Annotated in this window: 95 protein-coding genes (2 of these 95 cut by a window edge); 54 read left to right on the plus strand and 41 right to left on the minus strand. The window is 71.1% G+C overall.

The genetic code is table 11. The annotated features are described in order from the left end of the window. Positions 1-649 carry the 3' end of a glycosyl hydrolase 115 family protein gene (locus ACH442_RS15410; RefSeq protein WP_396338651.1) on the plus strand. 2300 nt of this gene lie to the left of the window's left edge, so the window shows 649 of its 2949 coding nt (coding positions 2301-2949); its start codon lies off the left edge, out of view; the stop codon is at positions 647-649. 2 nt (positions 650-651) lie between these two features. Continuing rightward, positions 652-1899, plus strand: coding sequence for an SGNH/GDSL hydrolase family protein (locus ACH442_RS15415; RefSeq protein ID WP_396338652.1), 1248 nt, complete (start codon positions 652-654; stop codon positions 1897-1899). Positions 1900-2468: 569 nt separating this feature from the next. Here ACH442_RS15415 and ACH442_RS15420 read toward each other — a convergent pair. The 3 genes from ACH442_RS15420 to ACH442_RS15430 all read right to left on the minus strand — a co-directional run bounded on the left by ACH442_RS15420 (position 2469) and on the right by ACH442_RS15430 (position 4279). Next, entirely contained in the window at positions 2469-2666 is a 198-nt protein-coding gene (locus ACH442_RS15420) for a Flp family type IVb pilin (protein WP_396338653.1), read from the minus strand. A gap of 60 nt (positions 2667-2726) precedes the next feature. Further along, positions 2727-2927, minus strand: a complete 201-nt coding sequence (locus tag ACH442_RS15425) for a Flp family type IVb pilin (RefSeq protein WP_396338654.1) — start codon at positions 2925-2927, stop codon at positions 2727-2729. 182 nt (positions 2928-3109) lie between these two features. Then, entirely contained in the window at positions 3110-4279 is a 1170-nt protein-coding gene (locus ACH442_RS15430) for a nitrate/nitrite transporter (RefSeq protein ID WP_396338655.1), read from the minus strand. Between the two features lie 87 nt (positions 4280-4366). On the opposite strand from ACH442_RS15430, the gene ACH442_RS15435 reads away from it, so the two are divergent. The 6 genes from ACH442_RS15435 to ACH442_RS15460 all read left to right on the plus strand — a co-directional run bounded on the left by ACH442_RS15435 (position 4367) and on the right by ACH442_RS15460 (position 15376). After that, on the plus strand, positions 4367-6331 hold the full coding sequence (locus tag ACH442_RS15435) for a methyl-accepting chemotaxis protein (RefSeq protein WP_396338656.1): 1965 nt from the start codon (positions 4367-4369) through the stop codon (positions 6329-6331). A 130-nt stretch (positions 6332-6461) separates the two neighbouring features. Further along, positions 6462-7892 carry an RICIN domain-containing protein gene (locus tag ACH442_RS15440; RefSeq protein WP_396338657.1) on the plus strand — a complete coding sequence of 477 codons (1431 nt, stop codon included), beginning with the start codon at positions 6462-6464 and terminating at the stop codon, positions 7890-7892. Next, positions 7889-9232 carry an RICIN domain-containing protein gene (locus tag ACH442_RS15445; RefSeq protein ID WP_396338658.1) on the plus strand — a complete coding sequence of 448 codons (1344 nt, stop codon included), beginning with the start codon at positions 7889-7891 and terminating at the stop codon, positions 9230-9232. The genes ACH442_RS15440 and ACH442_RS15445 overlap by 4 nt, the downstream gene beginning before the upstream one ends. Positions 9233-9787: 555 nt before the next feature. Next, complete coding sequence (locus ACH442_RS15450; protein WP_396338659.1) at positions 9788-11344, plus strand: sigma-70 family RNA polymerase sigma factor; 1557 nt, start codon at positions 9788-9790, stop codon at positions 11342-11344. Positions 11345-12135: 791 nt separating this feature from the next. Further along, the gene (locus tag ACH442_RS15455; protein ID WP_396338660.1) at positions 12136-14472 is read left to right on the plus strand and encodes a non-reducing end alpha-L-arabinofuranosidase family hydrolase; all 2337 of its coding nucleotides are present in this window, start codon (positions 12136-12138) and stop codon (positions 14470-14472) included. A gap of 163 nt (positions 14473-14635) precedes the next feature. Then, positions 14636-15376 carry a sulfite exporter TauE/SafE family protein gene (locus ACH442_RS15460; protein ID WP_396338661.1) on the plus strand — a complete coding sequence of 247 codons (741 nt, stop codon included), beginning with the start codon at positions 14636-14638 and terminating at the stop codon, positions 15374-15376. Between the two features lie 64 nt (positions 15377-15440). Here the strand turns inward: ACH442_RS15460 and ACH442_RS15465 are convergent, their stop codons facing one another. Genes ACH442_RS15465 through ACH442_RS15480 form a run of 4 tightly spaced genes read right to left on the minus strand, consistent with a single transcriptional unit; the run spans position 15441 to position 19016 of the window. Next, positions 15441-15773, minus strand: coding sequence for an STAS domain-containing protein (locus tag ACH442_RS15465; protein ID WP_396338662.1), 333 nt, complete (start codon positions 15771-15773; stop codon positions 15441-15443). A 6-nt stretch (positions 15774-15779) separates the two neighbouring features. Then, complete coding sequence (locus ACH442_RS15470) at positions 15780-16043, minus strand: AAA family ATPase (RefSeq protein ID WP_396339004.1); 264 nt, start codon at positions 16041-16043, stop codon at positions 15780-15782. A gap of 7 nt (positions 16044-16050) precedes the next feature. Beyond that, positions 16051-17139 (minus strand): substrate-binding domain-containing protein, encoded by a 1089-nt coding sequence (locus ACH442_RS15475; protein ID WP_396338663.1) that lies wholly within the window; start codon positions 17137-17139, stop codon positions 16051-16053. Beyond that, complete coding sequence (locus ACH442_RS15480; protein ID WP_396338664.1) at positions 17136-19016, minus strand: heparinase II/III family protein; 1881 nt, start codon at positions 19014-19016, stop codon at positions 17136-17138. The genes ACH442_RS15475 and ACH442_RS15480 overlap by 4 nt, the downstream gene beginning before the upstream one ends. Before the next feature lie 178 nt (positions 19017-19194). On the opposite strand from ACH442_RS15480, the gene ACH442_RS15485 reads away from it, so the two are divergent. Genes ACH442_RS15485 through ACH442_RS15510 form a run of 6 tightly spaced genes read left to right on the plus strand, consistent with a single transcriptional unit; the run spans position 19195 to position 25741 of the window. Continuing rightward, positions 19195-21018: a DUF2264 domain-containing protein gene (locus ACH442_RS15485; RefSeq protein WP_396338665.1), complete on the plus strand. Its 1824-nt coding sequence runs from the start codon at positions 19195-19197 to the stop codon at positions 21016-21018. A 2-nt stretch (positions 21019-21020) separates the two neighbouring features. After that, entirely contained in the window at positions 21021-22322 is a 1302-nt protein-coding gene (locus tag ACH442_RS15490; RefSeq protein WP_396338666.1) for an extracellular solute-binding protein, read from the plus strand. After that, entirely contained in the window at positions 22319-23191 is an 873-nt protein-coding gene (locus ACH442_RS15495) for a carbohydrate ABC transporter permease (protein WP_396338667.1), read from the plus strand. The genes ACH442_RS15490 and ACH442_RS15495 overlap by 4 nt, the downstream gene beginning before the upstream one ends. Continuing rightward, positions 23188-24069, plus strand: a complete 882-nt coding sequence (locus tag ACH442_RS15500; protein WP_396338668.1) for a carbohydrate ABC transporter permease — start codon at positions 23188-23190, stop codon at positions 24067-24069. The genes ACH442_RS15495 and ACH442_RS15500 overlap by 4 nt, the downstream gene beginning before the upstream one ends. Further along, entirely contained in the window at positions 24066-24674 is a 609-nt protein-coding gene (locus tag ACH442_RS15505) for a hypothetical protein (RefSeq protein ID WP_396338669.1), read from the plus strand. The genes ACH442_RS15500 and ACH442_RS15505 overlap by 4 nt, the downstream gene beginning before the upstream one ends. Further along, a complete protein-coding gene (locus ACH442_RS15510) occupies positions 24671-25741 on the plus strand; it encodes a glycoside hydrolase family 88 protein (protein WP_396338670.1) in 1071 nt (356 codons plus the stop codon). Before ACH442_RS15505 ends, ACH442_RS15510 begins: the two co-directional genes overlap by 4 nt. Positions 25742-25753: 12 nt before the next feature. Here ACH442_RS15510 and ACH442_RS15515 read toward each other — a convergent pair whose 3' ends face one another. Both ACH442_RS15515 and ACH442_RS15520 read right to left on the minus strand, forming a co-directional pair. Then, the gene (locus ACH442_RS15515) at positions 25754-26287 is read right to left on the minus strand and encodes a GNAT family N-acetyltransferase (RefSeq protein WP_396338671.1); all 534 of its coding nucleotides are present in this window, start codon (positions 26285-26287) and stop codon (positions 25754-25756) included. Positions 26288-26338: 51 nt separating this feature from the next. Next, a complete protein-coding gene (locus ACH442_RS15520) occupies positions 26339-27772 on the minus strand; it encodes a diguanylate cyclase domain-containing protein (RefSeq protein WP_396338672.1) in 1434 nt (477 codons plus the stop codon). Positions 27773-28158: 386 nt separating this feature from the next. On the opposite strand from ACH442_RS15520, the gene ACH442_RS15525 reads away from it, so the two are divergent. Beyond that, complete coding sequence (locus ACH442_RS15525; protein ID WP_396338673.1) at positions 28159-29385, plus strand: MFS transporter; 1227 nt, start codon at positions 28159-28161, stop codon at positions 29383-29385. 451 nt (positions 29386-29836) lie between these two features. Here ACH442_RS15525 and ACH442_RS15530 read toward each other — a convergent pair whose 3' ends face one another. The 3 genes from ACH442_RS15530 to ACH442_RS15540 are packed head-to-tail and all read right to left on the minus strand — an operon-like array spanning position 29837 to position 32056. Beyond that, positions 29837-30580: a M23 family metallopeptidase gene (locus tag ACH442_RS15530; RefSeq protein ID WP_396338674.1), complete on the minus strand. Its 744-nt coding sequence runs from the start codon at positions 30578-30580 to the stop codon at positions 29837-29839. After that, on the minus strand, positions 30547-31047 hold the full coding sequence (locus tag ACH442_RS15535; protein ID WP_396339005.1) for an SAM-dependent methyltransferase: 501 nt from the start codon (positions 31045-31047) through the stop codon (positions 30547-30549). Before ACH442_RS15535 ends, ACH442_RS15530 begins: the two co-directional genes overlap by 34 nt. After that, positions 30956-32056, minus strand: coding sequence for a phosphatidylserine/phosphatidylglycerophosphate/cardiolipin synthase family protein (locus ACH442_RS15540; protein ID WP_396338675.1), 1101 nt, complete (start codon positions 32054-32056; stop codon positions 30956-30958). The genes ACH442_RS15535 and ACH442_RS15540 overlap by 92 nt, the downstream gene beginning before the upstream one ends. A gap of 160 nt (positions 32057-32216) precedes the next feature. Between ACH442_RS15540 and ACH442_RS15545 the strand changes: the two genes are divergently transcribed. Next, complete coding sequence (locus ACH442_RS15545) at positions 32217-32819, plus strand: response regulator (protein WP_396339006.1); 603 nt, start codon at positions 32217-32219, stop codon at positions 32817-32819. On the opposite strand, the gene ACH442_RS15550 is transcribed toward ACH442_RS15545, so the two are convergent. Genes ACH442_RS15550 through ACH442_RS15560 form a run of 3 tightly spaced genes read right to left on the minus strand, consistent with a single transcriptional unit; the run spans position 32816 to position 36920 of the window. Beyond that, positions 32816-34366, minus strand: a complete 1551-nt coding sequence (locus ACH442_RS15550) for a hypothetical protein (RefSeq protein ID WP_396338676.1) — start codon at positions 34364-34366, stop codon at positions 32816-32818. The two genes, ACH442_RS15545 and ACH442_RS15550, sit on opposite strands and share 4 nt — an antisense overlap. Next, positions 34363-36309: a sensor histidine kinase gene (locus ACH442_RS15555; RefSeq protein WP_396338677.1), complete on the minus strand. Its 1947-nt coding sequence runs from the start codon at positions 36307-36309 to the stop codon at positions 34363-34365. The genes ACH442_RS15550 and ACH442_RS15555 overlap by 4 nt, the downstream gene beginning before the upstream one ends. Continuing rightward, complete coding sequence (locus ACH442_RS15560) at positions 36306-36920, minus strand: D-alanyl-D-alanine carboxypeptidase family protein (protein ID WP_396338678.1); 615 nt, start codon at positions 36918-36920, stop codon at positions 36306-36308. The genes ACH442_RS15555 and ACH442_RS15560 overlap by 4 nt, the downstream gene beginning before the upstream one ends. A 33-nt stretch (positions 36921-36953) precedes the next feature. On the opposite strand from ACH442_RS15560, the gene ACH442_RS15565 reads away from it, so the two are divergent. Genes ACH442_RS15565 through ACH442_RS15585 form a run of 5 tightly spaced genes read left to right on the plus strand, consistent with a single transcriptional unit; the run spans position 36954 to position 42300 of the window. Then, complete coding sequence (locus ACH442_RS15565) at positions 36954-37130, plus strand: hypothetical protein (protein ID WP_396338679.1); 177 nt, start codon at positions 36954-36956, stop codon at positions 37128-37130. Between the two features lie 60 nt (positions 37131-37190). Then, entirely contained in the window at positions 37191-39350 is a 2160-nt protein-coding gene (locus tag ACH442_RS15570; protein WP_396338680.1) for a molybdopterin oxidoreductase family protein, read from the plus strand. Positions 39351-39389: 39 nt separating this feature from the next. Beyond that, positions 39390-39935: a PadR family transcriptional regulator gene (locus ACH442_RS15575; RefSeq protein WP_396338681.1), complete on the plus strand. Its 546-nt coding sequence runs from the start codon at positions 39390-39392 to the stop codon at positions 39933-39935. A 3-nt stretch (positions 39936-39938) separates the two neighbouring features. After that, a complete protein-coding gene (locus ACH442_RS15580; protein ID WP_396338682.1) occupies positions 39939-41591 on the plus strand; it encodes an acyl-CoA dehydrogenase in 1653 nt (550 codons plus the stop codon). A 19-nt stretch (positions 41592-41610) separates the two neighbouring features. Continuing rightward, a complete protein-coding gene (locus ACH442_RS15585; protein WP_396338683.1) occupies positions 41611-42300 on the plus strand; it encodes a DUF6308 family protein in 690 nt (229 codons plus the stop codon). Here the strand turns inward: ACH442_RS15585 and ACH442_RS15590 are convergent. Further along, a complete protein-coding gene (locus tag ACH442_RS15590; RefSeq protein WP_396338684.1) occupies positions 42286-42501 on the minus strand; it encodes a 3-hydroxyacyl-CoA dehydrogenase NAD-binding domain-containing protein in 216 nt (71 codons plus the stop codon). The genes ACH442_RS15585 and ACH442_RS15590 overlap by 15 nt on opposite strands. A 141-nt stretch (positions 42502-42642) precedes the next feature. On the opposite strand from ACH442_RS15590, the gene ACH442_RS15595 reads away from it, so the two are divergent. Both ACH442_RS15595 and ACH442_RS15600 read left to right on the plus strand, forming a co-directional pair. Continuing rightward, on the plus strand, positions 42643-44451 hold the full coding sequence (locus tag ACH442_RS15595) for an AMP-dependent synthetase/ligase (protein WP_396338685.1): 1809 nt from the start codon (positions 42643-42645) through the stop codon (positions 44449-44451). A 33-nt stretch (positions 44452-44484) separates the two neighbouring features. Beyond that, the gene (locus tag ACH442_RS15600; protein WP_396338686.1) at positions 44485-45138 is read left to right on the plus strand and encodes a DUF4232 domain-containing protein; all 654 of its coding nucleotides are present in this window, start codon (positions 44485-44487) and stop codon (positions 45136-45138) included. Between the two features lie 67 nt (positions 45139-45205). Here the strand turns inward: ACH442_RS15600 and ACH442_RS15605 are convergent, their stop codons facing one another. Together ACH442_RS15605 and ACH442_RS15610 are read right to left on the minus strand one after the other, a co-directional pair. Then, the gene (locus tag ACH442_RS15605) at positions 45206-45487 is read right to left on the minus strand and encodes a hypothetical protein (protein ID WP_396338687.1); all 282 of its coding nucleotides are present in this window, start codon (positions 45485-45487) and stop codon (positions 45206-45208) included. A gap of 44 nt (positions 45488-45531) precedes the next feature. Beyond that, on the minus strand, positions 45532-47130 hold the full coding sequence (locus ACH442_RS15610; protein ID WP_396338688.1) for a glycosyltransferase family 4 protein: 1599 nt from the start codon (positions 47128-47130) through the stop codon (positions 45532-45534). A gap of 100 nt (positions 47131-47230) precedes the next feature. On the opposite strand from ACH442_RS15610, the gene ACH442_RS15615 reads away from it, so the two are divergent. Both ACH442_RS15615 and ACH442_RS15620 read left to right on the plus strand, forming a co-directional pair. Then, on the plus strand, positions 47231-48490 hold the full coding sequence (locus ACH442_RS15615) for a glycosyltransferase family 4 protein (RefSeq protein WP_396339007.1): 1260 nt from the start codon (positions 47231-47233) through the stop codon (positions 48488-48490). 98 nt (positions 48491-48588) lie between these two features. Next, entirely contained in the window at positions 48589-50085 is a 1497-nt protein-coding gene (locus ACH442_RS15620) for a glycosyltransferase family 2 protein (RefSeq protein ID WP_396339008.1), read from the plus strand. Here ACH442_RS15620 and ACH442_RS15625 read toward each other — a convergent pair. Both ACH442_RS15625 and ACH442_RS15630 read right to left on the minus strand, forming a co-directional pair. After that, a complete protein-coding gene (locus ACH442_RS15625; protein WP_396338689.1) occupies positions 50021-50998 on the minus strand; it encodes a glycosyltransferase family 2 protein in 978 nt (325 codons plus the stop codon). The genes ACH442_RS15620 and ACH442_RS15625 overlap by 65 nt on opposite strands. 121 nt (positions 50999-51119) lie before the next feature. Further along, on the minus strand, positions 51120-51254 hold the full coding sequence (locus ACH442_RS15630; protein WP_396338690.1) for a hypothetical protein: 135 nt from the start codon (positions 51252-51254) through the stop codon (positions 51120-51122). Positions 51255-51386: 132 nt separating this feature from the next. Between ACH442_RS15630 and ACH442_RS15635 the strand changes: the two genes are divergently transcribed. Beyond that, positions 51387-53672 (plus strand): putative bifunctional diguanylate cyclase/phosphodiesterase, encoded by a 2286-nt coding sequence (locus ACH442_RS15635; protein WP_396338691.1) that lies wholly within the window; start codon positions 51387-51389, stop codon positions 53670-53672. Positions 53673-53763: 91 nt separating this feature from the next. On the opposite strand, the gene ACH442_RS15640 is transcribed toward ACH442_RS15635, so the two are convergent. After that, positions 53764-59178: a carboxyl transferase domain-containing protein gene (locus tag ACH442_RS15640; protein ID WP_396338692.1), complete on the minus strand. Its 5415-nt coding sequence runs from the start codon at positions 59176-59178 to the stop codon at positions 53764-53766. A gap of 207 nt (positions 59179-59385) precedes the next feature. Continuing rightward, positions 59386-62550: a penicillin acylase family protein gene (locus ACH442_RS15645; RefSeq protein WP_396338693.1), complete on the minus strand. Its 3165-nt coding sequence runs from the start codon at positions 62548-62550 to the stop codon at positions 59386-59388. Between the two features lie 270 nt (positions 62551-62820). Here ACH442_RS15645 and ACH442_RS15650 point away from each other — a divergent pair, with 270 nt between their 5' ends. The 13 genes from ACH442_RS15650 (at position 62821) to ACH442_RS15710 (ending at position 75521) form a co-directional block, all read left to right on the plus strand. Further along, a complete protein-coding gene (locus ACH442_RS15650; protein WP_396338694.1) occupies positions 62821-65109 on the plus strand; it encodes a nitrate- and nitrite sensing domain-containing protein in 2289 nt (762 codons plus the stop codon). A gap of 196 nt (positions 65110-65305) precedes the next feature. Further along, positions 65306-65731: a roadblock/LC7 domain-containing protein gene (locus ACH442_RS15655; protein ID WP_396338695.1), complete on the plus strand. Its 426-nt coding sequence runs from the start codon at positions 65306-65308 to the stop codon at positions 65729-65731. A gap of 73 nt (positions 65732-65804) precedes the next feature. Then, positions 65805-66149: a DUF742 domain-containing protein gene (locus ACH442_RS15660; protein WP_396338696.1), complete on the plus strand. Its 345-nt coding sequence runs from the start codon at positions 65805-65807 to the stop codon at positions 66147-66149. Next, positions 66133-66729: a GTP-binding protein gene (locus tag ACH442_RS15665; RefSeq protein ID WP_396338697.1), complete on the plus strand. Its 597-nt coding sequence runs from the start codon at positions 66133-66135 to the stop codon at positions 66727-66729. Before ACH442_RS15660 ends, ACH442_RS15665 begins: the two co-directional genes overlap by 17 nt. 67 nt (positions 66730-66796) lie before the next feature. Beyond that, positions 66797-67222, plus strand: a complete 426-nt coding sequence (locus ACH442_RS15670) for a hypothetical protein (protein WP_396338698.1) — start codon at positions 66797-66799, stop codon at positions 67220-67222. Continuing rightward, the gene (locus tag ACH442_RS15675) at positions 67222-68436 is read left to right on the plus strand and encodes a hypothetical protein (protein ID WP_396338699.1); all 1215 of its coding nucleotides are present in this window, start codon (positions 67222-67224) and stop codon (positions 68434-68436) included. Before ACH442_RS15670 ends, ACH442_RS15675 begins: the two co-directional genes overlap by 1 nt. Positions 68437-68560: 124 nt before the next feature. Further along, positions 68561-71317 carry a DEAD/DEAH box helicase gene (locus ACH442_RS15680; RefSeq protein WP_396338700.1) on the plus strand — a complete coding sequence of 919 codons (2757 nt, stop codon included), beginning with the start codon at positions 68561-68563 and terminating at the stop codon, positions 71315-71317. Positions 71318-71394: 77 nt separating this feature from the next. Continuing rightward, positions 71395-72390 (plus strand): ABC transporter substrate-binding protein, encoded by a 996-nt coding sequence (locus ACH442_RS15685; RefSeq protein WP_396338701.1) that lies wholly within the window; start codon positions 71395-71397, stop codon positions 72388-72390. 4 nt (positions 72391-72394) lie between these two features. Beyond that, positions 72395-73177 carry a class I SAM-dependent methyltransferase gene (locus ACH442_RS15690; RefSeq protein ID WP_396338702.1) on the plus strand — a complete coding sequence of 261 codons (783 nt, stop codon included), beginning with the start codon at positions 72395-72397 and terminating at the stop codon, positions 73175-73177. Continuing rightward, a complete protein-coding gene (locus tag ACH442_RS15695; RefSeq protein WP_396338703.1) occupies positions 73174-73929 on the plus strand; it encodes an ABC transporter permease in 756 nt (251 codons plus the stop codon). The genes ACH442_RS15690 and ACH442_RS15695 overlap by 4 nt, the downstream gene beginning before the upstream one ends. Beyond that, positions 73926-74669 carry an ABC transporter ATP-binding protein gene (locus ACH442_RS15700; RefSeq protein WP_396339009.1) on the plus strand — a complete coding sequence of 248 codons (744 nt, stop codon included), beginning with the start codon at positions 73926-73928 and terminating at the stop codon, positions 74667-74669. Before ACH442_RS15695 ends, ACH442_RS15700 begins: the two co-directional genes overlap by 4 nt. Before the next feature lie 118 nt (positions 74670-74787). Further along, positions 74788-75279, plus strand: coding sequence for a hypothetical protein (locus ACH442_RS15705; protein ID WP_396338704.1), 492 nt, complete (start codon positions 74788-74790; stop codon positions 75277-75279). Next, positions 75279-75521: a helix-turn-helix transcriptional regulator gene (locus tag ACH442_RS15710; RefSeq protein WP_396338705.1), complete on the plus strand. Its 243-nt coding sequence runs from the start codon at positions 75279-75281 to the stop codon at positions 75519-75521. Before ACH442_RS15705 ends, ACH442_RS15710 begins: the two co-directional genes overlap by 1 nt. A gap of 32 nt (positions 75522-75553) precedes the next feature. Here ACH442_RS15710 and ACH442_RS15715 read toward each other — a convergent pair whose 3' ends face one another. Both ACH442_RS15715 and ACH442_RS15720 read right to left on the minus strand, forming a co-directional pair. Continuing rightward, the gene (locus tag ACH442_RS15715; RefSeq protein ID WP_396338706.1) at positions 75554-77137 is read right to left on the minus strand and encodes an FGGY-family carbohydrate kinase; all 1584 of its coding nucleotides are present in this window, start codon (positions 77135-77137) and stop codon (positions 75554-75556) included. Continuing rightward, the gene (locus ACH442_RS15720; RefSeq protein ID WP_396338707.1) at positions 77138-79351 is read right to left on the minus strand and encodes an aminotransferase class III-fold pyridoxal phosphate-dependent enzyme; all 2214 of its coding nucleotides are present in this window, start codon (positions 79349-79351) and stop codon (positions 77138-77140) included. It lies immediately after the preceding gene. 128 nt (positions 79352-79479) lie between these two features. Here ACH442_RS15720 and ACH442_RS15725 point away from each other — a divergent pair, with 128 nt between their 5' ends. Continuing rightward, on the plus strand, positions 79480-80631 hold the full coding sequence (locus ACH442_RS15725) for a PucR family transcriptional regulator (RefSeq protein WP_396338708.1): 1152 nt from the start codon (positions 79480-79482) through the stop codon (positions 80629-80631). A 297-nt stretch (positions 80632-80928) separates the two neighbouring features. Here the strand turns inward: ACH442_RS15725 and ACH442_RS15730 are convergent, their stop codons facing one another. From ACH442_RS15730 to ACH442_RS15740, 3 genes are all read right to left on the minus strand, one after another. Beyond that, positions 80929-82182: a PP2C family protein-serine/threonine phosphatase gene (locus ACH442_RS15730; RefSeq protein WP_396338709.1), complete on the minus strand. Its 1254-nt coding sequence runs from the start codon at positions 82180-82182 to the stop codon at positions 80929-80931. 315 nt (positions 82183-82497) lie between these two features. Then, a complete protein-coding gene (locus ACH442_RS15735; RefSeq protein WP_396338710.1) occupies positions 82498-82680 on the minus strand; it encodes a hypothetical protein in 183 nt (60 codons plus the stop codon). Positions 82681-82761: 81 nt separating this feature from the next. Further along, positions 82762-83181, minus strand: a complete 420-nt coding sequence (locus ACH442_RS15740; RefSeq protein WP_396338711.1) for a nitroreductase/quinone reductase family protein — start codon at positions 83179-83181, stop codon at positions 82762-82764. Positions 83182-83219: 38 nt separating this feature from the next. Here ACH442_RS15740 and ACH442_RS15745 point away from each other — a divergent pair, with 38 nt between their 5' ends. After that, entirely contained in the window at positions 83220-84395 is a 1176-nt protein-coding gene (locus tag ACH442_RS15745) for a cytochrome P450 (RefSeq protein ID WP_396338712.1), read from the plus strand. On the opposite strand, the gene ACH442_RS15750 is transcribed toward ACH442_RS15745, so the two are convergent. The 3 genes from ACH442_RS15750 to ACH442_RS15760 all read right to left on the minus strand — a co-directional run bounded on the left by ACH442_RS15750 (position 84362) and on the right by ACH442_RS15760 (position 88048). Next, the gene (locus ACH442_RS15750) at positions 84362-85534 is read right to left on the minus strand and encodes an FAD-dependent monooxygenase (RefSeq protein ID WP_396338713.1); all 1173 of its coding nucleotides are present in this window, start codon (positions 85532-85534) and stop codon (positions 84362-84364) included. The two genes, ACH442_RS15745 and ACH442_RS15750, sit on opposite strands and share 34 nt — an antisense overlap. A 266-nt stretch (positions 85535-85800) precedes the next feature. Further along, positions 85801-86541 (minus strand): S1 family peptidase, encoded by a 741-nt coding sequence (locus ACH442_RS15755; RefSeq protein WP_396338714.1) that lies wholly within the window; start codon positions 86539-86541, stop codon positions 85801-85803. A 142-nt stretch (positions 86542-86683) separates the two neighbouring features. Next, positions 86684-88048 carry a glycoside hydrolase family 6 protein gene (locus tag ACH442_RS15760; protein WP_396338715.1) on the minus strand — a complete coding sequence of 455 codons (1365 nt, stop codon included), beginning with the start codon at positions 88046-88048 and terminating at the stop codon, positions 86684-86686. Positions 88049-88238: 190 nt separating this feature from the next. Here ACH442_RS15760 and ACH442_RS15765 point away from each other — a divergent pair, with 190 nt between their 5' ends. Beyond that, the gene (locus ACH442_RS15765) at positions 88239-88430 is read left to right on the plus strand and encodes a bacterioferritin-associated ferredoxin (protein ID WP_396338716.1); all 192 of its coding nucleotides are present in this window, start codon (positions 88239-88241) and stop codon (positions 88428-88430) included. Between the two features lie 52 nt (positions 88431-88482). Beyond that, positions 88483-88965 (plus strand): bacterioferritin, encoded by a 483-nt coding sequence (gene bfr / locus ACH442_RS15770; protein WP_396338717.1) that lies wholly within the window; start codon positions 88483-88485, stop codon positions 88963-88965. Positions 88966-89002: 37 nt separating this feature from the next. On the opposite strand, the gene ACH442_RS15775 is transcribed toward bfr, so the two are convergent. Next, entirely contained in the window at positions 89003-89671 is a 669-nt protein-coding gene (locus ACH442_RS15775; RefSeq protein ID WP_396338718.1) for a DUF6518 family protein, read from the minus strand. Between ACH442_RS15775 and ACH442_RS15780 the strand changes: the two genes are divergently transcribed. Then, positions 89670-89984 carry a hypothetical protein gene (locus tag ACH442_RS15780; protein ID WP_396338719.1) on the plus strand — a complete coding sequence of 105 codons (315 nt, stop codon included), beginning with the start codon at positions 89670-89672 and terminating at the stop codon, positions 89982-89984. The two genes, ACH442_RS15775 and ACH442_RS15780, sit on opposite strands and share 2 nt — an antisense overlap. Here ACH442_RS15780 and ACH442_RS15785 read toward each other — a convergent pair. Continuing rightward, a complete protein-coding gene (locus ACH442_RS15785; protein WP_396338720.1) occupies positions 89974-90975 on the minus strand; it encodes an OmpA family protein in 1002 nt (333 codons plus the stop codon). The two genes, ACH442_RS15780 and ACH442_RS15785, sit on opposite strands and share 11 nt — an antisense overlap. Further along, the gene (locus ACH442_RS15790) at positions 90972-91997 is read right to left on the minus strand and encodes a helix-hairpin-helix domain-containing protein (protein ID WP_396338721.1); all 1026 of its coding nucleotides are present in this window, start codon (positions 91995-91997) and stop codon (positions 90972-90974) included. The genes ACH442_RS15785 and ACH442_RS15790 overlap by 4 nt, the downstream gene beginning before the upstream one ends. A gap of 276 nt (positions 91998-92273) precedes the next feature. Here ACH442_RS15790 and ACH442_RS15795 point away from each other — a divergent pair, with 276 nt between their 5' ends. Continuing rightward, the gene (locus ACH442_RS15795) at positions 92274-93476 is read left to right on the plus strand and encodes an acyltransferase family protein (protein WP_396338722.1); all 1203 of its coding nucleotides are present in this window, start codon (positions 92274-92276) and stop codon (positions 93474-93476) included. Here ACH442_RS15795 and ACH442_RS15800 read toward each other — a convergent pair. From ACH442_RS15800 to ACH442_RS15825, 6 genes are all read right to left on the minus strand, one after another. After that, complete coding sequence (locus ACH442_RS15800) at positions 93415-93996, minus strand: restriction endonuclease (RefSeq protein ID WP_396338723.1); 582 nt, start codon at positions 93994-93996, stop codon at positions 93415-93417. The genes ACH442_RS15795 and ACH442_RS15800 overlap by 62 nt on opposite strands. A 380-nt stretch (positions 93997-94376) precedes the next feature. Next, positions 94377-95765: a diguanylate cyclase domain-containing protein gene (locus tag ACH442_RS15805; RefSeq protein ID WP_396338724.1), complete on the minus strand. Its 1389-nt coding sequence runs from the start codon at positions 95763-95765 to the stop codon at positions 94377-94379. 132 nt (positions 95766-95897) lie between these two features. After that, entirely contained in the window at positions 95898-98018 is a 2121-nt protein-coding gene (locus tag ACH442_RS15810) for a glycosyl hydrolase (RefSeq protein WP_396338725.1), read from the minus strand. Continuing rightward, positions 98015-98791, minus strand: coding sequence for an HlyD family efflux transporter periplasmic adaptor subunit (locus ACH442_RS15815; RefSeq protein ID WP_396338726.1), 777 nt, complete (start codon positions 98789-98791; stop codon positions 98015-98017). The genes ACH442_RS15810 and ACH442_RS15815 overlap by 4 nt, the downstream gene beginning before the upstream one ends. A 71-nt stretch (positions 98792-98862) precedes the next feature. Then, positions 98863-100494 (minus strand): glycosyltransferase family 2 protein, encoded by a 1632-nt coding sequence (locus tag ACH442_RS15820; protein WP_396338727.1) that lies wholly within the window; start codon positions 100492-100494, stop codon positions 98863-98865. Between the two features lie 382 nt (positions 100495-100876). After that, entirely contained in the window at positions 100877-102079 is a 1203-nt protein-coding gene (locus ACH442_RS15825; RefSeq protein ID WP_396338728.1) for a chitosanase, read from the minus strand. A 178-nt stretch (positions 102080-102257) separates the two neighbouring features. Here ACH442_RS15825 and ACH442_RS15830 point away from each other — a divergent pair, with 178 nt between their 5' ends. The 7 genes from ACH442_RS15830 (at position 102258) to ACH442_RS15860 (ending at position 109989) form a co-directional block, all read left to right on the plus strand. After that, positions 102258-103427 (plus strand): ROK family protein, encoded by a 1170-nt coding sequence (locus ACH442_RS15830; protein ID WP_396338729.1) that lies wholly within the window; start codon positions 102258-102260, stop codon positions 103425-103427. Between the two features lie 17 nt (positions 103428-103444). Beyond that, the gene (locus ACH442_RS15835) at positions 103445-104761 is read left to right on the plus strand and encodes an ABC transporter substrate-binding protein (protein WP_396338730.1); all 1317 of its coding nucleotides are present in this window, start codon (positions 103445-103447) and stop codon (positions 104759-104761) included. Positions 104762-104764: 3 nt separating this feature from the next. Next, on the plus strand, positions 104765-105691 hold the full coding sequence (locus ACH442_RS15840; protein WP_396338731.1) for a carbohydrate ABC transporter permease: 927 nt from the start codon (positions 104765-104767) through the stop codon (positions 105689-105691). Further along, positions 105688-106554, plus strand: coding sequence for a carbohydrate ABC transporter permease (locus tag ACH442_RS15845; protein WP_396338732.1), 867 nt, complete (start codon positions 105688-105690; stop codon positions 106552-106554). The genes ACH442_RS15840 and ACH442_RS15845 overlap by 4 nt, the downstream gene beginning before the upstream one ends. After that, a complete protein-coding gene (locus ACH442_RS15850; protein WP_396338733.1) occupies positions 106551-107807 on the plus strand; it encodes a 6-phospho-beta-glucosidase in 1257 nt (418 codons plus the stop codon). Before ACH442_RS15845 ends, ACH442_RS15850 begins: the two co-directional genes overlap by 4 nt. Continuing rightward, entirely contained in the window at positions 107804-108808 is a 1005-nt protein-coding gene (locus ACH442_RS15855) for an N-acetylglucosamine kinase (RefSeq protein ID WP_396338734.1), read from the plus strand. The genes ACH442_RS15850 and ACH442_RS15855 overlap by 4 nt, the downstream gene beginning before the upstream one ends. A gap of 317 nt (positions 108809-109125) precedes the next feature. Next, positions 109126-109989 (plus strand): helix-turn-helix domain-containing protein, encoded by an 864-nt coding sequence (locus ACH442_RS15860; protein WP_396338735.1) that lies wholly within the window; start codon positions 109126-109128, stop codon positions 109987-109989. A 10-nt stretch (positions 109990-109999) separates the two neighbouring features. Here the strand turns inward: ACH442_RS15860 and ACH442_RS15865 are convergent, their stop codons facing one another. After that, complete coding sequence (locus ACH442_RS15865; protein ID WP_396338736.1) at positions 110000-110215, minus strand: DUF397 domain-containing protein; 216 nt, start codon at positions 110213-110215, stop codon at positions 110000-110002. 687 nt (positions 110216-110902) lie between these two features. Here ACH442_RS15865 and ACH442_RS15870 point away from each other — a divergent pair. Continuing rightward, the gene (locus tag ACH442_RS15870) at positions 110903-111340 is read left to right on the plus strand and encodes an HIT family protein (RefSeq protein WP_396338737.1); all 438 of its coding nucleotides are present in this window, start codon (positions 110903-110905) and stop codon (positions 111338-111340) included. Positions 111341-111385: 45 nt separating this feature from the next. On the opposite strand, the gene ACH442_RS15875 is transcribed toward ACH442_RS15870, so the two are convergent. Beyond that, the gene (locus ACH442_RS15875; RefSeq protein WP_396338738.1) at positions 111386-114292 is read right to left on the minus strand and encodes a hypothetical protein; all 2907 of its coding nucleotides are present in this window, start codon (positions 114290-114292) and stop codon (positions 111386-111388) included. 71 nt (positions 114293-114363) lie between these two features. Between ACH442_RS15875 and ACH442_RS15880 the strand changes: the two genes are divergently transcribed. Continuing rightward, a protein-coding gene (locus tag ACH442_RS15880; RefSeq protein ID WP_396338739.1) for a hypothetical protein crosses the window boundary here: on the plus strand, positions 114364-115343 show its 5' portion. 211 nt of this gene lie beyond the right edge of the window; 980 of the gene's 1191 nt are visible here — the first part of the coding sequence; it begins with the start codon at positions 114364-114366; the stop codon falls past the right edge of the window.

Here is a 115343-nt window from a genome sequence, read left to right on the forward strand (position 1 = left end):
CGTCAGCTCCGCCACCGGCACGGTGCATCAGCAGGTACGGGCCTACATCTCGGTCGACTGGAAGCGAGCGCCGGCCGGGGTCACGTCCGTACCGCTGAAGATCGAAGGCGCGGGAAGCGCCGTGCTGGTCCGCGCGCCGATCCGCAACCCCGGGATCAGGCCGCGGGGGTTCGCCGAGGCCAACGGGTACGTGTCGATCCCGGCGACCGGATTCGACCGCCGCTCGGGGAGCTGGCAGGTGCTGCCCGGCATCGGCAAGACCGGCGACGGGGTGACGACTTCCTCGGCGGCCGCTCAGCTCTCCTACCGGGTCACCCTGACCACGACCGGGCCGGTGAAGATCTCCGCGCTGCTCATGCCCCGCAACGGGTCGCTGCGCTACTCGATCGCGGTCGACGGCGCGACCCCGCAGGTCGTCGACGCGGTCGCGGCCACCGGCGCCAACGACACCACGATGAACCGGCAGTGGGCGCGCAACACCTCGGACAACGTCAACGTCACCACGACCACGCACGAGATCGCCGCGGCCGGCACACACACCCTCACGTTCCGGGCGCTCGACTCCGCGGTGATCCTGCAACGGCTGATCGTCGACACCGGCGGGGTCAAGTACAGCTATCTCGGCCCACCGACCAGCCGGAGGTTCTGATCATGAAACGACGCGATCTCCTGGCCGGATCGGCCGGCGCCGCGGCGACCGGCCTCATCCCGGCCGCCGCCCACGCCAACCCGGCCGCGCGCCCCGCCTGGGTGCACACCTGGACGGCGATGCCGCAGCTCACCGAACCGAACAACCTGCCGCCGGCGCCGTTCACCGGGACCGACACGGTGCTGGCCGACACCACGCTGCGGCAGACCCTGCACACCTCGATCGGAGGCCGGCAACTGCGGGTCCGGTTCTCCAACGCGTTCGGCACCACCGACCTGCCGATCACCGCGGCCGCGGTGGCGGTACCCCTCGACGGCCGGGCCGGAGCCGCCGCCGTGGCAGCCGGCACGTCCCGGGCGCTGACCTTCGGCGGGCAGCCGTCGGTCGTCGTCCCGGCCGGGGCGCAGATCGTCTCCGACCCGGTGCCGATCACCGTCGTGGCACGGTCGAACCTGACCGTTTCCGCCTACCTCGCCGACGGGCAGGCCGGCGTGAACCTGACCGGGCACCCCGGCTCCCGGACCACGTCCTGGCTCGTCAACGGCGACCAGGTGGAGAAACCCGACCTGTCCGGGGCGACGCCCGTCGACCACTGGTACCTGATCAGCGGCCTCGAAGTCACCGCCACCTCCGCCGCCGGCGTCGTCATCATCGGCGACTCGCTCACCGACGGCCGTGGATCCACCACCAACGGCAACGACCGCTGGCCCGACCAACTCGCCGCGCGGCTCGGCGACCCCCGGCTCGCCGTACTCAACCAGGCCGCCGGCGGCAACCGGGTCCTGCACGACGGACTCGGGCCCAACGTCCTCGCCCGCTTCGACCGGGACGTACTCGGCGTCAGCGGGGCGGCCTGGGTGCTGATCTTCGAAGGCGTCAACGACATCGGCACCGCGCCCGCCACCGAAGACGCCCAACGCCAGGTGATCACGGCGCTGACCGGGGCGTACCGGCAGATCGTGGCCCGCGCCCACGCCCAGGACCTGCGGGTCTACGGGGCGACGATCACCCCGTTCGGCGGGAACACCGGCTACGACGACCCGGGCGGTCTGCGCGAACGGGCCCGGGTGACGGTCAACGGGGTGATCCGGGGCGGGCTCTTCGACGCGTACGTCGACTTCGCGGCGGCGGTGGCCGACCCGGCGGCACCGTCCCGCCTCGACCCGGCCTACGACGTGGGCGACCACCTGCACCTGAACCCGGCGGGATACGCGGCCCTGGCCGCCGCTGTCCCCCGCCGCCTCTTCTGACCCGACAGCCCCCGACAGCCCCGGAGGCCCCCGGACGGTCGCCGATGGCCGCCGACGGCCCCCATGACAGCCCGCGGTTCCGGCCGCGGGCTGTCTGTCGTGGTCGCTCGTGGACAGACCGCGCGCGAGGTGAGCGGTGGCTACGCGGCTCGCTTTCCCGGCCGGGTCTCACCTTTGTCGTTCGTCCCTCATAACCACGGTGAGACCCAGCCGGGACCTGGCGTCGCCTCGCGACCGGGACCACCGCCCACCTCGCGCGGCGGCAAGACCCGGGCTGCGCTGCGCGATGTGGGGCGGGCGGTGCGGGCGGCGTTGTGCGATGTGGGGCGGGCGGTGCGGGCGGCGTTGTGCGATGTGGGGCGGGCGGTGCGGGCGGCGTTGTGCGATGTGGGGCGGGCGGGCCGGGCGGCGTTGTGCGATGCGGGGCGGGCGGGCCGGGCGGCGTTGTGCGATGTGGGGCGGGCTGCGCTGCGCGATGTGGGGCAGGCGGGGGCGAGGCCGGCTGCTGCCGCACAGGGGGAGAGGCAACGGCGGAAGGGGGTACGGCCATCGGCCGTACCCCCTTTGGTTCACGGAATGCTGATCTTCGCGGTCAGCGACGTGAAGACCGAAGCGATCTGGTTGCCGAACCCGGTGACCGCGAGGATGCAGATGCCGGCGATCAGGGCCGCCAGCAGCGAGTACTCGACGGCGGTGGCGCCCCGGTCGTCGTCGGGCAGCAGGTGACGGGCGCGGAGGTAGGCCGCGATCATGGCGAGCTGGTCCACTGGCGCATCCTTGGGTGGTGTCGCCGCCGCGGTCCGATGTCCGGGCCGCCGCGCGGGGGGTCAGGGAATGACGAGCTTGCCGGTCAGGGTCGTGAAGATCGACGCCACCTGCTTGCCGAACGCGGTCACGGCGACGATGCAGATGCCGGCGATCAGGGCCGCCAGCAGCGAGTACTCGACGGCGGTGGCGCCTTCGTCGTCCCGCTCCCGCGAGAGGAACTGAGCCTGCACGTAGGCCACGATCATGGTCAGCTTGTCCATGGCGTGTCTCTCCTGTCATGGGCGAGCCGCCGGTCGGCGGCTGGTGGCACCTATGTCTTCGTCCGGCGGATCGGGGGGTGAAGGCGTAGGCCGGTGCGGAACGGTTGTGACGCGTTGCGAATCCGGGCGCCCGGATCGGTGCCGGGAGCCCCGGTGGGCCGAGCGGTTGCCGGCGGCCCGCGCTACGCCGGCAGGGCCACCCGTGGCCGGGCCAGGAACGCCGCCACCAGCGCGATCAGGCACAGCACCGAGAGGCTGAGGAACCCGGCCCGGAACGAACCGGTCGCGTCCTTGATCGCGCCGAGCGCGTAGACGAACGCGAAGCTGCCCAGGTTCGCGCAGAAGTTGCCGAAGCCGCTGAGCAGCCCGGCCCGCCCGGATCCGAGCACCGCGATCGGCAGCGCGAACAGTGGTCCGAAGTAGACCTGCACGACTACCGAGATCATCGCGACCACGACCAGCACGGCCAGCATCCCGGGCACGTAGGTGAGCAGCGCCAGCCCGGCCGCGAGGGTGGCCAGCGAACCGCCGATCACCAGCAGCGGGCGGCCGATCCGGTCGGAGAGGTACCCACCGAGGTAGTTCGCCGGTGCGGTCAGCGCGGCCCCGAGCGCGGCGACCAGGCCGGCCGAGGTCAGCGACTGTCCGCGGTCCACGACCAGCCACGTGGGCAGCCAGAACGTGAACCCCTGGGCCACCGCCAGCCGCGCGAACTGGATCACTCCGGTCAGCCGGACGATCCGGTGCCGCAGCAGTGGGGGCAGGTCGCCGAGGCGGACCGGGTTGTCGCTGGGCGGTTTCGGGACGGGCGGTCCGGCGGCGCGGCGGTAGAGCAGCAGCGTGCCCAGCCCGGCCACCGCGAACAGCCCGAACAGCAGGCGCCAGCCGAGATGCCCGACCAGCAGCGGCCCGACCGAGCTGAGCAGGATGTTCGACGAGAAACCGCCGGCGACGTAGAGCCCCATCGCGGTCGCGCGCCGGTCACTCGGGAACTCGGCGCTGATCAGCAGCAGGCCCGGCGCGAAGACGAGCGCCCGGAAAAACCCCGATACAGCTTGGTTCACAAGCATGATTTGGTACGACGTGAGCACCGCGAACAGAGCGGCCAGCACATTCGTTCCGAGCAGGCCCACGACGAACAGTGTTCGCGGCGAGAACCGGTCGGCCAGGAATCCGGACGGCACCTGCATCAGCGCGTACACCAGATTGCCGGCCGCGGCGAGCGTGCCGGCCTGCGTGAAGGTCAGCCCGAGGTCGGAGCGGATCAGCGGCAGGAACAGCGCGATCCCGCCGAAGATGAGCGCCTGGGTGCTCTGGCAGACGACGAGCAGGGTGACGATCGCGCGGCGCACCGAGCGATGATCGCACGCCCTCAGTGAATGGGCATCCGGGCCGAAGAGGGAGGTGTCGACCATGTTCCGCCGGCCGAGGGGGCAACGGTGCGCCTGCCGCGTCTGACCATCAAACTGCGCCTGATCATCTGTGTGGTGCTGCTGACCGGGCTGTCGTTGTCTCTGGTGGCGTTCTACATCACGCGTCACAACCTGAGTGAGGCCCGTCGCAGCGGATTGGCGTATGCCCAGGAGACGGCCGCCCGGAGCGCCGCTGAGGCGCAGGAACGGCTCTCCGCCGGTATCCGCACCGCACGGGACATGGCCCGGGCGATGCCGGCCGTGGTCGCGGCCGGCGGCGGGCGGAAGATCGCGAACGCCGAGCTGCGGTCGGTGCTGGAGGGCCACGAGGACTACCTGGCGGTCTGGACGGCGTGGGAGCCGAACGCGTTCGACGGCCAGGACCGGCGTTACCGCAACGCGGGCGCGACCGAGGACGCGACCGGGCGGTTCGTGCCGTACTGGTTTCGTGACGGGACCACGATCACGTCGAGCCCGCTGACCGATTACGACAAAGAAGGGGCCGGCGACTACTACCTGATCGCGCGCAACAGCGGCAAGGAGAAGATCGTCGAGCCGTACCACTATCAGGTCGGTGGCAAGGACGTGCTGATGACGTCGATGGTCGCGCCGGTGATCCGGAACGGCGCGACGGTCGGGGTGGCCGGCATCGACATGCAGCTGGACGGGCTGGCCCCGATCGTCGATGCGATCAAGCCGTTCGGGACCGGGTCGGCGCTGCTGGTCAGCACCGGCGGCCTGCTGGTGGCCGGCGGCGACAGCGCGAACGCCGGCAAGGCCGTCGACTCCGGTGTCGCCGAGCTGGCCGCGAAGGCCGCCGCTTCCGCCTCGGCCGCGCAGCGGGTGCTGACCGGTGACGGCGAGCGGGTGCAGATCGCCGTGCCGGTGACGCTCGGCGCGGCCGACACCTGGTCGCTGGTCGTCACCGTCCCGACCGCGACGATCCTCGCCGGCGCCGTCTCGGCCCAGCACACCAGCATGTGGATCACGCTGGCCGCGGTGCTGGTCGCCGCCGCGATCGCGTTCCTGCTGGCCCGCTCGCTGGTCCGCCCGATCGAGCGCCTGCGGGACCGGATGGCGCAGATCGCCGACGGCGAGGGCGACCTGACCCAGCGGGCCGACGTGGCCCGCGACGACGAGGCCGGCGAGCTGGCGCAGGCGTTCAACCGGTTCGTGGAGAAGGTGGCGGCCACGGTGCGCGGCATCGCCGGCTCGGCCGACGAGGTCCGGGCCGCGGCCGAGCGGCTCAACGAGACCACGATCCGGCTCGGGGCGGACGCGGACCAGGTCTCCGGCAAGTCCGGTACCGCCTCGGAGGCCACCCAGACCGTCAACTACGGCGTGCAGTCGGTGGCGGCCGGCGCCGAGCAGATGAACGCCGCGATCGGGGAGATCGCGAGCAGCGCCGCGCAGGCCGCCCAGGTCGCCAGCGACGCCCGGACCGTCGCGGAGAGCACCAACAGTCAGGTGTCCGAGCTGGGCGTGGCGACCGAGGAGATCGGCGACGTGGTGCGGCTGATCACGCAGATCGCCGAGCAGACCAACCTGCTGGCGCTGAACGCGACCATCGAGGCGGCTCGGGCCGGGGAGCTGGGTAAGGGCTTCGCGGTCGTCGCCGGTGAGGTCAAGGAACTGGCGCAGCAGACCGCTCAGGCCACCGAGCAGATCACCGACCGGATCACCGCGATCCAGGCGATCAGTGGCTCGGCGGCGTCGTCGATCGCCGAGATCAGCCAGGTGATCGCGACGATCGGCGACTACACCACGCAGATCGCCGCGGCGGTCGAGGAGCAGACCGCGACCACGCAGGAGATGAGCCGGGGTGTCTCGGACGCGGCCGGCAGCACGGAACGGGTGTCCGAGGCGATCTCCGAGGTGGCCGACGTGGCCGAGAAGGCGTCGGCGAACGCGCGGGACGCCCGGTCGGCGGTGGCCGACCTGTCCCGGCTGGCCGGGGACATGACCGCTCTGGTCAACACGTTCCGCTACTGAGGAGTTCAGGAACGTTTACGTTAACATTGCCGCTCCTCGATGCGCTACAGCCGCCTGACCGGCCATTCGCCATCTTCACGGGTTGGGCGCGGGCATGGCTTCGATGTGTCGGAGACGTTACGAATGTGTCATGCGAGCAAGAATCCCCACCGCGCTGTGCGCGGTCCTGCTGGCGACACTCTTCGCCGTCCCCACCTGCCCCGCGGCGGCCGCCACCAACGGCTTCCGGGGCGTCAACTGGGCTGATCAACGGGACAACTTCGTCGACGACACCCTCGTCCTGGGCGGGCTGAGCACCAGCGACAGCTACGCCACGACCCAGGCCAAGGCGAACGCGATCCTGACCGGCTTCGTGAACAACCTAGGCGCCAACACCGTGCGGATGCCGGTCAACTACGCGACGGTCGCCGGGTCGTACTGGGCGTCCTACACCGGCGCCATCGACATGGCCACCGCCAAGGGGCTGAAGGTGATCCTCAGTTACTGGGAGGGCGCCAGTTCCCGGGACGGGCTGGTCGACAACGCCACCCAGTACTGGTCGCTGTGGCAGACCATCGTCACCAAGTACTCGTCGAACGCCAACGTCTACTTCGAACCGTTCAACGAGCCGTACGGCTACAGCGACGCCGACTGGAAGAACCTCGCCGCCCAGTGGCTCACCACCTACCCCGGCGTCCCGAAGGGCCGGGTGATCATCAGTGGGGCCGGCTACAACCAGCGGCTCACCACGATCGCCACGGACACGCGCTTCGACGGCACGCTCATCTCGCGGCACATCTACCAGTTCTTCGACTCCGCACGGCACACCGAGGACTCGTGGCGTGAGTCTCTGCGGACCAGCGTGGGCTCGTACGCCAATCGGGTCTTGATCACCGAATTCGGGGCGACGATGACCGACGGGCGCAACTACGACTCGCCCTCGACGACCAACGACTTCGTGGCGTTCATCCGCGGCGTGGCCGCCGAGGCGCGGGCCGAAGGGCTGGGCACGGTCTACTGGCCGGGGGTGCGGATCGCCGACCCCTACCGGCTGCAGGAGATCAGCGGCAGTGGCACCGCGCTGACGCTGACCACCACCAACAACTCCGGGCGTGACCAGCTGCGCTACTCGTGGGGGCTCGACGTCAGCGGGAACACGCTGCTCACCCACTACCGTGTCACCAACCGCAACAGCGGCAGGGTGATGGACGTGGTCGGCTCCTCGATCGCCGACAGCGCCGAGGTCAAGCAGTACACCTCGAACGGCGGCGCGAACCAGAAGTGGTCCTTCGAGGACCTCGGCAACGGATACCTGCGAGTGGTCAACCAGTACAGCGGCAAATGCCTGAACGTGGCGTCGGCCTCGACCGCCGACGGGGCGAACGTCATCCAGTACACCTGCGGGAGCGGGACCAACGAGCAGTGGTCGTGGGTCGCGTCCGGGAGCTACTACACGCTGGTGGCGCGGCACAGCGGCAAGTGCCTCGACGTGGTCGCGTCCGGCACCGCCGACGGCGTCGACATCAGCCAGTACACCTGCAACGGCGGCACCAACCAGCAGTGGACGAGGACGGCGGCATGAAAGCGCTGATGGCACTCCTGCTCCTGCTGACGTCGGTCACGATCACCAACGGGACACAGTTCGGCGGCGTGCACGCGCACGGCGGCGGGGTGATCAAGGTCGGCTCGTACTACTACTGGTTCGGCGAGAACCGCAACGCCGACGACACGTTCTCGGCGGTCAGCGTCTACCGCTCGACCGACCTGCAGAACTGGGAGTTCCGCAACAACGTGCTGACCCGCTCGTCGGCGTCCGAGCTGGCCTCGGCCAAGATCGAACGGCCCAAGGTGGTCTACAACGCGTCGACCGGCAAGTACGTGATGTGGATGCACAAGGAGAACGGGTCGGACTACGCCGAGGCGCGCGCCGCCGTGGCGGTTTCCGACACGGTGGACGGCACTTACACGTACCAGGGAAGCTTTCGGCCTTTCGGTTCTTACATGTCGCGGGACATCACCCTCTACCAGGAGGGGACGGCCGCATACATGATCTCCGCGGCCGACGAGAACAAGGATCTGATGATCTACCGGCTGACCGGGGACCACCTGAACGTGGAGTCGGTCGTCGGCAACTTCTGGAACGACGCGTCGCGGGAGGCGCCGGCGCTGTTCAAGCGCGGGAGCACATACTTCATGCTCACCTCGGGGACCTCCGGGTGGAACCCCAACCAGTCGAAATACGCGACCGCGCCGAGCATCTCCGGGCCGTGGACCGGCTGGACGAACGTGGGGGATGCGACGACGTTCAACTCGCAACCGGCGTACGTCCTGCAGCTGGGCAGCAGTTACCTGTACATGGGTGACCGCTGGGCCGGGGCGTGGGGCGCGCCGGTCAACAACTCCGAGTACGTGTGGCTGCCGATCACCTTCCCGTCGAGCACCACGATGTCACTGACCTGGTCGCCGACGATCACCGTGGACGCGGCGGCCGGGACGATCAGTGGCAGCGCCGTCCCGTACTACCGGGTGACGAACCGCAGCTCGGCGAAGGTGCTGGATGTGTGGAACGCGTCGAGCGCCGACAACGCCGAGGTGCGCACGTACGCGGCGAACAGCGGCACCAACCAGCAGTGGGACTTCCGCACCACCGGCGGCGGTTACGTCCACGTCATCAACCGCAACAGCGGCAAGTGCCTGGACGTGGCGTCGGCCTCGACCGCGGACGGCGCCAACATCATCCAGTACACCTGTGGCGCCGGGTCGAACCAGCAGTGGTCGTGGGTGGCGAACGGCAGCTACTACCAGTTGAAGGCGCGGCACTCCGGCAAGTGCCTGGCCCTGGCCGCCGACGCGATCGACCTCCAGCAGACCACCTGCTCGTCCACCGCCACCGACCAGCAGTGGTCCCGTACCGCCGCCTGACAACGGGAGACGTCCGAGCGTGGTCCGGCGGTTCTGCCGCCGGGCCACCGGGTGGACCGGCGGTCAGGCGGTATCTCGTCCGGGGCGGGCGCTTGCGGAGCGATGACGTCGTCGGTGGTCACCGGGCCGCCGGGAAACATGGCGAGGAAGCCCAGGGAGCCGAGCCCGGCATCCGGTGCCTGCGGTGCCGCGCTCCCGTCCCGGACCCAGGCGGCGCCGGCCCGGCCCACGCTCGTACTCCCGATGTCGATCGCGGTCTGTTGCCTCTGTTGTCGAGGGGAATCGTGATCTGCCGGCAGAGAAGGTCTCCGGCGGCGACCCATCGACCCTGACGCAGGCCGCTCGCACGGCGCTCACGTGCCGCTGGCACGGGAGCCGGCGCAGGGCCTCGCCGGCGGCATGGCCGCCCGTCGAATTGTGATAAAACCGGCAAGGCGCCGGCATCCCATGACTACCTGTCCCGGGGGCGGCTAATCTTGCCGCCCCCGGCACGGCGCGGTCGTGACACCTGAACGACCTGCTATGCACTGAAAGCAACCCTGAGGTGGCTCAGCGATGGAGGCGACGAAGCGAGGCGAGGCCGCCGGCAGCGCGGTTGCTTTGGTCACCGCGGCGCAGGGCGGTGACCGCCAGGCACTCGACGAGCTGGTGGCGACGCATCTGCCGCTGGTCTACACGATCGTCGGGCGAGCGTTGAGTGGCCACGCGGATGTGGACGACGTGGTGCAGGAGACCATGTTGCGGGCGGTCCGGGACCTGCCGGCTCTCCGGGCGCCGGCAAGTTTCCGTGCGTGGCTGACGTCCATCGCCGTACGGCGGGTGGTGGAGCATCGGCAGTGGCGGCGCACGCGTTCCGAGCGGACCGTCGTGCTGGACGAGGCACTCGAGGTGCCGGATCCGGAGCCCGCGGTCGAGGACACCTCGATCCTGCGCATCGACGTGTCGGGCCAGCGCCGGGAGGTCGCGGAGGCCACGGCGTGGCTGGATCCCGATGATCGGCTGCTGCTGTCGCTGTGGTGGCAGGAGACAGCCGGGCGGATGGAACGCGCCGAGGTCGCGGTGGCCGTCGGCCTCAGCGCCGCCCACGTCACCGTGCGGATCCAGCGCATGCGCGAACAGCTCGAGGTGGCTCGCGCCCTGGTCACGGCTTTGGCCGCGCAACCGCGGTGCCCCGGTCTGGCCGAGGTGGCCGGCAAGTGGGACGGCAAACCCGCTTCCGTCTGGCGTAAGCGCTTCGCCCGGCACGTCAGGGGCTGCCCGGCCTGCAGCCGCACCGGCCAGGCCCGGATCCCGGCCGAGCGCCTGCTTGCCGGTTCGGCTCTGCTCGTGGTTCCGTCGGGTCTCGCGAAGGCCCTGGCGGCCACGACGGCCGGAGCGGTCAACCCGGTGGCGGTCCCCGCGGCCTCGTGGGGCGGCAAGGTGGTTCTCGCCAAGTTGTTCGGTGGGCATCCCGTGATCGCCGCGGTCGCCGTCACCGCTGTTGCCGCGGTCGCCGTTCCTGTCGTCCTTCATCAGAACGGCGGTACGGCGCCGGAGCCGACGACCGCGCCCGCACCTCCGGCGATCGCCGCACCGGCTACGAGTCCGGTGCCGCCGGGACGGCCATCGGCCACGCCGGCGTCGCCGTCACACACGTCGGCCGGTCCGGTGGGTGTCCTCACGCCGGGACGGCGGCTGTCGCTGGAGTCGGAGCTCGGCGGCTTCCTCACCGCCGGGGAGGGCGCCGGCTTCACCACCGCCGACGAGGTCAAGCTGGTTGCCGTCGGTGCCGGCAGCAGTGCCGAGGTCCGGCGGCGCGCCACCTTCGTCGCGGTCGCCGGGCTGGCCGACGGCAGCTGCTACTCCTTCCGCACGGTGGATGGCCGTTATCTGCGTCACTGGAACCTGCACACCTACACCCACCGGCTGGAGGACACGGAGATCTTCCGGCAGGACGCGACGTTCTGCCCGCGCCCGGGATCGGCGGCCGGCGCGGTGATGCTGGAGGCGCACAACTACGACAACCAGTTCCTGACCTGGACCGACGGGCATCTCCTGCTGCGCTACAACGCCAACACCGCGACCTTCCGCACCGAGAGCTCCGTGCGGGTCCGGGATCCCTGGGCGCGCTGAGCCGGTCGTCGAAGTTTTTTCGGCTGTGGTCTCGAGTTTTTGTTATCCGGGTCGTGGCGCCACGGCCTATGTCTGGTGAGCACCCTCGCGGTGACCACGACGACAGCCTGGAGCCGTTCCCATGACCGACCTTCGACCCGCGACGAGCGCGTGCCCTCGCTCCGAGACCCGCCGGCCCGGCCCGGGACGGTGATCGCCGCGGAAATCGTCGCGGCACTGGCGGTGAGGTTGCCGGCGCGATCGACGGCGAAAAGATCCCGGAGCCGACTTCGGTGCGTTCATTAATTGCGCTGGTGTCGTCAATATAAGGGTGGCGTTGATGGACGATATCTAGAGGTTCTCCCGTTTGCCGGAGCGTGTCGACGCGTCCGGCTCCGCTTCATTGATGCAACCGATGTCGGGTCCTTCGAGCGGCGGCACCAAGGTCGGGCCTTGACCCGTTTCTGCGGTGCTGAGCTGCGGTTTCACCGCATCTCAATACGGAAAACCTTATTTCCTGTTAAAGAATTGTCGACCGATGGTGATCCGGGGCTGCACGCTTCGTGTTTTGTCGGGAAAAGTTTTCTCTGCGGTTGATATCCGCGGATTGCACTGGCATTCTTCCCAAGGCGTCATGGGAGGGCTCCCATGGTGTTGGTAAAGCGCGCGTCGCACGGTACGTGGGTCCTTCGGCCATGCAATTGAGCCGGCCCGCGCCGAGTGCCGACCGCTATCACTGAAAACCAGCTCTCCGCGGCCAGGATGCCTGCACGGCATTCCTGGAGTGGACGGCTATCGTCGAAAGGCAAGGTATGACAGCGTCGGAACGTGCGCCCGCACACCGCTACCCCACTCGCCGGCGGACCGCGGTGATCGTGGCCGGGATCGCCGGGCTGGTCGCTGCCGGCCTGGGCGTTGTCTACACCCAGACCGCCGATGCGGCGACCTCGCTGGGCGCCTCCGCGAGCCAGAGCGGCCGCTACTTCGGCACGGCGATCGCGGCCTCCAAGCTCGGTGACTCGACGTACACCACCATTCTGAAGACCGAGTTCACCGCGGTGACGCCGGAGAACGAGATGAAGTGGGACGCCACCGAACCGTCCCAGGGCTCGTTCACCTTCGGCAACGGCGACAAGATCCTCAACCAGGGCAGCGCTCAGGGAGCCAAGATCCGCGGCCACGCCCTGCTCTGGCACAGCCAGCAACCGAAGTGGGCGCAGGCGTTGTCCGGCACCGCGCTGCGTGCGGCGGCGATCAACCACGTCACCCAGGTCGCGACCCACTACAAGGGCAAGATCTACGCCTGGGACGTGGTGAACGAGGCGTTCGCCGACGGCGGCAGCGGCGCCCGGCGTGACTCCAACCTGCAGCGCACCGGCAACGACTGGATCGAGGCCGCGTTCAAGGCAGCCCGCGCCGCCGACCCGAACGCCAAGCTCTGCTACAACGACTACAACACCGACGGGGTCAACGCGAAGTCGACCGGCGTCTACAACATGGTCAAGGACTTCAAGGCCCGCGGCGTGCCGATCGACTGCGTCGGCTTCCAGTCCCACCTGGGAACGACGGTTCCGGCCGACTACCAGGCCAACCTGCAACGCTTCGCCGACCTCGGTGTCGACGTGCAGATCACCGAGCTGGACGTCGCGCAGGGCGGCAACCAGGCCGGCATCTACGCGAGCGTGACCCGCGCCTGCCTGGCCGTGTCCCGGTGCACCGGCATCACGGTGTGGGGCATCCGCGACAGCGACTCGTGGCGCAGCGGGGAGAACCCGCTGCTGTTCGACAGCTCCGGCAGCAAGAAGGCGGCGTACACGTCGGTGCTCAACGCCCTCAACGCCGGTGGCACCAAGCCGACGACGTCCGCGACGACCACGCCCGCCACCGCCACGCCCGGCGGCGGCACCGCGTGCACCGCGACGCTGACGGCCGGTGAGGTCTGGGGAGACCGGTACAACTCCACCATCACCGTCAGCGGGACGAGCACCTGGACCGTCGTCGTCGCGATGACCTCGCCGCAGAAGGTCTCCACGGTCTGGAACGGCACCGCGACGTACAGCGGCGGAAGCGGCGACGTCATGACGGTGAAGCCGAACGGCAAGGGCAACAGCTTCGGCTTCACCACCATGAACAACGGCAACAGCACCGCCCGGCCCAAGATCACCTCCTGTGTCGCCGGTAGTGGCGGCACCGCCCCGGCGACCGCGGCGCCGACCACGGTGCCGGCTTCGACGTCGAGTTCGTGCGCCCTGCCGTCGAAGTACCGCTGGTCGTCGACCGGCGCGCTGGCCACCCCGAAGTCGGGCTGGGTGTCGCTGAAGGACTTCACGGTCGTGCCCTACAACGGCAAGCACCTGGTCTACGCCACCACGCACGACACCGGCTCGACCTGGGGCTCGATGAACTTCACCCCGTTCACCGACTGGTCCGACATGGCGTCGGCGAGCCAGAACGGGATGAGCTCCGGTGCCGTTGCGCCGACGCTGTTCTACTTCGCACCGAAGAAGATCTGGGTGCTCACCTACCAGTGGGGCGGCAGCGCGTTCTCCTACCGCACCTCCAGTGACCCGACCAACGCCAACGGCTGGTCCGCGGCGCAGCCGCTGTTCACCGGGAGCATCTCCGGGTCGGGCACCGGGCCGATCGACCAGACGATCATCGGTGACGGCACGAACATGTACCTGTTCTTCGCCGGTGACAACGGCAAGATCTACCGGGCGAGCATGCCGATCGGGAACTTCCCCGGCAGCTTCGGCTCGTCCTACACCACGATCATGAGCGACACCACGAACAACCTGTTCGAGGCGCCGCAGGTCTACAAGGTGCAGGGCCAGAACCAGTACCTGATGATCGTCGAGGCGGTCGGGGCCAACGGGCGCTACTTCCGGTCGTTCACCGCGACCAGCCTCAACGGGTCGTGGACGCCGCAGGCGGCGACCGAGAGCAACCCGTTCGCGGGCAAGGCCAACAGCGGCGCGACCTGGACCAACGACATCAGCCACGGTGAGCTGATCCGCGCCACCGCCGACCAGACGATGACCGTCGACCCGTGCAACCTGCAGCTGCTCTACCAGGGCCGCTCGCCGAGCTCCGGCGGCGACTACGGGCTGCTGCCGTACCGCCCGGCCGTACTCACCCTGCAGCGCTAGAGAGGCCGTTGCCGAGGACTCGCATTCTCGCGGCCGGGCGTGCCACACACGCCCGGCCGTGAGGCGGTCGCTCACCGGGATGAACCCGGCCCGGTGCAGCTTCGCCGGGACAGCCGGGTGGGCGGCCGGTGATCTTGCGGCGGGGACCGTAGGGTCGGTAAGCGTGGATCTTGGAACGGCGGGGCTGTTGCTGCTCGGCGGTGTCGGCTCCGGGCTGACCGGGACGATCGCCGGGCTCGCGTCGCTCGTGAGCTATCCGGTGCTGCTCGCGGCCGGCATCCCGCCGGTCGCCGCCAGCATGACGAACACCGTCGCGCTGCTGGCGGCGCCGGTCGGAACGGTCGGCGGCGCCCGGCACGAGCTGCGCGGGCAGGGTGCGCGGATCGCCCGGGCCGGCGTGATCTGCGCGGTCGGCGGGATCACCGGGGGAGTGCTGCTCAAGAGCACGCCGTCCGACGCGTTCGAGGTGATCGTGCCGTTCCTGATCATCCTCGGGGCGCTGGCGCTGCTGTTCCGCGAAGGGCTGCGGGACTGGTACACCCGGCCCGGATGGCGGCCGCCGCTCGCCGTCGCGATCTTCCTGATCGGGATCTACGGCGGCTACTTCGGTGCGGCGGCCGGGGTGCTGCTCCTCGCGGCCATGGCGGTCGCCGCGGTCGAGTCGTTCGCGGTGACCAACGCGGTGAAGACCGTCGTGCTGGGCGCCGCGAATCTGTCCGCCGCGATCCTGTACGCGCTGACCGGCCCGGTTCACTGGGCGGCCGCGGCCCTCCTCGGCGCCGGCTGCCTGATCGGCAGCTGGATCGGCCCGGCCGTGGTCCGCCGCAGCCCGGAGCGCCCGCTGCGGATCGCGATCGCCGTCGCCGCCGTGGGACTGGCCGTCTATCTCTGGTGGACGGTGTAGTCGCGCGACCCCCAGGTTCCGTCCCGCGGATCACGCGGGGCTGCGACGGGGCCGCGGCGGGGCGTCAGATCGGGTCGAGGCCGAAGACCTCGGCCAGCCCGGTGACCTCGATGGCCTGACGGACCGGGGCGGACGGCCGGGTCAGCACCATCGTGAGCCCGGCCGCGGCGGCACTGTTACGGACGCCGACGAGCGCGCCCATCGCGTACGAATCGATGAAGGTCACCTCGGCCAGGTCGAGCGACAGGCTGCGGCAGGGCGACCCGGCGACGGCTTTCTCCAGGTCGTCGCGCAACTCGTCGGCGACGTCCACGTCCAGTTCCGGGGCGAGCAGGGTCGCCTCCAGCGTGGTGCCGTCGGCGCTGGTCCGGTAGGAGACGATGGCATCAGTGGTCATGCCGACTCACGCTACCCACCGGACGCCACCCCTACGCATGTTGATGAACGCGCCCGGGTCCACGAACACGTAGGGCCGCCCGGTCTCGCCCGCCACCGCCTGGGCCATCAGCGTCTTGCCGGCCCCGGGCGGGCCCCGGAGCGGGGTGCCGCCCGGCCCCTCGATCGCCTCGGGCCGTTCCGGGTAGACGATGTTCTCCTTGACCCGTTCGAGGACGTGGCCCTGCCCCCGGACGTCGGTGAGGCGGTAGATTCTCGATCGGCCGGACAGGGCCGGATCAGTGCGGACATGGGGCCGCGGTCGAGTGCCGGATCCGCAGCGCCGGGCTGATCACCACCCGGTGGGCCGGGCGGTCCGGGTCGGCGAGCCGGTCGGCGACCAGGCGGACGGCGGCGCGGCCGATCGAGCGGCGTGGCGGTCGGACCGCGGTCAGCGCCGGGCTGAACAGGCCGGCCACCTCGTCGTCGTAGGCGACCACGGAGAGCTGCCCGGGCACCGCGATCCGTCGTTCCTCGCAGCGCTGCACCAGGGCGATCGCCTCGGCGTCGGCGTGCACCAGCAGCGCGGTCGTGCCGGTCGCGAGGCAGCGGTCGAGGACGGCGTCGAGGGCGGCCACGCAGTCCGGGCTCTTCGCGTCCGGGACCTGCTCGTCGACGGTCGCGCTGACGTCCAGCCCGAGCTCGGTGACCGCTTCCAGCCAGCCGCGATGCACGTGCGGGCGAGTGGGACTGGGGGTGGCGAGCACGACGCCGACGCGGCGATGACCGAGATCGACCAGATGACGCACGGCCATGGCCGCCCCCAGCGCGTGATCGGTGACCACCGATTCCAGCGCGACGTGGAACGGGCCCGTGGCTGCGGTGCGTTCCAGCAGCACGACCGGCAGCCCGGTGCCGGCCAGCCAGTCGACGGTCCGCGCGGCGGTCGGCACGTCCATCCGCGGCGCGACGATCAGCGCGTCCACGCCCTGGTCGACCAGGCGCAGCAACTGCGGGCGATCATCTTCGGTCTCGTAGGAGGACCCGCGCAGCACGATCCGCATGTCCAGCTCGCGGGCTGCCTCTTCGGCGCCACGCGCGACGGCGGGATAGTAGTAGTCGAGCGACGGCACCAGCATCCCGAGCGTGGTGGTCGCCGGCTCGGCCGGTGCGGGATCGTCCGCCGAGGGCAGGGTCACGCCGCCGTGCACCCGCCGGACCAGTCCTTCCGCGGCGAGCTGGGCGATGTCGCGGCGGATCGTCACGGCCGCCGCGCCGAGCGACTCGGTCAGGTCGGAGATCCGCAACACGCCGTCGCGCCGCAGCGCCTCGAGCAGTCGGGCCCGCCGGGTCTCCGGCAGCGGCCCCCGCTTGTCCGATGTGGTCACGGTCGCTGCTCCTTCACGGTCAGGTCGAGGGTACCGATCGAGCCGAGCCCGCTGACGTCGATCTCCAGCCGGGTCAGGTGATCGCCCCACACCTCGCTGAGCAGGGGATCGTCCAGCTCGCGAACGGTTGTCGCGCACGGTACCGGTGGGCTCCAGCTCACCGTCAGCACGCCCGCGCCGTCGCGCGCGGTGATCACGGCGTGCCCGTGACCGAGCTCCACCCGGCCCGCTACGACCAGATGGACGCGGGTCGGCGTGTGTCCGGCCGGCGCCAGCTCCCACTGATCGCGAACGGTCACCGCATTGTCGGCACGGTCGAGTCGCGCGGTCCGTCGCCAGCGGCGGATCTCCGTGGCCGCATAGGCATTCTCCAGATCAAGACCGATTTGCGCGTACGTCGTACCGCTGCTCGCCACCACGCCGGACGCCCCGTACCCGGGGCCGGCCGCCTGCTCGTGCCCCCGGATCCACGGAGTGTTGTGCCAGGTGCTGCGCATCATCCACAGCTCGTAGCGCCGGGGCCCGAACGTCCGTGCCGTGTACGTCGGCCGCCCCGGGTCCACCAGCACCGGCACCCCGTTCAGAGCCACCACGAAACTGCCCACGTCGTTGTGGTTGTGGTTCTCCTCGTTGTGCCCGCCCTTGACCGCCACTGTCAGCCCCGCCGAGCTGCCGGCCGCCATCCGCGCGACCAGCACCTGGACCGACGGCAGCCACACCTCGCGCGGCAGCCACGACTCGGTGGCCGGGGCCTGCGCCGCGACCCAGCCCGGGTCGGTCAGCGCCCGCAGCACCCGGCCGGCGCCGTCGCCCTCGTGCGCCACCGGTGAGTCCGGCGTCCGGTGCGCCGCGGCGTGGGCGCGCGCCGCCTCGTCGCCGAGCCGGTGCAGCAGCGGCCAGGGCTGGTCGCCGGTGGGCCGGGCCGAGCAGTCGGCGAAGTTCACGTACCAGGGGCCGCCCAGGTGCATCCGGTACGGGAACGCCACGGTCTCGCGCAGCACCCGGATCGGTTCGGGGCTCAGGGCGCCGCCGGTCGCGCGGTACAGCACGTCGAGCGCTTCGAGGAGCCGGCCGGCGCCGTTCCACCAGTACCCGTAACCCTCGTCGATCGCGCCGTCGGCCGGCAGCGCCGCCACGAACCGGTCGAGGCCCTCGATCACCAGCCGGACCAGGGCGTCCCGCCGGTCGCCCGCCTCGACCAGTTGCAGCGCCGCGACCAGCACGTTCCCGTGGATCCAGGGATTCCAGTTGTGCACCCGGCCGTCGAGCCCGATCCACGGCCAGTCACGCCGCCGCTCGAACGGCCCGAGCACCCGCCGCTCCACCTCCCAGCGGATCCGCGCCCGCAGCCCCGGTACCCGCTCGTCGAGCTGCGCGCCGAGCAGGTGGTCGATCCAGGCCAGGTCGGAGGCGACCTCACCGGCACCGAGGTCCAGGTACGGCTCGGTCACCGTCGGCACCACCGACCGGTGCCGCTCGAACGTGTCGTCGTGTGCGGGCCAGCACCAGCTGCTCTGCTCGCACCAGAGCGTCACCCCGTCGGCCACCTCGTCCAGCCACCGCTCGTCGAGCGTGACCGCGGCGAGCACCGCGGCCCGGACGACCCGCTCGTGCTTGGCCCAGACGACCTGTTCGTACCCGTCGCGGTCGCCGTCCCGGAAATACCGGGCATATCCGCTGGCCAGCGGCACCGGCCAGGGCGTCCCGAGGTCGGCCTCGGCCCGCGTGCGCAATCCTTGCACGGGCGCGGCGGCCCAGGCGGCGCGGTCGGTCGCGGGCGGCACCGGCAGGCAGCGGCCGGACGGCCGCAGCATCCCGGCGCCGAGGACCGGCCATGCCTCGCCCAGCGACGATCGATGCTGATCGGATCTGATCACTTTCAGGATCCTAGATGCCTGCTTGGCGCGGGCGAAACACTTCGCTGAGACAAAAGTCCAGCTCGCCACTGTGGATCGATTCCGACTGGATCAGTCCGTTCAAGACATTGACATGCTCGATTGTGAGCGTTTAACGTCCTCGAAACCGAGCCGTCCGATTGATTTCGGAGAGTGCCGAGTGTCTGAACACCTGACCACCAGCGACTGGGAGCGGGCCGACTGGCTGCGCTTCGCCGACCGTCTGCTCGCCGCCGCGGCCAGGCACGCGAGCCCCGGCCGGGCACGGTTCGAGCTGCCCGGTGCCGAGGGTGGCTACGGACGGGCCGTGGACGGGCTGGAAGGTTTCGCCCGGACGTTCCTGACCGCCGGCTTCCGGATCGCCGGGGCACGCGGCCAGGGCGTCGACGAACTGCTCGAGCGGTATGCGACCGGCCTGGCCACCGGCACCGACCCCGCCTCGCCCGAGCGCTGGGTCCGGCTCACCGAGCACGGCCAGGCCAAGGTGGAGGCGGCGAGCATCGCGCTGATCCTGGACCTGACCCGCCCGTGGCTGTGGGACCGGCTGGACCCGGCCGTGCGGGAGCGGGTCGTGGACTATCTGTCGCCGGCGGTCGGCGACGACACGTACCCGCAGATCAACTGGGTCTGGTTCCGGCTGGTCGTGCAGACGTTCCTGCGCTCGGTCGGCGGACCCTGGTCGGCTGCCGAGATCGAGGCGGACCTCGCCGCGCACGAGTCGTTCCGGCGCGCCGACGGCTGGCTGTCGGACGGGCCGAAACGGGCGTTCGACCACTACACCGGCTGGGCGCTGCACCTCTACCCGATCCTCTGGGGCCGGATGCGCGGCGCCACCCCGGACAAGCGCTGGGCCGACGACCTCGACCGGTACCTGCAGGACGCGGTCGCGCTGGTCGGCGGGGACGGGTCGCCGCTGCTGCAGGGGCGCAGCCTGATCTACCGGTTCGCGGCCGCCGCGCCGTTCTGGGCCGGAGCGCTGGCCGAGGTGCCGTCGGTGCCGCCCGGCCAGTTGCGGCACGCGGCCGACCGGATCGTGCGGCACTTCGCCGAGCGCGGAGCACCGGACACGGACGGGCTGCTCACCGTCGGGTGGCACGGGCCGTGGCCGCGGCTGGCGCAGTCCTACTCCGGGCCCGGCTCGCCGTACTGGGCCGGCAAGGGCCTGCTCGGGATCGCGTTGCCGCAGGACCATCCGGTGTGGACCGCGTCGAGCGTGCCGCTGCCGGTGGAGCAGGGTGACGTGCTGCGGGCGGTACGGGCACCGGGCTGGATCATCTCCGGGACCCGGGCCGACGGGATCGTCCGCGTGATCAACCACGGGACCGATCACGGCTTCGCGGGGCAGGGGCGGGCGGACTCGCCGCTCTACGCCCGGATCGGCTATTCGACGGCGACCGCGCCCGTGCTCGACGACTCCGGGTGGACCGATCCGGTCGACCAGTCGGTGGTGCTCGTCGACGCGGACGGGCGGACGACTCATCGGACCGGGATGCGGCTGATCGACGTACGTGCGGAAGGTCTTGCCGGTTCTTCCGGTCCGGTGCATTGGGTGACCTCGTGGCAGGAGGGTCCCGATCACGGTGAGGGGCGGGCGGCAACGCTGCGCGAGGCCGGTCACATCACCGTCTTCTCGCTGGTCCGGGGACCCTACGAGCTACGCCTGGCCCGGGTCGACGCCGCTGCCGCCACTGCCGTTCGCCTGCGGATCGGCGGCTGGGCCGGCCCGCTCTCACAGCTCACCGCGATCCTGCCACCCGGGGGCGAGCCCGGGATCGCGGTCCACGACGGGCCGCTCGGTGACCAGGTTCGCGTGCCCTATGTCGATCATCCGGTCCGGACCGGCACCTGGACCGCCACGCTCGTCGCTCTCGGCGCCGACCTGCCCGGGAACCCGCACTGCGCCGTCGAGTTCGGCGACGAGACGCGGGTGATCTGGCCGGACGGCGTGCTCACCCGGCACCGCATCGACCTTCTGAAGGAGTAGGGATGAAACGCTCGATAGCCGCCGTCCTCGGCGCCGTCACGGCGCTCTCGCTCACGCTGACCGGTTGTGGTTCCGGCGACGACGGGCCGGGTGGCGCCGGCGCCAAGACGCTGACGCTCGCGGGCTGGAGCCTGGCCACCACGCCGGAGTTCAAGGTGCTCGCCGACGGGTTCCACGCCGCGAACCCGGATTACACGGTCGAGCTCAAGGAGTACGACCCGAAGAACTACGACACGCAGATGATCGCGGACCTGGCGGCCGGCAAGGCACCGGACGTCTACGTGCAGAAGACGTTGAAGAACTTCTACACCTACCAGAACGGCAAGCAGTTGCTCGACGTCTCGGACGTGGCGTCGGGACTCGGCTCGGCCGCCAACGGGCTGCCGTTCTACCAGGTCGAGGGGAAGACGTTCGCGATCCCGTACCGGCAGGACTCGTGGGTGATCTTCTACAACAAGGCGCTGTTCGACCAGGCGAAGGTGAAGTACCCGGACGGGTCGTGGACCTGGGACGACTACGCGACGGCGGGCAAGCAGCTCACCGCCGGGCTGAAGGCGGCCGGGTCGAAGGCGCTCGGCATCTATCAGCACGTGTGGCAGTCGACGCTGCAGGGCTTCGCGCTGGCGCAGACCGCGGGGGCGGACCTGAGCAGCGGGAACTTCGGGTACCTGAAGCCGTACTACACCCGCGCGGTGGATCTGCAGAAGGCCGGCGCGCAGGTCCCGCTCGGCGACGCGACCACGAACAACCTGACCTACCAGGCGCAGTTCGGCAAGCAGCAGGCGGCCATGATGACCATGGGCACCTGGTACATCGCGACGCTGCTCAGCCAGCAGAAGAGCGGCGACGCGGACAAGTTCGAGTGGGGCATCGCGCCGGCGCCGCAGCTCGACAAGTCGACGACCGGCCCGTCGGCCACCCCGGTGACGTTCGCCGATCCGACCGGCATGGGAATCAACCCCAAGATCAATAAAGACAAGATCGACACTGCCAAGAAGTTCCTCGCGTACGTCGGTGGGCCGGAAGCCGCGAAGGCCCTTGCCGCGATCGGCATCACGCCGGCGAACACCGACGCCGCGGCCGACACGATCTTCGCGCTCCCGGGCGTGCCGACCGACGACGTCTCCAAGTTCGCGTTCACCAAGCACGACACCAAGCCGGAGAACCCGGTCGGCAAGTACACCGCGCCGCTGCAGAACATCCTCAACGACCTGCACACGTCGGTGCTCTCCGGCACCACCGACATCGACACCGCCATCACGCGGGCGCAGGACAAGGCCAAGAACGAGGTTCTCGGCAAGTGAGGGCCGCCCGGAACACGCTGCTCGGCTGGAGTTTCCTGCTGCCGAACTTCGTGGGCTTCGCGGTGCTCACGATGGTGCCGGTCGTGCTGCTCTTCTACTACGCGTTCACCACCTGGGACATCTTCGGCGGCGCCGAGTGGTCCGGCCTCGACAACGCGCGGCAGATGATGCACGACTCCAGCTTCTGGGCGGCGATGACGAACACCGTCTACTACACGGTGTTCCACATCCCGCTGACGCTGGCGGCGTCGCTCGGGCTGGCGGTGCTGCTGAACAAGCGGCTGCGGGCGGTGGCGTTCTTCCGGACAGTGGCGTTCTTCCCGTACATCGCGTCGATCGTGGCCGTCGCCCAGGTCTGGAACATGCTGTTCAGCCCGGGATACGGCCCGATCAACGCGGTGCTGCGGGCGGTCGGCGTCGACAACCCGCCGGGCTGGACCACGTCCGCGGACTGGTCCATGCCGGCGGTGATCGTGGTCGGCACCTGGCGGGAGATGGGTTACTTCATGCTGATCTTCCTGGCCGGGTTGCAGACCGTGCCGGGTGAGCTCTACGAGGCGGCCCGGGTCGACGGCGCCAACGCGTGGCAGCGGTTCCGGGCGGTCACGCTCCCGTGCCTGCGCCCGACCACGTTCTTCGTCGTGGTGTTGCTGACCATCAACAGCTTCAAGGTGCTCGACCTGATCCTGGTGATGACCAACGGCGGGCCCGGGCAGTCGACGCTCGTGCTCGCGCAGTACGTCTACCGCAAGGGCTTCGAGGAGAACCAGTTCGGCTACGCGTCGGCCGTCTCGGTCGTCCTGTTCCTACTGTGTTTCCTGGTCACGGTCGTGCAGTTCGCGGTCAACCGCCGTCGGGAGGCTCGATGACCACATTATTGACCCCGGCCGCGGTACGGACGGAGAACCCACCCGCCCGCAAGCGGACCGGTCACCGGATCGGCCGTGTCCTCGGCTACCTCGCCATGGCCGTCGCCTCGATCGCCGTGCTGCTGCCCTTCTACTGGATGGTCGTCTCCTCGCTGAAGACCGACAACGAGGTGTTCACGATCCCGGTGACCTGGCTGCCGTCGGTGCCGCAGTGGCGCCACTACGTCGACATCTGGACCCGGTCGGACATGACCACCTGGCTCGGCAACACCGTGCTGCTCTCCGTGGTGGTCACCCTGCTGCAGGTCCTGACCGGCAGCTTCGCGGCCTACGGCTTCTCGAAGATCCGTTTCCCGGGGCGGGACGCGCTGTTCCTGCTCTACATCGGCACCCTGGCGGTGCCGTGGCAGTCGTACATGATCCCGCAGTTCGTGCTGCTCTCGAAGGTCCACCTGTCGGACACGCTCTGGTCGATCATCGCGATCCAGGCGTTCGGCGCGCTCGGTGTCTTCCTGATGAAGCAGTTCTACGAGTCGATCCCGGACGAGCTGGTCGACGCGGCCCGCATCGACGGCATGAGCGAGTACGGGATCTACCGCCGGATCATGCTGCCGCTCTCCACCCCGGCACTGGCCAGCCTCGCCCTGATCACGCTGGTCAACACCTGGAACGACTTCCTCGGGCCGCTGCTCTACCTGCGGTCGAGCAACCTGTGGACGATCCAGCTGGGGCTGCGCACGTTCATCAGCCAGTACAGCGCCGAGTACGCGCTGATCATGACCGGCTCGGTGCTCTCCGTCCTGCCGATCGTGGTGATCTTCCTGCTCGGGCAGCGGTACTTCGTCGAGGGCGTCGCGACGACGGGGCTGAAGGGATGAGACGCCACCTCGGTACGGTCTTCGAGCTGACCTACCTCGCGCTGATGACCAACGTGCTGCTCACCGTCACGCTGCTCCCGATCCTCTTCGTCCCCCTCGCCGCGCCGCTCGCCGCTCCCGCCCTGTGCGCGGCGTTCGCCGTCTTCGCCGGCCACCCCGGCCCGGTCGTCCGCACGTTCCTGCGGGCCTGGCGGGTCACCTTCGGCAAGGCGACCGCCGTCGGAGTGCTGGCAACCGGTGCGCTGCTGGTGCTCGGGGCGGACATCCGGGCCGCCTGGGGCCGGCCGGCCGGCGCGGCGCTGATCCCGGTGCTCGCCGTGCTGATCCTGCTCGTCGTCGTGGCGACCCTGCTGGGTCTGGTCGCGCTCGCCTCCGACCCGGCCGCCCGGATCCGCGACGTTCTCACGATCGGGATCCTTTCCGGCGTACGGCGGTGGTACCTCACCCTGCCGTCGCTGGGCGTGCTCGTGCTGTTCGAGGCGATGTTCGCGGTCAAGCCGGTGCTCGCGCTCGCCCTCGCCGCGAGTCCGCTGCTCTACGTCGTCTGGGCCAACAGCCGCCACACCCTGATGCCCGCTCTCAGCCCGATCGAAAGGACGTCATGACGGCGATCGACGTGACCGCCGCCGCGGTGACCGCGGCACTGTCCATCATCGACGCGAACCTGGAGGAGTTCGGCGACCGGTATCCCGGCGACACCACGGTCGGCGACCGCTACCCGGTCCGAGCCGCCAACACCGGCTGGACCACGAGTTTCTGGCCGGGAATGATCTGGCTGGCGCACGACCTGACCGGGGACGAGAAGTACCTTCGCGCGGGGCTCGGACACGTCCGCAGCTTCGCCGCGCGCGTCGCCGACGGGGTTGACCTCGACACCCACGACCTGGGCTTTCTCTACACCCTGTCGTGTGTGACGGCCTATCGGCGGACGGGGGAAAAAGCTGCGAAGGAGGCGGCGCTGGCGGCGGCCGACCACCTGATGTCTCGCGTCCTGGAACCCGCCGGGATCATTCAGGCCTGGGGTGACCTGCGGGATCCGGCGCAGCGGGGGCGGACGATCATCGACAGCCTGATGAACACGCCACTGCTCTTCTGGGCGTCGGAGCAGACCGGTTCGGCCCACTACGCGGACGCCGCGCGCCGGCATGCGGCGCAACTGCGTGACCACATCCTGCGGCCGGACGGGAGCACGTTCCACACGTACTACTGGGACCCGGTGAGCGGGGCGCCGCTGCGCGGGGAGACCGAGCAGGGGTACGCCGACGACTCGTGCTGGGCGCGCGGGCAGGCGTGGGGGATCTACGGGTTCCACCTCAACTACCAGCACACCGGGGATGCGTCGTTCCTCGCCGCGGCCCGTAAGTGCGCCGATCGCTTCCCGGTGGACGGCGTGCCGTACTGGGATCTCTCGCTCACCGGCGTCGAACGGGACTCGTCGGCGGCCGCGATCGCGGTGTGCGGCCTGCTCGCCCTGGGCCGTGACGACGACGCCGGACGGATCCTCGGCGCGCTGATCAGCGACTACGCCAGCGCCGGGAACGCGCTGCTGCGGCACGGCGTCTACGACCGGCCCAAAGGCATCGGGGTGGATGAGGGGACGCTGTGGGGCGACTACTTCTACCTGGAGGCGCTCACCCGGGTGACCCGGCCCGGCTGGGTGCACCCGTGGTGAGCCGCCCGCCGGTCAGGCCTTGACCACCGTGGTCACCAGCACGTCGGTCTCGCCCGGCGCGGTGGGGTCGCGGTGCTCGCGGGCCGACTCGACGAAACCGGCCTTCTCGGCCACCCGGGCCGACGGGGCGTTCGCCGCGTCGTAACGGACGGCGACCTGGTCCACGCCGTCCAGGGTGCGGGCGACCCGCGTCAGCGCGCTCACGGCCGCGGTCATGTGGCCGTGGCCGGCCCAGGGTGTACGCATCCAATAGCCGATCTCCAAGGTGCCCGGGCCGAGCCGGGTCATCAGGCCGATCGCGCCGATCAGGTCACCGACCGAGGTGAAGATCGCGTAGTTGAACTCAGTACCGGCGTCCCAGTTGCGCACCGACATCTCGATGAAGTTCCGGCCGTCCTGCGGGGCGTAACCGTCGTGGGCCCAGGGCAGGAACGGGATGAGCTCGGGGAGGGACTCGTGGACCGCGGCGGTGAGCTCGCCGGCCCACTCCGGTTCCCAGCGTTTCAGCACGAGCTGCCCAGCGTTGATCATTTCCGGCACGTTCATGGCCGTCAGCCTGCTCGCCCGCCCGCCCGACCGGCAAGCGCTTTCGGGAAGTCAGGCGGCGCTTCGCATCCGGGCGGGCTTGCCGGCGTACATCTCCGCGTCGGCGCGGGCGATCAACGTCGCGCCGTCCAGGCCACGGCCGGCGGTGGCCCGGGCCGCACCGATCGTGACGCCCACCTCGACCGGCCCGCCGGGCAACTCGATCGGCAGGCGGACCGTGGCCCGGATCCGCTCGCGCAGGGCGGTGATCTCCGCGTCGGTGCCGCCCCGGCACAGGACCAGGAACTCGTCGCCGCCCAGGCGGCCGACCTCGCGGTCCGGGCCGGCGACCGTGACCAGGCGGTTCGCGACGGTCCGCAGCACCTCGTCGCCGGCGGCGTGACCGTGGTGGTCGTTCACCGGCTTGAAGCCGTCCAGGTCACAGAGCAGGACGATCACGTCGTACGGGCCGGTCAGCGCCTGATCGATCCCGGACATGATCCGTCGCCGGTTGACCAGGTCGGTCAGCTCGTCGTGCGACGCCTGATGCGCGAGCACGCTCTCGGCCCGTTCCCGTTGCCGGGTCAGTTGCCGGAACCGGGTCAGCACCAGCGGGATCACCAGCAGCGTGGCGATCGGCAGATCCGCCCCGGTGGACTCGCCGCGCAGCCCCTGCACGGTCGCGATCGCCGGGTTCACGCTGAGCGCCGCCCCGAGCCAGGCCAGCCGGAACCGGCCCGCCGCCCGCTCGACGACGGCCTGCGGCTCGACCACGGCCGGTGCGCCCGGGTGCACCGCAGCCGCGGCGATGGTCAGGAAGGCCACCAGCATCAACACGCCCGACCACGCGCCCCGGTGCGGCCCGCCGAGCGCCCCGACGGTCAGCGCGGCGGCGGTCAGGACCACGGTGAGCAGCAGATACGCGATCGTGCCGCGGGCCGCCCCGGTCGCCGCCACCGCCATCCGCAGCAGACACCCGGTCACGCCGCTGAGCACCAGCACGTCGACCAGCATCTGCGCCTGGCCGACCGGGGTGGCGGTGGCCGGCAGGTGCGGCTCGAACACCCACACCCACATCGCGCCGCCGGCACACACCCCGAACATCGCGGCGTCGACGATGCCGCCCGCGTCCGCGCTCATCCGGCGCCGGACCGCCAGCGCCGCGCCGGCCAGGAACAACCCATGGGCCGCGGCCATCAGCAGATCGGCCGGCCGGCCCTCGGCGCGACCCAGATGACCGTCAACTATCCAGTACGGCCACAGCACGTGATCGACGAGCAGCAGCGCCAGCCCGCCGATCGCGAGCAGCCACGGCCGCCGATGGGTGAGGTGCCCGGAGAGCAGCGCCTGGCCGAACAGCCCGACCGACAGCACGACCACGAGCATGTAGATCGTCGCGCGGACCCCGGTCGTGGCCAGGCTGTAAACAGTTCCGGCGAGCAGGGCGCACGCGAGGAACCCGGCGTGGGTGATCCACGCCGGGGCGGTGGCTCGGGGCCAGCGCATGCGGTCTCCGCTCTTTTCGGGTCGCGCGCTCTGATCGGCCGTTCCGGGGGTGACCTGAGGGTTTAGTGGCCCCTGGTGCCCGGGTCACGCCGACCGGTGCGCCTTCCCTCCGACGAAAAGCTGATATGCCGGAATTCTGGGGAAACCTACAGTTGCCGGCAACCCCAGAACAGCCGGTGAAGGAGGTGCCTCGATGCGCAGTCGTACCTGGAGCTGACGTTCCACCCCGTCCTTCTGCCGCTGTTTCGTCACCGAGGGGAGCACGCCGATGCGCGGACGTAGCTGGGCCTGAACACCCCTGGAACCGAGTTGACCGTCAGCGGCGGCGGGTCGTCCCATCTGGACCTGGGACGGCCCGCCGCCGAGTCATGCACCAGGGGGAGCCCTTGACCGAGCAGCCGGCCGGATACCGCGAGATCTTCGCGGTTCGCGAGTACCGCCACCTCTTCACCGCGAACCTGCTGTCGCTGATCGGTGACCAGCTGACCGCGGTCGCGCTGGCCTTCCTGGTCTACCACCGCTCCGGCTCCCCGCTGCTGGCCGCGCTCACCTTCGCCGGCTCCTACCTGACCTGGGTCGCCGGCGGGCCGCTGCTCGCCGTCGTCGCCGACCGGCTGCCGCGCCGCACCGTACTGATCGGCTGCGATGTGATCCGGGCCGCGCTGGTCCTGCTCATGCTGACGCCCGGCCTGCCGATGACGCTGCTCGTGGTGATCGCTTTCGTCGCCAACCTGTGCCGGCCGCCGTTCCAGTCGGCGCGCGCCTCGCTGCTCCCGGACATCCTCGACGGCGATCGCTACCCCGTGGCCAACGGGCTGGACAACATCGTCGCCGAGATCACGCAGGTCGCCGGGTTCGCGCTGGGCGGGCTGCTCGTCAGCGCCGGATCCGCGCAACTGGTCCTCGCCGCCGACGCGGCCACCTTCCTGATCTCGGCTGCGCTGATCGCTTCCGGTCTTCGCCGCTGCGTGGCGGCAACCTCGTCGCCGGCCGAGCCTTCCGGTTCCTGGTGGTCCGAGACCACCGCGGGCGTACGGGTGGTGTTCGGCGACCGGACCCTCCGCTCCTACCTGCTGCTCTTCTGGCTGTCCTGCCTGGTCTACGCCGTCGAGGGAATCGTCGCGCCGCTCGCCGGTGAATACGGCGGTGGGGCCCGCACCGGTGGCCTGCTCCTGGCGATGATGCCGGCCGGCGTCGCCGTGGGCGGCGTGCTGCTCACCCGGTTCTGCGGCCCGGCGCTGCGCCGGCGGCTGATGCTGCCGCTCGCCGTTCTCTCCTGCGCGATTCTCCTGCCGGTGGCCGCTCACCCGCCGCTCCCGGTGCTGCTCGCGCTGCTCTTCGTCAGCGGCCTGGCCGGCGCGTTCAGCATCCCGTTGAACGCCATGTTCGGCCGGGCCGTCCCCGCGGCCTACCGCGCCCGCGCCTTCGGTGTCGCCATGTCCGGCCTCTGCGCCGTCCAGGGCCTGGCCATGCTCACCGCCGGCGCCCTGGCCGAAACCGTCCCGCCGTCCGCCGTGGTTTCTGCCGCCGCCCTCACGGCAACCCTCGCCGTCCTCGCCGTGATGACCAGGTGGCCCACCCGAGCCCTCATCCCTCAGCCCACGACCGCCTGACCCCGGCCCTCGACCGCCGTCGCCCGGCCCTGGCCCCTCGACCGCCGTCGCCCGGCCCCGCCCCAGCCGGTCGTCGACCGGCCCTGAGCCTCGGCCCGCGGTCGACCGGCCCACTCGCGCGGCCCGGCGTCGGGCGCGGGAGGGCGGCGCGGGTTGCGGTTTCCGGCTGGTCCTCCCCCTGGTCCTGAGGCCCGGATGACCACGGGGAGAACCAGCCGGGCGAACGGGGCGCGCTGCTACCGGGACCGACCGGCCGGCTTGCGGGCTCCGGAGGGCGGGGCTACCTCAGGACAGGTTTGTTGCTCTGACCGTGCCCACCCACGGAGGCCGCCCTGGAGGGCTTCGCGTTCAGGGCCGGCCACGGCCCTGCGAAGCCCGGAAGGGCCCCCGCGGGAGCGGCGGAGGGTGACCCCGGCGGAGAGGGGACCTGAAGAACGTGATCGTCAAGGGGTCAGGCGCCGGCGGGAGCTTTCTTCGGGCAGCCGTTGGCGGTCTGCCACTTCTTGATCGCGGCGACCGGCGACTTGTTGGTGCCGGCTTTCCACGCGTCGAGGTACGGCCAGGGGTAGATCGCGCCGCGCTGGGTCCACCAGTCGCCGACCTTGGCGCACGGCGGGGAGATGCCGAAGTGCAGGTGGCACGCGCTGGCGTCGCCGGTGTCGCCGATCTTGCCGATGGTCTGGCCGGCGGTGACGCGCGCGCCGACCTGGACCTTGGCGTCGATCTTCGACAGGTGGGAGCCGTAGTAGCGCACGCCGTCGTCGCCGAGCAGAGAGATCGACAGGCCGCCGCGGGTGTCGCCGGCGTTGACCGACGCCTTCCACCTGTCGACGCGGTTGACCACGAGGATCGTGCCGTCGGTGACCGCGCGGACGGTGTTTCCGCAGTTGGTGATGATGTCGCTGGCCGGGTAGTCGTGGTGGGTGCGCGCGTACGAGTTGTTGCCGACGACCGGGAAGACGTATTTCAGGTTCTTCTTCGTGGTGGCCGACGGTGACGGGGACGCGCTGCTCGGCGTGGCGGCCGGGGGTGCGCTGCCCGTGGCCTCGAGTGCGGGGGCGGGCGCGTCGGAGGTGGTGACCGGGGCGGCCGAGGAGCCCTGGCTCACGAAGTACGGCTCGTCGCTCTTGCCGCCGCAGGCTGCCAGCGCCAGCGCGGTCATCATGGCCGTGACTCCGGCCACGAACTTGCGCATCGTGCCGTCCCCTCCCTGCCGGTCGGACACCGCGGCCGCGACGCCCGACCGCCCACTCTAGGGAAGTTCAGGGTTTGCGGCCAACCGCGCCGTGGATCGGGACCTCCCGGGCGGCGGGACGCCGCTGCGCGGGCACGGGGGGAATGCCAGTCGGAGACGATCGTCACGCCCGGTTCGACGAGATCGAGACCGGTGAAGAATTCACTGAACCGGGCGTGGGCGCGGCGGTATGCGCCGCGCTGCCCGTTGGCGATCATGTGGTGCGCGACCGCGACCTCCTCCGGTGACGAGTGGTCGAGCGCAGGACTGCGACCAGCATCAGGCCGACCGGGCGGCCCAGGTCGCCGAGCACATTCCCCTCCGCAGACATGGATCTCAGGCGGGGCGGGACAGCTCCGCGATGATCCGGTCGATCTCCGCCGAGGCGTAACCGGCGAGCCGCTTCTGGGCCGCGATCGCGTTCTGATCCGTTTCCTCCAGGTCGCCGAGGACCACGATGTTCTCGTCGTTGAGGGTGGCCGCCGGTGCGGTGTAGTTGAAGCTGCCGACGACAGTGAGCTGCTGATCGATCACCATCAACTTGTGGTGGATCTTGCGGACGCCGTTGCCGGGCGTGTTCTCGAACAGTTGCGCCCCGGCCTCGCGCAGGAACTCGGTCGCGGCCCACTTCTGCGAGCCCTGCCCGCGATCCAGGACCCCGCGGACCGGGATGCCGCCCTTGAGCATCACGGCCATCGTGTCGTCGATGCCGGACGACTGCGCGAACGTGAACATCGCGAAGTCCACCCGCGACGAGGCCTTCAGCATCTGCTTCATGATCTCCATCTCCGGGCCCTGCTCGGGCGCGAAGACGGGCTTGACGCGGATCCCGCCGAGGCGGAACTCCCGCGGTTTCGGCTCGTGACGTTCGTGCAGGTCACCGAAGGTCCCGGAGCGCAGCCGCTCGAACTCGGCGAGGTAGAGGTCAGCCGCCGGCCTCCCGTGCAGCACGACGACGTGGTTGAGGTTGTTGCCCGGCTTGTCCAGCACGTCCGGCGGGTTGGTGCCGGTGTCGGTGTGCGTGAAATTGGCCGAGCCGGTGAGCACCGCCGCGGTCGGCTTCCCCGGGTCACGGACGATGAACTTCTGGTGGAAGATGTTCGGGTTCAGGTCGGTGACCAGGTCGATCCCGGCTCGCAGCAGCGCCGCGTGGATCGCCCGGTTGCCCTCGTTCTCCCCGCCGGCGACCCACGGGTCGAGCAGCGGCTTCGCCTCCCGCAGATAGTCGCCCTCCAGGATGATCTGCGTCCGGACCCGGCGCGCCTCGGCGGCCAGGATCGCACCGGCGATCAGCCGGGAGTCCAGCTCCTGCACCGCGACCAGCAGGCGGGTGGTCGCGCCGTCGATGAACGTGCGGATGACAGCGTCCAGGTCGTCCGGCCCGCCCAGCACCGGCGGACCCGCGTAGAACTCGATTCCTCCCAGGTCGACGCCCATGCGCCAAGTGTGAGCCGGTCCGGTGACGACGGAGTGTCGGCTGAGCGACGACCGCCCCTGGTGCATCCGGAAGGACTACCCGCGTGGGTACGGACGGTCAGGCGCCCTGACACCGTTTTTATCGGCCGCCGTTAATCTGACGTACGTGACGGTGCGCGTGATGGTCGTCGACGACCACCCGATGTGGCGGGACGGGGTGGCCCGCGATCTGGGTGAGGCCGGTTACCACGTGACCGCGGCGGTCGGCGAGGGCGAGCAGGCGCTGCGCGTGGCCCCGGCGGCCCGGCCCGACGTGGTCGTGCTCGACCTGCAACTGCCGGACCTGCCCGGCGTGGCGGTGATCCGCGGCCTGCGCGACATCCTGCCCGACGTGCGGATCCTGATGCTCTCGGCCAGCGGCGAGCAGCGCGACGTGCTCGACGCGGTGAAGGCCGGCGCCACCGGGTACCTGGTGAAGTCGGCCGGGCGGCAGGAGTTCCTGGACGCGGTGAGACGGACCGCCGAGGGCGAGCCGATCTTCACGTCCGGGCTGGCCGGGCTGGTGCTCGGCGAGTACCGCAAGCCGGGCGGCCCACGGCTGACCGAGCGGGAGACCGAGGTGTTGCGGCTGGTGGCGAAGGGGTTGTCGTACAAGCAGATCGCCGAGCGCCTGGTCCTGTCCCACCGCACTGTGCAGAACCACGTGCAGAACACTCTCGGCAAGCTGCAGATGCACAACCGGGCCGAGCTGGTCCGCTACGCGATCGAGCAGGGCTTCTCCTAAGTCTCGTCGCGCAGCAGCCGGCGCAGGGCCGCGTCCTCCTGCCCGGCGAGCTCGGCCAGCCGCGCGTCGCTCTCCTGCCGCTGCACGAGCGAAAGAATGTGCAGTACGCCGTCGTGGATCGGCCGGGCCAGGCGGACGCGTTCCGCCTCGGCGGCCTCGTGACGGATCTGCTCGGCGTGCTTGCGCTGCGCCCAGCGTTCGGAAAGGTGCCGCGCGACGCCCAGCCCACCGACGGCCGCCGCCGTGACCAGCAGCACCAACCCTGTGGTGGGAAGGTGCTCGGCGGCGTTCAACGTGTCGTTCGCCGGCTGGCCGTCCGCCTCCAGGTAGGTGGCCTCCAGCGCCTGCACCAGCCCGGAAGCCATCAGCCCGGCGAGCGGCCCGTGGACCGCCGGCAGAGAGCGCCGCTCGGCCAGCACGGGGGTGACCGCGACGGCCACCGCGGTCACCGCCGCCACGACCAGGACCAGCAGGATCACGGCGGGGACGGTGCGATGCTGCGTGCCGATCAGATGCCCGGCGCCGCCGGTGGTCGCGTCGGCCACGAACAGCGACAGCGCGGCGGCCACGCACAGCGCACCGGCCACCGCGGGTGGCCGGCGGGAGGCGGTGACGGCGAGACCGAGCGCGACCCCGGCCAGGGCACCGAGCCATCGGGCGGTGGAGTTCTCCGCCAGCGCGAAGTAGATCACCAGCAGCGGCGCCGCCGGCGCGGTCTGGGCGAGCGTCATGGTGAGCGCACCACCGAACGACCACAGCCCGGCGGCGGCCGTGATCCCCAGCGCCAGGACCAGACCGGCGACGCCGGCCAGAGCCGCCAGGATGTACCGCTGACCGGCCAGCTCACCCGGGTCGAGACCGAGTAGGCCGGCCGCGTCTTTCCGCGACACCTGTGACAGCGGGATGATCGTGAACAGGGCAAGGCCGGTGACGACGGCGGAACGGATCCGGGGCCACTGCGCCCCGCCGGCCCGCGGGTCGGCGTTCTCCCGGTCGGCCCACTGCACCCGCCACGCGAACGCCAGCAGCCCGAACGTCGCCACCACCAGGCCGCCGCACAGCACGACGACGTAGGCAGCACCGACGTGCCTGCCGCTGCCGATCAACGCGGTGCCGAGCAGCCGGAACCCCAGAGCCAGACCGGCCATCGTCGCGCCCCAGCGGTGCGCACCACCCCGCCACAGGGCCTGCGCGCAGGCCAGCACCCCGATCAGCGCGAACGCGTGGGTGATCGGGCCGGTGAGGAACACCAGCACCCCGAGCCCGCGCGGCAGGACGCCGAACTCGATCAGCAACTGCGGACCGCTCAGCAGTGCGGCCACCAGCAGCTGGTAGGGCCACCAGCGCAGCATGAGCAGGCTCAGCACGATCGCGGCGAGCGGTGGGCCGATCACCAGCGGCGCCAGCCCGGCCGGCATGCCGTAGTAGTAACTGTTGCCGGCGGCCGGGATCATCGCCAGCCCGGTGCTCGCTCCGAACGGCGCCGCGGGGAGCAGCAGGCAGCCGCTCAGACCGGAGACGATCGCCGGGAGGCGGTAACGGTTCATCGGGGCAGCCAGAACTCGACCTCGGTGCCGTCCCCCGGGCGGCTGTCGATCGTCATCGTGCCCTTCAGATCGGTGATCCGGCCGCGCATCGACTGGACGACGCCGAGCCGCCCGTCGCGTTCCGCCTCGGCCAGCCGACCCGCGGGAATGCCGGCGCCGTCGTCGCGCACGGTGACGCGGACGCCGTCGGTCTCGTCCTCCAGCAGGATCCAGGCCCGCGCCCCGTCGCCGGCGTGCCGCCGCACGTTGTCCAGGGCCGACCGCACCGCGGCGACCAGTTCCTCCGCCTTCGGCCCGGCCAGCGGCACCGCCTCGGCCGGCGTGGCGACCTCGACGCCGGGGACGGCCAGCGCGGCCAGCGCCGCCCGCAGGTCGGTCCGGCCGCCGGCCGGCCCGTCCGGCACGAGCGTGCCGCCACCGGCCAGCAGCCGGCGCAGGGCCGCCTCCTGCTCACCGGCGAGCGCGGCCAACTGCGAACCGCCGTCCTGCCGCTGGACCATGGCGAGAACCTGCAGGACGCCGTCGTGGATCGGGCGGGCCAGGCGGTCCCGCTCGGCGGCGGCGGCCTCGCGGCGGATCTGCTCGGCGCGTTTGCGTTCGGCCCAGCGTTCGGCCAGGTAGTGGGCGACGCCCAGACCGCCGACCGCGGCGCCCGCGACCAGCGTCAACAGGGCCGACGTGTTCAGGTGCGACTGCGCGTTCAACGTGCTCGACCGGGGCAGCCCGTCAGCCTCCACGTAGGTGGCCTGCAACGTCTGCCACCCGGCCCCCGCCATCACGCCGGCCAGCGGGCCGAGCACGGCCGGGATCGAGCCACGCGGCGCCAGGGACGGGGCCGCCGCGGCAACGACCGCGACGGCCGCCGCGGTCATCAGCACCTCGATGACCAGGGCCGGGACGACCCGCTGGCGCTCGGCGATCCGTTCCGGGTGACCGGTCGTGGCGGCATAGGCGATGAACATCGCGGTGGCCGCGGCCACCGTCAGCCCGCCGGCCACCGCCACCCGCCACCGGCTGAGGACGACCGAAGCGCCCAGCACCACCCCGGCGAGCGCGCCCTTCCAGGCCAGGTCGGTCCGGCTCAGTGCGTAGAGAGCCAGCCCCAGCGGCGTCACCACGGCCGCCTGCAGGGTCGCCACGGTCAGCGCACCGCCCAGCGACCGGAGCCCGGCCAGGGCCGCCAGCCCGGTCGCCAGCACCAGGGCGATCGCGCCGATCATCGCCACCTGGGCGTACGGGTGCCGCTGCAGCGTGAACGCGTCCACGCCCATCAGCGCGGCGACCTCCGCGGTGGACAGCCGGGACAGCGGGAGGGCGAGCGCCATGACCAGCGTTCCGGCCAGCGGCACCCGCCACCGCTGCCGGGTGCCGCCGGGCGGTCCGGCCGCCTGCGCGTCCACCCGGTGCAGCCGCACCAGCGCCACCAGAGCGCCGGCCAGACCGGCCCAGATCAGGGCCGACCGTGCGGACGGATACGAATAGGGCTGGTAGTACGTCTCGGAACCCGGCAGCGCCGAGTCGAGCACCCGCGCGCCCAGCGCCAGTCCGGCCATCATCGCGCCGAGCCCGGGCGCCCCACGCCGCAGCAGGCTCTGCGCGCACGCCAGCACGCCGATCAGCGCCGCTGCCTGCGGGACGTAGTGAACACTCAGCCCGACGACGTAGCCGCCCGTGCCGGCCGGGGCGACCGCCTCCCAGCCGGCGGTCAGACCGGCGACCGCGATCAGGAACGGCCACCAGCGCAACAGGAGCAACGACAGCCCGACCGCTGCGATCGGGGCGACGGCGAGCACCCATCCCGTGCCGTGGTACTCCTGACCGCCGCCGGACAGCGCGAACAGCGGCAGACCGGTCGCCTCGGTCGTGGGCGCGGAGGCGAGCAGGAGACAACCGCTCAGACCGGCCAGCAGTGCCGGCCACCGCCCGGACCATGACGCATTCACGCGGCTGAGCATGTCAGATCGAGATGCGTCACCGACTCGGCCAGCCGGAGGAGGCGGCGGTCGCGGACACCCGGGTGCGGCAGGCGCGGGGGACGACCGCCGGGGCGGTACTCGAAGTGCCACCACTCGTTGTCGTACACCCGGTAGAGGCTGTGCAGCGCCCCGTGCCGCTCCAGCCACCGTGCCCCTTCCGTGGGCCGCACGTCGATCGCCGTGCCCGCGACGTGCCGCGACTCCTCCGGCGGAAGCGCCCACCGCCGCCCCTCCGCGACCGACCCGCAGCGCCGCACCTCGGCCAGGTAGAGCGCGGTCTGCGTGTCCCGGTCGCGGTAGCCGGACGTCAGACCGAGCAGCACCCCGTGCTCCCACAGCGCGCGGGTACGGGCCGCCTCGAACGCGGCGCGTGCGTCCGGGCGGAGCCCGTCCAGGCTCTCGGCCGGGAAACGCGCGGCCAGCGCCCACCGGCAGGCGGTCTGCCGGGCCCGGCCGGGCGTGGCCAGGGCCGCCGCCGGGGCCAGCGCGAACGCCAGCATCCGGGTGGCCGCGGCATAGACCGGGTCGCGTCGCCGGGGCGGCTCGGCGGCCGCCCGTTCGGTGTCGTGCTCGTGCATGTACTCACGATCTCGGCTCGTACGCTCACGTTCATGAGTACTCGTACTCATATCGTTCCGAACGTCCGGCGGCGACTCCGTCCCGGGCCTCGCGTCGCCGCGGTGGTGCTGATCGTCGCCGCCGTGCTGGCCACGGTGTTCGCCGGGTCCTTCCACGTCGCACCGACCCGCGCGGGGGCCGCAGCCGGCCCGGCGCGCCGCGCGGGTTGACTCGGCCCGCCAGCCGTTGATACTCGTGGGTAACAACGGCTGGAAGGCTGGTGAGACGTCATGGTGGACGTGAATCGCACGGCGTACCGCACGTGTCCGCTCTGCGAGGCGGCCTGCGGCCTCGAGATCGGCGTTGCCGGGGACACGGTGACCGCCGTGCGCGGCGACCGTGACCACGTCTTCAGCCACGGTTTCATCTGCCCGAAGGGTGCGACGTTCGGCCAGTTGTCCGGCGATGCCGACCGGCTGCGGCGGCCGCTGGTGCGCCGGGACGGGCAGCACGTCGAGGTCTCCTGGGACGAGGCGTTCGCGGTGATCGAGGCCGGCCTGCGGCCGATCGTCGAGGCGCACGGCGGTCAGGCCGTCGCCGCGTACCTGGGCAACCCGAACGTCCACACGATGGCCGGTGGCCTCTACATCACGCCCCTGCTGAAGGCGCTCGGCACCCGGAACGTCTTCTCCGCCAGCACGGTCGACCAGATGCCGAAGCACGTGTCGTGCGGCTACCTGTTCGGCAGCCCGCTCGCGATCCCGGTGCCGGATCTGGACCGCACCGATTTTCTGCTGATGCTCGGCGCCAACCCGTGGGAGTCGAACGGGAGTCTGGCGACGGCTGCGGACTTCCCGGGCCGGCTCAAGGCGATCCAGGCGCGCGGCGGCAGGTTCGTGGTGGTCGACCCGCGCCGGACGCGGACCGCCGAGCACGCCGACGAGCACCTGTTCATCCGCCCCGGGACGGATGCGTTCCTGCTCTTCGGGATCGTGCACACGCTGTTCGCGGAGGGGCTGGTCGATCCGGGGCGGCTCACGGCGTACGCGCAAGGGGTTGATGATCTTCAAGGTCTTGCCGTTGATTTCGCGCCGGAGGCGGTGGCCGGGATCTGCGACGTGCCGGCCGAGCGGGTGCGCGGGCTGGCGCGTGAGCTGGCGGCCGCCCCGACCGCCGCGGTGTACGGGCGGATCGGCACGTGCACGGTCGAGTTCGGCACGCTCACGAGCTGGCTGGTGGACGTGATCAACGTGCTGACCGGCAACCTGGACCGGCCCGGCGGGGTGATGTTCCCGCTGGGCGCGCACCTGCGACCGGCGGCGAAGCCGGGTGGGAAGGGGTTCACGACCGGGCGCTGGCGCAGCCGTGTGCGCGGGCTGCCCGAGGTGAAGGGCGAGCTGCCGGTCGCGACCCTCGCCGACGAGATCGAGACGCCGGGGGAGGGGCAGGTCCGCGCGTTCCTGACGGTCGCCGGGAACCCGGTGCTGTCGGCGCCGAACAGCGGGCGGCTCGACCGGGCGCTGGCCGGGCTGGACTTCATGGTCAGCGTCGATCCGTATCTGAACGAGACGACCCGGCACGCGGACGTGATCCTGCCGCCGATGGACGCCACGCAGAAGGGGCATTACGACTTCTCGTTCCTGGCCCTGGCGGTGCGGAACTTCGCGGCGTACTCCCCGCCGATCTTCCCGGCCGACCCCGGTGGCATGGACGAGGTCGACATCCTGGCCCGTCTGATCCTGATCGTGACCGGTCAGGGCGCCGGCGCCGATCCGGCCGTGCTGCACGAGCGGATGCTGGCCCAGGCGCTGCAGAAGGCCGGGCTGGCGGAGGCGTCCGGGGACGGTCCGGCGGAGCGGCTGCTGGACGTGGCGCTGCGGTCCGGTGCGTACGGCCTGTCGCTGAACGACCTGATCGCGGCCCCGCACGGCGTCGACCTCGGCCCGCTGCGGCCCAGGATCCCGGAGGTGCTGCGCACGCCGAGCGGCCTGATCGAACTGTGCGCCCCGCCGCTGGTCGAGGAGGTCGCCCGGCTGCGCGCGGCGCTGGACCGGCCGCGCCCCGGGCTGGTCCTCATCGGTCGCCGTCACCTGCGTTCGAACAACAGCTGGATGCACAACGTCCCGGCCCTGGTGAAGGGCCGGTCGCGATGCACTCTGCAGGTCCACCCGCTGGACGCGGACCGGCTGACGCTGGCCGACGGGATGGCGGCCGCGGTCAGTTCGCGGGCCGGGTCGCTGGCGGCGACGGTCGAGGTGACCGACCGGGTGATGCCGGGCGTGGTGAGCCTGCCGCACGGCTGGGGGCACGACCGGCCCGGCACCCGGATGGCGGTGGCGGCCGAGCACGCCGGGGTGAACTCGAACATCCTCACCGACGAGCTGATCGTCGATCCGCTCTCCGGCAACGCGGTGCTCAACGGCATTCCGGTGGAGGTCAAGCCCGCCTGACCGCTTGCTATGCAACGAGTTGCATAGCAAGATGCGGGCATGGCGCTGGAGCACGCGATCCTGGTCTCCCTGCTGGAGCGGCCCGGGTCGGGATATGAGCTGGCCCGCCGCTTCGAGCGGTCCATCGGCCGCTTCTGGACCGCCACCCACCAGCAGATCTACCGGGTGCTGAAGCGGATGGAGGCGGACGGCTGGGTCACCGCCGTCGACGTCGGGCAGGACGGCCGGCCGGACAAGCGGGACTTCTCGGTCTCGCCGGCCGGTCGCGACGTGCTCACCGGCTGGCTGCGCGAGCCGGTGCAGCCCGAGGCGGTGCGGCACGACCTGGCCGTGAAGGTGCGCGGGGCGGCGTTCGACTCCGCGGACGGGCGGGCGGCGCTGATCGACGAGGTGGTGCGGTATCGCGCCGAGCACGTAGAACTGCTGACGCGCTACCTCGCCGGAGAAAGACGCGATTTCTCCGGAAGTGACCTCACCGAGGGCGAGCGCCTCCAGCACGTCGTGCTGCGCGGCGGCATCGCCTACGAGCGGATGCTCCTCGACTGGCTCGACGACGTTCTCACCACCCTTCGAGAGGAAGCCTGAACAGTGCTGTTCAACCCGAACACGGCCGACTTCGCGCAGTTCGACGACGAGACGCGCCGGCTGCTGCGTGCCACTGTCGGCTTCTTCGAGGAACGCGGGAAGAAAGCGCTGATCGAGCGCTACATCAACCGCTCCTGGTACGACGACTTCCTCGCCTTCTCGGCCGAGGAGGGGCTGTTCGCCACATTCCTGACGCCCGGTGGCGGCGACAAACGCTGGGACACCGCGCGCAACGCCGTGCTCAGCGAGATCCTCGGCTTCTACGGCCTCGACTACTGGTATGTCTGGCAGGTGACCGTTCTCGGTCTCGGGCCGGTCTGGCAGAGCGCCAACGCCGATGCGCGGGAACACGCGGCCCGGCTGCTCGACGAGGGGCACGTGATGGCGTTCGGGCTGTCCGAGCGGGCGCACGGGGCCGACATCTACTCCACCGACATGGTCCTCACGAAGACCGATTCCGGGTACGTCGCCAACGGCACCAAGTACTACATCGGCAACGGCAACGTCGCCGGCCTGGTCTCGGTGTTCGGCCGGACCGACGACGGTTACGTGTTCTTCAAGGCCGACAGCCGGCACCCCGGCTACCACCTGATCAAGAACGTCGTGAACAAGCAGATGTACGTCAGCACGTTCGAGCTGCGCGACTACCCGGTGCGGGAGGAGGACGTCCTGCACACCGGGCAGGCCGCGTTCGACGCCGCGCTGAACACCGTCAACATCGGCAAGTTCAACCTGTGCACCGCCGCGATCGGCATCTGCGAGCACGCCATGTACGAGGCGGTCACGCACGCGCACCAGCGCATCCTGTACGGCAAGCCGGTCACGAACTTCGCGCACGTGCGGCGGGAGCTGTCCGACGCGTACGTCCGATTGATGGCCATGAAGCTCTTCAGTGACCGGGCCGTGGACTACTTCCGCTCGGCCGGGCCGGACGACCGCCGCTATCTGCTCTTCAACCCGATGACCAAGATGAAGGTCACCACCGAGGGCGAGCGGGTCGTCGACCTGATGTGGGACGTGATCGCGGCCAAGGGCTTCGAGGCCGACACCTACTTCGACAAGGCCGCGATGGACATCCGTGGCCTGCCCAAACTCGAGGGCACGGTGCACGTGAACCTCGCGCTGATCCTCAAGTTCATGCCGAACTACCTGTTCAACGCGGCTGACTACGAGCCGGTACCGGAACGCAGGGACGCGGCCGACGACGAGTTCCTGTTCCGGCAGGGGCCGGCGCGCGGCCTGGGGGCGATCAGGTTCCACGACTGGCGCGAGGTCTACGACCGGTACGCGCACCTGCCGAACGTGGCACGGTTCCGGCAGCAGGCGGACGGGTTCTGCGAGCTGCGCATCGCCGAGGAGCAGTACCAGGATCTCGACTTCCTGCTCTCGGTCGGCAACCTCTTCGCGCTGATCGTCTACGGACAGCTGATCCTGGAGAAGGGCGCCGACGCATACCTGCTCGACGAGATCTTCGCGGTGCTGGTGCGCGACTTCAGCCAGTACGCGACGGACCTGCACGGCAAGACGGCGACCACCGACGAGCAAGCGGCGTGGGCGCTCGCGCAGGTGCGGCGGCCGGTCGCGGACGAGGCCCGGACGGCGGCGGTGTGGGAGCAGGTGCTGGCGCTCGTCGGCGCGTACGAGATGCGGCCGTAGAAAAACGCTATAAACAGGCATGGCCGTTGACCTGCTCGACGTCGTCCGGGCTGACCGGGCGCCCGGCGACCTCGCCGCCTACTTCGCCGAGACGGGGGAGCGGCGGTACACCGGGCGCCGCTTCGACGCGTTCGCGGACGGCGGGGACCAGCCCGCCGTGCGCGACGTGATCACCCCGGAGGATCTGCTCGCCGTCCAGGCGCTCTCCGCCGTGATCCCGGCCGAGACCATGTTCGCGCTGCTCGACGGCGAGCTCGGCCGGCAGATGACCGAGCTGCTCGCGCGGGTGCCCACCGACCTGGAACTGGGCACCCGCGACGCCCGCAAACAGGTCGGCAACCAGAGCGCCGTCTCCGAGGCGTGGAGCCTGCTGCGCGACCGGCCGGACGTCGGGTTCGTGCGGGCCGGCAAGCTGATCGCGCGCAAACGGCCGCACCTGATCCCGGTTTACGACCGGGTGATCCGCTGTCTCTACGGCCGGCCGCAGCAGGTGTGGCTGCGGCTGCACGACCGGCTGGCCGGCGACGGGGCGCGACTGCGGGGCGAACTCGCCGCCCTGCGGACCCGGGCCGAACTGCCGCCCAGGCTCAGCCTGCTGCGGGTGCTCGACGTGGTGCTGTGGATGAGCCACCACGAGGAGCACCGCGAGCAGGACTGCCCGGGGTTCGGCACGATCTCGCTGGACTGGGTGCACTCAGCGGAAGAGTGATCCCTCCTCGGCCTTCTCGAGCAGCAGCGGGGGCGGGGTGAACCGGTCGCTGTACCGGGCGGCCGGCTCGCCGGGCCGCTTCCTCCGAGACATTCTCAGTACGACGTCCAGCCCGGCCCGCGCGCGCACGTCGGCGATGCCCGCGCCCGTCATCCCGGCGCCGAGCACACGTACGCCTCGGTGACCATCGCGGCGTCCCACCGGTCACCGTCGGTATGTGATTCCGGATTAACTTATTCCTGTATTTCTGCTTCCTGTCAAGGGTGCGATTCTCCAAAAGAGACTCTTCACGTGACGTCGGTCACCGTCTACTGTTCCGACCGGAAGCTGAAGGAGGCAACCGTGGATCCCTCCCTTGCCCGACGGTGCGCCGACACCGCTCGAGGGCTGACCGTCCCCGTCCTGGTGCACCGCAATGCCACCGAGTTCGGTGACCTGCCCGCGCTGAGCACGCTGGGCGTCCCTGGCACCCTCACCTGGCGCGAGCTGCGCGACCGGGTCGCCGGGCTCGCCCGCGGGCTGGCCGGCCTCGGGCTGGGCGCCGGCGACCGCATGCTGATCATGATGTCCGGCCGGCCCGAGCACTGGATCGTCGACCTCGCCGCCGTGCACCTCGGCGCCATCCCGTCCACCGTCTACGCCACGCTCGCCCCGTCGCAGCTCACCTACGTGGCCCGGCACAGCGGGGCGAAGATACTCGTGCTCGAGGGCGAGGCCGAGCTCGCCCGCTGGGGCGAAGCCCTCGCCGCGCTGCCGGAGATCGAGCACGTGATCGTGCTCGACGAGAAACTCACCGGCGACCGGCTGGTCGGCCTGGCCGAGGTGGCCGCGCGCCCGGCCGACCCGGAGGCGTTCGAGAAGGCATGGCGGGAGATCCGGCCCGAGCAGCCGGTCACGCTGCTCTACACGTCCGGGACGACCGGCGACCCCAAAGGCGTGGTGCTCACCCACGCGAACGTGATCTACCAGTCCGTCGTCCTGGAAGCGACCGTCGAGACGCCGGATCACGCGCCCTCGCTGGCGTACCTGCCGCTGGCGCACATCGCCGAACGAATGCTCGGCGTCTACAACGCGATCTACCGCGCCGGGCACGTCACCATCTGCCCCGACCCCGCGCAGCTGCTCGCCGGGCTGGTCAGCGTACGGCCCGTCACGTTCTTCGGCGTGCCCCGGATCTGGGAGAAAATGGTCGCCGGCATCCAGGCGCAACTCGCCGGCGCCGAACCGGCCGTGCGCAACACGGTGGAGACCGCCCGCGAGGTGGCGCTGCGGGCGTACAAGCTGCGCGGCGCCGAGCAACCCGTCCCGCCCGAGCTGCGCACCCGCCTCGACCTCGTCGACACCCGCGTGCTGCGCCCGCTGCGAGCGCGGCTCGGCCTGGACAACGTCGTCTGGCCGGGCAGCGGTGCGGCGCCGATCCCGGTCGACGTGCTGCTCTACCTCGCCGGGATCGGCATCGACGTGCTCGAGGTCTGGGGCATGACCGAGACCACCGGCACCGCCACGATCAACACGCCCGGCCGGTTCCGGACCGGGACGGTCGGCCGGGTCAACCCCGGCATGGAACTCAAACTCGCCGAGGACGGGGAGATCCTGGTCCGCGGGCCGCTCGTCTGCGCCGGGTACCTCCAGCCGGACGGCAGCGTCGCGCCGGTCACCGACGCCGACGGATGGCTGGCCACCGGGGACGTCGGCACACTCGACGCCGACGGCTTCCTGACGATCACCGACCGGAAGAAAGAACTGATCATCAGCTCCGGCGGGAAGAACATCGCCCCGGCCCAGATCGAGAACCTGCTCCGCGCCCACCCCCTGATCGCGCAGGCCGTCGCGATCGGCGACCGGCGGCCGTACGTCACCGCCTTGATCGTCCTCGACGAGGAGACCGCGCCGCTCTGGGCCACGCGACAGGGCATCGCGGACACGTCACTCCCGGCACTGTCGGCCGACCCGGCCCTGCTTGCCGAGATCACCACGGCGGTGGCCGCCGCCAACACGCGGCTGTCCCGGCCCGAGCAGGTGAAACGCTTCCACGTGTTGCCGCACGGGTGGACGCCGGAGAGCGGCGAGCTGACGCCGACGCTGAAACTGCGGCGGAGGATCGTCCACGACCGGTACGCCGAGGCGATCGGAGACCTCTACACGGCGTGACGGGAGTTGCAGCGAGCGGGCAGGATGGGCCCGGTGATCGTGAACCGGCTCCACCTGTCCGCCGCCGTGACGGCTCTCGCCGTGCTGCTCGCCGGGTGCGCGCGACCAGGGGAGGAACGCTCCACCGGGACCGTCGAGGCCGCTGACGGTGTGTCGAACAGCGTCGTGCCCAGCTCAGCTCCCGGCGCCGCGGCCAGTCCGCAGCCGACGGCGGCGGGCTGCCCGCCCGAGGGCGTGCGCGCGGCCGTGGGGACCGGCGACGCGGCGGCGGGCCTGCGGGTGCTCGGCATCACCCTGACCAACTGCGGCAAGGGGACGTACACGATCGACGGGTATCCGGTGGTGCGGTCGCTCGACGAGGACCGCACGGCCCTCGACGTGAAGGTACTGAAGGGCGTCGGCGAGATCACCGGGCCGAACCCGGATTGGGACGCGCCGCCGAAGCCGGTCACGCTGAAACCCGGCCAGCAGGCGGCTTTCGTCGTGGCCTGGCGCAACACCTACGACGACCTCAGCCAGGGGCCGGTGACCGTGAGACACCTGGAGGTCGCCCCGCTGGCCGGTCGGCCCGTACAGGTGATCGACCCGGACGGCGGCCTCGACCTGGGCAGCACCGGCCGGATCGGCGTCAGCGCGTGGCAACTCGTCGCCGATCCCACGGCGTCGCACGCTGGCCCGCCCGTCTAGGTTCTGTTCATGGGCGACGCGCTCACCTCGGCAGATGACGGCGTCCGGCGACCGTCGGTCGATCCGGTCAGCGTGCCGGCCGGTCGTGGTGGGTGATCGTCCAGCGGTGGGCGGCGCGGACCTCGTCGAGTGCACCGGAGCCGACGAGGTGGACCATGACCGGGTCACCGGCGTCGGCTCCGGCGGCGATGCCGGTGGCGCAGCGGTCCTGCCACCACAGGACCGTTCCGGCGGCGATGCCGGTGCCGCAGCGGTCCTGCCACCACAGGACCGTGTCGATCAGGCCCGCGCGGGAGGTCAGGCCGTAAGCGGTGGTGATCACCTCCAGGCGCCGCACGGTGTCGCCCACGCGGACGACCGCGGTGAGGAAACCGCCGGGCAGGGGCTCCGTCCTCAGGTGAGTTTGCGGACGATGCGGCGGGCGGCGCGGGCGGTGGCCTCCGGCAACGGTGATCCGGTGCCGTTGCGGCGGGCCGGGAGGGGCATCGGGGCGCCGCCGGTGTGGCCGCCGGAGTACGCCTCGGCCAGCCGCGCCGCGACCGCGTCCCGCCCGTAACGGTCGTTGAGCGTGTCCCGCGCGCCGGTCAGGTCAAGCTCGGCCCAGCGGCCCTTCAACCGGCGGTACGCCTCGACGATCACGCCCGGGTCGGTGGTCGGTGCGAACACCGCCCCGGCGGTGTCGTGCAGCCCGGCCAGCGTCTCCGCCGGGCCTTCGCTGAGGGCGACCAGGACCGGGGTGCCGGTGGCCAGGGCTTCGACGATCGTCATGCCGAACGTCTCCCGCACGCTGGCGTGGGTGAGCACGTCGTGCTCGTGCAGCAGCGCCGAGACCTGTTCCGGCTCGACGGGGGCCCGCCGGATGATCCGGCCGGTGAGCCTGGCGGCCAAGGCCCGGGCGTCGATCTCGGCGGCGAGCGGGCCGGCACCGACCAGGGTCAGAGTCAGCGCGGGGTCCTCGGCGGCGAGCCGGGTGAACGCGTCGATGAGGGTCAGCACGCCCTTGTGCTCCATGAGACGACCCAGGTAGAGCCAGCGGTTCGGGGCGGTGGGCGGCGACGGGCGGACGGTGAACGTGCTGAAGTCGATCACGTTCGGGACGACGTGCAGTTTGGCCGCGTGTCCGGGGAAGTAGCCGGCGACCTGCGCGCGCAGGCTCTCGCTGACACAGAGCAGGGCGTCGGCGCGGTCCAGCATCTCGGCGTACCGGCGCTGCGCACCGGGCTGGGCGAAGACCTTGGCCAGGAACGTGGAGTGCTCGGTCACCACGACCCGGGCGTCGGGGCGGGCCAGCCGGGCGGCCACCACCCCGGCCATGATGCCGGTGTGCGCGTGCACGACCGGGGCCTCGATGCGGCCGGTAGGGAGGGCGGCTCTCAGGGCGGCGGTCTGTTCATCGCCGTACGCCAGATAGTCGCCCCCGGCCGGGGTGGGAACCGCGACCCTGGTCACCTCGGCCTCCGGCTCGTCGAGGACGACCGCATTGCCGGAGCGGACCGCCTGGCGCTCCGCGGCGACGCCGAGCAACTGGCCGCGCAGGCGTCCCGGGGGGTAGAACCAGCTCTGGGTGTGCAGCACGGAGACGCGCGCGAAGCGGTCGCGGACCGCGCCGGTCGACGAGCGGACGAACGCGCCCGCGAACGGGTCGTCGGGCGACGGATACCAGGGCGTGACCACGGCGAGATCGGCCGGGGCGGTTTGCCGGTCCGGCTCGGGGGAAGGTTCGAGACGCACGTCCAGGCCGTAGACGGCGGCGAGGGCCTCGGCGTCACCCGCGTAGGTGACCTCGGCCTTCCCGGCCAGCCGCCGGGCCTCGGCGCGGGACGTCACCGGCCGCAGCTCGACGGACTTCGCGACGGATACGGTGTCCCAGGCCGGATCGTCGGTGCGGACGAGAGTGACGGTGTGGCCCTCGGCGGCGAGCCGGGCGGTGTGGGCAGCGGCAGCGCGGAGTCGCCGCGTCCCGAGAGCCAGGTAGGTGATGTTCATACTCATCCGGGGAGGGGGGTCGGGTGAACGAGAGCTTCGTACGGGGACCCTTCTTGATCTCCGAGGGTCGGGGTGACCGTACACTCGCGCCATCATGAAGGTTGTCATGCTCGTCGACAACGGGGTGCACGGCGATTCGCGGGTCCAGAAGACCGCGCGGTCGGCGGCCGAAGCCGGTTGGAACGTAACCCTGCTGGGCTGCTCGCCCGACGGCGCCGAGCACCGCTGGCGGATAGGTGACGCCGAGGTGCGCCTGCTGCCGATGGGGGGCGGCTCCTCCGGCGGTGGTGGCGGTGGTGGCCTCAAGCGCAAGCTGGTCGAGCGGGGCGGGTTGCCGCTCGCGATGGCCCGCAAGGCGCGCCGGCCGGTCGAGCGGGCGCAGGTCCGTTACTGGCTGGGCAAGGAGGGCGACCGCGCCTGGCGGCGGCTCGAGCCCGGGCTGTGGAACTACGAGCGCGCGTTCGGCAAGGTGATCGACGAGCTGGCCCCGGATCTGATCCACGCCCACGACTTCCGGATGCTGGGCGTCGGTGCGCGGGCCAAGCAGCGGGCGGCCGAGGCGGGGCGGAACGTCAAGCTGGTCTGGGACGCGCACGAGTTCCTTCCCGGGGCACGGCCGCGGCGTGACAACGCCCGCTGGCTGCCGGCGCATCTGGCCTACGAGCGCGAGTACGTGCCGTACGCGGATGCGGTGGTGACCGTCTCGGATGCTCTCGCCGATCTGCTGCAGAACGAGCACAACCTGGCCCGGAAGCCGGGTGTGGTGCTGAACGCGCCGGCCCGGACCGCCGACGAGAACGTGCCTGACCTGCGTGAACTGTGCGGGATCGGGCCCGGGACGCCGCTGCTGGTCTACAGCGGCTCGTCCAGCCCGCAGCGTGGCCTGGACACGATCGTGGAGGCGCTGCCGTCCCTCCCGGGGGTGCATCTGGCACTGGTCGTGCAGGATCCGTCGGCGCCGCACATCCGGGCCCTTCTGAAGGGCAACGTGCACGCCGTCCCCTATGTCCCGGCCGACCAGGTGTTCCGTTTCCTCGCCCCCGCCGACATCGGGGTGATCCCGATCCACCACTGGCCGAACCACGAGATCGCGCTGATCACGAAGTTCTTCGAGTACTCGCACGCGCGGCTGCCGATCGTGGTGAGCGATGTGAAGGCGATGGCCGAAACCGTTCGCGCCACCGGGCAGGGCGAGGTGTTCCGGGCCCGGGACGCGGCCGATCTGGCTCGGGCGGTCCGCGCTATTCTCGCGGACCCGAAGCGCTACCGGGCGGTCTACGACGGGCCGGACAGCCCGTTGCCCGGCTGGACGTGGGAATCGCAGGCGGACCGCTTGAACACGATCTATCAGGAGCTTCTGGCATGAGCGAGCTTGCGAGCGATCCCTCCGGCTCGGCCGGGGGTCCTGCGCCGAAGCCCGGGCAGGGCCCCGACGTCACCGTCGTCGTCGCGGTCTACAACACGATGCCGTACCTGACCGAGTGCCTGAACTCGCTGGTCCGGCAGACCATCGGGGCCGGCCGCATGCAGATCGTCGCGGTCGACGACGGCTCCACCGACCGCAGCGGCGCCGAGCTGGACCGCTTCGCCCGCCGCCACCCGGGCCTGTTCACCGTCATCCACCAGGAGAACTCCGGTGGCCCGGCCGGCCCGTTCAACCGCGGGATCGAGGCGTCGACCGGCCGCTACGTGTTCTTCATCGGCGCCGACGACCTGCTCGGCCCGGAAGCCCTGGAACGCCTGGTGAACGCGGCCGACGAACACGGCTCGGACGTGGTGCTGGGTCGCGTCGTCGGCGTCAACAGCCGGCACATCTACCAGGACATCTACCAGCGCAGCGAGCCCGACCTCGACCTGTTCGACTCGCCGCTGCCGCGGTCGCTCGCCAACACCAAGCTGTTCCGCCGTGAGCTGCTGGAACAGCACACGATCCGGTACCCCGAGGACATGCGGATCGGCAGTGACCTGCCGTTCACCCTCGCGGCGTGCTTCCACGCCCGCAAGATCTCGGTGCTCGCCGACTACGACTATTATTTCGCGGTACGTCGTTTCAGCGCGACCAACATCACGTACCTCAGCCGGCACGGCCTGCGTATCGAGACCGTGGACAAGATCGTCACGTTCGTGGCAGACCTGATCGAGCCCGGCCCCCGTCGCGACGCGATCATGGTCCACCGCTTCGACCACGAGGTGGCCCGTCTCCTCGAGGACGACGTGCTCAAGCTCGACCGCCCGACGCAGGAGCAGCTGCATGCGACGGTGGGGCGGCTCGCCGGGGCGTACCTGACCGACTGGATCGCCGATCGGCTCGGCCCCGAGACCCGGATCCGGCTCGCCGTCGCCCAGCATGGTCAGCTCGACGACTTGCTCGCGGTGATCCGGCAGGACGCCGAGGAGGGCGTGCCGCCGACCGCGGAACGGGACGGGCGCCGCTACGCCGCGTATCCGGGCTTCGGCCGGCTGCCCGACGCGTGCTTCGACGTCACCGACGTCCCGGACTGGGACGCCAAGCTCGACGCGACGTCGTTCACCTGGGCCGACGACCACCTGGTGATCACCGCCACGGGCGGGCGCCCGCAGAGCGTCAGCGCCGAGGAGATCCCGGCAACCGTCACCGTGCGTGATTCCGACGTGCTGATCCGGCTGGATGTGGCCGAGGTGCTGGCCCACAGCGGGGACTCCGGCCAGCGCCGGGCGGTCTCGGCGCAGCCGGGCCCGTTCGACCCGGCGCACGCGCTCGGCGCGCAGACCGCGACCGGTGCGGCCGGGGCGGCGGCGGTCCGCGCGGCTCGTGCCCGGATGCCGCGGCCGCTGGTCCGTCGCCGGGGTGGCCGCCTCTTCGCGATCGCCCCGACCGTCGACGAGTCCGGCCGTCTGATGATCTCGGTGGTGCCGCTCACCGCCCGCCGGGTGCTGGCCCGCCTGCCGCGCCCGTCCCGGTTGAAGCGCGCCGCCGGCTGAGGACCGCGTCGCGCAGTTTGCTCCGCAGGCCCGGCGGCAGGGCCCAGATCTGCAGGTAGGTCAGGTAGTCGACGGCGCCGGGACGCCCCCGGCGCGCCTCGGCCAGGACCTCGCGGAACACCGCGAAGCTGCGGGTGGTCGCGGCCATCGAGCCGAGCACGCTGGTCGCGAACGCCGCGTACGCCCGCGGGGTGAACAGCGGCCGGCTGGCCCGCAGCCACTCCAGTTGCTCGCGCCACGGCATCTCCAGGCTGATCCGCTCACGGTCCTCGTCCTGGTGCCACAGGACGAGCGGCTCCGGCGCGAAGATCAGCTCGGCGCCGCCGTGTCTCGTGGCCCGCAGTGTCCAGTCCAACTCCTGCTGACGGCGCAGGCCGACGGTGAACGGCACGCGGCGGAACAGCTCGGTCGGGGCGAGGATCGTCGAGGTCTGGATGAAGCCGTCGCCGTAGAACAGGCCGCGACGCACGGTCAGGTACTCGCTGAGCGGCTCGCCCGGCTCCGGCAGCCGCCGCGGCATGATCGAGTCGGCGCGCGGGGTGCGGTTGATCAGCCGGCTCGCGACGATCGGCGTGGTCACCGCTTCTTTCGCCAGTTCCAGCTGCACGGCCAGTTTCTGCGGCAGCCACTCGTCATCGTCGTCGAGATACGCGGTCCATCTGCCCCGCGCGCGTTCGGCGCCGACGTTCCGGGCGTTCGGCGCGCCGCCCCGCTCGGACAGCACCTCCACGCGGACCCGGTCGTCGCCGAGCGCGGTCAGCGCCTCGACGGTCGCGTCGTCCGGGCCGTCGACCACCACGACGACCTCCAGCGACGGGTGGGTCTGAGCGAGCGCGCTGCGCACCGCGCGGGTCACGAGATCGGGACGGAAACGGGTCGGGACGACCACGCTCACGTCCGGTTCAGCCTGCATCCTCCGAACGTAGAGGGCTGTCCGCGCCACCGGGGTGCATCGCGCGGGGCGTGTCGGGCCGGAGGCCGGCCGGCCGATATCCCGACGGGTACCCCGGATACGTGCGATTCTCCGGAACAATTCACACCATTGACGTACGCCGTAGCGGGAAGAACCGCAGCGTGAACGCCCGGGCCCGCAACCCCCGGCCGGCCGCCCCGACCCGGCGCGGCGCCGGTGCGAACCCGAACGCGCGCAGCATCGGCTCGTCCGGCATCCCGCGCACCCCCAGCCGTACGGCCGGTGCGGGAGAGCTCGACGGCGAAGCCTGTGGCGGGATCCCGGGAAAGTCCTCCGATTCGCCCGATCCCGTCCGATCTTTATCAGGACGGGACCGGGGAGGGCATGGGTGACGACGTTCGGGCGGCTGCGGCGGGATCCGATCCTGCTCGCGCTGGTGGGTCTCACGCTGCTCGGCTGCGTCCTGTTCTTCGCACTGGACGGCCGGACCGTCGACCAGATGCGCGTCTACTGGACGGCGCAGGTGCCGCTCGACGCGGCCCTCGCCCTCGGCGGATGGCGGCTGCGGCAACTCGCCCATGCCCGGTTCCGCCGCTTCTGGACCATGATCAGCTTCGCCGGGGCGTGCTTCACGGCCGGTGACACGGTCCAGACCCTGCAGACGCTGATCGCGCCCGGCCCGCCGTCCCTCGACGGCGGCGTGGTGCAGACGATCTTCTTCACGATCGGCATGAGCAGCAACGTCATTGCCTGCCTGATCTTCCCGCAGGGCCTGAACACGCTCCGCGAGAAGTTCGTCTTCTGGCTCGACGCGACCACCGTGCTGGTCGGCGGCGGCGTCGTGGCCTGGTGCTTCGCGTTCAACCCGGTCGCCGGCGGCGACGTCAACCGGGTCAACGACAGCGTCACCGCGGCGCTCGTGCTCGTCGCCACGTTCTCCGCGACCAAGGTCGCGCTGGTTCAGTCACCGCCGATGCGCCGGATCGCGGCCTGGCCGATGGTCTGCGCCGCGATGGTCCAGGGCGTCGCCACGTTCCTGCCCGGCGATTTTCAAACCCTTGATCATCCGTACGTCTTTGTCATCCGCCTCGCCCCGTCCCTGCTGATCGCCCTCGGGCCGTGGATCCAACAGGTGATCGTGCGATCCGGCGAGGCCCACCAGCCGGCCAAACGACGGCCGTACAGCCTGCTGCCGTACGGGATGGTCGGCATCACGTTCGTGGTCTTCTTCATGATGCTGCCCGAGACGACCAGTTCCCAGATGTACGGCGCGACGGTCGGCGTCGTCGTGATCACCGGCCTGGTCGTCGGGCGGCAGCTCGTCGCCTTCCACGACAACTCCCTGCTGCTCGGCCGCCTCGACGTCGCCATGCAGGAGTTGCGCGACCGGGCGTCGTACGACGGACTGACCCGCCTCGCCAACCGCACCCACTTCGGCGAGCTGATGCGCGACAGCCTCATGCGCGACTGCGACGGCAACGGCGCGGTGCTGCTCATCGACCTCGACGACTTCAAGACGATCAACGACACGATGGGCCACGCCTCCGGGGACACGCTGCTCGTCGAGGTCGCCCAGCGGCTGCGAGCCGCGGTGCGCGCCGACGACGTGGTCTCCCGGCTCGGCGGCGACGAATTCGCGGTGCTGCTCCCCGGGGCCAGCCCCGACGTGGCCGGGCGGGTCTGCGCCGAGATCCTGCGCCGCCTCGCCGAACCCGTCGAGATCCAGCATCACACGATCGTCACCCGGGCCAGCGTCGGCGTCACCCAGGCCCGGCCCGGCGACGACCCGCAGACCCTGCTCAGCAACGCCGACATCGCGATGTACGAGGCGAAACGCCGCGGCAAGGGCATGTGGATCGCCTACACCGAGGAGATGGGCTCGCGGATCAGCGCCGAGGCGGTGCTCATCCGGGAGATGAACACGGCCATCGAGGAGGACGAGTTCAGCCTGGTCTACCAGCCGATCGTGTGCCTGTCCGACGAACGGATGACCGGCGTCGAGGCGCTCATCCGGTGGAACCACCCGACCCGCGGCATGGTGTCGCCGGCCGAATTCATCCCGATCGCGGAACGGACCGGGCAGATCGTCGCCATCGGGCGGTGGGCGTTACGGGAGGCGTGCCGGCAGGCCGCGGAGTGGCGGGCCGAGTTCTCCGGGCCGTTCACCGTCGGCGTCAACGTGGCCGGCCGCCAGCTGCGCGACCCGGAACTGGTCGGGGACGTGGCCGCGGCTCTCGCCCGGAACAAACTGCCGCCCGAAGCACTCAGCATCGAGGTCACCGAGACCGCGGTGCTCGACGACGAGGAATCCAACGCCGCCCTGGTCGCGCTGCGCGGACTCGGGGTGAAACTCGCTCTCGACGACTTCGGCACCGCGGCCTCGTCGCTCGGACTGCTGCTGACCTGCCCGGTCACCACGCTGAAACTGGACCGCTCGTTCGTCGAGTCGATCAACACGGTGGGGCGGCAATCGGCGGTCGCCACCGCGGTGAGCCAGATGGCGTCCGCCCTCGAACTGGGGTCGGTGGCGGAAGGGATCGAGACGGCGGAACAGCGGGACCTGCTGCGGAACCTCGGATATCAGTACGGGCAGGGCTATTACTGGTCGCGGCCGGTCCCGCCGGCGCGGGTCGTCCAGTTGCGGGCGGCGGAGCGCTCACCGGCCGCCGTCTGAGCGAACCTCCAGCCCGGCGGCGCGGGGCCGTCCGCCGGAAACCACAAGAGCGGGGGCCCGGCGAACCGGGCCCCCGCAATGCGGCGGACGATCAGGCCAGGCGGGCCTGGATCGCCTCGATGATGCGTGGCCGCAGCTCAGCCGCCTTGACCACCGCGTCGACCGACCCGACCTCGACTGCCCGCTGAATGCTGTGCGCCTTGTCGAACTCGGTGGCGACCTCGCCCAGCTTCTCGGTCCGCACCGTCGAGCGCAGCTCGTCCAGTTCGGCCGCGAGGGAGCTGCGTTCGGCTCCGGCCGCCGCGGCGACCCGGGCTTCCAGGTCCCGGATCCGCGGGTCGGCGCCGGTCCGGGCGTTGACGTCGCCGCTGAAGACGACGGCCGCGGCCGAGGCGCCGCCGAGGACGGAGGCGAACGACCCTTCGACCGCGAGCACGGTCATGTTCGGGTTGAGGGCTTTGGAGAAGACCACGAATGCGCCGCCGTGGTACCGCGAGATCACGGTGAACACGATCGGGCCTTCGAAGTTGACGATGGCCCGGCCGATCTCCGCGCCGTACTCCAGCTGGAGTTTGCGCATCGATTCAGGGGAGCCGTCGAAGCCGGACAGGTTGGCCAGCACGACGAGCGGGCGGTTGCCGCTGGCCGCGTTGATCGCCCGGGCCGCCTTTTTCGACGAGCGGGGGAACAGCGTGCCGGCGTTGTACGCGTCGGGCCCGTCGGTGGGCGGGAAGCCGCGCCGCGGCACCGACCGTGATTCGATGCCGAGCAGGCAGACGGGCATGCCGCCGAGGTGGGCGTCCTGGACGACGGCGGTTTCGGCGTCGGCCATGCCGGCCCAGCGTTCCAGGACGGTGTGGTCCTGGTCGGCGAGTGCCCGCATGACGGTGCGGATGTCGAACGGCTTCTTCCGGTCCGGGTTCGCCGTGGCCGAGAAGATCTCTCCGACGGTGGTGAACTCGCTGCCGTCCACCGCGTGCGGGTAGTCCGAGATGTCCCGGTCGAGCGGGTCGGTGGTGGGCACCGGCCGCGGTCCGGTCTCACCGGGCACCACGTACGTGTGCTCGTAGTGCGACATCAGCACGTCCCGCGCGGCCATCAGGTTCGGCGCCCAGTACTGCGCCTGCCCGTTGGGGCCCATCACCCGGTCGTAGCCGCCGATGCCGAAGTTGTCCTCGGCCGACACGCCACCGGCGAAGTCGAGGGCGTGCTTGCCGGTCAGGACCATCGCCGAGTCCGGGGTCATGACCAGGATGCCCTTGGTGTGCATGAGCATCGTGGCTTCGGCGTTCCAGTACGGCTGGGCGCCTACGTTGATCCCGGCCACCACGATGTTGATCTCGCCGCCGGCCTGGGTGAACTCGACGATCCGCTTGAGCGCCGCGGCCACCCAGTCCATGTTCTCGGTGCCGGAGGTCATCGAGATCCGCGCGCCGGACGACAGCGCGTACCACTCCAGCGGGACGCCCTTCTCCGAAGCCAGGTCAAGGGCGGCGATCACCCGGCGGCACTCCGGCTCGGAGAGCGCGCCGAGCGACTTGGTCGGGTCGCCGAGCAGCACGACGCGCGTGATGCCTTCCGGGTGCCGCGGCGTGACCGTGGTGACCACGCCGGCGACCAGGGCGGCGCTGTTCTTGCCCTTGGGCCGGTCGACCGGCACGAGCACGTTGTTCTCGTCGAGGTCGTGCTCGCTGAACGCGCCGAGGAACTCCGTCAACTCGTACGGGTAGACGGTGTTCCGGCTGCTCGCCCGGAGCACCTTCTGCCGGTATCCGTCGAGCGGCTCGATCGGGTCGGCGGTGGGCGGGCCGACGATCAGTTCGGTGCCACCGGTCGCGCTGAAGGTGATCCGCACGTTGACCTTGACCAGGTCACCGGTCTTCTCGTCGCGTCGCCGCGCGATGAACAGGATCTCCTCGAGGCCGGCGCCGGCCGTGGTCGGCGACACCCGCCGGGCGATCATCTCCATCTCGTTGTAGGTCAGCCCCAGTTCGGGCCAGACGTAGATGACGATCCGGTTGGTGGTGAACCGCTTGTCCGAGGGCCGCCGCGACTGGGCCCGGCGGATGCCGTCGAGGCAGGTGGCGATGGTGTCCTCGGTGGTCGGCAGCGCGACCAGGCGCCCGTCCTGCTCGCGCAGCTCGGTCAGGTCGCGGATCTGCGCGAACGCGACGAGCCGGTCGTCGGCCGGGTTCTCCCGGGCGACGCACTGGAAGAGGTAGATCTCCTCGTCGGCCGACGGCAACCGGGTCAGGTCGAACTTGCGGAGGCGTTCCAGCTGCATGCGCTGCGCGATGTAGGGGTGCAGCCCACGGATCAGCCGCTCCTCCTCCATCCCGGTCGTCGACGGCCGGAACGTGAAGTGGTGGTGCATGACCGCGCCGCTGCGCCCGGCGACCGTGGTGGTCAGGCGGCGCACCTGCGGCGGCAGCGCGACCCCGCTGATCACCTCGTGCAGCGCGGTGGCCATCTCGTCCGGGTCGGTGGGCTGACCCTCCCAGGCCAGGTAGACGTCGGCGTCGACGGACCCGCCGTCGGCGGCGAGCGCGGCCAGCCCGTCGAGCACGCCGCTCAGCTTGTCGAAGCGTTCGGCCGCCGACGCGAGGCGCGCACCGTCCCGCTCGGCAACGACAAATCCCACCCCTTCAACGACCTTTGCCCGTACGTCGTGAAGGCCCTTGTTCCCGTAGTAGCGCCGGGTGAGCACTTCGAGCAGCACGGAGTTGTCGAGGTTGTGCCGGACGAGACGCTGGCCGAGCAGGCGGACCAGGGGTTCGGTGCTGCGGACCATCTCGGCGATCCGGTCGTCCCGATCCGTGGACCGCGGGAATTCGTCGAGGTGGCGCAGGTGCTTGCGGATCTGCGCGTAGACCTCGGCCCGGTGGCGGCGCAGCAGCGGCTGGCCGAACCAGGTGAACACGACCCCGCGGGCCAGGTCGGCGACGGCCGGGAAGCGCACCTGGGTGGCGGCGATCAGCCGTTCCAGGACGAGACCGGCCGGCTCGTGCAGGGTCGCGTCCGGCGGCGGCTCCTGCAGCCAGGCGCGCAGCAGGGCGGCGATCGCGGCGGCGTCGACGGCCGAGCGCTGCTGAGCGAGGAAGATCCGGAACACCGCGGCCTCGAGGTCGGGCGTGCGTTCCAGGTCGGTGACGCCGTAGTGGCCGAGCGCCTTGGACAGCCTGGTCTGGAACGACTGCGGCAGGCCGGCCCGTTCCACGTCGAGGCTCTGCAGGTAGCTGTGGAAGAACTCGCGCGCGCTGTGCACGTGGGTGTCGCCGCCCTCCTCGCCGGCCGGCCGGTTGCGGCTCAGCTCGGTGAGGTCGGCGAAGACCTCCATCAGCGCGATCTCGCGGTCCAGCGGCCGGTGCCCCTCGTCGGTGGCGGCGCGGCGGGCGACCAGGTAGTCGTCGAGGACGCGGCGCTCGTCGTGCGGGTCGGCGTCGAAGCCGAGCAGCAGGCTGCGCAGGTCCTCCCCGCCGCGGGCGGCGCGCTGCCGGGCGGGCTGCCCGTCCGGCACGGCCGGCAGGTCCACGTCGATCGCGGTCTCGGCGACGGCCTGCTCGGCGTCGTCGCCACCGATCGGCTCGAGGCGCAGCAGCGCGGCGCCGGCGTCGACCTTGTTGCCGACCGCGACGAGCACCTCCTTGACCCGGGCCCGGAACGGCGCGCGCAGCACCGCCTCCATCTTCATGGCCTCCAGGACGAGGACCGGCGCGCCGGACTCGACCTCGGCGCCGGGCTCGAGCGGGGTGGCCACGACCAGGGCCGGCATCGGGGAGCGCAGCACGCCGCCCTCGTCCCGGCTGACCCGGTGGGTGACGCCGTCGACCTCGACCAGGGTGATCGCGCCGTGCGTGCCGGTCAGCAGCCGGTGCCGTACGCCGTTGACGGTGATCCGGCCGCTGTGCTCGTCGAAGCGGTCGAGGGTGACGTCGGCGAGCCGGACGTCCTCACCGGCCTCGATGCCGACCCGGAAGCGGTGGGCGCCGACCCGGGCGACCCGCACCCGGTACGTCGTCCCGCGCAGCTTCAGGTCGAGCGGTGTCCCGCTCTCGTGGCGCACCTGCGGGCGGCCGCCGAACGCGGTGGAGAACAGGCGCTGCTGCTCGACGTGCTCCTCGTCCTCGTACGCCTCGATGGCGGCCGCGGCCAGGGCGACGCCGGAGTGCCGGTCGGAGACCAGCCGTCCCTCGCCGCGGACCCGGTCGATCCAGCCGGTGTCGGCGCTGCCGTCGATCACCTCGGGCTGGTCGAGCAGGTCGAGCACGAAGCTCTTGTTGGTGGCGCCGCCCTGGATGACGACGGTGGTCTCGGCCATCGCGCGGCGCAACCGGCCGAGCGCCTCGTCCCGGTTCTTCCCGTACGCGATCACCTTGGCGATCATCGAGTCGAAGTCGCCGGGGATGCTGTCGCCCTCGCTGACGCCCGTGTCGACCCGGATGCCGGGACCGGCCGGGAACTCCAGCCGCACGATCTTGCCGGGGGAGGGGGCGAAGTCACGGTCCGGGTCCTCGGCGTTGAGCCGGGCCTCGATGGCGTGCCCGCGCTCGACCGGCCGCTCGCCGGTCAGGCGGTTGCCGGACGCGACGTGGATCTGCAGCTTGACCAGGTCGGTGCTGGTCACGTACTCGGTGATCGGGTGTTCCACCTGCAGGCGGGTGTTCACCTCGAGGAACGCGAGCAGGTCCTCACCCGGGTGGTAGAGGAACTCGACGGTCGCCGCGCCGCGGTAGCCGACCTTGACCGCGAGCCGCTCGGCCGACGCCTTGAGCTCGGCCGCGCGCTCGGGTGGCATCACCGGGGAGGCGGACTCCTCGATCACCTTCTGGTTGCGGCGCTGCACCGAGCAGTCGCGCACGCCGATCGCCCACGCGGTGCCCTGCCCGTCGGAGATGACCTGCACCTCGACGTGGCGGGCGCCGGTGACCAGGCGCTCCAGGAAGACGATGCCGGAGCCGAACGCGCGGGCCGCCTCCTGGCTGGTGCGCTCGTAGGCGTCGGCCAGTTCCTCGGCCGAGGCGACCTTGCGGATGCCGCGGCCACCGCCACCGGCGGTCGCCTTGAGCATCAGCGGGTAGCCGATCCGCTCGGCCGCTTCCAGGGCGGCCTCCAGGGTCTCGACCGGCCCGCGGCTCCACGCCGCGACCGGGACACCCACCTCCTCGGCGATCAGCTTCGAGCCGATCTTGTCGCCGAGCTTGCGCATGGCGTCCGCGCTGGGACCGATGAACGTGATCCCGATCCGGTCGCAGAGCTCCGCGAACGCCGGATCCTCGGCGACGAAGCCCCAGCCGACCCAGGCGGCGTCGGCCCCGGTCGCGACCAGCGCGTGCTCCAAGCCCTTCAGGTCCAGGTACGGCCGCGAGGCGGCCGGACCCAGGTCGTACGCGATGTCTGCCTCGCGCACGAAGGTGGCGGTCCGGTCGACGTCGGTGTACAGCGCGACGGTCTCGATCGGCGCGCCGGTCTCCGCGGCGAGCTCCCGGACGGCATGGATCAGCCGCATCGCGGCCTCTCCACGGTTGACGATGGCGATTCGTTTGAACACCCGATCGAGCCCTTACCTCGGCAAAAACCTTCGCCGAGAGAATACAGATGGTAGGGCCGGTTCGGCCGCTAGCGCCGGGCCTGAGCTGGCGTTAAAGGTTACTCACGGGTACTACTCCGGGGTAGGTGAACCCGCCTCCCGCAACCGGGAGACGGGCCCGTCCGATCAATGCGAGTAGATCTCCATCTCATAGAGTGAGAAGCCGTAACCGGTCGCGCGAGTCTGGCCGGTCAGCCGGACATAACGGGCGTTTGACGCGGTGAGCTGCACGTTGTCCACCCCGCCGTCCCCGGCACCGACCGAGCCGACCGTGGTCCAGGTCGTCCCGTTGGGAGAAGTCTCAATTCTGTACGCCTTCGCGTAGGCCGCCTCCCACGACACCACCACCCGGGCCACCGTGGTGCTCGCACCGAGATCCACTTGCACCCATTGGTTGTCCGCGTAGGAACTCGCCCACCGCGTGGCGGGCCGGCCGTCCACGACATTGGCCGCAGGATAACCCGATTGGGTGGTCGACGCGGTCGCCGTCTTCCCGCTCGCCAGGTTGGTGACCGTGTCCCCGCGCCTGGCCGGGAACGACACCACCTGTTGGTACGTGGGCCGGTTCTGCCAGCCGATCAGGTCGTGCGTGATCCCCCCGAGCGGGCTCTGCAGGATCGCGTCGGCGCACCACTGGTCACCGGCCGGGCAGTGGTCGTCAGCCGGATAGGTGGTCGCGGCCGGCTCCGACAGCGCCGCGGAGAGGCTGGTCAGCAGCGCGCCGCGGCACGTGCTGACGCTTCCGCCGCCGCAGTACTTCGTGGACCAGTTCGGCACCGCGTCGCCGAGGGTGGCGCGCAGGTCCTTGCTCACCCAGCCCCACCACCCGTACTGGAAAGAACTGCCTTTGTGTCCCTGCGCCTCGTTGGCGGAAGTGGGCAGATCCGAGGTCGGCCCGGTCTGGCCGCCGGACGGGGACTCGTTGATCTGCAGGGCGTCGACCAGCGCGTCGAACAGGCCGCTGCCCAGGCCCGAGGAGAACTCGGCCTGCACGAGCCTCGGCCACCAGGCGTCGAAGATCCGGATCGCGTCGGCGTCCGCGTACACCTTGCTGTTCGCCGCGGTCTCCTTGCGCAGCGCGCCGTTGGTCAGCCACGTCCGCAGCTCGGTCAGCGCGGCGGCCTGCGTCGCGTCGGTGACCGTCGCGGTGTCGATCACCCGCAGCAGCACCGGCAGCACCTGCTTACCGCGTAAATCGGTCAGCGCGGCCTGCTCGACGACCTTGAGCAGCGACGCCCGGTCGTACTTCGTACCGGCCGCGATCCCGGCCTTCAGCGGTGCGTCGAGCAGATCGGCCCGGTGCACCGCACCGAAGCTGAAGTTGCCGTCCGCCGCCGAGAAGTCCTTCGCCTGCTTGTTGTTCCAGCTCACGAAGTAGTCCTGGTTGACGGCTGTCGGGTGGACGGTGTTGCCGTTCCAGCTGAGCCACTCGTCGGCCGCGTCGCCCCAGTTCGGCAGATTCGGGTCGACGGTGGACGGCCGGGCCGGCTGGGCGCCCGAGGTGTACAGGGCATTTTCGGTCGAGTTCACGTAGAACCAGTTGAACGCGAACGGGATGTTCGACGCCGAGTTCGTGAACGCGGCCGCGGTGCCCATCTGCGCCGGCTCGTTGAACATCTGGAAGCCGATCGCCGAGTCCGCCTCGTGCCGGTAGGTGGAGCGCAGCCCGGTGAACGCGACCGGCGCGCCGCCGACCGTGCCCCGCCAGGTGACCAGGCCGTACTTGGTGCGCTGGACGGTCAGCCGGTAGGACCCGGCCGCGGTCGAGTCGGCGGTGGTCGGATTCCAGGCGTTCGTCCGGGTCAGGTTCTCCATCGCGGTGCACGTGCCGTGGTAGACGTAGGACGTCGACGCCGTGGTCGGCGTGCTCCCGTCGGCATTGCAGAGCCTGACCGCGTACGTGTCGGTGATGTCCTGGATCGACGACGTCGCGCTCCACGCGTAATCGGGACCCCGGCCCAGCAGCGTGTAGAGGTTCAGTCCGCTGAAAGCGACTCCCCGGCTGCTGATCCCCGGCCCCTGAAGTTCCTGGAGCATCAGCAGCTGTGGCGCGAAGTAGCCGGTCTGTGGTCCGAAGACGGCGACGGGGTGGCCGGTCGCCGAGTTCGCCGCGGAGACCACCGCCGCGTTCGACATGCCACGGCTTGCGCTGTCGATCGTCAGCGTGCTCAGCGACCGGGCGATCGCGCTGGTCCCGCTCGTCCCGGTCGCCGCCGAGCCGGTCTTGTCGAACACGATCTCCTGCGGCACGGCACCCGCATCCGGCATCGCGACCCCGGTGGCATTCACATTCCCCTGCCCGTACGGGAAACTCTGCCCACCGTGCAGGGTGAGCACCGCCTCGGGATCGTTCTGGGAGCGGAACTGCTGCCACACCTGATCGCCGATGGTGGCGCCGTACTTCGCCCGCGCCGCGACCCGCACCAGCGCGGACTGCATCTCGGTGCCGCCACCGCCGCCGAACAGCCCGCCGATCACCCCGGCGACCGCGATCAGGTCGGTCGGCACGAAGTCCTCCGGGCCACCGGCGTTGGTGATCGCGTCGAGGTGGCCGGTGAGCACGTACTCGCCGGGGCAGTCCCGGGCCGCCATGCAGTCGTCGATGTACTTGTTGATCCCGGCCAGGTACTGCAGGACGTCGTCGTAGAGCTGCGCGCCGCGGGTGCCGGACGCCCGCAGCGCGTCGATCTGCGCCTGCAGGTCCGCCTCGGTGTACGGCGACGTGCGCCAGACGCTCTGCTCCAGCTCCCGGTTGCCCTCGGCACCACCGGCGAACGACGTCAGCGAGCCGCGGGCCACGTGCCGCAACAGATCCATCAGGAACAGGCGGTCCTGCGCGCCGGCGTAACCGGCGCCGAACATCGTCCCGGCGCGGGTGGTCCCGCTGACGTGCGGGATGCCGAGCGCCTTGTCGCGCACGATCGTCACGTCCGAGCGGGGTGCGACCGTGCTCGCGATGTTCGCGCTGGTCACGCCGTACGAAGAATCGTTGAGGAAGGTGTTGATCTGGCCCGGAGTCAGGCCGGTGTAGTGGTACGCCAGGTTCGCGTAGGGAGCGAGTTGATCGTCGGAGTGGGGTGGCATCGTGCCGAACACCTGATGGGCCAGGATCTGGGCGAGGTCGGCGTCCCCGTTCTGCCCGGGCGGCAGGATGTCGGAGCACTCGCCGAGGCAGTAGTCGTCGGTCGCGAAAGCCGCGGTGGCAGGCTTTTCATCGACCTGCATCAGTATTCCTGATGCCAGTAGCGACGCGGAGAGAACGGCACTGAGCTGCAGAAAGCGTCGGCGCATGGACGGGTCCCTTCGGGGAACGCTCGAACGCGAAAATCGTTCATAGATATTAAAACTTCGATGGTTTGCAACACCAGGGCGAACCTGCGGCCGCCTTGTCCCCCGATCGGGGTGCATCTCGCAAGTTGCACGAGCCACTGTTCGAGCCCAGACGCTTTTCGGACTCCAGGTCCCCCCATAGAGGTGTTGACCGTTTCATCGCACCGCGCCAATCCTTGGCGCGGTCACCGAGCGGTCACAGTCCGAAGCTTTACCCAAGGGGGTAGCGACATGCAGCGCAGGAGCGACCGGACCATCCGCGGCCGCGTGGTGCGGATGCTGGCTCTGCCCCTGGCAGCCATGCTCGCGCTGCTCACGGTCATCTACGTCAACGAGATCGCCCGTTATCGCAACGCCTCCGCCACCGCGCACCGCATCACCGTCATCCTGGCCCTGCAGAGCCTCGTCCAGGAACTGCAGAACGAGCGCGGCCTGACCGTCGCGGTGATCGGCGGGAACACCGGCTTCCGCGACCGGATCGCCCCGGCCCGCGAACGGGTCGACCGGCAGCGCGCCGCGGTCCGCACGGCACTGGCCGGTGAGGACTCCGCGCCGCTCGACGAACTGGACGGCCTGGCCCAGGTCCGCAACGCCGCCGACGCCGGGAAAGCCGAGCGCGGCGACACCTTCGACTTCTACACCGGGCTGATCGAGGACCTCAGCGGCGACACCCGGCACCTGGAGATCGTCCAGGACCTGGACCTGCGCCGCGGCGCCGAGTCGCTGGAGATGCTCACCGAGGTGAAGGAGGCCACCGCGCAGGAATGGGTCTTCCTGGACGGCGTGATCACCGCCGGTGGCTTCCAGACCGGCGAGTTCTCCAAGCTGCTGAACATCGTCGCCTCCCGGGACCTCTCGCTCGGCGAGTTCGACGAGTTCGCCGACGCACCGGCCGCCGCCGCCAAGACCCGGGTCCTGGCCAGCCCGGCCGCCCAGCAGGCCCGCGCGGTGGAGACCACGGCCCTGCGCGCCGGCGACCGGCAGAGCCTGCTCGCCGACTCCGGTGCCTGGTGGAGCTCGGTCGCCACGATGCTCGACGACATGACCACGCTCGGCGCCCAGATCGGCGCCGGCACCCTCGCCCGCGCCGACCACCTGCAGAAGACGGCCACGCTGCGGCTCGGCTCGCTCTCCCTGGTCGTCGTGCTGGTCCTGGCCGGATCGGCCTGGCTCGCGATCGGCGCCACCCGCTCACTCGCCGAACCGCTGGCCGCGCTCGCCGCCGAGGCCGACCGGCTCGCCGGGCAACGACTGCCCGAGGCGGTCCGGCGGGCCGCGGCCGGCGAGGACACCGGGCCACCCGAACCGGTGCCGGTCGTCGAGGGCGCGAGTGCCGAGGTGCGGCGGGTCGCCGACGCGCTGGACCGGGTGCGGGCCACCGCGTACACGCTCGCCGCCGAGCAGGCGCTGATCCGCCGCGGCACCTCCGAGTCGCTCGCCGACCTGGGCCGGCGCAACCAGAACCTGCTCCGCCGCCAGCTCGGCTTCATCACCCGCCTGGAACGCGAGGAGTCCAACCCGAACGGCCTGGCCAACCTCTTCGAGCTCGACCACCTGGCCACCCGCATGCGCCGCAACGCGGAGAGCCTGCTCGTGCTCGTCGGCGCGGCCAGCCCGCGTACCTGGCCCGGCCCGCTGCCGATGGCCGACGTGATCCGGGCCGCGGTCTCCGAGGTGGAGGAGTACCGCCGGGTCGTGCTGCGCCGCCTCGACGACGCGATGGTGCAGGGCGCGGTCGCCAGCGGCCTGGCCCACATGCTCGCCGAACTGATCGAGAACGGCCTCACCTTCTCCCCACCCGACCTGGAGGTGGAGATCCACGGGCGGCGGATCGGCGACGGCTACCTGATCGCCGTCTGCGACCAGGGCGTCGGCATGAACGACGACGACCTGGCCCGGGCCAACCAGCGGCTGCGCGGCGAGGGCGACTTCATGACCGGTCCGGCCCGATTCCTCGGCCACTACGTGGTCGGGCGGCTCGCGGCGGAACTGAACGTCGACGTACGCCTCACGCCGTCGCCGGTGACCGGGGTGACCGCGCGGATCAGCCTGCCCGCGGCGCTGCTCGCCGAGCCGGCCCACCTGCAGGCCGCCCCCGCCCCCGCGCCGGAACCCGTCCAGGTCCCGGTCCAGGCGCCGCCTCTGGAGCAGTCGCGTCCTCTGGAGCAGTCGCGTCCTCTGGAACAGCCGCGGACAGCCGATCCGGTACGCATCCGGCCCCGCGCGCTGGAGGTCGACTACGTGGTGGTGACCGATCGGCCGGCCGCGGCGCTCGGTGAGGCGACCGTCGCGGTCCCGGCGCTCGGCGTCGTGGGCGAGGGCGAACGTACGGCCAATGGTTTGCGCAAACGCATCCCACGCGCCCGCCGGCCGGACCGTCAGTCCGTGCCCACGCCGCGCGAAGAGCCCACTGTGGAACTGAGCAACTCACCGGACGAGGTCCGCAGCCGTCTGACCGCCCTGCGCGAAGGCATCAAGCGGGGCAGCGGCTTCGCGGCCACATTTGAGGAGACACGATGAGCGAGCTTGCGAGCCGATCCATCGGCGCAGTTGTCAAGTCGTCGCGGCGCCGGAGCGAAGCGGAGGAAGGCGATGAGCAAGCTCGCGAGCGAGTCCATCGGCACGGTCCTGAAGTCGTCGCGGCGCCGCAGCGAAGCGGAGGGGACGCGATGACCGAGCATGCGAGTGCATTCGTGGGCACGGCGGAGGAGACCCGATGACCCTGGAAGCGACGGCCGACCGGCACCAGTTCAACTGGATGCTCGGGAACTTCGTCCACCAGACCGACGGGGTCCGCGACGCCGTCGCCGTCTCGTCGGACGGCCTGCTCATCGCCGGCTCCGACGGGCTCAGCCGGGCCGAGGCCGACCAGCTCGCCGCGATCGTCTCCAGCATGGCGAGCCTGGCCCGGACGGCGTCCCGGCGCTACGAGTTCGACGGCCTGAAACTCATCATGATCGAGATGCGTCGCGGGTTCCTGGTCGTCTCGGTCATCCCCGGCGGCAGCTGCCTGGGCGTGGTCGCCGGCGGGGACAGCGACCTCGGTCTGGTCGGCTACGAGATCTCCCGGCTCGCCGAGCGGTTCGGCGACCTGCTGACTCCCGCTCTGATCGCCGAGTCCCGGCAGCACCTGCCGCGATGAGCGAGCTTGCGAGCGAATCCGTGGGCTCAGTCGCCTGCTCTTCGCGGCGCCGGAGCCCAGCGGAGGTGCCGCGATGAGCCTTCATGCGGCGTCGGACGATCCGATCGTCCGCCCGTTCATGCTCACCGGCGGGCGCACCCAGCCCATGCACGACGGGCTGAGGATCGAGACCCAGCTGTACGCCGCACCGGCCGCCCTGTCCGCCCCTCTGCGCTTCGAGGCCCGCCGCATCGTCGAGCTCTGCCAGGCACCCCGCTCGATCGCCGACCTGGCGTCCGCGCTGCGCGTGCCGCTCGGCGTCGTCCGGGTGATCGTCGCCGACCTGATCACCGAGGGTTTCGTGCTGGTCGACCAGGTTCCGGGGGAGCTCTCCACCATGCTGATCGAGAGGATCCGGGATCGTGTTCGGGCGATCTGACACCATCGTCGCGCCGCTGCCGCCGGTCGCCGTCAAAATCGTCATCAGCGGCGGTTTCGGGGTCGGCAAGACCACCTTCGTCGGTGCCGTCTCCGAGATCGAGCCGTTGGTCACCGAGGCCGAGATGACCGAGAAGTCGATCGGCGTGGACGACACGTCCGCGGTGTCCGAGAAGACCACCACCACGGTCGCCCTGGATTTCGGGCGGATCACCCTGGACGAGGCGCTGCTGCTCTACCTGTTCGGCACGCCCGGCCAGGACCGGTTCGCGTTCCTCTGGGACGACCTGGTCGACGGCGCTCTCGGCGCGATCGTCCTGGTCGACACGCGGCGCATCGAGGACTGCTTCCCGGCGATCGACTACTTCGAGGACCACGACATCCCGTTCATCATCGGCGTGAACACGTTCGACGGTGCCCGCCGCTTCGAGCACGCGGAGATCCGGGAGGCGCTGGGCCTGGACTCGGACCTGCCGCTGATCGACTGCGACGCCCGCCGCCGCGAGTCGGTGAAGGCGGTCCTGGTCTCCCTCACCGAACGCGTCCTGGCCCGCCGCCTGGAACGCGCCGGAATGGTGTAGATCGTTTCGAACCGCAGCGTGAGCGCGCCTGTACTCCCTGATGGACACACCCGAGGGGAGGGCACCGATGCTGAAGGTCGATGCGGAAGCCCTGCACACGATCGGCGCCGAGGTCACCGCCACCGCCGCCGAACTGCGCAAACTGCCGGCGACCGGCCTGTCGCCCGGTTCGTCACCGGGCTCGGCCGCGGCCGTCGCGGCCCGGGCCGCGGAGAAGGCCTGGCTCGCCGACCTGCACTGCCTGACCGGCAAGGTCGCCGGCCTCGGCCGGACGCTGACCGAGGCCGCCGCACGCTACGCGAGGACCGACGACGAGAACGCCGGCGATCTGCGCAAGGGTTCCACCCTGACCCCGCAGCCGGGGACGACGACGCCGGCTCCCTCGTCCGGCGCGACCGATCCGGCGTCGAAGCTCGCCGAAGCCGAACCGTACGTCGCCGCGCTCACGGGCATGGCCTTCGGCCAGGCACTGCTGCCGAAGAAGGCGCCGTGATGAGCGAGATGAGCCTGCACGACCTGCTGGCCACCGACGCCGCGCCCTGGCACGCCGCCGCTGACCGCTGGCGCGTCCTCGCGAAGGGCCTCGACACGGCCGCCGACCAGCTCATCCGCGACACCCGCGACCTGCCGCACGCCTGGCCGCACGGCACCGGCGCGGAGGCCGCCTCCGCCCGGGCGGCCGAGCTGCGCGCCGAGGTCAGCCACGCGCACGAGCCGGCGAAACGCATCTTCGAGGCGATGGACCGGCACGCCTACGGCCTGGCCGCGTTCCGCCGCCAGGCCGAGGAGATCGTCGCCGCCGCCCGCAAGGCCGGCTGCACCGTGGACACGGCCGCGGTGACGGTCACCGGCCCCGAATCCGCCCACGCCGACTCGCTCCAGGCTGACCTGCGCACGGTCGTCCGCCAGGCCCGCACCCTCGACGAGGCCACCGCCCGCACGATCACGGCCAACACTCCGTCCCCGGGAGCAGCCTCCGGCAAAGACCGAGCACACCCCATTTCCCGTACGGACCTCGAAGCGCAAACCCGGCGCACCCCCACCCGCGTGCACGCCTGGTGGACCGCCCTCACCCCGCAGCAGCGCGAACGGGCTCGCCACGAGCACCCCGCCCTGGTCGGCGCGCTCGACGGTATCCCCGCCGCCGACCGCGACGTGGCGAACCGCGCCGTCCTCAAGCACGACATCACCGCCCTGGAGCACCGCCTGTCCGAGTTGACCGCCCGCGAGCACCTGATCCGCGCGGCGATCGACCGGCACCACGTGACCGGCCTCTATCCGAAGGCGTCCGACCCGATGGCCGCCGCCGTGGCCGAACTCGACCGCATCAAGGACGAAAGAGCCACCACCGAAGCGACGCTGACCGGCGCCCAGGTGATCCGCAGCCGTCTCACCGACCCGTCCGCCCCACCGGCGTACCTGCTGGACTTCTCGACCAAGGGCGACGGCCGCGCCACCATCGCCGTGGGCAACCCGGACCTCACCCGGAACGTGGTCACCCACGTCCCCGCCCCCGGTGCCGACCTCCCCGGCATCGAGGACGACCTGCACCGCCTGGACACCGCAGCCGCCCGCACCTCCGCCACCTCTTCCGTGCTGTGGCTCGGCCACGGTGACCCGGCCACTGATCTGCAGAACTTCCAGAACGCCCTCCGGGTGACCCACAACGGCCCACCCCCGCACCTCACCGTCGCCACCAAGGCCTGACAGCCCGCCCGGCAGCGCGCCGGCCGGCTGTCGGGCCGGTCCTCACCGTGGTCATGGCGGCCGGATGACCACGGTGAGGACCAGCCGGGAGCCGGGGTGGCCGGTGAGCGGTAGTGTCGGCGCGATGCAGCCGCGGACCGTCCTCGAGGTGCTGGCCGAGCTGGCGCCGGCCGCCGGCGAACGCACGCTCGACGTCACGCGCGGTTCACAGGCGCTGGTGTGGCTGGAGACCGCCGAGAAAGCGCCCCGCCAGGCGGAGACCGAGCGCCTCGCCGCGCTCGACGCGCTGCACCGGGAGGAACGGATCCTGCACCGGGGCTGGGGTTTCCTGGCCGGCCGGGTCGTGGTCGAGGGCAAGCCGCGCAAGATCCGGATGCCGTTGCTGACGCAGCCGGTGCGGCTGGAGCGTTCGGTGCTCGCCTACCGGGTCGTCCCGGCCGGTGACGTCGAGGTGACCCCGCTGGTCGCCGACCGGGAGCTGGCTGCCGCGCTCGAGGCCGCGCCGGGTCTGGCCGGGCCCGGCTGGCTGGAGGCGACCGGCAGCCTGTCCTGGCTGCAGTCGGTGGCCGCGGCCACCGGGTTCTCGGTCGACGCGACGATCGGCCCGGAGCAGCGCATCCCCGCGGAGGGTCTGGTGCTGGTCGCGGCGGCGGCCCTGTTCGTGGTCCGGGACGTGTTCGGCGCCGGCCTGGCCGACAGCCTGCGCAGCTGGTCCGGCCGTGACCTGACCGGCACCGCCCTGGCCGCGGTCTACCAGCCATCCGGCTCGGAGGCCGGTTCCGCAGCCGGCTCCGGGGCCGGCTCGGAGGCCGGCTCGACGCGGCCCGGTGACGACGGTCCGGTGTTGTCGCCGCTGCCGCTGACCACGCCGCAGACCCGGGTGGTGGTCCGGGCCCGGTCGGAAGCGGTCACCGTGATCTCCGGGCCACCGGGCAGCGGGAAGAGCCACACCGTGGTCGCGGCCGCGTTGGAGGTGGTCGACCGGGGCGGTTCGGTCCTGGTCGCGACGCAGTCGCCACACGCCGCTGAGGTGCTCGCCGGTCTGCTGGCGCGGTATCCGGGGCCGCCACCGGTGCTGTTCGGCAACGCCGGTGGCCTGGCCGGGCTGGAGGCCGAGCTGTCCTCGGGCGCGGACCGGGGCGTCGAGCCGAGCGTGATCCGTTCCGGTCAACAGCGCGTGCAGGCGGCCGCCGACCTGGTCCGGTCGCGCCGCGCTGCCGTGCGCCGGGCCCTGGAGCGCGAGGACCTGGCCGCGGCGCTTCCCGGCTGGCAGCCGCTGCTGCCGCAGCTCTCCACGGAGGTGCCGGGCGCGTTCGACGACGCGGTCGACCTCGACCAGGTGCGGGCGCTGCTGGGCGTGCGGGGTGACGGATGGTGGGGACGGTGGCGGGCTCGTGCCGCGCGGCGCCGGGCGTTCCGGCTGCTCGGGGCGGCTGACGACGTACCGGGCAAGGCTTTGCTCGATGCTCTTGCGGCGGCCGGGGCTCAGCGGGCCGCCGCCGGGCTCGCGGCGACCGGCGGCACCGATCTGTCGTCGGCCTGGCACGCGTTGCACACGGCCGAGCAGGATCTGCGGGATGCGGCCGGCGAGGCGATGCGGGACGGCGCCCGCAGCGCGCAACGCTGGACCCGGGAGAGCCGCCGGGCGGCCGGTGCCCTGGCCGCGGCCCTGCGCGCCGGCCGTAACCGCCGCCGCGAGCTGCTGGCCCGGATGGAGGCGGCCCCGCTGGTCCGCGCGCTGCCGTTGTGGATCGGCACGGTCGCCGACGTCGAGGATCTGCTGCCGCCCGAGCCGGGCCTGTTCGACCTGGTCGTCATCGACGAGGCGTCGCACGTCGACCAGATCCGCGCCGCCCCGGTCCTGGCCCGCGCCCGCCGGGCGCTGATCGTCGGTGATCCGCGACAGTTGCGGTTCGTCTCGTTCGTCAGTGACGTCGACGTCGCCCAGGTCCTGACCCGGCACGGTGCGGACGAGCGCCTGGACGTCCGCCGGGTCAGCACCTACGACCTGGCCACCGCGACCGCCCCGGTCACCTGGCTGGCCGAGCATCACCGCAGCGTGCCGCACCTGATCGACTTCCCGGCGCGCCGTTTCTACGACAACCGGGTCGCGGTGATGACCCGCACGCCGGCCGCCGACGCGACGGATGCGATCGACGTCGTCCGCGTCGCGGGCGCCGCCCTGGTCAAGGGCGTCAACGTGGCCGAGGTGGAGGCCGCGGTGGCGACGGTCGAGCGGCTGGCCGCCGACGGTCACCGGGGGATCGGCGTGATCAGCCCGTTCCGGGCCCAGGCCGAGGCGCTGGAGGCGGCGCTGCTGGCGGCGTTCCCGGCCGAGCGCATCGAGGAGCTGCGGCTGCGGGTCGGCACGGTGCACGCCTTCCAGGGCAGTGAGGCGGAAGTGGTGGTCGTGTCGACGGCGCTGCTGGACGGTGACTCGCCGAGCCGCCGCCGGTTCGTCACCGACCCGCAGCTGTTCAACGTCATGGTCACCCGGGCCCGCCGCCGCTTGATCGTGGTGACGTCGCTGGCCAGCCCTTCCGGCCTGCTCGGCGACTACCTGCGGCACGCCGGGGGGCCGCGCGCGATCGCGTCGGGGGCGGAAGCGACCGGCTGGGCCGCGGAGCTCGCCGCCGAGCTGAAGCGGCTCGAGATCCCGGTCCGGCCGGGCTACACCGTCGGGCCGTGGGCGCTGGATCTCTGCGTCGGTGACGTGGGGGTGCTCTGCGCGGTGCACCCGGACGGCCCGGAGGCGCACCTGGAACGGCAGGGCGCCCTGCACCGCGCGGGCTGGCGCCTGGTCGACGCGTTCCCCAGCCGCTGGCACGGTGACGTCCGCCGGGCCGCCCTGGAGCTGGCCGCCCTGGCCGGCGAGAGCTGATCTCGGACGACGGGTTACACCGAAGCCCCCGAGGCGTATCGTCACCGATAAATATCATCTACACGGGGGATCGTCCGATGAGGCGTCTCACTGCCGCGTGCTCCGTGATCCTGGCCATCACCCTGCTGCTCACCGGGTGTGGCGACGACAAGACCCCGGGCGGCGGCGCGCCACCGTCCGACAAGGTCACCTACGTGACCGCGTTCGGCGCGGTCGGCCGCGACGCCTTCGCCTGGGTCGCGCAGGAGAAGGGTTACTTCCGTGACGCCGGGATCGACGTCACGATCCAGCTCGGCGCGGCGACCGGGGAGAACCTCAAGATCCTCGCCGCCGGGAAGGCCCAGTTCGCGAACCTCGACCTGACCGGTGCCTGGATCCTCGCCGGCAAGGGCGAATACCGGGACGTCCGCGCGATCGCCGCGATCCACCAGCAGACCCTGGTGTCGATCATCTCGCTGGAGGGCGGCGGCGTGACGAAACCCGCGGATCTGCAGGGTCGCAAGGTCGGTGCCGCGACCGGTTCGGTGAATCAACTTCTCTTTCCCGCGTACGCGAAACTGGCCGCCGTCGACCCCACGGAAGTCACCTGGGTCAACGCCCCGCCGGCCCAGCTCCCCGCCCTGCTGGCCGGCGGGCGGGTGGACGCGCTGAGCACGTTCCTGATCGGCGCGAAGGGCCTGTCGAAGGCGGCCGGTGGGAAGCCGACCGTCGTCCTGCCCTACTCGCAGTACCTGCCGGAGCTGTTCGGCAACGGCATCGTCGCGCCACTGTCGATCACCCGGGACAACCCGGATCTGGCCCGCCGGTTCCGCGACGCGGCGCTCAAGGGTCTCCAGTACACGCTGGAGCATCCGGAGGAGGCCGCGCAGATCATGAAGAAGGCGCAGCCGGCCGCCGACATCACGGCCGCGGTCGGCGAGATCACGCTGATGGCGCCGTACGTGAAGCCGTCCGGCGTGATCGACCGTCAGCGGGTCGCCACCGCCCTCACCACCCTGGAGAAGAACGAGCTGATCCCACCGGGCCTGACCCCGGACGCGGTCGTCGACTTCGCGCTGGCCCCGGCGAGCTGACCGGATGACCCGCCCGAGGTACTCCTTCGACAACGACGACGCGATCGCGGCGGACCGGCACCGGATGCTCGCCGAGGTGCTGGACCCGTTCACGATCGAACGGCTCTCCGCCCTCGGCGACCTCACCGGCCGACGCTGCCTCGAGGCGGGCGCGGGCGGCGGCAGCATCGCGGCCTGGCTGGCCGGCCGCGGCGGGTCGGTGCTGGCCACCGACCTCAACCCCCGCCATCTGCGTACGGACGAGGGTTACACGATCCTGCGGCACGACTTGGGCACCGAGCCGGTCCCGGACCCGCCCTGGGATCTGATCCACGCCCGTCTCGTGCTGTCCCACCTGCCGGCCCGCGCCGCGATCCTGGACCGGCTGGCCGCGGCGCTCGCCCCGGGCGGCACGCTCGTGGTCGAGGAGTGGGTCTCCGCCTACCGCGGGCTGGTGCTGGCCGCCCCCGGCGCGGCGACGGCCGAGCTGGTCGAGCGCTACCACGACATCCTGGTCGGGCACCTGCTGCCGGGCAACGGGGGAGACCCCGGGTGGGGCCGCGCGGTGCACGGCGCGATGCTGGCCGCCGGGCTCTCGCCGGTGAGCACCGAGATCCGCGCCTCGTCCTGGGCCGGCGGCAGCGCCGGGGCACGGCTGATCGCGGTGAACATCGAGCAGCTGCGCCCCGGTTTCCTGGCCGCCGGCCTCACCGAACCGGAGCTGGACGAGCTGACCCGCCTGGCCGACGATCCGCGCCTGGTGATCCGTGGCCACCTCACCTATTCGACGGCCGGGACAGCGGGGTGAGCCCGAGCCGCTGGGCACTGCCGGTTCTCGGGGTCGTCGGCACGGTCGCGGTCTGGTGGGGCGCCACCCGGGCCCTCGGGATCCGACCGCTGTTCCTGCCGGCCCCGCCGGACATCGTCGCCGCGTTCCGCGCCCAGCCGGGCTACCTGTTGCGCGAGGCCGGTGCGACGCTGACCGTGACCGTCGCCGGGTTCGCCCTCGCGGTCGTCACCGGCCTGCTGGTCGCCGTCACGCTGACCGCCTCCCGGACCCTGGAACGGGTGGCCCTGCCGGTCCTGGTCGGGCTGAACTCGGTGCCGAAGGTGGCGGTCGCTCCACTGCTGGTGGTGTGGCTCGGGTTCGGGGGCCGTCCGAAGGTCGTGCTGGTGCTGCTGATCTGCGTGTTCCCGATCGTGGTGGCGACGATGGCCGGGCTCACGTCGACCCCGGCCGAGTTGGGGGAACTGGGCCGGTCGTTGTCGGCCACGGGCTGGCAGACCTACGTGAAGCTGCGCCTGCCGTGGGCGTTGCCGCAGGTGTTCACCGGCTTGAAGGTGGCCGTCTCGCTCGCGGTGATCGGAGCGGTCGTGGCCGAGATCAGTCAGCCGGGCGGCGGGCTCGGGGCAGTGATCGTACTGTCGGGGATGTCTTTCGACACGCCTCTCGCGTTCGCCGCGATCGTGCTGCTGGCGCTGCTCAGCACCGCCCTGTTCTACCTGGTCGTGGCGTTGGAGCGGCTGCTCGTCCCGTGGTCGCGGGCGATCAGCGGATGATCCGGCTGGCCGGGGTGTCGCGGACGTTCAGCAGCCGCGACGGCGACGTGGAGGCCCTGCGCGAGATCGACCTGGAGATCGCCGAGAGCCGGTTCGTCGCGGTCGTGGGCCGCTCCGGCTGCGGCAAGTCGACGCTGTTACGTCTGATCGCGGGGCTGCTCGCGCCGACCGGCGGGGCGATCACGATCGACGGCGCGCCGGTCACCCGCCCGCGCCCGGACGTGGTGCTGATGCACCAGTTGCCCGCGCTGCTGCCGTGGCGCACCGCGCTCGGCAACGTGATGCTCCCGGTGGAGATCCGGCGCCTGCCCCGCGCCGAGTACCGCGAGCGGGCCGCCGAACTGCTCGACTCGGTCGGGCTGGCCGGGTTCCACCAGCGCCACCCGTACGAGCTGTCCGGCGGCATGCAGCAGCGGGTCGCGCTCTGCCGTGCGCTGATCCAGCGGCCCCGCGTCCTGCTGATGGACGAGCCGTTCTCCGCGCTGGACGCGCTCACCCGCGAGGAACTGGCCGCCCAGTTGCAGGCGATGCACCTGGCGGCGCCCGCCACGACGGTCTTCGTGACGCATTCGATTCCCGAGGCGGTGCTGCTCGCGGACCAGGTGGTGGTGCTCAGTTCACGGCCCGGCCGGGTGCGGAAGGTCGTCGACGTGAGCATTCCGCGGCCGCGCTCGTTCGGTCACAACGCGCATGTGGCGCAGGCCGCGGAGTGCGCGGCGGAGCTGCACGAGCTGCTGTAGGCCGTGTCCTGCCGGCCGTCCGGGCGGCAGCGTGGCCCCGCCGGGTTCTCGCCGCGATCGGGATCCGGTGATGTTAAGTCCACTTGACGTCTAGAGAACTTGACATCATCATGTTCCCATGACTGCTTCGCTGGTTGACCGCGTGGTGCGGTGGAATCTCGACATCGACGGCGACCTCTACGGCGACGAGCGCGAGCGCTACCGGTGGTATGAGGGGATAGCCACCGCCTCCGCGCTGCACTCGCTCCTCATCCCGTGGGCGGCGGCGATCCTGGTGTGGCCACTCGGCCGGGCCGCCGTGCTGCCGCTCGCGGTCGTCCTCGTCCTGCTCTGGGGCCCGATGCTGCTCTGCTCCGTCTACGTGGCCCGGCGCAAGGTCGACACGACTCCGCGGGTCTGGGGCACGAAGCGGATCCTCATGGCGGCCCTCGGCGTGATTCCCTACGCCGCGTTCCTCGTCGGCGCGCTGCACGCCTACGATCCCGCGGGCGACGCCTGGGTCGGGGCGATCGTCGGCACCCTGTTCGGGGCGATGATCAGCGTCCTGATCGTCGCGGTCAAGGCGCGCCGGCGGCAGGGACGTGAGGCGCTCACCGTGGACGAGGACTGATGGCGCCGCCCTCGGGCCCGGTCCGAGCCCCGGAGGCCGACGGCGTGGCGGGAGCGCGGATCCGGACGGCCCGCAAGGAGGCCGGGCTCACGCAGCAGGGTCTCTCGGTCGCGGTCGACGTGAGCCGGCAGACCATCATCTCCATGGAGACCGGCGACTACGCTCCTTCGGTCTACCTGGCCATCAAGGTGGCCCGAGCTCTGGGCGTGACCGTCGAGGCCCTGTGGGGCAGAGAGACCTGACGACGGGCCGCCGGACACCGTCCGCGCGTGGCTCAGCCGTTCAGTCTCCGGTAGACCGGGGCGAGCTGCTTGTGCAGGCAGGTGTAGGTGTCGTAGATGTCGTCATAGGTGGCCCGATCCGCCCCGGGCTGGAATACGTCGTCGTTGCGCGCCAGCGCCGAGATGTCGGGGAAGCTGATCATCCCGGCCCCGACCGCGCCGATCCATCCCGCCCCGCGAGCGTTCACGGCGACCGGGTTGGCGTCCCGCCTGATCTCGATGCCCAGCACGTCGGCGAAGATCTGGCACCACGAGTTCGACCGAGCCGCCCCACCCGTGATCACCAGCGACGTCATCGGCGTACCCAGGAACTTGTCCACGGATCTCGCCATCCACCGCGTGTTCAGGGCGACTCCTTCGAACACCGCCCGCAGCAGATCCGACCGCGAAGTCTCCAGCGAGATGTTCAGGAACCCGGCCCGCAGATTCGGATCGTCCACCGGCGCCCGCTCGCCGTAGAGCCACGGCATGTAAAGCACCCCGTCCGCTCCCGCGGGAACCGACGGAATGATTTTGTCGAACGCGTCGAAAATGGTTCCTTCGTCCCGGCTGACGTGCCCGGCCGACACGAGCGGATCGTCGAACTCGACGATTTTGTCCCGCAGCCAGGTCAGATTCGCCCCGGCCGTGGCTTGCAGCGCCGTCATCAGATACCGGTCCGGCAGCGCGCACGGAATCGACGCGATGCCGCTGCCCACGTCGGTCTTCTTGGCCGGCACGTGGGCCGCGATCCACGACGAGGTCCCCAGGTAGAGGTGCGCCTCGTTGTCCCGCACGGTCCCCGCGCCGATCGCCGCCGCGGTGTTGTCGATCGCGCCGGCCACCACTTGCACCGACGCCGGAAGACCGAGGTGATCGGCAGCGCTGGGGGCGAGCGTGCCGATCACCTCGGTGCACTTCACGATCGGCGGGAACTTGTCCGCGTCGATCCCGCTGGCCGCGACCAGCGACGGCGCGTACCGGATGCCGGCCGCTTTCCGGTTGTCGGTGACCCAGGACGTGAGAATCGAGTCCACGGTCGCGACGGTGCGCCCGGTGAGCTTCAGATTGATCCAGTCCAGGACGTTCAAGAACGTCTTCGTCCGCGCGTAGACGTCCGGCATCTCGTCGCGCACGTAAAGCATGTGCGCCGCCGGATCCTTGCCGGTGACCGACGGCATCCCGCCGGTCAGCCGGAGCCACCGGGCGATTTTCAGGACCGAGATTCCGCCGTACGCCGGAAACCCGCCGAACTGTTTCCGCAGATGCCCCGCCCCGCGCATGTCCAGCCAGCTGATGCACCGCGTGAGCGGTTCACCCCGTGCGTCGACCGCGATCGTCCCCTCGCCCTGGGTCGACGAGCAGATGGTGGTCACCGCCCGTACGTGCTCGGGAAAGTCCCGTCCGAGGTCGGCGACCACTTCGCCGAGCGCGTCCCACCAGGCGGCCGGGTCCTGTTCGGCCCCGCCGCCGGGCAGGATGTGCAGCGGCACCGGGCGTTCGGCCCACCCGGTGACCGTCCCGTCCGCCGTGACCAGGGCGGCCTTCATCCCGGAGGTGCCCAGGTCGATGGCGAGGATGTGCGGGGCGATCGCCATCTAGACCCCTTCGACGAGTGCGAAGACCTGGTCGAAACGGGACAGGGCGTCGTCGATGACCTCGTCGGTGTCGGCCATCGAGGTGTACATCCGGGAGCCGGCGAGCGTGATGATGCCGTGCGCCGCGTACGCCGCGCCCATCTGCTCCATCAGCGTCTTGCGCTTCTTGTTCTCCTTGAGCAGCTTGATCGGGTCGCGCATGCTGAGCAGCATCACGCCGCTGCACTCCAGGTGCACGATCGAGCCCTGGTTGTACGCCACGTACGGCAGCCCGTACTTGTCGATGAGTTTCTGCAGCCCCCGGGTGAGCCGGTCACCGGCGCGACCGGCGAGCACCGGCGCGTTGGTCCGGGCCATCTCCTGGATCGCGAAGTACCCGGCCGCGCAGGAGAGCGGGTTGGCCGACAGTGTCCCGCCGACCTGGATGTGTGCGCCGCTCTTGCCGTCGAGCCCGGAGCCGAAGACGCTCATCACGTCGGCGCTGCCGCCGACGCCACCGGCCATCGGGTAACCACCGGAGACCGCCTTACCGAAAACGGTCAGGTCGGGGGTGACGCCGAAGTAGCCGGCCGCCCCGCCCAGCCCGGTCCGGAACCCGGTCACCACCTCGTCGAAGATCAGCAGCGCGCCGAACTCGTCGCAGAGTTTGCGGACGGCCGCGTTGTACTCCTTCGGCACCGGCCGCGTGCCGGACTCCGGCCCGAACGGTTCGACGATCACCGCGGCCGTGCCGCCGCGCGCCCGGTTCTCGATCAGCTTGCGCTTGAGCGTGCCCAGGTCGTGCGGGAACGCCTCCCGGGTGCGGCCGGTCGCGCCCCACGGGATGCCCTTGGCGTTCATCCGGAACGTGCCGGGCACCCGCAGGCCGTAGACGACCGTGTCGGACCAGCCGTGGTACGCCCCGCCGACCTTGATCACCATCTTCTTGCCGGTGTGTGCCCGCGCCGCGCGGACCGCCGCCATGACCGCTTCGGTGCCCGAACCGAGCGAACGGTACATCTCGATGTGCGGCATGTGCTGGTTGATGATCTCGGCGAGCTTCAACTCGTACTCGTGGAAGAGCCCCGTGACCGGGCCGCTCTCCTTGATCACCTCGGCGACCCGCTCGTTGACCGGACCGTAGTTGCTGCCCAGGATCGTCGGGCCGCCGGCCTGCAGGAAGTCGATGTAGACGTTGCCGTCCCGGTCGGTCAGGTAGGCGCCCTCGGCCTTGTCGACGGCGAGCGGGAACGGGTAGTTGAAGGCCAGGTTGTGCTGGACGCCGCCGGGGATCCGCTTCTTGGCCCGGTCGGTGATCTCCTTGCTGGCCGTGCACTTGGTCTCGAAGTAGTTCAGCACGTCCAGCAGCGCGTCGTGCCGCAGCCCGCGGACGGGCTGGGCGACGAGTGCCTTGAGCCGCCGCATGGTGTCGTCGACGTCGAGGTACTCGCTGATCATGTAGCCCAGGTCGTCGCCGGCCACGACGTCGGCAACGGACGCCACCGAGGGCAACTCTTCCTCTTCCGGCACCCGCACCGGCTCGACCGCGTCGACGATCTGCGAGGCGATCCGCTTCTCGTCCTTGCGAAGCTTGCTGAACGCGATCTCGCGGATCGTCGCCGGAATCGTGTAGACCTTGCCGGCCTCCGTGGCCAGCGCCATCAGATAGGCGATCGACACCTTCTCCAGCAGCGCCATGTTGAAGACCGCGCGCGACGGGTCGGTCCCGACCGCCACCACGCCGTGGTTGGCGATGATGAACGCGTTGTCCCCGCTGGCCACCTTCTTCTGCACGTTCTTGGCCAGGAAGCCGGTGCCCGACGGCGCGTAGTCGATGATCGCGACCTCTTTGCCGAGGAAGCGCACCTGCTCGTCGGTCAGTGCCGGGATCGGCTTGCGCAGGAAGGCCAGGGCCGACGCGTACGGCTGGTGGGTGTGCACGACCGCGTTGACGTCCGGCCGCTCGCGGTAGATGTTCGCGTGCATCCCGCACTCGATCGACGGGACGAGCCCACCGGCGCCGCCCTCGTCCGGCACGTGTTTGCCCTTGAAGTCGACGATGCAGACGTCCTCGACGCGCATCTTGTCGTAGTCGTAGTTGCTCGGCGTGACCGCGTAGAGCTCGTGGCCCGGGATCCGGACCGACACGTTGCCCTCGGTCGCCTTCAGGTATCCACGGTCGAGCATCGTGCGGCACATGTCGACGACGTGCTGGCGGGACATCCGGTGTTTCACGAGCGGTTCCGATCCTCAGGCGTCAGGGTGTGACCGGCACCATCGTCACTCTGCAACAGTTATGAAGCCAGGTGTTCCGGCCAGCAATCTGCGCCCCGGTTGTTATCACCGGGTGACAAAATTCGGCGATGACCACCCCGTGGCAGCGTGTGCCGTCCGACCTCGCGGCCGCGATGCGCCCCCGCCTGCCGACCGCCGTGCGGGCGATCGCCGAGGCGGTGGCCGAGGCCAACCCGGGATCGGCGGAAACGGCCGGAGAAAAATTCAACCGCGATGTCCGTACGGCGGTGCAGGTCGCCCTGGAACGCTTCGTCGACCTGGCCGGCACCGGCGAGCCGGCTCTCCCACCACCGATCCGCGAGGTGTTCGTGGCCCTCGGAGCGGCCGAGGCCCGCGAGAACCGTGGCCCCGAGTTCCTGCTGGGAGCCCTGCGCACCGCCGCCCGCCTGCTGCTGCGGGCCGCCTCGCAGTCCCTGGCCGAGTCCCGCCCGGTCACCGTCGACGAGATCATCGACCTGTCCGACGCGACCAGCGCGTTCGTCGACGAGCTCGCCTCCGCCTGCACCGACGGTCTCGCCCGTCAGCTGCGGGAACAGGCCGGCGAGGGTGACCGTCGCCGCCGCCGGGCCGCCGACCTGCTGCTGCGTGGCGGCGCCCCGGCCGACGTGGCCCGCGAGGCGGTCACCGCGATCGGCTGGCCGGCCCTCGACCGGGTCGTCCCGGTGCTGCTCCCGGCCGACCAGGCCCGCGACGCCCGGTTCCGGTTCGCCGCCGACGGCGTCGTCGCCGAACGCGCCCGCGACGCGGTCCTGCTGCTGCGATCCGGCCCGCGCGCCGAACGCCCCGCGCTGGCCGAGGCCCTGGCCGGCCGTGCGGCGGTGGTCGGCCCGTCGCTGCCCTGGTCCGAGGCGCCGGAAGCGGTCCGGCTGGCCGAACGCGCCGCCGAACTGATCGGCACCGGCCCGGAACCGGTCTTCGTCGAGGACCACTTCGCGGCTCTCGCCCTGCGCGGCGAACCGGGCGCGCTCGCGGCCCTCTCCTCCCGGCGCCTGTCCGCACTCGACGGGCTGCGCCCCGGCCAGCGCGAGCAACTGCTCACCACGCTGCAGTCCTGGCTGCGCCACTGGGGCTCGCGGGCGGCGGTGGCAGCGGAACTCTTCGTCCACCCGCAGACCGTCAGTTACCGCCTGAACCGCCTCCGGGACCTGCTCGGCCCGGACCTCGACGATCCCACCGCCCGCTTCGAGCTCCTCCTGGTCCTGACCCAGCGCCGGAACTAGGCTTGCCGTTCCACCTCCGCCCCGCCCCGACGTCGCTGCGGACAAGAACGCCGCGCCATCAAGGGTGACCACGGTGTGTGCCGCTCGGCGCGGGCCGCGACGGGACCCAGCGCGCACAGGGTGGCTTCCACTTACCTTCTGCTGTCCGGACGAGTCAGAAGAATGCTTTCGCGCCAGTAACTGCGGGAGCGGGGCGACCACACGCCATCCCTTCGGCACGAGTGTGTTGTCGTCTGATGCAGCGGTCGGCTCGAATGCTCTCCCACCGCTTCACCCGGCTCCGGGGTCGCGGTGCGGTCAGCGGCCGTCGGTGGAGGTGGCGGCGGATACGTCGGCGCCGGCGTGGGTGCGGCGTTGCTGTTCGTGGTTGCCGTGCCAGTCGAGGATGAGCAGGGTGGCGTCGTCCTCGAGGGTCGGTCCGGCGACAGCGAGGACTCCGTCGGCCAGCGCGCGTGCGGCTTCGCGGGGGTGCAGGCCGGCGAGGGACAGGAGCCGGGCCGGGAGGTCGATGGCTGCGGCTTTGCGTTCGTGCATGCCGTCGGTGACGACGACCAGACGGTCACCGGGTTCCAAGGTCACCGCACCGGCCGAGAATTTGCGGTCGGGGAACATGCCGAGGCCCAGGTTGCCGGGCAGTCCGAGCTCGTTGTGCCGGCCTCGGCGGATCAGGATCGGCGGCACGTGCCCGGCGTTGAGGAGCTCGCACCGGCCGGTGGTGAGGTCCAGTCGTCCGAGGATGGCGGTGAGGAAGGCGCCGCGGACCGGGGCGTGCTGGGCGACGGCGGCGCCGGCCCGGTCGGCCTGCTCGACGAGGCTGTGCCCGGCCCGGCGGGAGTTGCGGAGGCTTCCCACCCCCAGGGTGGCGATGAGTGCGCTGGTCACGCCGTGGCCCATGGCGTCGGTGACACTGAAGTGCAGGGTGTCGCGGGCCATGGTGTAGTCGAAGGTGTCTCCGCCGATGCTCGCTGACGGTTCCAGCCAGCCGGACAGGGTGAAGGAGCCGCCTTCGCAGGTGAAGGCGCTCGGGAGCAGCCGGCGCTGGATCTCGGCGGACAGGCTGAACGGGGTGGTGCGCTGTCCCCACTCGAACAGGTCGGTGTGGCGGCGGTTGGCGATCACCACGAACGCGAGCGCGTGCGCGGTCCGGGCGATCTCCGCGAGCGTGCGGGGAGCGGGCTCGGCGGGGACGACGATTTCCAGCAGGCCGATCACTTCGCCGCGCTCGGTCACCGGCGCCAGCACGGTCCACCCCGAGTCACCGCCGGTCACCTGCACCGTCTGCGTGCGCAGCGCCTCTTCCTGGGGGCCGCCGTCGAACGGCAGCACGGTTGCGACCTCGCCGCCGTCGCGGCGATCGCCGGCCGGTCCGAGGGGAGCGTGGGCCAGGCGGACCAGTGCCCGGCCGCTGAGGTCGGCGATGAGAAAGGAGACGCTGCTGGCATGCAGTGCCGTACCGAGTTCGCGGGTGACGGCCTCGACCGCGTTCACCGGTGTCGCGTCCTCGGCGGCCGCCAGCATCCCGGACAGCGCCACCTCGACCGATGGATCCATACGGGCAGAATACAAACGTACGAACCGCCTCCCCCGCACACACCGGTGAACGGCCCCGCGGGCGTGCCCAGCCGGTCCGCTGCCGGCAGACTCGGCCCGCGCGGATGGTGAGCGTGGCCGTGAGCCTGCGATGATCTTGTTTGTGTGGCGTCGTCTCAGCGGCAGTGGGCACCGTCTTCGCTCATGACGGGGCGGGAGGTGTGACGGCCGCCGGCCATCGATGCGGAACCGACAAGAGGCCGGCCCCAGGCCGTCGGCCACGGCCCGCGACAGAGGCCCGTCCGAGCTCACCCAGCGGCAGACGAGGACGACTGATCAGCCGCGTCCGGACTGCTTCTCGAAGGCCGCCAGTATTTCCTCAGCCTGGGCACGGCTCAAATCATGCCCCTGTTCCTCGCGCGCCTTCAGCAGTACCTCGTACTGCTCCGGACTGAGGAACATGAGGTTGTCGAGGTCACCCAGATCGTCGTCGTCAGGTGGTGGAGTGCTGTCGGGCACGAGACGGACTCCTCGGTGGCGAAGATGGCGAAGCAGATCTCCATCGGCGACGGTGATTCCTTCAGCTGGTGGAACGACCAGCTAGGCGCGAGTCAGCTCCAGGACCGGGATCGTCCGGATGCCCGCGGTCTTGCGCTCGTAGTCGCGGAACCCCGGGAAACGCGCGACGATCCGCTCGAACGCCTCGTCGCGTTCGGCGCCGGGCAGGTCGCGAACCGTCGCCTCATACGTCTCCGTGCCGGTCTCGACCTGCGCCTTCCCCGCGGCGAGCAGGTTGTGGTACCACTCCGGGTGGACCGGCGCGCCGGCCATGGAGGCGACGACGAGGATGGCGTCGTCCCGGCCCTCCACCGGTTGGTAGGCCAGCGGGGCGACGAATTCGCGCCCGCTGCGGCGCCCACGGTGGTGCAGCAGGATCAGCGATGCTCCAGTGAACTGGCCGCCGACCCGGCCCCCGTTGGCGCGGAACTCATCGATGATTTGCTGGTTCCAGTCGCTCATGGTCCGACGCTACCAAGCGGTCACGCCATGATGGCGAGGTGATCGACACCGCCACGCGCCACGAGTTCCGTGTTCTCGCCGCCGCGCACCGCAAACTGCCCGTGCTGCTCACTGCCGGGCGCCTGGCCCGCCGGCTGCGCCGCGTCCCACGGGTCGGCTGGGTCACCTCCGACCCGCTGACCGCCCGCCGCATTCTCAACGACCCGGACCATTTCACGCTGCTCGGTGAGGGCGGCGTCGGCCACCTGTGGGCGCAGGTGCTCGGTGACTGGGTCTACGAGATCTTCGACGGTCCCGGCCACCACCAGCTGCGGGCGCGGACCCGTGACCTGTTCACCGACGAGAGCGCCCGCCGGCTCACCGACCGGGTGATCGGCCCGCGGCTGGCCCGGGCCGGCGAGCAGCTGCGCGCGGGCGCGACGGTCGACGTCGCGGACCTGGCCCGGGTGCTGGTCGGCCGGATCGTCGCGGACCTGTTGCGGCTGCCGGTCAGTGATCACGACGACGCGTACCGGCAAATCTTTGCGACCGGCGAGGAACTGGCTTCCCTCGCCCTCGGCACGACCGCCTCCACCCACCTGCAGCCGGAGACGGTTGCCCGCGCGAAGCAGATCGTCGCCCGGCTCACCGCGAACGTCGCCGCGACCTGGCGGACCGCCCCGCCCGAGACCGTGCTCGGCCGCTGCCGTGAGCTGGGCCTGCAGCAGCGGCAGGCCGAGGGCCTGGCCACCCTGCTGATGGTCGCCGGGACCGAGACCGCGGCCAGCGCGATGGCCCGCACGGTCGCGCTGCTGCACGACACCGGCGCCCAGCACCGCCTGCACGCCGACCGGGGCCTGCTGCCGGACGCGGTCCGCGAGGGTCTGCGGGTGACCACGCCGGCGCCGCTGATCGGGCGCGCGGTCGCCGCGGACGTCACGGTCGACGGCCGGCGGCTGCGGGCGGGGGAGCGGGTGCTGATGCTGACCTGGACCGCGAACAACGCCGCCGGCGGTTTCGACCTGGACCGCGGTTATCTGCCCGACCAGCGGCAACTCTGGTTCGGCGCGGGCCGCCACCTGTGCCTCGGCGCGCCGGTCGCCCGGGCCGAGATCACCGGTCTGCTGCGTACGCTCCTGGACGCGGGCGGCCCGTGGCGGATCACCGGCCGCCGGTACCGCCGCGGCGTGCTGATCCCGTCCTACGCCTCGCTGCCGGTCGCCATCGCGGCGTAGACGTCGTATTCGTGGATCCAGCCGACCATCTGCGGCAGATTCTCCAGCCGGGCGTTCCGCTCGTCGGCGAGTGGCCCGTCCGGCACCTGGAAGCAGGCCGCGTTCGCTCGCGACCCGAGCTGGATCTGCCGGGTCCGGGGCTTCCTGAGCTGCTCATAGCCCCGCAGAGCGTCCTTCAGGGTCACATTCCGATTTCTCGCGTACGCCGTGAGCACCGCAACGTCCTCGATGGCCTGGTTCGTGCCCTGGCCGGCGTGCGGCAGCATCGGATGGGCGGCGTCCCCGAGCAGCGTGACCCGTCCGGTGCTCCAGTTCCGCAACGGCTCCCGGTCGTAGAGCGCCCACCGGCCCGTCTCCTCCGCGTTCCCCAGCAGCGCCGTCACCACCGGGCTCCACCCGTCGAACGCGGCCACCGCCTCCCGGGGCGCACACCGGGCCGACCACGATTCTTCGGTCCAGTCCGGGTCCGGCACGTACGCCACGAAGTTGATCAGTTCACCGCCGCGCACCGGATAGGCGACCACGTGACGGTTCGGCCCGAGGAAGAACGTCAGCCCGAATCGGTCCCCGCCGGGCACCCGGTCGACCGGGGTCAAGCCGCGGAAGCAGCTCATCCCCGAGAACACTGCCTCGTCGGCGCCGTCGACGTGCCCGCGGACCGCGGAACGCACACCGTCGGCGCCCACCACGAGGTCGGCGTGGGCCGTCGAACCGTCCGCGAACTGCAGTTCGACCTGCTCCGGCGACTCGTGCACGGCTACGCAGCGGCGGCCGAGGTGCGGCTCACCGGCGTACGCGGAAATCAGCAGTTGATGGAAATCGGCGCGATGGATGCCGAGGAACGGGCCTCCGAACCGCTGCTCATACCAGGCGCCCATCGGGTGCTGGTAGAAGACGTCGCCGCTCTTCCCGTGGCGGAACTCGATGCGCTGCAGGTTCGCCGAGACGTCCCGCACCGCCTTTCCGAGGCCGAGCGCGTCCAGCACCCGCATCCCGTTACCACCGAGGGACACCCCGGCGCCGATCTCGCTGAGTTCACCGGCCTGGTCGTAGACGTCGACCTCGAACCCGTCCGCCTGCAGCGCGATCGCCGCGGTCAGCCCGCCGACCCCAGCCCCGACAACCGCAACCCTGACCATCCTGCACCCCCGTGATGAGCCCGCCGCCCTCATCGAACCCCATCAAGGTCCACACCGGAAGAACCGTCCGCCGGCAACCCGCTCGCCGGCCGGCTCGCCGGGGTGTCGGGCGCCGCTCCGGCGGACCCTCGCTACCCAGCCGCGCCGAGGCGGCCGGCTCGCCGGGGTGTCTCGCGGTCCCTCGGCGCCGGCTGGAGCGCGGGACGCGCGTGGCGGCCGTGCGCGGCGTCGGACACCGCGCACGGCCGCCACGGGCCGTTGTCGAATCAGTAGGTCTTGGACTTGGTGACGGACGTGATCCAGTCGGCGAGGTTGTCGGTGCGGGCGGCCGTCTCGACGGCCGTGTGCGGGCAACTGGGCCCGTTGCTGACCACGGCCGCGAGGACCGGCCCGGCGCCGCGGCGTTCGGTGAAGTAGGGCGCGCCCGAGTCGTACGGGCAAGGGGTGGTGTCCGGCGACGGCGCGTAACCGTTGAGGCCGAGCGTCGCGTCCCCGACCGTCACGATCTTCAGCCGGCCGGTCTGCAACCGGGTCGCCGGGGTCGGGTTCACACTCGTCAGCGAGCCGTAGCCGGTGACTCGCAGGATCGTGCCGACCTGCGGCGCGCGGCTGCCGACGCGGAGCGGGCGCACGTCGCGGACCGGCTCCTCGAGGCGGGCGAGGGACACGTCCGCGGTCGGGGACTGTTTGACGGCGACGATCGTGAGCACGTGACCGCTGGTGCCGGTCAGGTCGGTGCGACCGATGGTCGCGGTGGTCAGGTCGGCGACCGGGTATTCGACCCGGACGCCGTTGGCGTCGCGGAAGCAGTGTCCGGCGGTGATCACCCATTGCGGGGCGATCAGCGCGCCGGAGCAGGCGCTGTTGCGCTTGCCACCGTCCGCGGTCGGGATGCCGGTCATGGTGAGTTTGACGGAGAACCGATATCGGCCGTCGGGCACCGGTTCACCGTTGGCGATGGCGTTCGCGGGGGTGGCGCCTCCGGCCAGCACGCTCAGGAGGGTCACGGCTGCGATTGCCCAGCGGGTCCTGCCTCGCACAGTCAATCGTCCTTTCCGGACATTCAGGCAACGACCGTATCGACACTAGCCGGTGTGGGAAACCGAGACGTGACAGCGGGCCCCGGCACGCGGCCGGGGCCCGCCCACCTCAGAGAGAGGTGCAGGTCAATGCCGGGGTGGTGGCGCTGCCGGAGGCGATCAGGCCGAATTCGGCGTGGCCGCCGGGTTCCAGGGCCCCGTTCCAGGAGACGTTGCGCACGGTCACGGTCGATCCGCTGACGGTCAGGGTGCCGTTCCAGACCTGGCTGATCGACTGCCCGGCGCCCGGCGTCCAGGAGACCGTCCAGCCGCTCGTGACCCGGCTGCCCGCGGTGACCTTGACGGTGGCCTGGTAGCCGCCCGACCACGAGCTCGTCACGGCGAAGACCGCGCTGCAGCCGGCTCCCACGGGATCGGGGGTGCCGGACGACGACGGGGACGCGGAGGAGGGTGCCGGCGACGGGGAGGAGGACGACGGCACCGCGGTCGGCGAGCTGCTGACCGGCGGGTTCGGGGCACTGCTGGCCAGGCTGTACGCGAGGTCGGGCTGGAACGACCCGGCGGCGTACTTGCAGCCGTCGGCCTCCCCGGGCGGCTTCACCCAGAGGTACGCGTCCACGTCCCCGTCGTTGGTCGCGGTCGTCGGGTAGGCCCCGATCCGCCGGTCGGTGTTGTCGTCACCGCACCAGTCCCCGGACGCCCCGCCGTTGCGGCTGGTGTCCACGACCTGGTGTTTGCCGCCGATCCCGCGCCCGTTCAGCGCGCCGATGATCGCCTTGCCGTAGTTCACCTCGGACGACGTGCCGTTGAAGTTCGACACGTTGGTGTAGAAGCCGTCGGCGTTCGCGACCCCGGCCGCGGCCAGCCGCCCGGCCTGCTCGGCGGCGCTGTTCCAGGTGGAGTGCCCGGCGTCGAGGTAGACCTTGGCGTTCGGGTTCGCCGCTTTCAAGGTCCGGGTGGCGGTGGCCAGGGCCTGGTCGCGGGCGGTGATCTCACCGGCGCTCAGGCACGTCTGCAGCGCGATCGAGTCGGGTTCGAGGATGACGATCGCGGTCCGGTTGCCGAGGTTGGCGGCGACCGCGTTCACCCAGTTCTGGTACTGGTTGAGGTCGGGTGCCCCGCCGGCGCTGGCGCCGCCGCAGTCGCGGTTGGGGATGGCGTAGAGGGTCAGGGCCGGGATCTGGTTCACGGCGTTGGCCGCCCCGACGTACGAGGAGACCTCGGACCCGATCGTGGACAGGTTGAAGTTCGCGAACCAGCGGGACGCCGGCTGGCTGGCGATCTTGTCCCGGATGACGGCGGTGCGGGAGTCGTTCGGGTTGGCGGCGACCCATCGGGCGACGGCGGTGCCGGGGTCACGGTAGAGGGTGCCGCTGATCGTGCCGGCTTCGGCGGCGCCGGTGGTGGCGACGACGGCACCGGCGGCCGCGACGGCGATGACCGCCGCCGCTATGCCTTGGGAGCGAGGGGACATGGCTTTCCTCCGGGGGGAGAAGAGGCCTACTGGGAGCGCTCCCAAGGTAACGGTGCCGTCATCAGTTAGCAATCCGTGAGAATCAATATCTACCGCCGGCTGATCTTCAGGCGATCCGGGGAATTGCGTGACCTGCGGTTTTAGGGCACCCTAAGCTAGGTAAGGCTAACCAGGTAAAGGTCGTCGCCCGATGTTCGTCTGTATCTGTCACCAGGTCCGTGAGACCCAGGTCCGCACCGCCATCCGCTGCGGAGCGCGGGACGAGGAGGCGGTGGGCGACGCCTGTGGCGCCGGCACCGGTTGTGGCAGTTGCCTGGACCGGATCGCCGGCCTCATCGAGGAGGAGAGGGGCTCCGACACGCGACTACCGTCCGCTGCCTGAAGATCACGAGCAGTAAGCTCAGCCCGTAACGTCAGTTATGGGGGTATTTGGCATGCAAGGTGACGCCCGTGTCATCGAGTTCCTGAACGAGCAGCTCACCGCGGAACTGACCGCGATCAACCAGTACTTCCTGCACGGCAAGATGCAGGAGAACTGGGGGTACACCGTGCTGGCGAAGCACACCAGGGCCGAGTCGATCGACGAGATGCGGCACGCCGAGATCCTCACCGATCGGATCCTGTTCCTCGAAGGACTCCCGAACTACCAGAAGCTGTTCGCGCTCCGGATCGGCGAGACGATCAAAGAACAGTTCGAGTGCGACATGAAGGTCGAGGTCGAGGCGGTCGACCGGCTGCGCCGCGGCCTGGAGTACATGCGCTCGATCGGTGACATCACGTCCGCGCGGATCTTCGAGGACATCCTGGCCGACGAGGAACACCACGTCGACTACCTGGAGACGCAGCTCGGCCTGATCGAGAAGCTCGGCGAGCCGCTCTACCTGCAGAGCGTCACGGAGCACCCGGAGGCGAGCTGACCACCGGCACGGCGACCCACTGAGCGGCGCCCGTCGCTCAGTGGAAGCCGGTGATGCTCAGCAGCGCGTAACCGGCGGCGGTCAGCGGCAGGGCGAGCACCAGGACCACACCGCGCCGGCGCCACGTCGGCGTGACCAGCCCGGTCACCGCCAGACCGACAAAGACCAGGATCAGCGCGTACGCGATCAAGCCGCCCGTGGAGTACGACGGGTCCCCGATCCGGAACGCCTGCAGCACCGCCTCCGCGAACAGCACGGCCCCGGGAAGGGCCCGCGCGGTGTCGCGCACCAGCTCGGGCACGTCCGCGCGGCGGGCGAGGACCCCGCCGGTGCCGAACACCAGGGCCGCGACGAGGCCGAGCCCGACCCAGAGCAGCGCGTTCGCGTCGTACATGTTCGCCAGTGCGTCGTTCTGGATCACCGCCGCGGCCAGGTAGTAGGCCGGGACGGCGACCGCGAGCTGGACGGCCGCGGCGGCCACGCTCACCGGCAGACTCCACCGGTTCAGCAGCGTGAGCAGGAACGCCGCCACCGCCCAGACCGCGATCGAGTTGCCGAGCCCGCCGAACGGGGCCGGCACGTACTTGATCCAGAGAAAGTCGAGCACCCCGAGGAGCAGCCCGGCCAGCGGCGCGACCAGCACCGCCCGTCGTCCGGTGGCCGTCGCGGGCCGTCCGGGAACCCCTGCTCGCACGTCGATGTTCATGACCTCGATCGTAGGAATCCCGGCCGGCCGGGACATCTGGCTCGTGGTGGATCCGGCCCGGCGGCGCATCTGCCGAACGGCCGACCCTCGCGCCGCGCCGCGCTGCCTCGCGCTGCCCCGCGCCGTGCCGCCCCGCGCTGCCCCGCGCTGCCCCGCGCCGCGCCGCGCTGCCCCGCGCCGCGCCGCGCTGCCCCGCGCTGCCCCGCGCCGCGCCGCGCTGCCCCGCGCCGCGCCGCGCTGCCCCGCGCCGCGCCGCGCTGCCGTGCGCCGTTCGGCCGGGGCCGCGGCGTGGCCCCGGCGGCTCAGCCGGTGATCACGGTCATCTCCACGCGACGGTTCTCGGCCCGGTGCTCGGCCGTGTCGTTGGCGACCTTCGGACGTGACTCGCCGTAACCAGCGGCGGTCAGCCGAGCCGCGGAGACGCCGAGCTCGGCCAGGCCGGAGCGTACCGCGTCGGCCCGGGCGCGACTCATCCACAGGTTCGTCGCCTCCGAACCACTGGCGTCGGTGTGCCCCTCGATCCGCACCCGCGCACTCGGGTTCGCCTCCAGCAGAGCCGCCACCTGCGGCAACGACTTGCGCGAGGCCGCGGTCAGTTCGGCGCTCCCGGTGCGGAATTCCAGCGGGGGTACGGCGGAGAGCCGCGGCTGCAGGTCGGCAACGGTCACCCGGTGGTCGACCGGCACGCCGGCGCGCCGGGCGGCGTCGTGCAGCGCGATGCGGTCGACCTCGGACGGGGCCGTTCCGCCGATCGTCAGGGTGCCGCCGTCGAGACGTACCGCGAAATCCCTCACCGTGACCGGAAGCGATCGCAGCAGCGTGGGCAGGGCCGTGAGCGCCGGGTCGGTCGTGACCGTCGTCGCGACCGTGACCCGGTCGTCGACCGCGCCGAAGGCCGCAGCCGCGGCGTCGTGCAGCGTGCCCTTCACCGCGGCGGTCGGCACCGTGCCGGTCAGCACGGCCGTCCCGTCGTTCACGGTCAGCCCGAACGTCGGCGGGGTGTGCACCTCGACCGCCGCGGGGGCCTCGACCGTGGTGCGGACCGTCCGAACACCGGCGATGCCCGCCACGATCGTCCGGGCGCGGTCGGCGGCTGCGTCGGAATCGGTCACGACCAGGGCGTCCCGGCCGGTGAAGGTGACCCGCGCGTGGTCCTGACCGGCGACCGTGAGCGCCTGGGCCGACCGGTCGGCGAGGTCGTTCTCGATGCGGTGACGGTTCGGGACGAGCTGGGCGGTGAGGATGCCGGCGAGACCGAGAACGGTCAGCAGCAGCGCGAGCCCGGAACGGCGGTCGGTCGTCATCGGGCGGCCTTCTCGCCGCGGCTCTTCTTGGCCTTCTTGTCGGCGTTCTTCTCCTTGCCCGCCCGAGCCGTAGCGTTACGGTCGGCAGCGGCGTCCCGGCCCGCGGTCAGGTGCGCGGTCAGCGCCGCGAACCCGGCCTCGTCGCCGTCGGCCAGCAACTGGGCCTGGCGGCTCCAGGTGATCAGGCTCGGCGCGAAGTTCATGCCGGCGGCCAGGACGGCCTGCCGCTTGGTGTTGTCGTCGGCCTTCGCCAGCTGCTTGAACGTGCGGATCCCACCGGCCCGCAGCGCCGTCGCCATCATCGGGCCGATGCCCTCGACACGCTCCAGATCGTCGTCCTCCGGGCGGATCTCGCGGCCGGCGATCAGGCGAGCGGTCAACTCGGCGAACGCCTGCTCGTCGCCGTCGGCCAGCAGCCGGGCCTGGCGGCTCCAGGTGATCAGGCTCGGCGCGAAGTTCAGGCCGGCGGCGTTGATCGCGCGGCGCTTGGTGTCGTCGTCGGCGTCCGCCACGTCGGCGAACGTGCGGAGGCCGGCGGCGCGCAGGGCGTCGGCCATCTTCGGGCCGATGCCCTCGATCCGCTCCAGCTCGTCACCGGGCGCCGGCTCCGGCGCCGCGACCGGGCTGTCGGTGACCCGGCTTTCCGGGGCGACCGGCCCCGGGACGTCGGTGGTCACCGGCTCCGCGGCCGGCTCCGCGGCCGGCTCCGCGGCCGGCTTCGCGTCGGCGGGGGGCACGAGCGGCTTTTCCGTGGGAATGGTGTCAACCGTCGTCTTTCGCGGACTCGGCTTCGGCTTGACGGCCTTTTCCGCCACCACCGGACGGGTCGGCAGAACTTTTTCCACGGGCTTGCTCACCGTGACCATTTCCGGTGGTGCCGCCACGCTTGCCGCCTTTTTCGCACTTGTGGCGGAAACACTCGCGGCCGGCCCGCCGCGACGCGCGGTGAGGCGGCCGACGACGACGCCCAGCAGGAACGCGAGCAGGATGAAGACGAGCGACTGGCCGATGAACCAGGCCACCGAGACCTCCGGAATCGGGCGCGACGAAGCGCCGCCGAACAGACGGGAAACCGCGACGGAATGTCTCACATGCAAAGACGTCCACAGATAGCGTGCGGTAGCGGATTTCCCGCGTCCGGGAGCCGTTTCATGATCAGAATATCGCTTCATTTGCATCTTGCAAAATGTGCGGCGGGTAGGTATCCGACTACGGATCGAATTCCATTCTTCCGGGTGTTGTCGCGCTTTTATCGACGCGGGGCGTTCCGGCCGGCCCGCATGGTCGTTCTGATCTGTGTGACTGAATCCGGCCTGGACGTCCTCACCAAGACCACCACCCGGCTGCGACGGCCGCCGGCGCCGGTCGCCGCGTCGCGCCGGAACCCCGGCGACCGCGTCGCGGTCCTCGACGGGCTGCGGCTGTGCGCCGCGATCTCGGTGGCGGTCTTCCACTTCACCGCGATCAACGCCGACCGGCTGTGGGACGGGCACTCGCCGTTCTCGCGGCTGACGCAGGCATCCTCGTACGGATGGCTGGGTGTGGAACTGTTCTTCATGATCAGCGGCTTTGTCATCTCGATGAGCGCGTGGGGGCGCACGGTCGGCGGGTTCGCCCGGTCACGGCTGATCCGGCTCTTCCCCGCGTACTGGCCGGCGGTCCTGCTCACCGCGGCGGTGGTCACGCTCTGGCCGTCACTGAACCGGCCGGTCACGCCGCAGCAGGTGGTGATCAGCCTGACCATGCTGAACGAGCCGCTCGGGGTGGTGCCGGTCGACCTGTCCTACTGGACGCTCTGGGCCGAGGCGCGGTTCTACCTGCTCTTCGCGGTGGTGGTGTGGCTGGGGGCGACCCGGCGGCGACTGCTCTGGTTCGGCTACGCGTGGCTGATCGCGTCCGTCGTCGCGGTCAAGTCCCAGATGCCGGTGCTGGTGACGGTGCTGCAACCGCCGTACGCGCCGTATTTCGTGGCCGGCATCGGATTCTTCCTGATCCACCGGTTCGGCTCGGACATCCGGCGCTGGGGGCTCGTCGGGCTGGCCTGGGGGCTCGGCATGTACTCGCTCGGCGTGCGGGTCGCGCAGACCAGCCGGACCGAGCACCGGCCGCTGTCGATGAGCGTCTCCATGCTGATCGTGACGGCGCTGTTCGTGGCGATGGCAGTGGTCGCGCTCGGCTGGACCGATCGGGTCCGCTGGCGGCCGCTGACCACGGCAGGCCTGCTCACCTACCCGTTCTACCTGCTCCATCAGCACATCGGCGGGACGATGATCCAGCACCTGCACCGGCTGCCGCCGATCGTCACGGTCGCCGTCGTCATCCTGACCATGCTGGTCGTGGCGTGGATGCTGCACCGGCTGGTCGAGCGCCCGCTGGCCCGGCTGCTGCGGGAACGTCTCGCCGCGACCGACGCCCCGGTGCCGCCGATTCAGCGCGGCGTCAGCATTCCAGAACCTGAGTGGACAGCCAGCGGGCCAGCGCGGGCCGGTCGACCAGGGTGATCCGGCAGCGCAGCGCCACGTCGCGGGCCTGCGCGGTGGGCCGGCCCGTCGTCACCAGCAGCGCCACCTCGGCCCCGTGGATGTCCCGGGCGGTGCCGGCGAAGCGCTGCACGTGCGGACTGCCCAGATTCCCCGAGAAGCGCTTGCACTGAACCACCACGCGCCGCCCGTCCGGCGTGCGGCCGATCACGTCGGCGCCCATGTCGCCGCTGCCGCCGACCACCCGGACCTCGCGGAAGCCGCTCACCCGCATCAGCCGGGCGGTGAAGTGCTCGAACTGGTCACCGGTCATGCCGTCGGTGACCGCGACCTCGCGCTCGTGCCCGGCCAGGCGCCGCCGGTCGGCCGTCCACAGCCAGAACCCGGCGGCCGTCACGACGGCGAGACCGAGAAGGATCAGGGCGGCCGTGACCGGGTGAGCCCGGGCCTGCTGCGCCAGCAGGATCAGGGCCAGGCCGGCGGGGACGATCAGCCAACCCTCGGGGCCGGCCTTGCGTCGCCGGCGTCTGCGTCGAGCCACAGCTGCACGGTAGGCGACGGGTACGACACTTTTCGTGACGCGCCCCTGCGCGACAACCTCGCCGGCCCCGCTGCCGCGCCGGTCACCGCCCGGCCCTGCTGCCGCGCGGTCACCGCCCAGCCTGTGCCCGGCGCACCCGGCCCTGTTGCCGCGGCGGTCACCGGCCCAGCCTGTGCCCGGCGCGCCCGGCCCTGCTGCCGCGGCGGTCACCGCCCAGCCCGTGCCGGGCGAACCGGGCTCGGACGTCGGCGACCGCGCGGCTCGACGAGCGGCTCGCGCATTCCCGGGTGGATTCTCCGGTACGTCCCGGCCGGGCGCTGCGGGTCGTGCTGGACGGGCCGCCGGCGGGTCAGAGCGAGCCCTGACCCGCCCGGCGAGGGTCACGCGCCGGCCATCACCCAGCGGCCGCGACCCTGGCGCTTCGCCTCGTACATCGCCGCGTCGGCGGCGCGCAGAGCCTGGCGTTCCCCGGCGGTCTCCCCGGCGCCGTAGGCGGCGATGCCGATGCTCGTGCCGACGTCCAGCAGCGCGCCCCGGAACGGGATCGGCTCGGAGACGTCACCGACGACCCGATCGGCGAGCCGGACCGCGTGCTCCGCCGTCAGGCTCGGGCAGAACAGGACGAACTCGTCGCCGCCGAGCCGGACGACCAGGTCACCGGCGCGTACGGCCGCGGACAGCCGCCGGGCGACGGTGGTCAGCACGACATCGCCGGCCTCGTGCCCGAACTGGTCGTTGACCTGCTTGAACCCGTCCAGGTCGAGGTAGAGGACAGCCACCGGGCCGGAGCTGCGCGGGAGGGTGCGGTCCATCTCGTCGGCGAGCACCGAGCGGTTGGCCAGCCCGGTCAGCGGATCGTGCCGGGCCTGGTAGGTCAGCTGCGCCTGGGCTCGCTCCTGCTCGCGTACGGCCAGGGTGAACCGGGTCAGGACGAACACGGTGCTGGCCGCGGTGGCGAGCAGGGTGGCGACCGCGTTCTGGGCCAGGCCGTCCTGAACCGCGCTGAGCGCCGGCGCGGTCAGGAACGCCACGCCGAGGAACAGCACCCGGGACGGGTGCAGGACCCGCACCTGCGCGCTGGGCCGGGTCAGCTCGTCGCGGTGCGGGTGCAGCATGGCCGCGGTGAGCAGCGCGTTGCCCAGCATGATCAGGGTGCCGTCGCGGGACACCAGGTCCTGCGGCAGGAAGTACGGCCCGAGGTTGGTGGTCAGGTCGATCGCCAGGTACAGGATCACCGCGCCGAACAGCAGGCGGGTCGGAGTGCCCCGGGTGCCCGGCGACAGCGCGATGAACAGCAGCGCGGCCAGCAGCACCACGTCGGCCACCGGGTACAGGGCGGGCAGCACCGAGTCGGCGGTCGAGTAGCCGTCGCTCAGCGCCGGTTTGATGAGGAATTGCCAGCTCAGCAGCCCGGCCGCGCCGGCCAGGGTGAGCCCGTCGAGCACCGCGCCGCGCAGCCGGCCGGGCGCCCGCCGGCGAGCCATCAGGACCAGGGCCACGGTCAGGACGGCGTAGCCGCCGAGCCAGCAGGCGTCCGAGACCCCGACGGACGGGATCCGGGACAGGTAGTAGTAGGCCAGTTCGACGGCGTCGCCGGTGAACCACAGCGTCTGCGTGACGGCGACCAGAACCCATGGCCGCCGCGCGGTCCCGGGCGGCAACCGGCGCACCGCCAGCCAGGCGGCGACGGCGAGTGTGCCGTAGAGCAGAAAGTAGAAGACGTTGCCGAAGGTCGAGTTGTAGGTCAGCACCGCGGTAGCGACGGCCACCGCGGTTGCGCCCAGAAACGCCCATAGCCTGCGTGGTGCCATGGCCTTGGTATCGGCCGGGTTGCCGCGGTGCTGTGAACGATGAAGTGTGGCACCCGCCACACCGGCGGATGCTCCGGCCGGGCCCGGACCTCATCCGGCGGGCGAGCGGACCACCCGTGGTGCGCCGGCCGATCCGAACGCCAGTGCTCCCACCGGCGCGGTGACCGCGGGCTGGGGTGGACCGAGCACGACCAGCGCCTCGACCCAGTAACGGACCATCGCCCGGCTGGTGCTCTCCTCACGGCTGACGCCCGCGTCGAGCCGGCGGCGCGCGGCCTCCGGGTCGGACAGGGCCAGGTCGGCGGCGAACAGGTCGCCCCAGACGCGCGGGTCGCGGCCCAGGTCCCGCTCCCGCTCCTGCGCCGGGCCGCGGTAGAACGAGCCGGCGGTCAGCGGCAGCAGCTGGATGCCGAGGATCGACTCCGGCTGGGGATCGAACCAGGTCGCGTAGTCGATCTTGGCGTCCCAGACGATGCCGGCGGTGAGGTGCGCGTACCCGTCCGGCCGGGCCGGCCCGCTGCCCAGCCAGTACGTCCGGGCGGTCGCGGCCTCCATCGCGTAGTGGGTCACGCCGTAGCCGGTCATGTCGGTGTTGCCCCGGACCAGCCCCCAGCGCACCACCGCCTCCCACGCCGCCACGGCCTCACTGGACGACTCCTGGTTGTTGCCGTCGGCGAAGGGAGCGAACCCGGACGCGGCCGAACTGCCGAGGTAGGCGTTGAAGGCCCGGAACGGTGGCAGCCCGTGGGCCGGTCCGATCACCAGCGAACCGGCGAAGTCCTGGACGATCAGGTCGACCACGTCACCGTAGTCGCGGGCGAACACCGGATCGGCCGCGGCGAGCACGGCGGCGGCCCGGACCAGATAGCCGTACTGGAAGTGATGGTCGTTGTAGTCCTGGGCGCCGAACTCGGGCGGTACGGCGATGAGCCCACCCCAGACCCGGTCGTAACCGAAGTAACGTCCGTCGGCGGGCCCGCTGTGGGTCAGCCAGTCGATCAGTTGCGGCCGCAACCGGGCGAGTGCCTGCGTTCGCTGGTCGTCCGCTCCGACGGCGGCGGCCACCTCGGCGATCGTGGCCAGCCGGCCGAGCTCCTTGAGCCCGAAGTAACTGCCGCCCGCGCCGGGCGGGTCGGCCAGGTCCCGGTCGAGATCGTCGCGGACCGCCCGGCTCGCCGTCGAGCTCAGCGGCACCTCGGGAACGGCTGTGAGCAGCCCCGGCATCGGCACCCGGACGCGGACCTCCGCGGCGGAGACCAGGGACATCGTGCCCCGGGCGTCCGGGTAGGAGCCGGTCAGCGTGGCCGGCCCGGGGACCAGCCCGGCCCGCTGGTGCGGCAGCAGGGCCCAGACCCCGGAGCCGCCGCCGGCTCGGCGCGTGCTGAGCGTCTGAGTGACCGTTCCGGTCGCGGCGTCGTACGTCATCGCCGCGGTGGTCCGCACCACCGGGTCACCGGTGCTGGCGCGCTCCCAGCCGGCCTGTTCCACGCCGTCCGGGACGCGGGCGACGGCCAGCTGCTCACCCGATCCGCCGACGGTGGACCCGTCGAGGGCCAGGTCGTCGCCGAGAACGTCCCACCGGCCGCCCGCGATCTCCAGCCGGGCGCGGCCCGCCGAACTCCCCACGTCGCGGAAGGCGCCGGTCAGGCGGGGTGTCGAGCCCCGGAACCGTAACCAGAGCACCGGGCTGCCCTGTACCAGGGTGAGGTCCACGGATCCGCCGCCGGACAGGCCCACCCGCAGGACGACATGGAAGGCGCCGTAGCCGACGACCTGGACGGGCCCGGTCGCGGCGCTCAGGGTGAGGGCGGGCAGGAACGGGGTGACGACAGCGTTCGCGGAGGCGGTCACGGGCGCGCCGCTGATCTGCACGCCCGCGTCACCGGCGCGCACGGCGAGCGGATGCGTCCAGATCGGCTGGGTGCGCGGGCCGGTCAGCGCGGAACTCCACCATTGGTTGGTCGGGAGGGCCTGGCCGGTCAGATCGCCGGCCTGAGCCGGGGCCTTGGTCGGGCGGGCCGCGTCCGGCAGGGTGTCGGCGATGCCGCCCTTACCGGCCAGCCGGGGTACGGCCGGCTCGGTCGCCGCCGCGTCCTCCATGACCGGCCCGGCACCGGCGGTGGGCGGGTGCTCGCCGGCCGGATCGGCGGAGCAGCCGGTCACCGTGAGCAGGGCCGCCGCCGCGGCCGCGACCCATGGCCGGCGGCTCATGCGCTGTTCACCGCGGGAGTCCCGCCCGCGGCCGTGGTGGTGTCGACGACGGCCCGGAACTGCAACCCCGGGACCAGGGTGCGAACCGTCGCCAGCGCGGCCGGGTCGGGCCGCAGCACGACGGTGAGCAGGTCGGCGACCGGCGTCTGGCCCGCGCCGCCGACCTTCGGCTCGATCCGTTCCAGGGTGGTGGCCAGCCGGCCGGGCAGGCCGGGCCCGGACACGTAGGCGGTCATCTGCAGCCGCAACTGACGCAGCGTCTCGAGGGGCACGTCGACGCGGAAGGTGAGCTTGGACGGGTCGTACAGCGTGACGATCGGCTCGCCGGCGCGGGCGACCTGGCCCGGGGCGACGTTGATGACGGTGACGATGCCGGCGGCCGGCGCCGTCAGCTGTTGGACCCGGGCTCCGCGGCCGTCGGCGGTGCGGGTGACCGTGGCCAGGGCCGCGCCGGCGGTCACGCTCTCCCGTTCGCCGATCAGCACCTGGTTGACCACGGCGGCGTCGGCCGAGCCCACGGTGATCGGCTGGGCGGTCAGCACCGCGGTGCCGGCGTCCAGGAGCGTCCGCTCGGCGAGCCGCTGGCGCACGATGTGGGTGCCACCGGCGACGGCGGCCGCAATCAAGATCAAAAGCACGATTACGGTACGGACGACGCGCAGCCCATGGCGCCATCGGTGTCGCTCCGGCTCGGCCGGTGCGGTGTCGGGAGCCTGCGCCGGGGGCAGGCTCCGGTCGGGTTCGGCGGTGGTCTTCTCGATCGTGGTGCTCATGGTCATGCCTTTCTCGGCGGGAGCGGGGACGCCGGCGCGCGGCAGTCCCGGTTCGGTGGCCGGCGGATCGATCAGGCGCCGGCCGGAAGCGGTTGCGGCTCAGCGCGGGTGTGCGGCGCGGCCGGGAGTTGCCGGCCTGTGGCCGATCGCGGGCCGGCCGGGCGCAGGACGGGCGCGGGGGGCCGCTGCCGGATGCTGCCGCCGGTGACCGATTCGACGATCATGCGGCCCAGGATGAGCACGATCATGGCCGCCCAGCCGACGGAGAGCCAGGTCGGCGCCGGGTCGGCCATCACGATGACACCGACGGCGATGGCGGTGGCGTTGAGCAGGAGCAGGGCGACCAGGGGCATGACCGCCCACAGTGACCGGGCGCCGCTGCCACCGGCGTTGGTGGCCTTCCAGACGGCCGGCCGGCCGAGCAGCACGCCGCCGAGCGCGCGCAGGTGCACCGGGACCGCGCCGATGCTGGCCACGATCGCCGACAGCTTGAACCCGCCGGACTGCAGCCAGGTGACCAGCAGCACGGCTGCCTGGAACGGCAGGTAGTGGGTGGCCCAGGCGAAGCCGTCGGCGCGGATCGGGCTCAGCGCGAAGAGCAGGTACAGCGCGGGGAACAGCATGAAGGTCAGCATCGCCAGGGACAGCAGATAGTGCGTGCCGCAGAACAGGTACTGCAGTCGCTGGTCGATGGTCAGGCCGCTGCCGCGCCGGAACAGCCGGCCGCGCAACAGCACCTCGAAGCCGCCGCCGGCCCACCGCAACTGCTGCTTGAGGTACGACGGAACGTCCTCGGGGGCCAGCCCGCGGGCCAGCACCTGCGGTACGTAGATCGACTTCCAGCCCCGTTTGTGCAGCTCGATCGAGGTCCAGATGTCCTCGGAGTTGCTGCCCGTCCAGATGCCGCCGATGCTGTCGAGCGCGGCCCGCCGGAACATCACGTTCGTGCCGACGCAGAACGCGGCGTTGAAGTGGTTCTTGCCGGGGCAGACGAGCTCGTAGAAGATTCGCTGGGCCTCGCCGGAGCCGGTGGCGACCAGGTTGACGTTGTTGGTGTACGACTGCGGGGACTGCACGAACGCCACATCCGGGTCCTGGAAGTGCGGCAGGATGCTGAGCAGGAAGCCGGGCTCGGGCACGTGATCGGCGTCGAGGATGACGACGAACTCGCCGTCGGTGCGGGCCAGCCCCGCGTTGACGTTGCCGGCCTTGGCGTGTGTGCTGCCCGGCCGCCGCAGGTAACCGACGCCGACCTGGTCGGCGATCCGGCGCAACTCGTCACTGTCCCCGTCGTCGAGCAGGAACGTGTCGTGCGGCAGGTCCATGTCGCGGGCGGCGAGCAGCGTGGTCCGCACCAGCGCGGGATCCTCGCCGTAGGCGGTGATGAACACGTCGATCGAGGGGACCTCGCCGCCGGCCCGCAGCCGGTTGCGCCAGACGGTGGCATCCACCGCTTCCGGGCGGTCGTCGTGGGCCAGGATGGTCCACCAGGTGCCGACCAGGTGAAGGGCGGTCAGGCCCTCGGCGGCCAGCATGGTGACCCACAGCCAGCCCGGCCCGCGGTATGCCGGGTTGAGCAGGAACAGCTGATAGAAGACGGTCGCGGCGAGCGCCGCGATGATCGCGACGCGGGTCGAGCGTTGCAGCGGACGCCAGGCCAGGCTCGCGGTGGGCCTGCCCGAAGGTAGGGGCGGTGCCGTCATGAATGCTCCCAGAACTCAGACATCCAACGCCGTGGATTCGGCGCCGCTCCCTACGGAACAGCAAAATCCGGGAGTGTGCGAGTGCTGGCGAGCTATTTAATTTTTGGCCGATGTTTCTGGACTGTAGATGGTTCGTTGCAGCTTTTGTCTCTCCTTCATTGATCAAACTAACGGGCTGCTCTGAGCTGGTGTTTTGTATTGTCGGACGTTAATAGAAAGTAATTGTTGAGCGACTGTACGGGAATCGGGAAGTCGATCAGTGAGCGAGGTTACAGCGACCACCGGCGTGCTGGAAACGGTGATGAAATGACGACGTGTCGCGAAGGAAACGCGAATCGGGGGCCGCCCGGATCCCCCGTGGATCCGGGCGGCCCGGTCAGGATCAGCCGATGTGGTACGAGTCGCCGTAGACCTTGAAGTCCAACGGAGTGTTCAGGTCGAAGTTGCCGTTGTTGAGGAACACCCGCTGGGCCGTGTCGATGCGGGTCACGTCCGAGTGCGCCTCCTCCTTCTTCATCTCCACGACCCGTTCGTCGAGGAACGCGTTGAGCCAGGCCCGCTCGTCGCCGCCCTGGGACGGCGGTTTCGCCTTGGCCAGCGCGCGGCTGCGGATCGAGCGCATGCCTTCGTAGCCGTGCACGACAGCGGCGTCGTAGTACGCGAACTGGCCGAGCGCCCGTACGCCGTCGGCCTTGCCGTCGCGGACGGACGGGTTGAAGTACACCCGGTCCCGCTCGGATTCCTGCGCGGCCCGGAACACCGGGTCGGCCGCCGCGGTCCGCCAGTCCTTGGTGAAGTTCGGGTCGAGCCCGGAGTGCGAGTCGGTCCCGTTGACGCCGCGCAGCGCGGGCAGATATTTGGCCAGCACGTTCGAGGGTTTGGTGGCGGTGTACGCCTCGACGAGCTCCAGCATGTCCCCGGTCCCGGAGCAGAAGCCGATGATTCCGGCCGTGTAGCCGCGCCCGTCGTTGATGTCCTGGATGTACGAGAACTGTGCCCGCCAGTCCAGTGACGAGTTCTCGGCCGCGGAGACGATCTGCATGGCGACGTCCTTCTTCGCCGGATCGTCGAGGTTCTTTCCCGCGGGCGCGGACGTGGGCGTGGTCGTTCCGCCGGGCAGTGTCCAGGTCTGGTTCGTCCCGCCGGCACAGGTCCAGATCTGCAGCCGGGCGCCGTTCGCGGTGCTCTTGTCGGTCACGTCGAGACACTTGCCGGAACCGCTGTTGACCAGCGTCCCGTTGGTGAACGTCCACTTCTGCGCGCCGCTGGCGTTGCAGTCGTACAGCTGGATCTTCGCGCCGTTGGCGGTCGACGCGGCGGTGACGTCGAGACACTTGCCGAGTGCTCGGATCGTCGCGTCGGAGTTGCCGGTGGTCCACTGCTGGGCGGCGCTGCCGTTGCAGTCGTACAGCTGAATTGCCGTGCCGTTGGCGGGGGAGGCGCCGGCGACGTCGATGCATTTGCCGGCCGGACCGGTGATCGGACCGGCGGCCGCGGCACTGGCCGGCAGCAGTCCGTAGATCAGGGTTGCACCCGGGATGACCAGGCCTAACGTGGTGTAGACGACTGTCCTGACGCGGTTCATGGCACTCCTCGTCGATGGGGGGAGAGGGGGTGGCGCGCGCGTTGGGGACGGACTCTACGACTGTTAAGTTGGTTTATCAATCCTGGTCGATAGCGAAGATTCGACCCTTGACACGGATCGACGGGAGTCTGAGGATGAGCCAACTGTTAAACACTTTGCCAATCACCCGGGGGCACCGTTGACGCGTCTGGCCGGCTCGTCCAAGCTGCTCCGCGCCATGAACGAGAGCGCGGCGCTCGCTCACCTGCTCGACCCGGGCGGGTTGACGCGCGCCGATCTGCGCAAGCTCACCGCGCTGTCGACGCCGACGATCTCGGAGGTGCTGCGCCGGCTCACCGAGGCGGGACTCGTCAACGTCGTCGGGCACGCCAGCGGCCGCCCGGGGCCGAACGCGGAGATCTACTCGGCCAACCCGGACGCGGCGTACACCGTCGCCGTCTCCGTCCGTGACGTCGGGACCAGTGGCACACCGTCGGTCGCGGCGGCCCTCGGCGACCTGGCCGGGACGATCCGGGCCCGGATCGAGTCGCGTGTGGACTTCCTCGCCACGGACCCGGTCACCGCGCTCACCGGCGTGCTCGCCGACCTGCGCGACCAGGCCGGCGTTCCCGCCGACCGGATCAAGTTCGTGCAGCTCAGCGTGCCCGGCGCCTACGACCCCAAGACCGAGACGATCCGCCTCGTGGACGTGCCCGGGTTCGGCCGGCCGGGCCTGGTCCCGGAGATCGCCGCTGCTCTCGGTACCGACCTCGGCATCGACAACGACGTCAACCTGGCCGCGGCGGCCGAACGCCGGCGCGGCGCGGCCCGGGGCGCGGAGAACTTCGCGCTGCTCTGGATCGGTCAGGACGGCCTCGGTCTGGCCATCGACATCAACGGCACGCTGCTGCGCGGCGCCCGGGGCAGCGCCGGTGAGATCGGCTACCTGCCGCTGTACTCACCCGACTCCAGCCACCGCAAGGTCGACCTGCAGGACCTCTTCGGCGGCGGGGCCATCAAGGAACTCGCCCGAGAACACGGCATCAGCGGCGACACCCCCGCTGAACTGGTCGCCGCCGCCGCGGGAAACAGCGAATTCGTGGCCACTCTCGCCGACCGGATCGTGGTGGCCCTCGCCGCGGTCGTCGCCGTTCTCGACCCGTCCCTCGTCGTCCTCGCCGGCCCGACCGCTCAGGCCGGTGGTGACGCGCTGCTCGCCGCGGTGAACAGCGCGTTCCGGCGAGCCGCCCCGCTCGAATGCACCTTTGCCGCCACCTCCATCAAGGACGACGCGGTGCTGCTCGGTGGCCTCGACACCGGGCTGGCCGCGGTCCGCGAAGCATTGATAAGCGCCATTCGCGAAAGCTGATTTTCGAGAGGCCCACAGTGAACAAACGGCTACCTCATGCCCTTTTCGCCCTGACCGCCACCGTTCTGCTGATCACCGCCTGCACCCCCGCCCCCGAAGAGAACAAGATCGCCGAACCCGGTACGCAGGTCTCCGGAACCGTCGAGCTGTGGCACTTCTTCACCGAGCGCGAGGCCGACGCCATCAACCAGGTGGTCAAGGACTTCCAGACCAGCCACCCGAACATCAAGGTGACGATCAAGTCCGGTCAGGACGACTCCAAGGTGACGCAGGCGATCGGCGCCGGGAACGGTCCGGACGTCGGGCTCTCCTACTCCACCGACATCGTCGGCAAGTTCTGCTCGTCCGGGGCGTGGGTGGACCTGAAGCCGTACCTCGACCGGGACAAGGTCGACCTGAACCAGTTGAATGCCGCGACCCGGTCGTACACCGAATTCCAGGGGAAACGGTGCGCGATGCCGTTCCTGGCGGACGCGTACGGGATGTTCTACAACAAGGATCTGTTCGCGAAAGCCGGCATTTCCGGGCCGCCGAAGACCCTCGACGAGCTGACCGCCGACGCCAAGAAGCTGACCGTCAAGAACGCCGACGGCTCGCTCAAGCAGGTCGGTTTCGTGCCGCTCTACGACTTCTACGAGAACGCGGCCGCGCACCTCGCCCCGGCCACCGGCGCGAAATGGCTCACCGGGGACGGCAAGAGCGCGGTCGGCACCGACGCGAACTGGAAGACGCTGCTCAAGTGGCAGAAAGACCTGGTCGACTGGTACGGCTACGACAACCTGACCAAGTTCAAGGCCGGCCTCGGCGACGAGTTCAGCGGCGACAACGCCTTCCAGAAGGGCCAGGTCGCCATCAACATCGACGCCGAGTACCGCCTCGCGTTCCTCAAGGACCAGACCCCCGATCTGAAGTACGGCGTGGCCCCGCTGCCCACCAGCGACCCGTCCCACTACGGCGGCGGCTACGTGACCGGCAACATCGCCGGCATCTCCAAGAACGCGAAGAACCCCGAAGCCGCGTGGGAGCTGATCAAATACCTCACCACTGACGACGCGGCGGTGACCAAGCTCGCCGGCCTGATCAAGAACATCCCGACCACGACCAAGGCGATCGCCGACCCGGCGCTCAACGCCGACCCGGACTTCAAGGCGTTCATGGACATCTTCAGCAGCCCGAACTCGCTGACCTCCCCGCCGACCGCGTCCGGGCCGGCCTATCAGGAGACGTTCCAGCAGTTCCTGATCAAGTATCAGTCCGGCAAGGTCACCGACCTCGACGCCGGCCTGACCGACGCGGACAAGCAGATCAACAGCGTCATGACGCTGGGCGGCTGAGCCGTGGACGGCGTCCGCCTCCGCCGGGGCCTGACCACGTTCTCGTTCCTGGCGCCCGCGCTGATCGGCATCGCGGTGTTCTTCCTCTACCCCCTGATCGCGGCGGTGTGGTTCTCGTTCACGAAGTTCGACCTGTTGTCCGTGCCGCAGTGGGTGGGGCTGAACAACTACCGGCAGATGGCGGACGACCCGTTCCTGCTCCAGTCGGTGCGCAACACCCTGTGGATGGTGGTCGTCTTCGTCCCGGTGCGGATCATCTTCGCGATCGGGCTGGCCATGCTGCTCTCGCAGATCAAGCAGGGCGCCGGGTTCTTCCGGACGATCCTCTACCTGCCGTCACTGGTCCCGTCGGTGGCCGCCACCATCGCCTTCGTCTACCTGCTCAAGCCGGGCACCGGCCCGGTGAACCACGTGCTGGAGAAGATCGGCATCGACGGCCCGCTCTGGTTCAACTCGCCGGCCTGGGCGAAACCGTCACTGGTCCTGCTCGGTCTCTGGGCCGTCGGCGACCTGATGATCATCTTCCTGGCGGCGGTGCTCGGCGTCCCGGAGAGCCTCTACGAGGCCGCGTCGCTGGACGGCGCGAACGCCTGGCACAAGTTCCGGTCGATCACCCTGCCGTCGATCCGCCCGGTGATCCTGTTCGCGACGGTAACCGGCGTGATCTACACCTTGCAGTACTTCGACCAGGCGGCGGTGGCCGGCTCGATCGCCAGCGGGCAGGCCACCGTCGGCGCCGGGATCTCGCAGTCCTTCGGGTTCCCGGAGGGATCCACGTTCACCTATCCGCTCTGGCTCTACACCGCCGGGTTCCGCTACAACGCTCTCGGCTACGCGAACGCCCTGGCCATCGTCCTGTTCGTGGTCGCGCTCGCGGTCACCGTCATCCTGCTGCGCCGCGCGAAGGCGTTCTCCGGGGAGGAAGCATGACCATGGTCCTGGACCGGCCGCGCGTCGCGACCCGGGAACGCCGGCAGATCCGGCTCGCCTGGATCGCCCGGCACAGCATCGCGATCGCACTGTCGGTCATGTTCGTCACGCCGGTCGCCTACCTGATCCTGCTCTCGCTGATGACCAGCGACCAGGCGCTGACCAGCGACTACTGGCCGAACACCTGGCACCCGGAGAACTACCTGCGGGTCTTCCGGACGACGCCACTGCCGCACTACCTGCTCAACACGGTGCTCTACGCCGGGACCGCCACGGTGCTGACGCTGGCGTCGAGCGTGCCCGCGGCGTACGCGCTGGCGAAGTTGAAATTCCGTGGCCGCAACGCGCTCTTCCTCGTCGTGATCTGCGTGATGATGCTCCCGCCGCAGGTGGTGACCGTGCCGCTGTACCTGATGTGGGCGCGCTACGGCCTGACCGGTTCACTCTGGCCACTGATCATCCCGGCGCTGTTCGGTGACGCGTTCTGCATCTTCCTGCTGCGCCAGTTCCTGCTGACGATCCCGGGCGAGTACCTGGACGCGGCCCGCGTCGACGGCTGCGGCGAGTGGCGCACGCTGCTGCGGGTCGTGCTGCCGATGGCCCGCCCCGGCATCGCGGCGGCCGGCCTGTTCCAGTTCTTCTTCTGCTGGAACGACTACTACGGGCCGCTGCTCTACACCAGCGAGAACGAGCAGTCGTGGACGCTGACGCTCGGGCTGGCCTCGTTCCGGACCGTCCACCACGTCGACTGGAACCTGGTCACGGCCGCGACGGTGCTGGCCATGGCCCCGCTGATCATCATCTTCTTCTTCGCCCAGCGCGCCTTCGTGCAGGGCATCACGCTGACGGGATTCAAGGGTTGAAAATCGCGGTCATCGGTGGCGGATCCACCTACACGCCAGAATTGGTGGACGGGTTCGCCCGCCTCGGCAGCACGGTCTCCGAGCTGGTCCTGATCGATCCGGCGGCGGAACGACTCGACGTCGTGGGCGCTTTCTCGGCGAGAATCCTCTCCGCGTACGGCCACCCGGGCCGGATCTCGTGGACCAGTGACCTGGACGCCGGGGTCACCGACGCCGACGCCGTGGTGATCCAGCTGCGCGTCGGTGGTCAGCGGGCGCGGATCACCGACGAGACGTTCCCCCTCGAGTGCGGGTGCGTGGGGCAGGAGACGACCGGGGCCGGGGGACTGGCCAAGGCGCTGCGGACCGTGCCGGTGATCCTCGACGTCGCCGATCGGGTCCGGAAGCGGGCCAAGCCGGGGGCGTGGATCGTGGACTTCACGAATCCGGTCGGGATCGTGACCCGGGCGCTGCTCGATGCCGGTCATCGTGCGGTCGGGTTGTGCAACGTGGCGATCGGGTTCCAGCGGCGGTTCGCCGGTTATCTGGGGGTCGATCCCTCCACGGTGGTGCTCGACCATGTCGGGCTGAACCACCTGACGTGGGAGCGGGCGGCCTACGTCGACGGCGTGGATCGTTTGCCCGAGCTGCTGGGCGCGCATCTGGCCGAGATCTCCGGGGAGGTGGACATCGCCGCGGAGATCGTGGCGATGCTCGGCGCCGTGCCTTCTTACTATCTGTCGTACTTCTACGCACATGATCGGCACGTGCGGGAGTCCCGTGGCACCCCGACCCGCGGTCAGCGGGTGGCCGAGATCGAGGCGACCCTCCTCGACATGTACCGCGACACCACCCTCGTCGAGAAGCCGGCCCTGCTCGGCGAGCGCGGCGGCGCCTACTACTCCGAAGCCGCCGTCGGCCTGATCGCCTCCCTCGCCGGGCTCGACGACGACGCCGTCCACTCGGTCAACGTCCGCAACGACGGCATCCTGCCGTTCCTCCCCGCCGACGCGGTCATCGAAGTCTCCGCCCGGGCCACCGTCGACGGCCCGGCTCCGCTGCCGGTCACCCCCCTGCCGCCCGACCTGGCCGGTCTCATCACCCACACCTGGGGGTACGAGGAACTGGCGCTCGACGCCGCGCTGCGTGGCGGCCGTGACCGCGTCTACCGCGCGCTGCTCGCCCACCCGCTGATCGGCCAGCACGAGAAAGCCGGCCCCCTGACCGACAAACTCGTCGCCGCCGGTCGCCACCACCTCGCGTGGGCCCGATGACCGCGCTGTTCCTGGCGGTCGACGGGGGCAACTCGAAGACCGACGTCGTGCTCGGTGACGCCTCCGGGCAAGTGCTCGCGTTCGCGCGCGGCGGCACGACCTCGCCGCACAACCTCGGCCTGGCCGGCGCCGTCACGGTCCTCGGTGACCTGGTCACCGCCGCTCGAGCCCGAGCCGGTCTGTCACCGGACGCGGAGGTCGAGGTGATCGCGGCGTACCTGGCCGGCGCCGACCTGCCCGACGAGGTGACCGCGTTGCGGGAGGCGATCGCCGCGCGGGGATGGGCCCGGCGCACCCAGGTCGACAACGACTGCTTCGCGCTGCTGCGGGCCGGAACGTCCACGCCGGACGCGGTCACCGTCGTGTGCGGCGCCGGCACCAACTGCGTCGGCCGGGCCGCTGACGGCCGTACCGCCAGATTCGTCGCCCTCGGCCCGATCTCCGGCGACTGGGGCGGTGGCCACGACCTGGCCGAGTGGACCCTGCGCGCGGCCGCCCGGGGGGAGGACGGCCGGGGTGAGCCCACCGCGCTGTCCGCAGCGGTCGCGGCCCATTTCGGTCTGCCCACCGTCGAGGCGGTCAGCGTCGCCCTCCACCGCGGTGACCTGCCGATGAGCCGGATTCCGGAACTGTCACCGCTGCTGTTCGAGATCGCGGCGGCCGGGGACGCGGCGGCCGGCGCCCTGGTCACTCGTCAGGCCGAGGAGATCGTGGCCCAGCACCGTTCCGCCGCCGGTCGCCTCGGCCTCCTCTCCCGCCCCCACGCCCTGGTGCTGGGCGGTGGCGTTCTGCAGGCCCGTCACCCTCAGCTGCACTCGGCCATAGTCCGGGGCGTCCAGGACCAGGCCCCCCGTGCCGCCGTCACGGTTCTGGACGCCCCTCCGGTAACCGGAGCGGCGCTGCTGGCGATGGATGCCCTCGCGCCCGGTCACGCCGCCGAGGCAGCGCTACGCCGTGCCGTTTCCGGGAGAATCTCCGAGGAACCGCTGCTCGGCGTCTGAGGCCGGATCGGACCGGCGATCCTCGGGCCGCCCGTCGTTCCCGGACCGGGACAACGGGGAGAACCGAGCGTTGATCAAGGTGAAGCCCGGCGAGGCGACCGCCGTCCGGACGGCCGCCGCGGTTGTGGTCCGGAAGCCGCGGGCGGCGATCTCCGGGACTGCGATCCTGCTGTTCAGCGATGCCGATCGAATGCCGTCAAATGATTGGCATCTATTGGATAATCCCGCGGATCCGGTGCCTGCTGCCGGTTGCCATAGCATGTACTCGGGCTGTGCGCGGGACTCCGTCATCCCGCGTGCCGGCGGAGGGGGCTTCGATGTCCGATCAGTACGAGGATCCAGTCATTCAAGGTCGCAAGCTACGCGCCGCCATACGGTCCATGCGGGTGAACGCCGAGCTGACCCAGCGTGACGTGGCCAACGATCTTTATTGGTCGGTCTCGAAAGTGGTGCGGATCGAGAACGGCGACAGCCGGATCTCGGTGAATGACCTTCGTGCGCTGATGGACCGGTGCGGCCTCGACGATCCGGATCAGAGGGAAGAACTGATCCGCCTGTCCCGGATGAGCCGTCGGCAGAATTTCCTGCCGTACCGCGACATCGTGCACCGCAACTTCCTCACCTATCTCAGGCTCGAGTCCATTGCGCGGACAATTCGTACCTTCGAGTCCTCCATCATTCCGGGGCTCCTGCAGACCGAGGAGTATGCGCGGGCGATCATCGGCGCATATCGGGCGCCGGACAGCGCGGAGTCGACGATCGCGCTCCTGGTGCAGCTCCGGATGGAGCGGCAGGAGATTCTCGATCGAGGTGAGGATCGGCGTTTTCAGTTCATCATCGACGAATCGGCGCTGCGGCGTTCGGTCGGTGGGTCGAAAGAGCTGATGGAGCGACAGTTCGAGCACCTGTTGTCCGTGGCGGAAAAGCCCAATGTCACGGTTGGGATCATTCCGTTCTCGGCAGGTCAGTACACCGGTATGGGTGGCCCGTTCGTCCACTTGGAGCTCTCCGGCCCGGGGGAGGACGACTCCATCTTCCTGGAGACGGCCTATGGCGACTATTTCGCCCGGGACGCGGCTGATGATACGCGCCGCTACCTCGAAGTGTTCCTCGAGTTGGAAGCCATCAGCGAGGCAGCGACGCTCTCGGAACGGATTGAGAAAGCGCGTTCCGAACCCTGATCACTCGATGCTAATTGGTTCCCTCGACCGATGCCGGGTGAGTGCTGACGAAATCGAGGAAGCTGTTCCAGGTGGCGAGGTCGAAGGTGAGCACAGTGCCGTCCCGGTCCTTCGAGTCGCGAACCAGGACACGGCCTTTCAGATGTGCCACTTCAACGCAATTACTTCCTCCGCTTTTGGTGCTGGTGCGCCATTCCGGAGTTTCCGCCTGCTTCCAGCTGGACATTTTTGGCTTCCGTCCCAACGGTTCGGTCGGGAACGGCCGACCGGAGCCGGCCGTTCATCTCTAGATCTTCTGAGCCCTGTGGCGGGGAGCCGGGGCGAGCTGCCGGTGCCATACGGCCAGCACGCCTATCAGAGCCGCTACCTCGGCGGGACTGTACCCGCACCGTTTCCCGGCGATGATCAGTACCAACAAGAGAATCATCAATACCGGGCGGTGAAATCGTTCCCGGGCGGGGAACGCTCCACAGTCGGTGCTGGTCCTGGATTGGCCAGCCACCTTTTCCTCCTACTCAGTGCGATGGACGAGACGGGTGAGAGCTGGAGCCCTGGCGGAATGCAGTCCGCCAGGAGCTCTCGACCCCAGGCTGCCCGCTGTGCGGGGAGCGCCGCAACGGAAGATATCCGGCCGAAAGGTTTCAACGAGTACACATTGCGCATTTCGCAGCCACGTTGGGTAACCACTCAAACTGCGTGATCCACTCTGCCAGGTGGCAATCTGGGTCCTGGCATGTGAATTCATGGCAGGTTGAACAGCGCACTTCGCTGCTGACAAGGTGCATACTGGCTATCGGCGGGCTAGCCCGCCGGGCTCCGCAGCGCTCTTCGATGGACGAGCCGGAGTAACCGTGGGTGTTCGGATGCAGCCGGCACCCACGGACCTCAAGGCGCACCTCGATAAGATCGACCAGTGAGCGAGCTTGCGTGTGAGCCTTGCCGGATCGCGGTCGAGCTGCGGGTGGCCGGGCGTCTCCACCCACTGACCGGGCACTGGGTGATGAACGCCGCCATCGGGTGGGACGCGCGGCCCTGGTTCGTGGTGCAGACCGCGGTTCATCGGGCGAGCCTCGCCGATCTCGACGACGCCGAGGCCGCTGAACTCGGGCCGGTCTCGCGCGCGATCACGCGGGCGGTGACCGAGGCGACCGGGGCCGAGCGTGTCTACTTCCAGCTGCTCAACGAGGCGCAACCGCCGCACGTGCACTTCCACGTGATCGCACGCCTGCCGGCCGACCCGCCGGGCGTGCGCGGGCCGGCGCTGCTGGGCACGCCCGGCCCGGCCGGGGGACCGTCGCCGGAGATCGCGGCGAGCGTTGCCGCCCGTACTGTCGCCATTCTCGGATCTTGAAGGTGAGACGACCGGCCGCCGGGCCTGCGGGGTGCGGGTGACGGGTCACCAGCCCCACGGATCGTCGGGCTGATCCTGGAGGAGGCGGCGGGCGACCTCGCGCCACGTGTGGTTGGCGGTTCCGTCGGGTGCGGCGGCGGCATGGTCCCAGGCGGTGCGAGCGCCGGCCCGGTCGCCGGTGTGCCAGCGGGCCACGCCGAGGTCCAGCACTTCGCGGGCGGCGCCTTCGGTCCAGCGGCGCAGCGCGGCCGGCAGGACGGGTTCGAGCAGTTCGGTGGCGTCGGACCAGCGGTCGTGCAGCATCAGCCAGCGGGCCTGGGTGAGCGTGGACGCGGTGACGCCCATCAGGTGGCGGATCCGGACGTCGTCCTGCAGCGCGTCGTACCAGTCGCCGGCGTCGTCGGCGCGCCGGGCCCGGAACGCGATGTTGAAGCCCGATTCGTGGACCGTGCGGAGCCAGCGGGCCGCGTGCGGGCTGTCGGCCGGCATCGCGGCGAGCCGTTCCGCGACGCGGCGCAAGCCGGCCTGGGCCAGCCACGCCGGCACTCGCCGGGACTGGAAGAGGAACTGGGCGGTCAGCGCGTGCGCGACCCACGTGCCGACCTCGTCGCCGCCCTCGGCCGCGGCGTCCGCGCTGGTCGCGAAGTGGGCGAGTGCCTCGTCGTACTGCCCGTCCAGGTAACCGAGGTACCCCAGGTCGTAGTGGATGCGGGCCTTTTCCCGGGCGTACGCCTCGTCCAGCTCCGGGGGCAGCCGCCGCAGTGACCCGCCGAGCATCTCCCGGGCCGCCGCCAGCCGTCGCGGGTCGAGGGTGCGCCGGTCGAGGTTGGCCTGGGCGTACCGGAAGGCGAGGATAGGCAGCTCGGCCGGCCCGGTGACACGCTCGGCGACCCACCCCTCGTCGCAGAGCCGGGCCAGCAGCGCGGGGTAGAGCCGGTCGAGGCTGCCGGTCAGGTACGCGCTCTGCAGGTGCTCGGGCAGCACCCGCCCGGTGCGGCCGGACGCGTGCCGCAGGACGAACACCGCCACCGTGTCGGTCAGCCGGTCGGCCTGGCCGGGCGCCGCCGCGTACACCTCCTCCAAGTCGGTCAGCAGCCGGACCGGATCCTGGTGGTCGAGCCGCCCGTCCAGCATTCCGTCGCCGGTGAGCAGCGTGGCCAGCCGCTCGGCGGCCGCGCCGGTGTCCCAGCCGTGCCCGGGGGAGAGCAGCAGCGGCACGCCGTAACGGACGAGCGGGCCGGCCGCGGGACCCCGGTACGACCCGGGCCGCAGCAGGTGGGCGCGCAGTCGCGCCGGGACGGCCGTACCGTGTCCGCTGCCGCGCAGGTGCTGGCCGGCCAGGTCGTGGGAGAGCGACCAGCAGCCGGGGCTGCCCAGATCGGCCTGCACGAACGGGTTCGCCGCCGGGTCCAGCACCGGCCGTAACCGCGGCGCCGGGCACCCGGTCAGCGTCTCGATCGTGGTGACCGGCATGGACTCCGGGATCTCGGCGAGCAGCCGCAGCACCGCCCCGGCCGGGGCCGGCAGCCGGCCCAGCACCGCGTCGAACAGCCGCTCCAGGCTCGCCGGTGGGTCCTCGGTCAGCCCGGCGGTGACCGCGAACCGCAGGTAGAGCGGGTTGCCGCCGCTCGCCGCCAGCAGCCGGTCCACGGTCGCCTCGCCGGCCGGCACCAGCGTGCGGACCGCCTCCCGGGTCAGGCCCCGCAGTGGCAGCGTCGTGGTGACCGCGGCTCGCCACGGCGCGTTCGGCACCACGTCCGTCCCGGCGCGCGTGGACGCCACGACACGTACCCGATCACCGCCGACGGGCAGGTAGGCGGCGATCGGCGGGCTCTCGTCGAGCGCGTCAACGACGATCGCGAGCGGCGGGTACGTGTCGTCGTTCTCGATCCGGGCCAGCGTCAGCGCGAGCTGCTCGACCCGGGCGGCGTCGGTCAGCGCGGGAGCCGGTGGACCCAGCCGGTAAGCGGTGGAGATCGCCTCCAGCAGCGCGTCCAGGAACACCGACGGGAACGCCGCACGGGTGCCACGCCGGATGAAGTACCCCACGGCGACCGGCTCGGCGGGCACCGCGGGCAGGGCGGGCGCGTCCGGTGACGTGCCCCGCAGGTCGTCGAGGACGCCGCGCAACAGGCTCGTCTTGCCGGCCCCGGCCTCGGCGTCGACGATCAGGATCCCCTTTCCCGTACGGAGGAAGCCCGCGACCTCGGCCCGTTCCGCGCCCCGCCCCACGGGTGGTCCGGGGTCCTGCCCCGCGGCGCCCAGCGGGTCCACGACCGGGTTGCGCCAGCGGGCCAGCGGGAAGCGCGTGTCGAGCACGGCCGCGCAGCCCGGCAGCCGCACGGCCGTCTCCGCGTCCACGGTCGTGTACTCGGGGCTCGCCGCTCGTCGCCCGGCCGTCACCGAGTGGTAGATCAGCAGGCCGTCGCGCCACCAGAGCAGCGGCGACGCCTCGACCGTCCCGGCCGAGTCCGGCAGGTCGACCAGGCACTCGTGCAAGCCGTCGCCCACCGCCGGACCGATTCTGATCACCGAGTCGCCGAGCACGGCCGCGCCGTCGATCGCCGTGCCGGCCGCGTCCAGGGCGGCCGACGCGGCCCGGTCGGTCGCCAGCCGGCCGGCGCCGCCGTGCGCGAATGTGTTGCGCACCCGGACCACCTGATGCCGGTCCTCGACCGGGCCGATCCAGTCGTCGCACGGCCAGCCGGCCGCGGTCAGCGCGGCCTGAGCAGCGCGGTGATAGCCGATCCACTGTCCGAGCGAGGGCCGGCCCAGCGACTGGACCAGCAGCTTGCGGGCCGCGACCGGCAGCAGGCCGCGCTGCCGCAGGAACGACAACTCGATCGAGACGGTCAGCCGGACAGCGGTCTCGAACACGTCGAGCCGATGCTTGACCCGCTCCAGCGGGGAGGCGGACGGGGGACCGGCCGGGAGCAGCGACCTGGGGTGCATGACGGAAACCGTACAGAGTTCATCCGAATGTGGGTTGCCGGGAGAACACGTTCCGTGATCGATTGGACGCCGTGACAGCTCCAGAGCTCCGGCGCGCGTCGGCCTGCCTCGTGATCGACATCGTGCTGACCGGGAACCCGCCCTGGACCACCGGCCCCTACCCCGGGCCGAGCCACGGTGCCGCACCCGCCGCCCGGCTCGGCTACCTGGAGTCAAGGGTGGCCGAGGCCGTCTACGGCCGGGACGGCGCGCCGGTCCGCTGGCACCGCGAGGTCAGCGGGGAGCTCGGCGGCGCGGAACTGTTCGCGGCCGAGATCCTGCGCACGCCGCTCTCCGGCCCGGACGCCGCGCTGGCGATCCTGCACGTCCGGTTGCCCGACCCGGGTGTGCTCGGGCACCTGGCCCGGCACCCGGCCGAGGCCGCGCCGTTCCTGCCGGACGGTGCCACGGTCAGCGGCGGGCGCGCGCTCACGCTGACCCACCTGACCTTCACCGGGCCGCCGGTCGCGCCGATGCCCGCGGAGTACGGGCAGTGGCCGGTCGACCGGCAGTGGCTGTGGCTGGCCGCCTCCAGCACACCGGTCACCGCGTTCCCGCCCGATGTCGACGACCAGGACCTCTTCGCCGGCCTGCTGCACCTCTCCGCGGACTGGCGGGCGCTGGTGCTGCGCGACGGCGTGGCGTTCGTCGGGCTGACCGCGGACCCCGGCGGCGAACGGACGTTCCACGCCGCCGCCGAGACGTACGTGCACAGCATCTACCTCGACGCGCTGCTGCTCGGCCGGATGCAGGTGCACGCGCTGCGCCGGCTCAGCAACGGCCTCGGCGAACTGCGCGTCTCCACCGCCACCACCCGCGACCTGCACGACCAGCAGAGCCGGCTGATGGAGTTGCGCCGCACCCTCTGGTCCGAGCATCTGACCATGCACGGACACGCCAACGACCTGCTGGAGCGGTACCAGGCGCAGTACCGGTTGGGCCGGCTGCGCGAACAGGTGATGGCCGACCTCGCCGACCTGGCGCACCTGGTCGACGCGCAGAACTCGCGGAC

The organism is Actinoplanes sp. NPDC020271 (genome assembly GCF_044388125.1).
Taxonomy (GTDB): Bacteria; Actinomycetota; Actinomycetes; order Mycobacteriales; family Micromonosporaceae; genus Actinoplanes.

Coding starts and splice junctions, on each gene's coding strand:
- ACH442_RS15560 (WP_396338678.1), bottom strand. CDS start 36,920: ATGCACGAGCACGACACCGAACGGGCGGCCGCCGAGCCGCCCCGGCGA.
- ACH442_RS15505 (WP_396338669.1), top strand. CDS start 24,066: ATGAGACGCCACCTCGGTACGGTCTTCGAGCTGACCTACCTCGCGCTG.
- ACH442_RS15660 (WP_396338696.1), top strand. CDS start 65,805: ATGAGCCTTCATGCGGCGTCGGACGATCCGATCGTCCGCCCGTTCATG.
- ACH442_RS15705 (WP_396338704.1), top strand. CDS start 74,788: ATGACTGCTTCGCTGGTTGACCGCGTGGTGCGGTGGAATCTCGACATC.
- ACH442_RS15865 (WP_396338736.1), bottom strand. CDS start 110,215: ATGTCCAGCTGGAAGCAGGCGGAAACTCCGGAATGGCGCACCAGCACC.
- ACH442_RS15575 (WP_396338681.1), top strand. CDS start 39,390: ATGGCGCTGGAGCACGCGATCCTGGTCTCCCTGCTGGAGCGGCCCGGG.
- ACH442_RS15515 (WP_396338671.1), bottom strand. CDS start 26,287: ATGAACGTGCCGGAAATGATCAACGCTGGGCAGCTCGTGCTGAAACGC.
- ACH442_RS15710 (WP_396338705.1), top strand. CDS start 75,279: ATGGCGCCGCCCTCGGGCCCGGTCCGAGCCCCGGAGGCCGACGGCGTG.
- ACH442_RS15545 (WP_396339006.1), top strand. CDS start 32,217: ATGGTCGTCGACGACCACCCGATGTGGCGGGACGGGGTGGCCCGCGAT.
- ACH442_RS15540 (WP_396338675.1), bottom strand. CDS start 32,056: ATGGGCGTCGACCTGGGAGGAATCGAGTTCTACGCGGGTCCGCCGGTG.
- ACH442_RS15815 (WP_396338726.1), bottom strand. CDS start 98,791: ATGAGCACCACGATCGAGAAGACCACCGCCGAACCCGACCGGAGCCTG.
- ACH442_RS15620 (WP_396339008.1), top strand. CDS start 48,589: ATGCCGTACCTGACCGAGTGCCTGAACTCGCTGGTCCGGCAGACCATC.
- ACH442_RS15825 (WP_396338728.1), bottom strand. CDS start 102,079: ATGAACCGCGTCAGGACAGTCGTCTACACCACGTTAGGCCTGGTCATC.
- ACH442_RS15650 (WP_396338694.1), top strand. CDS start 62,821: ATGCAGCGCAGGAGCGACCGGACCATCCGCGGCCGCGTGGTGCGGATG.
- ACH442_RS15450 (WP_396338659.1), top strand. CDS start 9,788: ATGGAGGCGACGAAGCGAGGCGAGGCCGCCGGCAGCGCGGTTGCTTTG.
- ACH442_RS15610 (WP_396338688.1), bottom strand. CDS start 47,130: ATGAGTATGAACATCACCTACCTGGCTCTCGGGACGCGGCGACTCCGC.
- ACH442_RS15570 (WP_396338680.1), top strand. CDS start 37,191: ATGGTGGACGTGAATCGCACGGCGTACCGCACGTGTCCGCTCTGCGAG.
- ACH442_RS15715 (WP_396338706.1), bottom strand. CDS start 77,137: ATGGCGATCGCCCCGCACATCCTCGCCATCGACCTGGGCACCTCCGGG.
- ACH442_RS15820 (WP_396338727.1), bottom strand. CDS start 100,494: ATGACGGCACCGCCCCTACCTTCGGGCAGGCCCACCGCGAGCCTGGCC.
- ACH442_RS15740 (WP_396338711.1), bottom strand. CDS start 83,181: ATGAGCGACTGGAACCAGCAAATCATCGATGAGTTCCGCGCCAACGGG.
- ACH442_RS15630 (WP_396338690.1), bottom strand. CDS start 51,254: ATGCCGGACGAGCCGATGCTGCGCGCGTTCGGGTTCGCACCGGCGCCG.
- ACH442_RS15700 (WP_396339009.1), top strand. CDS start 73,926: ATGATCCGGCTGGCCGGGGTGTCGCGGACGTTCAGCAGCCGCGACGGC.
- ACH442_RS15670 (WP_396338698.1), top strand. CDS start 66,797: ATGCTGAAGGTCGATGCGGAAGCCCTGCACACGATCGGCGCCGAGGTC.
- ACH442_RS15465 (WP_396338662.1), bottom strand. CDS start 15,773: ATGACCACTGATGCCATCGTCTCCTACCGGACCAGCGCCGACGGCACC.
- ACH442_RS15675 (WP_396338699.1), top strand. CDS start 67,222: ATGAGCGAGATGAGCCTGCACGACCTGCTGGCCACCGACGCCGCGCCC.
- ACH442_RS15615 (WP_396339007.1), top strand. CDS start 47,231: ATGCTCGTCGACAACGGGGTGCACGGCGATTCGCGGGTCCAGAAGACC.
- ACH442_RS15520 (WP_396338672.1), bottom strand. CDS start 27,772: ATGCGCTGGCCCCGAGCCACCGCCCCGGCGTGGATCACCCACGCCGGG.
- ACH442_RS15785 (WP_396338720.1), bottom strand. CDS start 90,975: ATGACGACCGACCGCCGTTCCGGGCTCGCGCTGCTGCTGACCGTTCTC.
- ACH442_RS15510 (WP_396338670.1), top strand. CDS start 24,671: ATGACGGCGATCGACGTGACCGCCGCCGCGGTGACCGCGGCACTGTCC.
- ACH442_RS15625 (WP_396338689.1), bottom strand. CDS start 50,998: ATGCAGGCTGAACCGGACGTGAGCGTGGTCGTCCCGACCCGTTTCCGT.
- ACH442_RS15645 (WP_396338693.1), bottom strand. CDS start 62,550: ATGCGCCGACGCTTTCTGCAGCTCAGTGCCGTTCTCTCCGCGTCGCTA.
- ACH442_RS15875 (WP_396338738.1), bottom strand. CDS start 114,292: ATGCACCCCAGGTCGCTGCTCCCGGCCGGTCCCCCGTCCGCCTCCCCG.
- ACH442_RS15440 (WP_396338657.1), top strand. CDS start 6,462: ATGCGAGCAAGAATCCCCACCGCGCTGTGCGCGGTCCTGCTGGCGACA.
- bfr (WP_396338717.1), top strand. CDS start 88,483: ATGCAAGGTGACGCCCGTGTCATCGAGTTCCTGAACGAGCAGCTCACC.
- ACH442_RS15810 (WP_396338725.1), bottom strand. CDS start 98,018: ATGAGCCGCCGGCCATGGGTCGCGGCCGCGGCGGCGGCCCTGCTCACG.
- ACH442_RS15445 (WP_396338658.1), top strand. CDS start 7,889: ATGAAAGCGCTGATGGCACTCCTGCTCCTGCTGACGTCGGTCACGATC.
- ACH442_RS15775 (WP_396338718.1), bottom strand. CDS start 89,671: ATGAACATCGACGTGCGAGCAGGGGTTCCCGGACGGCCCGCGACGGCC.
- ACH442_RS15750 (WP_396338713.1), bottom strand. CDS start 85,534: ATGGTCAGGGTTGCGGTTGTCGGGGCTGGGGTCGGCGGGCTGACCGCG.
- ACH442_RS15730 (WP_396338709.1), bottom strand. CDS start 82,182: ATGGATCCATCGGTCGAGGTGGCGCTGTCCGGGATGCTGGCGGCCGCC.
- ACH442_RS15565 (WP_396338679.1), top strand. CDS start 36,954: ATGAGTACTCGTACTCATATCGTTCCGAACGTCCGGCGGCGACTCCGT.
- ACH442_RS15455 (WP_396338660.1), top strand. CDS start 12,136: ATGACAGCGTCGGAACGTGCGCCCGCACACCGCTACCCCACTCGCCGG.
- ACH442_RS15585 (WP_396338683.1), top strand. CDS start 41,611: ATGGCCGTTGACCTGCTCGACGTCGTCCGGGCTGACCGGGCGCCCGGC.
- ACH442_RS15845 (WP_396338732.1), top strand. CDS start 105,688: ATGACCATGGTCCTGGACCGGCCGCGCGTCGCGACCCGGGAACGCCGG.
- ACH442_RS15655 (WP_396338695.1), top strand. CDS start 65,306: ATGACCCTGGAAGCGACGGCCGACCGGCACCAGTTCAACTGGATGCTC.
- ACH442_RS15680 (WP_396338700.1), top strand. CDS start 68,561: ATGCAGCCGCGGACCGTCCTCGAGGTGCTGGCCGAGCTGGCGCCGGCC.
- ACH442_RS15685 (WP_396338701.1), top strand. CDS start 71,395: ATGAGGCGTCTCACTGCCGCGTGCTCCGTGATCCTGGCCATCACCCTG.
- ACH442_RS15550 (WP_396338676.1), bottom strand. CDS start 34,366: ATGAACCGTTACCGCCTCCCGGCGATCGTCTCCGGTCTGAGCGGCTGC.
- ACH442_RS15780 (WP_396338719.1), top strand. CDS start 89,670: ATGACCTCGATCGTAGGAATCCCGGCCGGCCGGGACATCTGGCTCGTG.
- ACH442_RS15690 (WP_396338702.1), top strand. CDS start 72,395: ATGACCCGCCCGAGGTACTCCTTCGACAACGACGACGCGATCGCGGCG.
- ACH442_RS15760 (WP_396338715.1), bottom strand. CDS start 88,048: ATGTCCCCTCGCTCCCAAGGCATAGCGGCGGCGGTCATCGCCGTCGCG.
- ACH442_RS15855 (WP_396338734.1), top strand. CDS start 107,804: ATGACCGCGCTGTTCCTGGCGGTCGACGGGGGCAACTCGAAGACCGAC.
- ACH442_RS15490 (WP_396338666.1), top strand. CDS start 21,021: ATGAAACGCTCGATAGCCGCCGTCCTCGGCGCCGTCACGGCGCTCTCG.
- ACH442_RS15530 (WP_396338674.1), bottom strand. CDS start 30,580: ATGCGCAAGTTCGTGGCCGGAGTCACGGCCATGATGACCGCGCTGGCG.
- ACH442_RS15415 (WP_396338652.1), top strand. CDS start 652: ATGAAACGACGCGATCTCCTGGCCGGATCGGCCGGCGCCGCGGCGACC.
- ACH442_RS15765 (WP_396338716.1), top strand. CDS start 88,239: ATGTTCGTCTGTATCTGTCACCAGGTCCGTGAGACCCAGGTCCGCACC.
- ACH442_RS15425 (WP_396338654.1), bottom strand. CDS start 2,927: ATGGACAAGCTGACCATGATCGTGGCCTACGTGCAGGCTCAGTTCCTC.
- ACH442_RS15860 (WP_396338735.1), top strand. CDS start 109,126: ATGTCCGATCAGTACGAGGATCCAGTCATTCAAGGTCGCAAGCTACGC.
- ACH442_RS15640 (WP_396338692.1), bottom strand. CDS start 59,178: ATGCGGCTGATCCATGCCGTCCGGGAGCTCGCCGCGGAGACCGGCGCG.
- ACH442_RS15725 (WP_396338708.1), top strand. CDS start 79,480: ATGACCACCCCGTGGCAGCGTGTGCCGTCCGACCTCGCGGCCGCGATG.
- ACH442_RS15500 (WP_396338668.1), top strand. CDS start 23,188: ATGACCACATTATTGACCCCGGCCGCGGTACGGACGGAGAACCCACCC.